Source organism: Streptomyces sp. JH34 (assembly GCF_029428875.1).
GTDB lineage: Bacteria > Actinomycetota > Actinomycetes > Streptomycetales > Streptomycetaceae > Streptomyces.
This window is the reverse complement of the sequence record NZ_JAJSOO010000001.1, coordinates 393654-507362: the sequence shown is the minus strand read 5'-3', so window position 1 is coordinate 507362 and position 113709 is coordinate 393654. Positions and strand designations below refer to the sequence as shown.

Below are 113709 nucleotides of genomic sequence, written 5' to 3'. Positions count from 1 at the left end.
CCGGGATCAGGGAGGCGGCCTTCGCCGCGAACGTGTGCAGCACGTGTACGCCCGGCTCGGCTGCGAAGGCGGCCCGTAGCGCGTCCACGGAGTCACGTATGCCGTCGGCGTCCAGGAAGCCCGCGAGGGGGCGCTGCTCGCCCAGCAGCCCCTCCGCGACCGCGAGACGGAGCGCCTCGGCGAACCTGGCGGAACGTGCTGTGCCGAGCGGGCCCCGGGCTGCCGCGGAGTCCGACGGTGGCGTACGGCGGGTGTCGTTGATGGGAGCCTCGCAGGTCGGCCTGACGGGGAGCCGCGGGGGTCGGCGCTGTCAGGCGATGAAAGACACGGCGGCCTCGGGGGTCAGCATCCGGAAGGTGAACGCCTGGTGGAAGCAGAGCCGGATGTTCGTCGCGTCGTGGTCCAGATATCCGATGGACAGCTCCTGCCCCAGGCACAGCTCGAAGTCGCCGCCACGGGTGGACAGCAGGACCTCGCCCTTCACGGCGGGTGCCCACAGGATCGGTTCTTCGAGCTGCCGGGCCAGATGGGTTGCCACCGGATAACCGTGGTCGGAGGTCCCGGTCGCCTCGGTGGACGCGTCGGCGCCCAGCAGGAGCCGGTACGGCCCGTCGACGCCCGCCGGCCGCGGCCGGGTGAGGGCCTGGCTCACCGCGGTGGGATGGTCCCGCGCGTCCGCGGGGAGCGGCAGCGGGGGGTGTGGGGAACCGTCCCGCAGCCCCGTGACGCCGGCCGCCGCGTACCCGTCGATGACCGCCATGTCCTCGGCGAAGGCGCAGGTACGGGCCGCGTCCTTGACCGGCTGCCAGTCGCCGTCCTCCCACGACGGGCTGGACCACGAGAGGTTCCGGTACGGCGTCGGACATGCGCGCACTCCGTGGGCGATGGACGGGGCTCCCTGCCACTTATGCACACGAAGCCCCCGGCCGCACGCCGGCCCGGTCCGGCCGGGCGACGCGCGGCCCCGTCAGCGGGGCGGCGCCACCAGGCGCCCCTGGTGGACGAGCGAGGCGGCGTGCTTGAGGGTGCGCAGCCGGACGCTCAGCGTGTAGCCGGTGACCCCGGGCACGGTCGCGAGGCGGCGGCTGAGCCAGTCGTAGAAGTCGGCGGTGTCCGTGCACATGACGATCGCCATCAGGTTCTGTGCGCCGGTCGTGGCGGCGGCGAAGACGACCCGGGGGAGGGAGGCGACGGCCGATCCCGTCTCGTGCAGCTGTGCGGGGGAGGTGGTCAGCCAGAGGGTGGCGCCGTACGGGTAGCCGAGCTTCTCCAGGGCGAGGTCGACGTCGTAGAACAGGGTCCCCGAGCGCTCCAGCGCCTCCAGACGCCGCGCCACCCTTCCGGCGGTCCACCCGGTGCGGTCGGCGAGTGCGGCCTGACTTGCCCGGCCGTCCTCCGCGAGAGCGGCGAGCAGGGCGGCGTCCTCCTCGTGGGGTTCGACCGGCCGGCCCCGCGGTGTCGTGCGCGGCTGGTGTTCGCGAAGGGTCTCCACGGCCCCCTCGGGAAGTGAGGGGCCGAGCCGCCCCCAGTCGGCGCCCGGCGGGGAGTAGGCATGCAGGATCATCCGGGTGTCGATCTCCAGAACCCCCGGGGTCCGGGCGAGTTGCCGCAGCACCTCCGGCATCCGCCCCTCGTGGTGCGTCGCCAGCGAGCACACGATCTCCGAGCCGCCGAAGGAGATGTGCGCGAAGGAGACCTCGGGAAGCCGCGTCAGGGCCTCGGCGCACGCGTCCAACCGGTCGGGACGCAGCGAGATCCGGACCACGCTGTCCACCAGGCCCTGCACCGCCGGCTTGACGAGCCCCACCACCCGTACCGTTCCCGCGCGGCGCATCGTCCTGTAGCGCCGCGCGACGGTCTGTTCCGAAGCGCCCACCACCTCCCCGACCAGCCTGAACGGTGCTCGGGGTGCGATGTGTAGGGCGTGGAGGATATAGCTGTCAAGCATGTCGAGCATGGAGCAAGCGTAGTCGCCGACGACTGAGGGTGGCAGTTTCCTCCGGTTCCATGGATTCGAATTGATAGGAACGTCCGATCTGGTGAAGACTCGGCTGAGTCTCGGCGGTCGTGTCCCGGGCCCCTGGTCGACGGCGATCCGTGCGGCCGGACACGCCTCCCGAGGCCCCTCCCGTCTTTTTCCCGCGCCGGACCTCGGCGCCCCGAAGGAGTTTCGTTGTCCCAGTCACCACCCTCGCCCGTGTCCCACCGCGGGGCGACCATCGGCATGGCCTGCCTCGGGGTCTTCGTCGCCTACCTGCCGGTGACCAGCGTCTCGGTGAGCCTTACCGCCATCCAGTCGGCGCTGTCCACCACCACCTCGCAGCTGGCCTGGGTGTCGGACGCCTTCGTCCTGCCGATGGCGGCCTTCATCCTCACCGCCGGGGTCTTCGGCGACGTACACGGCCGGCGCAAGGTCTTCCTCGTCGGGCTGCTCCTCTCCGCCGCCGGCGCGGCCACGTCGCTCACCGCGCACTCGATCGGCCAGCTGTGGACCGGCCAGGCGCTGTCCGGGCTCGGCGCCGCCGCCCTGCTGCCCACGACGCTGGCCCTCATCAGCCACGCCGTACCCGACCACCGTGAACGCGGGAAGTTCATCGGCATCTGGGCGATGTGCCTGCTGGGCGCCCTCGCCATCGGCGGCGTCCTCGCCGGGACGATACTCAGCCATGTCGGCTGGCGCTGGATCTTCCTCGTGCCGCTCCCCGTCGTGCTCGTCGCGGTCGTCATCTCGCTGCGGATCCTGCCCGAGTCCCGTGCGCCGCGCGCCGGCCGGCTCGACTGGCCCGGCCAGATCACGGCCGCGCTCGCCATCACCGCGCTCGTCTACGGCGTCATCGAGGGGGGCGCCGGCTCCTTCGGCGACACACAGGTCATCACCGCGCTCGCCGTCGCCGTCGTCAGCGGTGTCCTCTTCGTCGTCGCCGAGCGGCGCTCCGCCCACCCGATGCTCGACCTCGCGCTCTTCCGCAGCCCGGGCTTCACCGCCACGACCCTCGTCGCCATGATCATGTTCCTGGGCATGATCGGCTTCTTCTTCGTGCTGAGCCTCTACTTCGGCATGGTCCAGCGGCTCGACACCCTCGGCACCGCCTGGCGGCTGCTCGTGATCACCGGAGCGGCGCTGGTCGTCAGCGGTGTGGCCGGGCGCCTCATGCACCGGCTCTCACCGCGCCTCATGATCACCACGGGTCTGCTCATGGTGACGGCGGCCCTGCTCACGCTGCTCGGTGCCGACGCCGACACCTCTTTCGGCTCGCTCTCCTGGCGGCTGCTCCTGCTGGGGCTGGGCATGGGGCTGGTGACGACCCCGATGACGGCCACCGCCGTGGCCTCCGTACCGCACCCGCTCGCCGGAATGGCGGCCGCGGGCAACAACGCCTTCCGTCAGGTCGGCGGAGCGCTCGGTCCTGCCGTGCTCGGAGCCCTGCTCACCGGCCGAGCCGTCTCCTCCCTCCCCGGCCACCTCTCCGACGCGGGAGTGGACCCCGCGCTGGCCGGCCAGGTCACGGCCGCGACACGCGATGCGGGCCTGGGAGCGGTGGGCTCGATGTCCCTCGGCCCGGCGGCCGGCCAGGTCTGGGGTGCCGTGGGTGACGCCTTCCTCGAGGGGATGCGCGTGTGCCTGATCGTTTCGGCGGGCCTCACGTTCCTGGCGGCGGTCCTCGCCTTCGTCCTCCTCCACCCCCGCCTGGGACGCGGGCGCTCGGTGAACGTCGGCGGCGAACCGGACGCGCGGACGACCGACGGCACGGAGCGGATCGAGATCGGCGCGGGAGCGCCTGCCTGACGGGTCCTTCCCGGACGGCCGCGCCACCGGACAGTCACACGGCCCGGGGTGGGGGCGCCGAGGCCGGCCCCTCGGCGCCCCCACCCCGTCGGTCAGCTCCCGGTCTCGGTCCTGTCGCCGCCCCAGAGGGTGTGGAAGGTGCCCTCCCGGTCGGTGCGGTGGTAGGTGTGGGCGCCGAAGTAGTCGCGCTGGCCCTGGGTGAGGGCGGCGGGAAGGCGTTCGGCGCGCAGGGAGTCGTAGTAGGCGAGGGTGGCGGCGAAGGCGGGGGTGGGGACGCCCTGGGCGACGGCGGTGGAGATCACGGTGCGCCAGTCGTCCTGTGCGGCGGCGATCTCCTCCGCGAAGCCCTTGTCGGAGAGGAGGCTCGCCATCCGGGGCTGGGCTTCGTAGGCGCCGGTGATGCGGTCGAGGAAGGCGGCGCGGATGATGCATCCGCCGCGCCAGATCGCGGCGACCTTGCCGAGGTCGATGCCCCACTCGTGCTGCTCGCTGCCGGCCGCGATCTCGTGGAAGCCCTGGGTGTAGGCGACGATCTTCGAGGCGTACAGGGCCTGCTCGACCTGGTCGGCGAAGGCCGCTGCCTCGTTCTCACCGAGTGTGCGGGCGGTCGGTCCGGCCAGGTGGCGTGAGGCGTCGCGGAGGGCGCCGTGGCCGGAGACGGAGCGTGCGAAGACGGCCTCGGCGATGCCGGAGACGGGAACGCCCAGGTCGAGGGCGATCTGTACGGTCCAGCGGCCCGTGCCCTTCTGCTCCGCCTGGTCGAGCACGACGTCGACGAAGGGCTTGCCGGTCGCCGCGTCGACGTGCGAGAGCACCTCTGCGGTGATCTCGATGAGATAGGAGTCCAGCCGCCCGGTGTTCCAGGTGCGGAAGATGTCCGCGATCTGAGCGGGGGAGTACCCGGCGACGTCGCGGAGCAGCTGGTAGGCCTCCCCGATGAGCTGCATGTCCGCGTACTCGATACCGTTGTGGACCATCTTGACGAAGTGCCCCGCGCCGTCCGGCCCGATGTGCGTGCAGCAGGGCGTCCCGTCGTCGGCCTTGGCCGCGATGCTCTCCAGGAGGGGACCGAGCGAGGTGTAGGACTCCGCCGATCCGCCCGGCATCATGCTCGGTCCGTTCAGCGCCCCCTCCTCGCCCCCCGAGATGCCGGTCCCGACGAAGTGGATGCCCCGCTCCCGCATGGCCTTCTCACGGCGCCGGGTGTCCTGGAAGTGCGCGTTTCCCCCGTCGATGAGGACGTCGCCGTCCTCCAGCAGTGCGGCGAACTCCTCGATGACGGCATCGGTCGGCTCACCGGCCTTCACCATGACGACGATGCGACGGGGCTTCTGGAGCGAGGCCACGAACTCCTCGGCCGTCTCGGCGGGGACGAAGTCCCCCTCCGTGCCGTGCTCGTCGATCAGAGCCCGGGTACGGGCCGCCGTGCGGTTGTGGACGGCGACCGTGTGGCCGTGGCGGGCGAAGTTACGGGCGAGATTGCTGCCCATGACGGCGAGGCCGGTGACGCCGATGCGGGCGGTGGGTTCGGACGAGGGGGTGGTGGGCATGTGGGGGCCGCTCCTGTGCGATCGACGAGCTCTTGCGCCGGGCGGGCCCGTGCCGTGGACGGACGGGCGGCGCCCGGGCCGGGTATCCGTACGCAGCCCGGTCATGTTCGCATGCCCGCACCGGGTGACGCCGATGCGCGAGGGAAGCGGGCCTTGGCGTGTCCCGCCCGGTCCAGCACGTCGCTCGGCAGGCGGACGTCCGCGACGACACGGGTGGGTGCACCGGCCGGGCCGCACGGTGGCCCCGCTTGACCTTGACACGGTGACAAGGTCTTCGGTGTGACGGAAGGAGGTGGCCGGATGACCACACCGAAGCAGCACACGGCCATGAGCCGGGCACGTCAGGGATTGTTCGACAGCCGTTCGTCGGTGCGCCTGCGGACGGCGCTGGCGGTAGGCACGAACCCTGACCCGCGTCTTGTCGACATGCTCGTCGAACGATGCGCGGTCGAGCCCGATTTCCACGTGCGCGACATGCTCACCTGGGCACTCACCCGTCACCCGGCGTCGGTGACGGTCCCGAAACTCGTCGACGAGGTCCGGTCGGAGCGTGCGCAGGCACGGAGTCAGGCGTTGCACACGCTGTCCAAGATCGGGGACCGGAGGGCGTGGCCCGCGATCACCCGGGAGATCCTGTCCGATGCCGACGACGAGGTGGCGCGGAGCGCCTGGCGCGCGGCGGTTCTCCTCGTGCCCGAAGGGCAGGAGGGAGAGCTGGCCGCGGTGCTGGCCACACAACTCGGCCGCGGGGAGAGGGAGACGCAGATGAGCCTCAGCAGGGCGCTCATCGCCCTCGGTGAGATGATCGTGCCGCTCCTGCGCGTCGCGGTGGAGGATCCCGGCCCGCGCGTGCGTGCGCACGCGATCGCCACGGAGAAGCTGTTCCACGACCCGGACTCCGGGTTCGAGTTCGCGATCGAGGAGGCGAAGCGCACCGTGGCCATCGGTGGCGCCGGCCGGGAGGAGTGAGGGGCAGTGCTGATCGGCGATGTGGCTCGGCGGTCAGGGGTCAGCGCCCGCATGCTCAGGCACTACGACTCGCTCGGTCTCGTGCGCCCGACCGGCCGGTCCGGCGCCGGATATCGCGTGTACTCGGACGACGACATCCGGCGCATCTTCCATGTCGAGAGCCTGCGGTCGCTGGGCCTGTCGCTGCGTGACGTCGGGCGCGCGCTCGACGACCCGGGCTTCACGCCCTCGGAGCTCGTCGACGATCTCATCCTCCGGACTCGGGAACGCGTCGCGGCGGAGACGGAGCTTCTCACGCGGCTCCGCAGGATCGGTGCGGCGGAACCCGAGGGATGGGAGGACGTCCTCCAGACCGTCACGCTCCTGCACGCGTTGGGATCGCACAGCGCCGGCGTGCGCCAGCGCGCGGCCCTGTCCTCGGTCGACGAGGTACCGGTACCGCTGGAAGCTCTGGCGGAGGCGGCACTGACCGAGGCCGACCCGAACGTCGCCGGAGCCCTTCGGTGGGCTCTGGCGCAGGCGGGTGACGAGGGAGGGGCGCTGCTGGCGGAGGGCCTCGCCTCATCCGAGCCCGAGGTGCGGAAGCGTGCCGTCCTGGGCATCGCCGAGATGCCGGGCGGTGGGGCGACCGCGCTGCTGCGGGACGCCCTCGCGAATCCGGACGTCGTGGTCCGCAGGTACGCCGCACTGGCGCTCGGGGCACGAGGGGTGGCCGAGGCGGTTCCGACGCTCGTCGACATGGTGGTCGAGGAGACGAACGACGTCGACGCGGCCGACGCACTCAGCGCACTGGCCGACCGCCCCGCGGCGGCGGAACACATCGCTTCCCTGCTCGTCGGCCGTCTGGCCCGCGGAGCCGTCGGAGTGGGCGCTCGTCGAAGGCTGACGGAGGCGCTCGCCGACATCCCGGGTACCACGGCGTCACGGGCCCTCGCGGAGCTCTCGCAGGACGAAGACCGTGCCGTGGCGCTGACCGCGGCCTGCGTTCTCAGGACGCGTGAAGAGCGCTGACGCCCCTTCCGGGGGTCGCTGGGCACGCGGGACCTGGGGCACCGGGTGGCGGGCCCCGACGCGTGACATCGGGGCCCGTGCTCACCGCGCCTGATCGGCCGTGGCCGCCGGCTCACCCGTCGCCGTGTCGACGAGGAACCCGCCGGACTGGTGGTGCCAGAGCTTGGCGTAGGCGCCGTCGGTGTGCAGCAGCTCGTGATGCGTCCCCTGCTCGACGATGCGGCCGTGGTCGAGGACGATCAGGTGGTCCATGGCCGCGACCGTGCTCAGGCGGTGCGCGACGACCAGCGCGGTCCGGCCCTCCATCAACTGCCACAGAGCCTGCTGCACGAGGGTCTCGCTCTCGGAGTCCAGCGCGCTGGTCGCCTCGTCCAGCAGCAGGATCGGCGCGTCGCGCAGGATCGCCCGGGCCAGCGCCACCCGCTGACGCTGTCCGCCGGAGAGCTTCACGCCGCGTTCCCCGACCATGGTGTCGAAGCCCGACGGCAGGTGGTCGGCGAACTCGGTGACATGGGCCGCGTCGGCGGCGGCGCGGATCTCGGCGTCGGTGGCGCCGGGCCGGGCGAACTGGATGTTCTCACGCAGCGTGCGGTGGAACATGGCCGGTTCCTGCGGGACGTAGGCGATCAGGCTCCGCAGATCGGACTGCCGCATCCGGCTGATGTCCTGACCACCGATCAGGATGCGGCCCGACTGGACGTCGGACATCCGCAGCAGCAGCCGGGTGAGCGTGGTCTTGCCGCCGCCGGACCTCCCGACGAGGCCGATCCGCGCCCCGCTCGGCACGTCCAGCCGGAGGCCCTCGAAGATCGGGTCACCTCCGTCGTGGGCGAACGTGACGTCGTCGAACCGGACGTCGGCCGCCTTCGGGCCCAGCGGCTCAGGCGTCTCGGGGTCGAGCACGGTGGGTGGGGCGAGGAGCAACTCGGTGAACTGCGCGGCCTCGGTCATCGAACTCTCGAGGCGGCGGTAGATCTGGTTGAACTCGAACATGATGCGGGTCGAACCGGTGTAGTACGTGAAGGCCACCACGATCGCCTCCACGCTGCCGCCGCCGGCGCCGATCCCCACGGCGAGGAGCAGGCCGAGTCCGTTGGTGAGCACGGACAGCGGTGCCACGAGGGTGTCGATGCGGAGGTTGCCGTAGTCCCACGAGCGCAGCGTCAGACGCCTCGACTCCGCCACCCGTGAACGGTGTTCGGCGGCCTCGCGCTCCTCGGCCGCGAAGGCCCGCACCGTGTCCATGTTCATCAGCGCGTCGGACACGTGGCCCGACACCCGCGCGATGGCTTCCTCGCGCCGGTTGACGAGCTTCTGGCGGCGCCGGATGAGCGGTGCCGCGCACACGGCGGTCAGCGTGATCATCGTCAGCAGACCGGCCACCAGCAAGGGGTCGTAGCTCCACAGGATGACCGTGCCGAACAGCAGCGGGGCAAGGCTTCCGACGATGTTGAACGTGAGCGTGTCGACGAACTCCTCGAAGCGCGAGGCGAAGCTCAGCACCCTCTTGGTGAGTGACCCCGCGAAGTTGTCCTGGAAGAAGGCGGCGTCCTTGGCGAACAGGGCGTCCATGCCGGTGACGTACAGGTGCTCGATGCCGCGGGCGTCCACCCGGTTGAGGCAGTGCAGACCCGCCCGCCACAGGGTCTCGGCGAGGAGCAGCACCGCGGCGAACACCCCGACGTAGGGAAGCGCCTCACGTACGCCGATGGCACCGTCCTCTGCGATACGGCCGACGAGCTTGGCGACGACGAGCGGTGCGACGTAGGTGATCCCGATGTTGCCGAGTGCCGGGAGCGAGAGGGCGAAGACGGAAAGTCCGCGTTGGCGGGACAGTTCCCCCAGATAGTGACGGAGTGCGAGCCGTACCGGGCCGTTGCCCGGCCCGGTGCCTTGAGACTGCTGCGATCCCATGCCGACCTCATGTCGTTTCGCGGGCAGTTGCTCCGGACTTCGCCATGGGCGGGCGGGCGGCCCCGGGAGGAGCGGCACCGCACCGGCGGAGCACGCTCGGCGCGCGACCGCGGTGAGAGATCCGGAAGTGACGAGTCTCCCGTGGCCGGGGGGCCGGAGTCCAAGCGTTTTCGGGGAGCACGGCAGCACGACGGCGCGTTCCGGCCGGTCCGTCCCCACGTCCCGCGTCACGAGGGCGCCCGCGTGTCAGGGGGCGGGCCCGCCGGGCCGGGTACGTGCTCCCGGGACCGGCCGGGCCGGGGCGTGCGGCTCGTGCGCACGCGTGCGCGGGCGCCACGCCGGAGGATGCCCTCGAAGGGGGAAAGAGGCCGGCGCACTCAGGTGGGCGGCCCGGGCCGCGTGAGCCGGGCCTGCGCGCTCAGCGGGCCGGTTCCTCCCCGAACAGGTCCCTCTCCTCGGGGATCAGGTGCATCGCGGCTTCCTCGGCGGACGCCGCCGCACCGTCGATGCCGACGTCCTGGGCGGTGAGGGTGGAGGGCACGTGCCCGTCGCCCTCCTGGGTGAGTCTGCCCGCGCGGTCCGTCCCCACCTCCGTGTCGTACAGCTCCCCGTCACCGTCCGCCAGATCGCCCGGACCGTCGCGGACGGGTTCGTCGCCCTCGGGGACCTCCCTGGTCAGGCGGTGGTCGAGGGATTCGCCGGTGTGCTGCTCCGAGGCCGTCGTGCCCTCGTCGTCGACCGCCCAGGGCCGGTCCGGCGGCGAGTAGCCCTCGTCCAGGACGTCGGCGAGCCCGGACGTGTCGAGGGTGTCCTCCAGATCCAGCAGGTCGGCGGGGTCGGAGGCCTCCGGTTCCTGCGGCTGGTAGACGTCGTCCCCCCGGTCGCTGTCGGTCATGGCGTACCCCTTCCTCCGGGTCCCCCTGTATGCAATTCCACTCCGGTCCGGCGAGTGACGCAACGGAAGCCGTTTCCCAACAGAAGTGACGCTGTTTTAGATGACAATGAAAACGATTGTCGATAGCGTGTGTGCGGCCGGGCCGGGAGCCTCCGAAGGGGGTGATCCCTGCCTGTCCGTATGTCCGACGTCCGTGCGAGAAGGGGGAGTTCATGGCTCATCTGCTGGTGGTCGAGAGCTGGGTCGGATCGATGAGCAGGCTGCTGCCGCGGGCCCTGGGGGAGGGGGGACACCACTTCACCTTCCTCACCCGCGACCTGCGGCACTACCTCCGGTCGGCGCCGGAGGGCACGGACCATCCGCTGCTCACCGCCCGTAACGTCGTCACGGCGCCCACCAACGACCTCGGTGCACTGCTTCCGCAGGTCGAGCGGCTGCACGAGGCCCTTCGCTTCGACGGGGTGGTCACCTCCTGTGACTACTACCTGCCGACCGCGGCGCGGATCGCCGCCCTCCTGGGCCTGCCCGGCCCCTCGGCCGGAGCGATGGAGGACGCCTGCCGCAAGGACCTCACTCGTCGCGTGCTGAGCGCGGCCGGCGTGCCCGGACCCCGCTTCGCGGTGTGCGCGGACGCTGCGGAGGCGGCCGTGGCCGCACGCGACATCGGCTATCCCCTGGTGGTCAAGCCGGTGGACCTCTGCGCGGGCATGTTCGTGCGCCGGGTCGACGACGAGGACCAGCTGGCCGAGGCGTGCGCGGCGCAGGCCGCCTTTCCGTACAACGCCAGGGGACAGCGGCGAACGCCCCACGTCCTGCTGGAGGAGTTCCTCCACGGCCCCGAGGTGAGCGTCGAGACCGTGACCTTCCGGGGCGTCGCGCACGTCGTCGGAGTCACGGACAAGAGCGTCGGCGGGGCCCCGGCCTTCGTCGAGACCGGCCACATGTTCCCGGCCGCCCTGTCCCCGGACGACCTCGCCGCAGCCACCGGAACCGCGCTGAGCGCCGGTGCGGCGCTCGGCCTCGACTACGTCGTGGCGCACACCGAGATCAAACTGACCGGGGAAGGCCCCAGGGTCGTGGAGGTGAACCCCCGCCCCGCGGGCAATCGCATCACCGAACTGGTGCGCCACGTCACCGGCATCGACCTGGCCGCCGCCTGCATCGACGTGGCGCTCGGCCGGGAACCCGACCTCCGCCCCCGCGACACCGGGATGCGGAGCGCGGCCATCGGATTCCTCGTGCCCGACATCGCCGGAACCCTCACGTCGGTGGAGGGCGCCGACCGTGTCCGGGAGGCCGACGGTGTGCTGGAGGTCCAGATCGCGGAGCCGGGCCGCACGGTCGAGGCGGCGGACAGCAACAACGCCTACCTCGGACACGTCATGGCCGGTGACGCCACTGGGCCCGGCGCCCGGGACCGCGTCGAGGCGCTGCTCGCGGGACTGCGCCCCCTGCTGGTGCGCTCATGACGACCACCTCGCGCACGCCGGCCCCGTGCTTCGACGCACTCCTCGACCGGGCCGTGAGAGGTGAGCTCGGCCCGGCCCCCTCGACGCGCCGTATCTCGGTGGCCTTCACGACGTCCCAGGCGGCACGGCACGACGGGCGACGCGGCGGATACCGCAACGAGGTCCTGAGCCTGCGCCTGGGCCGCGCGGTCGGCTCGTGCGCGGTCGAACCCGGCGCCCTTCCCGCCGGTGTCGCCGAGGCCTGTGCCGGTACCGACGTGGCCGCGCTGCTCGCCCATCCGCTGCTGCCGGTCAGGGTCGCGGCGCTGGACGCCTACCTGACGGACGTCACACCCCACACCCCGGCGCACGGGGCGCAACCGGTGACCGTCCCCGCCGGGAACTCGCTGGAACGGTCGCGGGCACGCGCCACTGCTGTCGTCGACCTGCTGGACGTGGCGGCCGACGCCACCGTCCTGGTGGTCGGCGTCGTGAACTCCCTGCTGTACGAGCTGCGTTCGCGTGGGCTCAGAGCGATTCCCTGTGATCTGAAGGGCGGTACCACCGACTGGGGGGAACCCGTTCGCACGGACGCCCTCAAGGAGATCGGCCACTGCGACGCGGTGCTGGCCTCCGGCATGACGCTCGGCAACGGCACCTTCGACCCGCTGCGCAGGGGCGCCCTGGAGCACCGCAGACCACTGGTCATGTTCGCCCAGACGGGCAGCGCCGTCCTGCCCCGCTTCCTGGGCGCCGGAGTCACCGCGGTGTGTGCCGAGCCCTACCCCTTCTTCTGGCTCGACGGCGGGCCCGGCACCGTCCACCGCTACCGGGCGGACGACGGCGGACCCGGGACGATCCACCGCTACCGCACGGACGACGGAGGCACCTCGTGACCACGGCATCGCTGCCCGCCCTCGCACAGAACCGCGGGCTCCTCGCCCTCGTCGGCCGAACTCCGCTGGCCAGGATCACCACCCGACTGCCGCTGTCCCACCCCGGCTTCTGGGCCAAGCTCGAAGGGCACGCCGTCGGCGGCATGAAGGCGCGGGCCGCGGTGTCGATGCTCCTCGGCGCCGAGGAACGCGGCGAACTCCTCCCCGGCGCACCCGTCGTGGAATCGACCTCCGGCACGCTCGGCATAGGCCTCGCCTTCGCCGGACAGGCGCTCGGGCACCCGGTCGTCCTCGTCGGCGACAGCGAACTGGAACCGGCCATGCGGCAGTTGCTGCGTTCGTACGGAGCACGTCTCGAACTCGTGGACCGCCCCAAGGCGAACGGCGGCTGGCAGGGCGCCCGCCTGGACCGGCTGCACGACCTGCTCGACCGGCTGCCCGGGGCGTACTGGCCCGACCAGTACAACAACCCCGACAACAAAGCGGGCTACGCCTCACTCGCGGCCGAACTGGCCGGCCGTCTCGACCACCTCGACATCCTCGTGTGCAGCGTCGGCACCGGCGGGCACAGTGCCGGGATCGCCGGACCGCTGCGCCGGCACTGGCCGGGGCTGCGGGTCATCGCAGTCGACTCCACCGGGTCCACCATCTTCGGGCAGGCGGCGGCGCCCCGGCTGATGCGCGGTCTCGGCAGCAGCATCCATCCGCGCAACGTCGCGTACGACGCGTTCGACGAGGTCCACTGGATCGGCCCCGCGGAGGCCGCCGACGCCTGCCGGCGGCTCGCCCGGGGGAACTTCGTCAGTGGCGGCTGGAGCACCGGAGCCGTCGCACGCGTGGCCGCCTGGGCCGCCCGCACGCACCCCGGTGCCGCCGTCGCCACCGTCTTCCCGGACGGACCTCACCGCTACCTCGGCACCGTCTACGACGACGACTTCATGACCGCCCATCACCTGGACCCCGGCCTCGCGGCCGTCCACCCCGTCGACGTCCGGCACCCGCGCGCCCCGCAGTCCGGAGGCTGGACCAGATGCACCACCGTCACCGATCCGCTGGCGGAACGCCCGGAGAGGCAGCCGTGAAACTCACCCAGCACACCGTGCGGCTCGTCCTCGCCGAGCCGTTGCGCATCTCGCGCTCCACGATGACGGCCCGCGACGCCGTCTGCCTCACCGTCGAACACGACGGCGTCAGCGGCCACGGGGAAGCCGTCACCAGCCACTTCTACGGCCTCGACACCCCCACCCTCCAACGCCTCGCCGCCCGGACCGGTGAGCGGCTCGCCCGCTTCGCCGACCCCGGGACCGCCCTGCACGCCCTGCGCGCCGGTGAACTCGACGCGCCCGGCACCCCGGCCGCCATGACCGCCGCCACCGAGTCGGCGCTCCTCGACCTGGCCGCAAAGCGCACCGACACCCCCGTACACCGCTTACTCGGCGCCCCCGTGGCGCCGAGGACCGCCACCGCCCGGACGATTTCCCTGACCTCCCCGGGAAGAGCGGCCGCCCAGGCCCGCAGCCTGGCCGGGGCCGGATTCTCCGTCATCAAGATCAAGGCGGGCGACCGGGACCACGAGACCGATTTCGACCGGGTTCGGGCCGTCCGCGCCGCCGCCCCCGCCGCCCATCTCCTCCTCGACCCCAACGGGGCGTGGTCGGAGTCCCGGGCGCGCACGCTCCTGCCCCGGTTCGCGGAGCTGGGCGTCGAAGCGGTGGAGCAGCCGCTGGCCCCCGGCGACCCGGAGGCCCTCGCGCGGCTCGCCGCCCGCTCACCCGTGCCCGTCATCGCCGACGAGGACGCCGTCACCTACGAGGACGCCCGCCGGCTCGCCGGACGCGTCCACGGCATCAACGTCAAACTCGCCAAATGCGGAGGCGTTTACGCGGCCCTTCGCATCGCCGCCCTGATCGAGGGCAGTGGCACGGACCTGATGCTGGGCTGCCTGACCGCAAGCACCCTGGGCATCGCCCCCGCCGTCCACATCAGTGACCGTGCCCGCTGGACCGACCTCGACGGGCACCTCCTGCTCGCCCACGATCCATGGACGGGTATCGGAGGCTCCGACGGGTTCGTCGCGGCCGGCGAACGGCCGGGTCTCGGAGTACGGCCCCGCACCGAAGCCGGGCTCCGGAGCGCGGCCTCATGAACACGTGGGACGAGATCCGAGGATTCCCGCTCGCCATCCGCCTGCTGCTGGTCAACCAGCTCGGTGTCAACACCGGCTTCTACCTGCTCGTCCCGTACCTCGCCACCCACCTCGGCGACGACCTCGGGATGTCGGCGGCCGTGGTCGGCGTCGTCCTCGGCGTACGCAACCTGAGCCAGCAGGGGCTGTTCCTCATAGGCGGTTCCGCCGCGGACCGGCTCGGCGCCCGCGGTGTCATCATCGCCGGCTGCGCGATACGCACCGTCGGCTTCGCCCTCTTCGCGCTCGGCGACGGTCTGCCCGTGCTGCTCGCCGCCTCCGTGCTCAGCGGCGTCGCGGGTGCCCTGTTCAATCCCGCCGTCCGCACCTACCTCGCCCAGGAGGCAGGCGAACGAAGGGCCGAGGCGTTCGCCCTGTTCAACGTCTTCGCGACCACCGGCGCGCTCATCGGCCCCCTCCTCGGCAGCGCCCTGCTGCTCGTCGACTTCCGGGCCTCCGCGCTCACCGCCGCCGGGATCTTCGCCCTGCTCACCGTCGCCCAGGCCCTGGTGCTCCCCGCCCGGCAGGTGCCACCGGCCACCGGCGGCGTCACCGCCGACTGGCGTGAGGCCGTCGGCAACCGCGCCTTCCTCGCCTTCGCGCTCGCCATGGTCGGCATGTTCACCCTGGAGAACCAGCTCTACCTCCTGCTGCCCGCCGGCGCCCGGCAGGCCACCGGCTGGGACGGAGCCGCCGGGCTCGTCCTGCTGACCGGGACCGTCGCGGGCATCGCGTTCCAGCTGCGGATCACCCGCGCGCTGTCGAGGCGCGGAACGCGAGGGCGCTGGATCGCCGCCGGACTGGTGCTGATGGGGCTGGCCTTCGTCCCGCCGATGCTCGTCGCGGGGGCCGGCACACCCCCGGAAGGCCCCCTCGACGCCACCCTGCGCGCCCTGCCCGTGCTGAGCGGGGCACTCCTGCTCCACCTGGGAGTGATGGTGGCTCAGCCGTTCGTCATGGAGCTGATCCCGGTCTTCGGGCGGCAGGAGCTGACGGGCACGTACTTCGGGATCTTCTACGCGGTCTCCGGCATCGCCGCGGCCGTCGGTAACGCAGCGGTCGGCCGGGCCATGGACGTCGCCGCACCGGGCAGCCCGGCCGCAATGCTTCCGTGGGCCTGCTGCCTGGCGGCCGGTCTGCTCTCGGCGGCCGCGGTGGCCTGGCTGCACCGCAACGGCACCCTTCCCCGGACACGGCCCGCCCCCATGGCGGTGGCGGCATGAGACACCGGACCGGGAATCTCCTCACCGACCGTCCGGAGCTGTACGAGGCCAGGTTCCCCGACCCCGAACGCCTCGCCGGGCGGTGGGCGCAGGACGTCCTCCGCCGCCACGGCGCCGGTCCCACCGTCCTCGACGCGGGCTGCGGGACCGGCCGGGACGCCGCCTTCCTGCACCGCGCGGGGCGCCGGGTCACCGCCGCCGACCTGTCCGCCCCCATGCTCGCCCACGCCCGCGCGCACCATCCGGGACCGGCGTACGTGACGGCCGATCTCAGCCGGTTCGATTTCGGCCGGCGGGTCTTCGACTCCGTGGTGTGCCTGGACAGTTCACTGCTGTACTGCCACACCGACGAGCAGCTCGACGGTTTCCTGAGGTCCTGCCGCCGCACCCTGGTGCCCGGCGGCCTGCTGGTCGCGGAGATGCGCAACGGCGCGTACTTCCTCGGCCGCGACGGACACGGGACCGCGCCGGCCGTGTCCCGCTTCACCTGGCACGGCACGACGTACCGCTCGACCACCGCACTGCGCGTCGACCGGGCCGCCCAGCTCCTGCGGCGCACCCGGCGCTGGACCGCCGACGACGGCAGCCCGCCCGTCGTGGAGCACTCCGCGTGGCGGCTGCTCCTGCCCCAGGAACTGCGCCACTTCCTCACCGTCCACGGCTTCGACGTCCTCGCCCTGCACGACGGACCGGGGCCCCGCACCGAACCGGCCTGGCAGCCGGGCGCCGAACCCGGGGACACCGCCGACGGCGACCGGCTCCACCTCGTCGCCAGGAAGTCCCCCGGGAACCCGGCCAGGACGTCCACCGGCGATCCGACACACCCAGCAACAGGAGAGCAACCATGACCGCACCAGCCGACAGACACGAACGTTTCCCAGGCCTGCACAGGCGTGGCTTCCTCGCCGCGGCCGGGGGAGCGGCGGGCATCGGCGCACTCACGCTCGCCGGATGCTCCGGGCCCGAGGCCACCGGGTCCGCGGCGGACAAGGGGGACGGCACCCCCCGGCGCGGTGGCCGGGTACGCGCCGCCTTCGCCGGAGGCGGCGCGAGCGAGACACTCGACCCGCACCTGGGGAACCTCTTCGCCGACGCGGCCCGGAGCAAGGCGCTCTTCGACAAGCTCGCCGACTACGGCGCCGACCTCGCAGCGGTGCCACGCCTGGCCGAGGCATGGGAGCCGAACGCCGCCCTCGACCGCTGGAACGTCACGCTGCGGCAGGCGGAGTTCCACGACGGGAAGCCGGTGACCGCCGCCGACGTGCTCTACAGCTACCGTCGCATCGCCGACCCGGAGAAGGCATACCGGGCCCGCGCCTCCCTGGAACCCGTCGACCTGAAGGCGAGCCGCGCGACCGGGGAGCGGACCGTCGAGTTCGTGCTCAAGCGGCCGACCGCCGAATTCCCCAACGTGATGGCCGCCTTCGGCACCCACATCGTGCAGGACGGCGCGACCGGATTCGACCGGCAGCCGATCGGCACCGGCCCCTTCCGGTTCGTCTCCTTCGCCCCCGGACGCTCCACCGTCCTGCGGCGCCACGACGCCCACTGGGACGGTGCCCCGCACCTGGACGAGCTCGAGTTCGTCGTCGCCAACGAGGAGTCCGCCCGGATCAACGCCCTGCTCGGCGGCCAGGTCGAGTACGCCCACGAGCTCAACCCCGCCACCGGGCGCGCCCACGAGAAGTCGGGCGGCATCACGATCGTCCGGCTCCGCAACAGCGCCATGCAGGCCTTCGCCATGAAGACCGACCGCCCGCCCTTCGACGACCCCCGGGTCCGCGAGGCGTTCTTCCTCATCGCCGACCGCGAGGAACTGGTGAACGGCGCCCTCTCCGGCGCGGGGGAGCCCGGCAACGACCTCTTCGGCAAGGGATACGAGTACTACGCGGACGAACTCCCCCAGCGCGAACAGGACATCGACCGCGCCCGCCACCTCCTCAGGCAGGCCGGCGCCCAGAAGCTCAGGGTCACCCTCGACACCTCGGCCGTCGCCGCCGGTTTCACCGAGGCCGCCGGGATCTTCCGCGACCAGGCGGCACGCGCCGGGGTCACCGTCGACGTACGGATGGGCAGCAAGGACTCCTACTGGAAGGACATCCTCGACTCCGGCACCCTGTGCTGCTACCGGTCCGGAGCCATGCCCATCGAGTCCCACATCTCCCAGCGGCTGCTCACCGACTCCACCACCAACGCCACCAAATGGCAGGACAAGAACTTCGACGCCCTCTACCGGCAGGCCCAGTCGACCCGCGACCGGACGGCACGGGGTGCCCTCTACGCCCGGATGCAGCGGCGGCTGCACGCCGAAGGAGGCTTCCTCGTCTGGGGATTCGGCGACTGGATCCTCGGCACCGCCCGCTCCCTGCGGGGTGTCGCCCGCGAGGCACCCGCCAACACCCTGGACTGGGCACGCTTCGACAAGGTCTGGCTGGCGTGAACGGACTGCGCTCCTGGATCGCCCGGAGACTGCTCCTCGGTGCCGTGCAGACCGCGGCCGTCGTGCTGCTGGTCTTCACGCTCACCGAGGCGCTGCCGGGTGACGCCGCGGTGGCCTTCGCCGGTGACCAGCCCGACCCGCAGCGCATCACGGCCGTCCGCGAGGCGATGGGACTGGACCGGCCGGCCCACGAGAGGCTGGCCGACTGGGTCATGGGGCTGCTGCACGGCGACTTCGGCACGTCGCTCACCTCGGGGCGGCCGGTGGCCGGATTCCTCGTCGACGGCTTCGGCCCCACCCTGCTCCTCGCCGCGCTCACCGTCCTGATCCTGGTCCCGGTGGCGGTAGGCCTCGGCGTACTCGCCGCCCGGCACGAGGGGCGCCTCACCGACCGGCTGATCAGCTCCGCCACTCTCGGCGTCTACGCCGTGCCCGAATTCGCCCTCGGAGTACTCCTGGTGAGCGTCTTCGCGCTGCGGCTCGGCTGGCTCCCGCCCACCGCCGTCGGCTACGGAACCGATCTGCTCGCCCATCCCGCGGCGCTCGTCCTGCCCGTCCTGGTCCTGCTCGCCCGGCCCGTCTGCTCGCTGGCACGCCTGGTCAGAGCGGGCATGATCGAGGCGCTCGCCGCCCCCTGGACCGCCCATGCCGCACGGTACGGAATCCCGGGAGCCCGTGTCCGCTACGGACACGCCCTGCCCAACGCCCTCGCCCCCGCCACCCAGCAGCTCGCCCGCACCATCGACTGGCTGCTGTGCGGCGTCATCGTCGTGGAGGCCCTCTACGTGATCCCCGGACTCGGCACCGTCCTCATGAACGCCGTCGCCGACCGCGACATCCCCGTCGTCCAGGGACTCGCGGTCGTCTTCGGCATCGCCACCGTCGTGCTCAACCTCGGCGCCGACCTCGTCACCCACCGGCTCGCACCACGCTCGGGGGCGGCGGCGTGAGGCGGCTCCGGAGATACGGCCCCGGGGCCGCCGTCGTCGCCGTACCGCTCGGCATCGCCCTGGCCGGTCCGTTCCTCGTGGGGGAGCCCACGGCACGCGCCGCCTCCTTCACCCTCGGCGCCGGCCACCGGCTCGGCACGGACTTCGTCGGGCGGGACGTCGTCCAGCAGGTGCTGCTCGGCGGCCGGCCCGTGGTGGTCGTCGCCCTGGCCGCCACCGCGCTCGCCTACCTCGTCGCCCTGCCGGTCGGGCTGGCCGGAGCGCTCACCCATCGCAGGTGGCTGGAGGAAGTGCTGATGCGACCCCTGGACGTGCTGATCGCCGTCCCCTCCCTGCTGATGATCCTGCTGGTCGCCGCCGCCTTCCCGCCCGGGGCGGCAGGTCTGGCCCTGCTGGTCGCCTTCGTCTCCGTCCCGGACGCCGCCCGGATCGTGCGCGCGGCGGCCGCGGAGGCGGCCTCCCGCCCCGCCGTGGAGGCGCTGCGCATGCAGGGTGAGAGCTGGTGGCGCACAGCCGTCGGGTACGTGGGGCGGTCCATCCTGCGCACGCTGGCCGCCGACGCCGGTATCCGTCTGACCGGGGTGCTCTACCTGGTGGCCACCGCGGCCTTCCTGGGCATCGGGGTCGCCCCCGACGCCGCCGACTGGGCCGTGATGGTGGACCGCAACCGCACCGGACTGCTCATCCAGCCCTGGGCGGTCGTCGTGCCGGCCCTGCTCGTCGTCGCGCTGACGATGGGCGGCAACCTGCTCGTCGACGCCGCCATGGTGAGCCGTACCCCGGCACGGAAGGGCCGTCGCCCATGAAGGAGGACCCCGTGATCGCCGCCGTCACCGGACTGACGGTCGAGGTCGACGGCCGGGCACTCGTCGACCGGGTCTCGCTGCGCATCCGCCCCGGTACGGTGACGGCCCTGGTCGGCTCGTCCGGCAGCGGCAAGACCACGACCGGTCTCGCCCTGCTCGGTGAATTCCCCGCAGGCGCCCGCGTGACGGGCGAGGTGGCCGTGCACGGCACCCGCATCGGCTACATCCCCCAGCACCCCGCCGCCGTCCTCAACCCCGCCCGCCGCACCGGTGCCCTGCTGCGCGACATGGCACGGCAGCAGGTGCGTGACCTGCCCCGGTCACGGCGCCGAGCGGCGGCCCGGCAGCGCGTCACGCAGGCACTCGCCGACGCCCAACTCGACGACGTCGAGCAGGTGCTGGGCCGGTACCCGCACCAACTCTCCGGAGGCCAGCAGCAGCGCGTCGTCCTGGCGCAGGCGCTGCTCCTGGGCGCCCGGATCATCGTCGCCGACGAACCCACCACAGGGCAGGACGCCCTGACGACACGTCGGGTCGTCGACCAGCTCGCGACGGTGGCGGCGCGGGGCATCGCCGTGCTGCTGCTCAGCCACGACCTCGACGTCGTACGGGAGCTGGCCGACGAGGTACTGGTGATGCGCGGCGGCCGCGTGGTGGAACAGGGCCCGGCCCACCGGGTCCTGGACGCGCCCACCCACCCGTGGACGAAGGAGCTCCTCGCCGGACCCAGGACCCTGCCGTACGCGGACTCCGGGCGCACCGGTGCCGAGCTGCTGACCGTCAGCGGGCTCACCGCACATCACCGGACAGGCGGCGCCCGCGTCCCGGTGCTGAGCGTCGACCGGCTCACCCTCCGCAGCGGCGAATGCCTGGCCGTCGTCGGACGGTCCGGCAGCGGCAAGACCACCCTCGCCCGCTGTCTCGCCGGACTCCACCGTGACCACACCGGGCAGATCCTGCTCGACGGCACGGCGCTGCCGCGCAGCCTGAGGGACCGCAGCCGTGCACAACTCGCCGCCGTGCAGTACGTCTTCCAGGACGCGCGGGCGGCCTTCGACGAACACCGGCCGGTCCTGGACCAGGTGGCGCGCACGGCGGTGCGCCTGCGCGGCGCCGATCCCCGGGAGGCGGCCGGGGAGGCCCGGCGGGTGTTGACGGACCTCGGGCTGGGGGAGGAACTGGTCCGCAGGCTGCCCGGCCTGCTCTCCGGCGGCGAACTGCAGCGCGCGGCCCTCGCCCGAGCACTCCTCGCGCGGCCCCGGGTGCTCGTCTGCGACGAGATCACCTCCGGGCTGGACCCGGTCACCAGGCGATCCCTGGTGGATCTGCTCGCCGTGCTGATGCGTCGTCAGGACGCGCCCGCCGTCGTACTGGTCACGCACGACCTCGACACCGCCGCACCGGCCACGCGTGTGGCCGTCCTCGACGGCGGCGAGGTGGTCGAGGAGGGCCCCGGGGACCAGATCCTGAATGCTCCCCACCAACCGTTCACGATCGCGCTGCTGGATGCTTCCGGGAGACGGGGAGCCGCCGTACGCCCGTGACGTCGTGGCCGAGGCGCCCGGCCGTCACGACGACGGCCCGGACGAGACGCCGGGGCGGGAGGAGACCGGAGTCAGCCCACCCTGCGGTAGTCGAGAGCGAAGTCGTGCTCCCACTCCCCGCCGTCGAAGCGGACCTCCCAGCCACCGGTGATGGCTGTGGCGTCCTCGCTGAACGTGCCGGTGAACCGCTGGCGGAAGTCAAGGGGTGTGAAGTCGGGCGACTCCCGGGTGAGCGTCCACACACGGCCGTCGAAGGTCATCGCGTACAGACGGGCCACGCCTCTTGAGTCGAAGTAGTGCTGCGTGTACGAGCCGGTCGCCGGGTCGGCCCGTACGATCATCAGGCCGTCGGGTGCCGCAGGGGCCGGAATCTCGGTGCGCTGCACCAGGACCTGACCGTCCAGGGCCCACTCGAAGCGGCTGCGCGCCGTCGGGCCGTCGCCGCCGGGGCGCGGAGGCGACGGCCGGCCCTCGGGAAAGCGCGCGTCCAGGACCCACTCACCGATGAAGACGTCGAGCCGACCCAGCATTTCCGCCCGGTCCCCGGTCATGACGATCACTCCGTTCCGATACCGCACGTCGATTCCCTCATGGACGGATCCGGCCCCGCCGTGGCGATCGCCCTCACTCCGGCCACGGCGACTCGAGGATCGCGCGTACGAAGTCCGCGCGCTCGAAACCGGGAACGTAGTGCTGGAGGACGTCGGCCTTGACGTTGCCGAAGGTCGTCTCCGGCTTCGGGCGGATCCCCTCGGTGAACGCCGCGAGGATCCGCTGCTTGAAGTCCGGCCGTGGATGGAGCGCTACGACCGCCGCGCGGTCCGCGTCGGAGAGGTCCTCGTAACCGATGCCGAGGACGTCGTACTCCACACCGGCCGTCACCAGCGCCACCTCGGGTTCCATGAAGGCCGGGATTCCCGGCGTGGTGTGCAGGGCGACGGCGGTCCACACCCGCCGCACACTGTCCTCCGGTACCCCACGGGCCTGCAGGAAGCTCCGCGCCTCGTCCGCGCTGTCCACCTCGAAGCGCCGTCCGCTGGAGCGGAAGCGCTCACCGAGCCCGAGATCGTGGAACATGGCGCCGATGTAGAGCAGTTCCGGATCGAAGGAGAGGTCCCGAAGGCGCCCCCGCAGGGCGCCGAAGAGGAAGACGCGGCGGGAATGGTGGTACACGAGCTCGTCAGTCGTGTCGCGCACCAGCTCGGTCGCCTCGACCGCGAGCTTCGTGTCCGGTACGCGCACGCCTGCCGCTCCGGACGGATCGGCTGCCATGCTGTCACCCAGCTTCCTGTACGAAGGATCGTGGCGGGCACCTCCAGAATCGGCGTACGGAGGTCCGTCGTGATGGCCGACAGGCCGCGGGTCCCCCGACTGACCCACACCGGATTCACATCGGAGATGCGTCAGTCGGTGCCGTTCAGGTGTTGGCGGGGGCCTCCCGTCGGGTGCGAGGCTGGCTCCGCGCCCCGGGACAGGGGCGGAACGGGGGACAGGGATGAGCGTGTTCACGACGAAGGCCGGAGCGGTCGCCGGGCGCCGGTCCGCCCGCGATCCGGGAATCGCCGTGCTGCGCGGAATCCCGTACGCCGCCCCACCCTTCGGTGCCGACAGGTTCCGCGCCCCGCGGCCCGCCGCGCCGTGGGACGGCATACGCGACTGCTCGGTGTTCGGGGCCGTCGCCCCCCAGTCGGCGGAGCTTCCCGGCTCACCGGTCTGGTACCCGGGCGACGAGGACGTCCTGAACCTCAACATCTGGACCCCGGCCGGCGAGGGCGAGGCGCTCCCCGTGCTCGTCTGGATCCACGGTGGCGCCTTCGTCTTCGGTTCCTCGGCGCAGCCGGATTTCGACGGGACGTTCCTCGCCGGTCACGGACTGGTGGTGGTCACCCTCAACCACCGGCTGGGCTTCGAGGGCTTCGGCCACGTCCCGGCCGCCGACGGGGAGACCGCCTGTCCGGACAACCGGGGGCTGCTCGACCAGATCGCCGCTCTGCGGTGGGTGCGGGACAACATCGCCTCGTTCGGTGGCGACCCCGGCCGGGTGACGGTCGCCGGGCAGTCCTCCGGAGCGACCTCGGTCGCCTGTCTGATGGCGATGGACGAGGCACGCGGACTGTTCCGCCGGGCCATCGCGCACAGTGCGGTGAACGCCTGCGCGACCCCCGAGTCCGCCGCCCGCACCACGGCGGAGGTGGCAGCGGCGGCCGGAGTCCCCGCCACCTGCGCCGGGCTGGTGTCAGCCTCTCCGAAGACCCTTGTCGAGGCCTCCGACCGTGTGGCCGAGAGCTACCGGCTGGATCCCGGGTCCGGGCACCGCCACTACGATCCTGCGATCTACGGCCCGGTGGCGGGCGTGGCCGGACTGCCCGCCGACCCGCTGACGGCGTGTGCCGCGGGAACGTCCCGCGAGGTGGACCTGATGGTCTGCCACACCACGGAGGAGTACTGGCTGCTGGACGCCGTGGGCGGTTGCGCGAAGATCACCACGGAGCGGCAGCTCACCGCGTTCGCCTCCGACCACCGGCTCCCGCGCTCCCTGCTCGACGACTACCGCGCGCTGATGCCAGAGGCCTCCGCGAACGAGATCTACCTGGCCGTGTACGGAGACCTGATGTTCGGTGAGTACAGCAGCAGGTTCGCGGAGTCCCACGCGCGCGCGGGAGGGCGCGCCCATCTCGCACGGTTCGTCCGCCGGCGCGACGGCGGAGGGCAGCCGGTCAGGGCCTGGCACTGCGCCGACATCCCGTTCGCCTTCGGCACGGTGGTGGACGAGAACACCCACTTCCTCATGGGGGGACCTCCGGGCGCCGCCGACCACGAACTCTCGGGCCGCATGGCACACGCGTGGGCCTCCTTCGCCGCGACCGGCGACCCCGGCTGGCAGCGGATCGGCTCGGTGGCCGGTGACGTCGTACGGATCTGGGACACCTCGCCGGAGAGCGGTCGTACGAGATGGGACGCCTTCCGCGCGCCGTGGCGCGCCGCCGGGCTTCCGCTGCTCGCCCCCTGACACCGGGGATCGTCGACGCGTGGGCGGTCCCCGCATCCGATCGGCAGCGGGTGTCATGGGCGAGTGACGAGCGGTCCGCGACGCATCCGCGGGCTGTCATTGGCATGGACCTGCCCGACGAACTGGACTACAGTCCGTAGCGGCACTCTGAGAGCGCTCTCAGACGGCTTTCGGATGCTTCCTGTTCCACCCCCACGATGCTGGAACAACAGAAGGGGCACTCCCTTGAGACATACGACGATGGTGCGGACGGGTCTCTCCGCACTGCTCATCATCGGCACCTGGGCGACCGCCGGCCTGACCCAGGCCACGGCAGCCGACTCCGCTTCCTCCGCGGAGCCTCAGGCCTCGGCCGGAATCATCACGGCCATGCAGCGCGACCTGGGACTGACGAAGAGTCAGGCCGAGGCCCGGCTCACCGCGGAGAAGAAGGCGACGGCCCTGGAGGGAACGGCGCGGAGCGCGGCCGGGGCATCGTTCGGCGGTTCCTGGTTCGACGCGGACAGCGGCAGGCTGACGGTCGCCGTCACGGACGCCGCCGAGGCGGGTGCCGTCCGGGCGGCCGGCGCGGACGTCCGGGTGGTCGACCACACGGCGCGGGAGCTCGACGCCGTGAAGAACAGGCTGGACGCGCTCTCCGCACCGAGCGGCGTCAGCAGCTGGCACGTCGATCCCCGGGCGAACAGCGTCGTCGTGAACGTCGTCGCCTCCGAGCAGGGTGACAACGATGTCCGGGCGTTCGTGGCGAAGGCGCGCGAGGTCGGACCCGTCACGGTGAGGCGGACCGCCCAGGCGCCGCAGACGTTCGCCGCGGGAACGGTCGGCGGCGACCCGTACTACACAGGCAACGTCCGCTGTTCCATAGGCTTCTCCGTACACGGAGGCTTCGTGACGGCCGGCCACTGCGGCCAGGCGGGCGGAGCGGTCAGGGGATGGGACGGCTCGGCCATCGGCAACTTCCAGGGCTCGTCCTTCCCCGACAACGACTACGCATGGGTGAACGTCGGCAGCGGCTGGTGGACCGTCCCCGTGGTCCTCGGCTGGGGCACCGTCTCCGACCAGTTGGTCCGCGGCTCCAACGAGGCCCCCATCGGCGCCTCGATCTGCCGCTCCGGCTCCACCACCCACTGGCACTGCGGAAACGTCCTCGCCAAGAACGAGACCGTGAACTACAGCCAGGGCGCCGTCCATCAGATGACCAAGACGAGCGTCTGCGCCGAAGGCGGCGACTCCGGCGGGTCGTTCATCAGCGGCGACCAGGCGCAGGGCGTCACCTCGGGCGGCTGGGGCAACTGCAGCAGCGGCGGTGAGACCTGGCACCAGCCGATCAACGAGATCCTCAACCGCTACGGGCTGACCCTCCACACGGCCTGACGGCCGACCCCCGCCGGGTCCCGGTGACCCGGCGGGGAAGGCGACCGGTCTGCTGCGGCAGCGGGGTGACCCCCTGCCGCAGCAGACCCCGGCGGGCCTGGACGGCGGAAGGCCGGCCTCTCGCCGTCGATCCCGCGCGCGGCGCCCGACCGACGTGACCGTGTGCTCCCGGAGGGTCTGAGCGCCCCGCGGGCACGCTTCGAAGCGGCCCCCCATCACGCGCGTGACGAACTCGTCCCTTTCCGCTGTCGAGGAGAGTCCGGACCGACTCGTCCCACAGGGCGCGGTGCGCCAGGCCGGCGGCCGGCCACCTGTCCGGAGCCGGACCCTTCCGGGCGCCCGCTGTCGTCGCCACACATCACCGCGCATCGGGCCGCGGCACGGCCCGCAGCGGTGAACGCGACGCTCAGGACCGGACTCCGCTCGCCTCTTTCCGCGCCCGCTCAGGCCGCTCGTCATCTTTCCGATGTGACACTCGGTAACCCTTGCTGGGCACCGAAGGACAGGGCGAATACGCGCGGGGCGGGTAGCCGCGGCTGTCGGCGATCGCCGGGTGCGGTCCGTTCGCGAGCAGCCGGCCTCGCCTCCGGAGTCCCAACTCCGCCGACATCGCGCACCGTTCACCAACTCTTGACATGTTCTCGGCGGCGGCGCAACACTGACAGCGCTTGGGAGAGCGCTCTCCCATAGTTCTCCGCACGACGCACCATCCAGCTCCACTCTCCCCCCATCGCGCACCCGATGTGCGCGGACGCAGAGCGGCACGGAGGTCCGCATGGCCGAAAGAATCAGCAGATCCACCCTGGTGTCCGCCCTGGTCGCCATCGCCGCGCTGGCCCTGGTGGTCACGGGGCTCACGGCGATCACCAGGGCCGGTGCCCCCGCGGTCGGGGCGTCGCCCGGGGCCGGCGCACCCGCCCCGGTCTCGCACGTCATGCAGGGGACGCGGCACACACAAGGGCACGCCGTGGCGCCGGCAGACCCGGTCCCCTCGGGGGACGACCCCGACGGTGACGGCTACATCCCGGCGATCCCTCCGGTCACCGACGTGGAGCCGTCAGTCGAGATCCCGCCCCACCGGTACTTCCACGAGTTCCAGGCGAACTGTTCGGTCGACCACACCGGGTCGGTCGACCCGATCGTCTACCCCGGTCAGACCGGCAAGTCCCACAACCACACGTTCATGGGGAACGACTCCACGGACGAGAACAGCACGACCGCGTCGCTCGGAGAGGGCGGCACCGCCTGCAAGGCGCCCGGCGACCTGTCCGCGTACTGGATGCCGACCCTGTACGACGGGGATCAGGAGGTGCGCCCGGCCGGTCCGCAGACCATCTACTACAAAGCCGGTGTCACCGACTACCGGACCGTGCGGCCGTTCCCGAAGGGGCTGCGCTTCGTCGTCGGCAGCCCGACGCAGACCGCCGCGGAGTTCCGCGACCATCCGGGCATGGTCGAGGGGTACGAGTGCGGTGAGAGTTACCACAACTACGAGTTCCCGGCGACGTGTCCGACCAGCCGGGACACACAGCTCAACCTCCGTATGCAGGCGCCGAGTTGCTGGGACGGCAAACATCTGGACACCCCGGACCACAAGGCCCACATGGCTTATCCGGTCGTGACGGGCGCCAACCAGGACGTCTGCCCGGCCAGCCATCCCGTCGCCCTGCCGATGATCGAGTTCAAGATGGCCTGGCCGGTGAACGGGGACATGTCGCAGGTGAGACTGGCCAGCGGCACGGGCCACTCCTTCCACTACGACTTCTTCAACGCCTGGGACGACGCCACGCTGGACGCGATGGTCGGCCACTGCATCGTGGGCGGCCTCCAGTGCGACGCCCGGGGTTACGACCAGAACAACCCGGGTGAGGGCGCCGCTCTGGACGAGAACTACGAACTTCCCTGACCCCAGCAGGCTCTCCCTCATGGGTGAACCGCGCCCATGAGGGAGAGCGCTCTCCCTGTCACTCCCCCCACGAGGAGCTGTCACCCGCATGAAACTGCCACGTCCCACCGCCCCGGTCCGCGGCCGCGGACGCACGACCGCACGTCTCGCCGTAGCCGCGCTCGTCGCCGCAGGAGCGACCACCCTGCCTGTGCCCGCCGCGCAGGCGGCCGGGAGTGTGGTGAAGGTCGAGGGATCGCAAGGCGCCTGGAAGCTGACCGTCGACGGAGCGCCGTACACCGTGAAGGGCCTGACCTGGGGCCCCGCCGTCGCCGACGCCGGGCAGTACATGCCGGACGTCAAGTCGATGGGCGTCAACACCATTCGGACCTGGGGCACCGACGCCACGACGAAACCACTGCTGGACAGCGCGGCCGGCCAGGGCATCAAGGTCATCGCCGGTTTCTGGCTCCAGCCCGGCGGCGGACCAGGAAGCGGCGGATGCGTCGACTACCTGACGGACACCGCCTACAAGAACGACATGCTCGCCGAGTTCCCCAAGTGGGTGGAGACCTACAAGGACCACCCCGGGGTCCTCATGTGGAACGTGGGCAACGAGTCCGTGCTCGGCCTGCAGAACTGCTACAGCGGTGACGCCCTGGAACAGCAGCGCGACGCGTACACGACCTTCGTCAACGACATCACCGAGAAGATCCACGCCGTGGACCCCAACCATCCGGTGACCTCGACAGACGCCTGGACCGGGGCCTGGCCGTACTTCAGGAGGAACGCGCCGGATCTCGATCTGTACGCGGTGAACTCCTACGGCGCCGTCTGCGACATCCGCAGGACGTGGGAGGACGGGGGTTTCGACAAGCCGTACATCGTGACCGAGGGCGGTCCGGCAGGCGAGTGGGAGGTGCCCGACGACGCCAACGGCGTACCGGACGAGCCGACCGACGTCGCGAAGGCCGACGGCTACAAGAGGGCCTGGCAGTGCGTCACGGGCCACGCGGGAGTCGCACTCGGCGCGACGCTGTTCCACTACGGCACGGAGTACGACTTCGGCGGTGTCTGGTTCAACCTGCTCCCGGCGGGCCAGAAGCGGCTCTCGTACTACGCCGTGAAGGAGGCGTACGGGGCCGGCACCCCGGGCGACAACACCCCGCCCGTGATCACCGGCATGACGGTGGACAACGCCTCGGCCGTCCAGGCGGGCAGGCCCTTCACCGTGAAGGCCTCGGTCTCCGACCCCGACGGCGATCCGCTGACACACCAGGTGCTGCTCGGCGGCAAGTACGTAAACGACAGCGGGCAGCTCGACGGGACGCGGTTCACGGACAAGGGCGACGGCACCTTCGAGGTCACCGCTCCCGACCGCCTCGGCGTGTGGAAGGTCTACCTCAAGAGCTCGGACGGCAAGGGCAACGTCGGCATCGAGACCAAGTCCTTCCGGGTCGTCCCGCCCGAAGCCGGCGATACGAACGTGGCGGCGGGCAAGCCGGCCACCGCGTCCACCTTCCAGCCGGACGGCACCGGCTGCCCCTGCCCGGCGGGCAACGCCGTCGACGGGTCGTTCGGCACCCGCTGGGCCAGCGACTGGTCCGACCAGCAGTGGATCCAGGTGGACCTCGGGGCGAGGACCGCGTTCGACCACGTGCAGCTCGCCTGGGAGACCGCGTACGCCAAGGGATACACCGTGCAGACCTCGGACAACGGCCAGGACTGGAGCACCGTCCACACGGTCACCGACGGAAACGGCGGCATCGACGACATCGACGTGACGGGCGAAGCACGCTACGTACGGGTGAACACCTCCGTGCGCGGCACCCCCTGGGGCTACTCGCTCCACGAATTCGGTGTCTACCGGCGCTGACCGCCACGCAACCCGCCGCGCCGTCCCACTCCCCGCCGTCGGTGCGACAGGACCGTCCGCGGTGGGTTCACGTAAACCCGTGAGCCCACCGCGGACTCTCCATGTGCCGCACGGCGTCCCTCACCGTGCGTCGGCCGGAGCCTCTCACCGGGCCGAAGGCGCCGCCCCGCCGTCGTGGAGTCCGGCGGTCACCCGGAACACGGCGTCCCGCGGCGCGCGGACCGCCAGCGTCGTGCCGGCGGCGGCCCCGTGGACGGACCCGCCCACCTCGACGCGCCGCACTGCGCGGCTTCCCGCGGCGAGCACATACCACGTTCCGGCCGGCGATTTCCAGTGTGTGCCGGCGACGACGTGCTGGCCGAACCGGCTGCACAGGGCGCTGTTCCGGCGGTCGGACACCACCTCGGCCCGTGCGGAGGGCGAAGCGGCGGGCGGGACGAACTGCACGAGGACCCGGCCCGGACCACGCCAGGTGTCCGCCCGGGTGCACACCCAGTCAGCCGTGGAACGGGTTCCGGGCAACGGCTGCACCGCGAAGTGCCAGTTGTTGACCGCGCGCACCCCGGACCCGCGCAGGTCCCGGAGCGAACAGGCCGTGCGGGCCCAGCCGACGAGGGCGTCGGCACCCGTCGCCTCGCGTGGCCGGCGGGCCGGAGCGCCGGAGCCGGGCGCCGGTGTGTGGGTGAGGTGCACCGGTGCGAGGTCGCCGAGATCCGTGAGGAGGAAGGCGTGCTTCTCCACGATCCTCTCGGAGGACCGCAGCTGCATCGCGGGCCAGGACCCGCATCCGCCGCCCTGGTCGGGTCGGGGGACAGCGGCTGTGATCCCGTCACCGTCCACGTCCAGCGGCCGCGCGGGGGTGTCGGGTGCGAGGAGGTCCCTGGTCGTCGGCTCCGTGATCCAGGGCGCCAGGAGATATCTCGCCGAAGTGGCGGTGCGGCTGACGCTGAGCGCCGCCGCCGTGGTGACGTCGGCGTCGTCGGCGCGGGCGAAGTCCAGGGCCGGGACACCCTTCCCGGACAGCGGTTCGGTGTACCGGACGACGCGTACCCCGCCGTCGTGGAACAGCACCACGGTCCGGCCGTCCAGGTCGCCCGCGAACAGCAGTTGGGGTGGCTGGACAGGGGCCACGACCGCGGTGCCGGGGGTGCGTGTGACGGCGACGTCCGGCCGGGGGGCGGCCCAGCTGTCCAGGGCTCGTTCCAGGAGCTCACGGTCGCCGATTCGGCCACCCCGGGGCGGCCAGGCGCTGAAGTCCACGCGTGAGGTGTCCGCCCACTGCTCCGGAGGCGTCCGCAGCAGTGCCGTGGGGTCGAGGGCACCGCCCGGAACCGTCGCCCGCCTGGCGACAGCCCGCGACGGGGCGTCGTCGGAGGCCGGGCCCGCCGTGAGGGCGATGCCGCCGGCGACGATCAGCAGGGCGAGGGCCGTCGCTCCCGCCCGTACCCGGTGCCGACGGCGCAGCAGGTCGCCGGGGCGCGTCTGGACCGTGCAGGGATCGAACTCGCCCGACCCCAGCATGCGCCGGACCCGCTCGTGGTCGCTCCCGGCCAGTTGAGCCGCCGCCTTCACGGCGTCGCCCGGATCTCTCACGCCGGCGTCGGTGAGCAGCGTCTGCGCGGCGTCGCCGGACAGCGCCTCGAGCAGGCGCAGACCCAACGCCGCCCGGACAGCCGCCGGGACGTCCGCCAGGGCGCGGTCCAGGGCGAATTCGTCCATCCCGCCGGCGCGGGGGAAGAGCCGGAGCCCTCGTACGACCGGCATCGAGGGGCGCAGTGCCGCCGGTGCGGGCACCGTCCCCGGCCACCAGCGGGGCTTCCGTCCGTACGCCAGCGCGGAGCGCACGACTCTGAGACGGACCGTGGCGTAGGCGGGTGTGCGGGTGCCGTCGACCACGCCGTCCGCGGACCGCGGAGCGGGGATGCCCTCCGCACCCGGGCCCGGTGCGGGGCGGGCCCTGCCGTGCAGGGCGCGTTGTACCGCCGTGTGTGCCGCGAGCACCCTGCGGTGCCGGCCGAGGCTCGGCGGCAGCGTGACGTAGGCCAGGCGCACGAGACGCGGATAGTGCTCGACGAGTACAGCCTCCACCTCCTTCACACCGAAATGCGCGCCGGGGCCGAGGGGGCGAAGCGGCGAGGGATGGAGAGGCATGGGGTGGGGGCCTTCCGAGCCGTGGGCAGAGAACCGTCACCCGGCAAACGAGCCAATCGTGTGACGGTCACATCGGCCTCGTCACCCGTTCCCCCGGCCGCTCCCTCGTCGTTCCGTCAGGAGCGGGGCGGCCGCTACCGGGGAGGCTCCTCCGGGCCCTCGTCACCCGAGCTCAGCTCCTCGGCACGCAGTGCAAGATCCTGCAGCACATCCGCGGAACTCACGTCCTCCTGTCCGGAGTCGTGGATCTGCGCGAGCGCGATGAAGGCCAGTGTGAAAGCTCCGACCAGCTGTTCGACGGCGCCCCCGACCTCATGTCCCACCAAGGCGGCCATCTCCTCGACGGTGGCGTCGGAGGGGATGGCGATGTGCGGCATCGTCTCGTTGAGCAGGGTCGTCACCATGTTCCCGCCCACGTCCGGATCGACGCCTCCGGTGTCCCCTTCGGCGTGGCGCTGCATCTCGCCGGCCTCCGTGAGGATGCCGATCACTCGCTTGAGGACTTCGCTCTGCTCCATGCGGTTGAGCATAAGCGCCGGGCCTTCCCCGATTGATCGCTCCTGGGCGGTGTGCCGAACGCCGGCAGCCCCCGGACGGCGGCGGACGGGGCCGCGGGCCCGGGGGCTGTCACCAGTCACCCACGGCCGCTGTGCGGCCCGATGTCACTACACACGGCGCGGCCACTTCTTGGCGGGACAGGCGGCGGACCGATCCCGGTTATAGCGCCACCTCGCTACAGGGCCCAAACTCGCGCCGTTGACCAGGCAAAACCTCAAAGCCCCTTTGGACTATTGAGGTCAGGTGGGCAGGTTGGGGGCTACCGCCGCTGCGAAGTCAGCAGCTACTTCGCACAGGTCTCGGTTGCTGCCGATGCCTGTACTGGCAGACAGGTTCACGCCACCATGCGATGTCGGCCACCCGATCATGCATGTCATGGCAGTCTTGTAGAGCTTCGCCGAGGAGACACCGTCGATCTTGATTGCTGAAGCGCCGGGCCATTGCGGTGCCCCAGCCCTGAAGCTCAGCCTGAGGGACTTCCGTTTAAGCGCAGAGTCCCATCGGCAGGAGTTCTCCTCGGAAGCGCTGACGTGCAGCCCCCACTCCTGGACCAGCTCGTCGCTTACTGCCACGCACGGGTCCGATGGAAAGCCGCCAGAACCGGCTGTCTCTCTGGGCCTGGATGGAGGGCTGTCGAACGCGCTTGGCGCGGTCAGGAGCGGTGGGTCGGAGTGCGGGGCGCTAGGTTCCGTGTCCGGCGCCCAGACCCAGATCCCGACGCCCGCCGCCGCGCATATCGTAACCGCGAGCGCAGTCACCACCGCCACCCGCGCGGTCTTGGTGCCCGGCGGCGGCCCCTCCGGGAGGTTTGGCTCCGTCCAGTTCTGTCTGTCCTCGTCCCACTGCTCCACGGCGCCTACACCTGCCCGGCGATGAGCCGCGCGAGTTGCTCGGCGGCCTGCCCGGCCGTGGCAAGTCCGGTGGCCGCAGTCGCGCCGATCGCAATACGGTCGCGCAGCCACTCCAAACGCCCTGCCGTGATCTCCCCTGTTGCTGTGATCTCCCCCTGGGCAGCGGCGAGTTGGGCATCCAGGTCACCCAGCACGCTCAGGTGATCGCGCAGGGCGGTCACTGCCGCCAGCAGTTCGGACGCATCGGCCGTGCTCTGCGTGACGTTGACAGCTTTGGCATGCGATCCCTGAGCGACAGCGCTGCCATGCATGGTGCCGATGCTGATACCGCCCGGCTGCGGATCGCGATTCCCATTGTCCACAGACACAACGTACCGCCTCCCTAGTTCTTGCCCACCGTCTTCGACTGAACCTGCTTCGCTGACGACTTCTTGCCCACGGACACTGCGCTGTTGCTTATCTCCCCAACGAAAACTCCGCCGTCGCTCACATTGATGACGTAGCGCTCGAAGTCGCCCGTCTCGTAACCCTTCGCATGCAGCGCCCGGCCCACCCTGCTTGCAATCCGATCCTGGAGGGTCCTCACGTACCGACTGATGTCCATCTCCTGGAACAGGGAGAGTTCGTCCACGCTCCCCAGCTCCCGCACTGACGCGGCGGGTCCGTCCGGCAGCGCGTACCTCGGCACAGTCAGCCAGACACGGATAGCGGAGACAGCCGTGAGGAACAAGCTGAGCCCGGCAGCAACGCCCGCACCAGAGCCAGTGAGCAGCAGACGAACAAGGTCGCGTACCCCGCTATCCCCCGCACGTTGTGCGATCACGTCGACCGAACGGAATTGCAGGCGCAACGGGTTGAGTACGTGTGGAATGACCTCCAGAACGAGCATTCCGCCCTGAGTGTGAACACGGACCAGGACAGAGACCCCGACTTGTTCGTCCCACGCTCCAATGCGCACTCGCAGGAAGTGCCGACGCCCCTCACCACCCTCGCCGACCGCGGCTTCCATATGCCTGTCGGCCTGTTCAAGCTCCCGCAAAAATCGTTCACGGGTCAGCCCGACCGGCAGATATACGACCTCGTCGACCTCAAGGTAGCGGAGACGATCACGGCTGGTTGCCGCTGACTCGCGCAGCTCCTCCAGCCCCGGCTTGATGAGGTCGATGACCTCACGTCCGGTGAGCGGCTGGGTATCGGCGTCAGCGCCCTTCAACTCCATGACCACGGACCACGGTTTATACGGTTTACCTGCACCGACGAACGGCCGGAATGGGTCATAGATCGTCAGCCGGGCATGCTGCTCGCGGTCGATAGCCGCGCCAATCCGTTCGAACTGCTCACTGACCGGCAGCTTCTTGCGAGGAGCTGCCCGAAAGGCAGCACGGGTCACCTCGCTGCGGACGACCTCCCGGACGCGCCGTTGGCACTCTCCTACAGGCAGCATCAGCAGCAACGGGAGCGTTATGGCCGCCCAGGTGTCCGCGCCGGAGAACACTGAGATGCCGGCCGCACCCCAGTAGATGAGCATCAAGGCGAACGGCAGAACGGGCAGAACGGATTTGAGGCGGCCACGCGTGGCCTGCTTCAGTACCGCGCGATCCAGCGTAAAGGCGGTACTCGTGGCGTCTCGTGTGGCGTAGGACGCCAAGCTGACCAGTCCATATGCCACGAACCAGGGGATCGGGAACACTGTCTGCTCCGATCCCGTCCCGGCCAGTCCGAGGCCGATGAACAGCGCCCAGATCAGCAGCAGGGCCAGCCCGGTCCAGGCCTCCCGACGGCGGGCGCGCAGTGCGTGTGCAAGGACCGGAACGGCGTCGATACCCAACGAAGGAGCGACCGGGCGTTCCTCATGCTCGACCAGCTCCTCGATGACACGGCGTCGGAACATTTTGTCGAAGTAGACACCCCCGCACAGCAAACGGGTCGCCTCGCTGTGCGTGTACCGTGAGCCGACTTTCGCGGCAGCCTGCTCAGGAACGGTCACTGCGGGACGACCTCACCCAGTTCAAACGTAATTGGCCGCCTCGAAATGCCTCTACTGTCATGGCCACAAAGAGTAGGGAGCGCTATACCGGCCTGACAAGTGCTCGCGGATCCGCGCCTGGGCGGTCACGTCCCCGCGAGCGACACTTCGGCGATCGGGTTGCCACATGCTGCGTACGCCGTCGTGTCAATGCTCCACCAGGTGCAGCCCCGGCAAGATCACATTGACGACAAGCCCCGGCGCCGTCCGTCGCTCCTGACCGTGCGGCTCCGGGCTCCCCGTCGAGCACCGGCCGCCCCTCCCTGACGGTCACTTGACGGCTCCCGCGGTGAGCCCGGCGACGAGGTAGCGCTGAAGGAGAAGGAATCCCGCCACGACGGGCACGCTGACGACGAGCGAGGCGGCCATGACCTAATTCCAGTACACGTCGTTCTGGGTGGTGTAACCCTGCAGGCCCACAGCGAGGGTGCGGGTGGCGTCGTCGGTCATGACGGAGGCGAACAGCACTTCGCCCCAGGCCGTCGTGAAGGCGTACACGGACACGGCGACGATCCCCGGTACGGCGGCCGGCACGACCACCCGGATCAGAGCGCGCATCGGGCCGGCAGCCGTCCACCATGGCGGCCTCGTCCAGGTCCCTCGGGATGGAGTCGAGGTAGCCGAGCAGCATCCAGACAGAGAAGGGCAGCGAGAACGTCAGGTAGGTGAGGATCAGCCCCCCGGGAACCGTAGAGACGCCCACGCCGTCGATGGCGGCGGCTTCGTACAGCTCGCGCGGGATGTTCTGCAGCACCGCCATCAGCATGAGGAAGGCGAACGGCCAGCCCTTCCAGACGGAGACGATGATCAGCGCGTAGATGCTGTTGTCGCCGATCAGCCAGAAGGACGGCTGGTCGGTGATGCCGAGTTGGTCGTGCAGCAGGTGGTTCACCAGTCCGTTGTCCCGCTGGAACATGAAGGCCCAGGGCTGACGGAAGCTCATCACGATGCCGACGATCATTGGGGCCAGAATCCGACTGCGCGGCCTTGACGGGCGGGACCGAGCCGTAGGTCCTGCAGAGGATCTTCTGTTCCTCGTCGCTCGTCATGAACTTCACGAACTTCTTCGCGCCGTCGATGTTCCTGGTGTTCCTGAACACCGCCATGTTGATCCCGGCCACCATGGAGTTGGTCTGCCTCCCCGCCCCCGGCACGCCGTCGGGCACCGGGACGGGGGCGACACCCCAGTCTTCCGGCTTCGTGCCCTGGGCGGCGAAGGTGGTAGCCGCGGCCTGCCACAGGACCATCGCCGTCCGGCCCTTGGCGAAGTCCGTCAGGGACTGGTTCTGTGCGTACTCGGCGTTGCCCGGAGCGAGGGTCTTGTCCTTGGCCCTGCTTGCGCCTTGCTCTTAATTTAAGACGTGATTTAAGAGGTGAAGAAAGTCGCCGTCAAGGGTCGGCGCCGGGGTATGTTGCCGGGACGAAGGGAGCAACATGGCTGAGCGCAGCAGACGGACCGTGCGTGACCTGCGAAGGGGCAATCGGGCGCGGGTATTGCAACGGTTGTATTTCGACGGCCCGCTGAGCCGTCAGGAGCTGGGCCCGGCGACCGGGCTGAGTTCGGGATCCATCAGCAACGTGGTCGCCGAGCTGGCCTCGGAGGGGCTCCTGGAGGAGGCGGGCATCGTCGACTCCGACGGCGGACGCCCCCGTACTCTGCTGCGGATCGCCCCCGGCGGCGGGCTGTTCGTGGGCATCGACATCGGGGAGACCCGGGTGCGGGTCGAGCTGTTCGACCTCTCCCTGGTGGAACTCGCGCGTACCGACCGGCTGCTGGCCCAGCACGGATACGACGTCGACCGCATCGTCGGCCACGTCCGATCGGGCGTCCTGGACGTCCTGCGCGACGCGGGCGCCGATCCCCGCATGCTGCTCGGCATCGGGATCGGGGTGCCCGGCATCATCGAACGCGACGCGCCGGAGGCCGCGGGCGGTCCGGGAGCGGTCGTGCACGGTCAGACCATCGGATGGAGTGCCGTTCCCTTCGAACGGCTGCTGCGGGAGGCCGTGCAGGTACCGCCTGAGGTGCCCTTCTTCATCGACAACGGTGCGAAGACGCTGGGGCAGGCGGAGATGTGGTTCGGCGGGGGCCGTGGCGCGGCAGCGGCGGCGGTCGCCCTCATCGGCTCAGGAGTGGGGGCGAGCGTGAACCGGGGGGACATCCTCGAGGAGGACCCCTCGAACGCGGCCCTGGAGTGGGGACACACCACGGTCCAGCTGCGGGGCCGCCGCTGCCGCTGCGGCTCCATAGGGTGCCTGGAGGCGTACGCCGGTGCGGAGGCGATGCGGGAACGCTGGCACGAGGCGGGCGGTCCACTGCCACCGGACGCCGACGACGAGACCGCCCTGGCGGCGCTGCTCACAGCCGCCTACCCGGGGCCCGGTGGCGGCGCCCCGGACCCGGTGGCCGTCTCGATCCTGGACGAGACGGCGGAGTGCCTGGGGGCGGCCCTGGCCGACCTGGTCAACCTCTTCCTTCCCGAACGCATCCTGCTGGGCGGCTGGGCCGGTCTGCTCGTCGGCCCGCACCTGCTCCCGCAGATCCGCCGCTACGCCAAGGAGTACGCCCTCGACCACGCGGCCGCCCGGACCACGATCGACCTGGGCCATCTGGGCCCCGACGCGGTCACGGTGGGAGCGGCGACCCTGCCCCTGTCGGACTTCCTGGCACGCGGCGGAACCCGTCCGGCGCGCACGGCGCCTCCGGACGCCACCACGGCCCCGGACCGACCGTCGCCGCCTGCGGGGCGGAGCCGTACCCCGGCGGGCTGAGTCACGTCGGACCGGCCGGGCGGCCGCACCGCCCGCTGTGGTGCCCCGGGTCCCGGGCCACCACAGCGGTGGGCCGGCGCCGCACGCCCGGCACTCCGTCGGCGGCGCCGCCAAGGAGGCCGACGCGCCCCGGCGGCACCGAGGGCCGCGGGCCTCTGCCTACGCCGAGTCCCTGACCACCAGCACCGGTTCGAAGATCACCGAGGTCACCGGCCGGTCCGGCGTGGCCAGCCGGTCCAGCAGGAGCCCGGCCATCTCCGCCGCCATGTCCTCCACCGGCTGCCGCACCGTGGTGAGCGGCGGCCGGCAGGCCGAGGCGGCACTGCTGTCGTCGAAGCCGATCACGGCCACGTCCTCCGGCACCCGTCTGCCGTGCTCCCGCAGCACATGACAGGCCCCGGTCGCCATCAGGTCGTTCGCCGCGAACACCCCGTCCAGGCCGGGGTGCTCCGCGAGCAGCCGCTCCATCGCCGCCTCGCCGCTCTCCTGGGTGAACCGCCCCTCCGCGACGGCCGGGACGCACGACCCCTGCTGTGTCAGGGCGTCCTGGAAACCCGCCAGCCTCTCCTGCCCCGCGGGCACGTCCAGCGGCCCGCTGATGGTGACGATCCGGCGGCAGCCGCGCGCCAGCAGGTGTTCCGCGGCCAGCCGGGCGCCGTCCCGGTGCGCCAGGTCGACGTAGCTGATCCCGACCGGCCGGGCCGGGCGCGCGTACAGCACGGCGGTCAGACCGGCGTCCGTGATCAGGCCCGGCAGCGGGTCCTGCGCGTGCGTCGACACGATCAGCGCCCCGTCGGCGCTGCCCTGCCGCAGATACGCCACCACCTCGTCCCGGGCCCGGGAGGTCTCGGCGAACATCAGCACCGGGTGCATCCCGCGCGGCCGCAGGTAGTTGACGACACCCGTCACGACCCGGCCGAAGAAAGGGTCCGCGAAGACCCGCGCGGTGAAGGACCCCTCCGCGGCGGCCCCTTCGCCGTCCGGCTCGACGCCCGCGCCCGACACGACCAGGGCGATGGCGTCCGCGCGCCGGGTGACCAGGGAGCGGGCGGCGCGGTTGGGCGCGTAGCCGGTGACGGAGACCGCCTGCCGCACGGCCTCCTGGATCGCGGGGTCGACGTTGCGCACTCCGTTGATGACACGTGAGACCGTGGCGCGCGAGACACCGGCCGTCCGCGCCACGTCCTCCAGGGTGGGGGCCGCGCCGGCCGGTCGCAGAGCATCCGTCATGAGCGCATTTATAGCATCGGACCGGGGAGCGACAGAGCCGAGCGATAGAGCGCTCTCCTGCTCCTCCATCGTCGCTTCCCGTCCCCGTCCGCAGGGGTCGTGCGCCGGGGCGCACGGACGACGGGAGCGGACTGTTACTTGTCATCACCCGCTGTGTGCACATAAGTTGACGGCTTGTGACGTGTCCTACTGCCAGTGGGGGAGCCTGATCATGGCCGCGACCGGACGGCACCGCAGATACCAGCCCAGCCGGATCAACCGTGCCTCGCTCACGGTGACGGCGGGAGGTGCGGGCATCGCGCTCCCGCTTCTCACCGCCGCCTCGGCGGGGGCTGCCACGACCGATGTGTGGGAGAAGGTCGCCGCCTGCGAATCGACCGGGAACTGGCACATCAACACGGGCAACGGCTACTACGGAGGACTGCAGTTCACCCGGTCCACCTGGGCCGCCTACGGTGGCACGGCCTACGCCGCCCGGGCGGACCTGGCGACCAGGGACCAGCAGATAGCCGTGGCCGAGAAGGTGCTCGACGGGCAGGGCCCGGGGGCCTGGCCCACGTGCTCCGTACGGGCCGGCCTGAAGCAGGGCGGCGACGCGCCCGACATGGCCCCGCAGTCGAGGCGGCAGGTCGCGGTCGACGGCGGGCAGGACGAGGCGCCGACGTCCGGCCCCTCGGAGAAGACCGCCCATGACACCGTGACGGCGAAGGCGTCGCCCACCGCCGTGCCCGGCGCGCGCGAGTCGTACACCGTCGCCCGTGGCGACTCGCTCTCCGGAATCGCGTCCACCGAGCGGGTCCAGGGGGGCTGGCAGCGGCTGTACGCGGCCAACCGCACCGTGGTGGGGAGCGACCCCGACCTCATCATCCCGGGGCAGCGCCTGAGCCTCGACGGCGCCGGAACCGCCACGAAGCAGAAGGCCGCCCCCAGGACCGCCGCTCCGAGGACCGCCGCTCCGAGGACCGCCGCTCCCGAAGCCGCGAAGACGTCTCCCAAGGCCACCGAGAAGGCCCGTCCCGCCACGCCCCGGGCCACTCCGAAGGCGACGGAGAAGTCCGGGCCCGCCGCCGAGAAGAAGGCGTCCAAGCCGCGGTCCGGTCTCACCGCTCCCGTGTCGGCCGGCACCGGGACCCCGTACCACCAGGCCGGTTCATGGTCCAGCGGCTACCACACGGGCGTCGACTTCCCGGTGCCCACCGGCACCTCTGTGAAGGCCGTGGCGTCCGGCAAGGTGGTCTCGGCCGGCTGGGCGGGCGCGTACGGCTACGAGATCGTCATACGCCACAGCGACGGCAGGTACAGCCAGTACGCGCACCTCTCCTCGCTGCACGTGCGCGAGGGACAGCAGGTCGGCGGCGGCCGGCGGATCGCACGCTCGGGGTCCACCGGCAACAGCACCGGCCCGCACCTGCACTTCGAGATCCGTACCGGCCCCGGCTACGGATCCGACATCGACCCCCTGGCCTACCTCAGGGCAGGCGGAGTCAGCGTCTGAACGTTCCCCGCCCGGCCCTCTAAGTCACTCCGGCGGGCCGGGCCGGCGGCAGGCTGCCTCCCGCCGAACTCCACCCGCCCGCCACCGTGGTCCAACGGCAGGGTCAGCGGGAGGGAGAGCGCCGTGGGCCCCGGGAACGGGTCCGGCAGCACCGCCGCCCCCTGGGGATCCACGGGTCTCGCCGGCTCCGGGACCACCACCGCAGGCCGCGCGCGGGTGCTCCCGCCAGGCGTGTCGACGTGTTCCTCCGGCGTACGCTCCCCGGGCCCCGTCGGTTCCGGCGCAAGCCGCTCGGCCCCCACGCGCTCCGTGGTCAGCAGCACCAGACCCGCCGCCGCCAGCGCACCGCAGCCGAGGGCGAGCAGGGTGCCCGTCAACCCGAAGCGGAACTGCTCCCCGAACATGGTGATGCCCACCGCCGCCGCGACGACCGGATTGACCACGGTGACCGTGGCGAGCGGAGCCGTCAGCCCGGCGCCCCGGTACGCGGCCTGCGAGAGCAGCAGCCCCGCGGCGGCCAGCCCCGCGATCACCAGGAGGGTCGGCAGCCCGGAGGTCACCGAGCCGGAGGTCCACTCCACCGCCACGGTCTTCGTGAAGACGGACGCCATGCCGAAGGCGATACCGGCGCCGGTCGCCAGCACCACGCCGCGCAGCATCGGCCGGTGAAGCCCCTTGGCGAGAACCAGCAGGACCACCACGGCGCCCGTGGTCCCCGTCGCGAGCGCGAACTGTTCCGGCCCGGCCAGCGTGTGGGATCCGGCGCTCCCCGTGAGGGCCAGCAGTCCTGCCAGTCCCACCGTGGCCATCACGGCGCCGCGCCACGCCGTGCGCCCGGCCCTGCGGTGGACGAAGAGCGCCGCCATGGGGAGGGCGAAGACGATCGTCAGTGCCCCGAGGGGCTGTACGAGGCTGAGAGGCCCGTACGCCAGCGCCACCACGTGCAGCACCGCTCCCACGCCGTTGAGCGCCACCGCCACCCACCAGACCCTGTTGCGCAGCGGTGCGTACGGGCTGCTGTCACCGGCCGCGGCCACGCGCTCCTGGACGATCGCGCCTGCCGCGTAGGCGACGGCGGAGACCAGTGACAGCAGCACGGAAAACGCGAGGGAACTCATGTACACCACGATGTCCTGTCGGAGCCGCCGAGTCGTCGTCCCTGAGGCGGCGATCCGGCGTACTGCTCCAGTAGTACGTCCATCACCCCCGGGTCCTCCTCTCGACGGTAGTCCTCCTGGCCCGAGGGCTCAGAAGTTCGCCGGGGAGGTGACGCCGTGCCACCGGTCGACCGCGCCAGGTGTCCTGAAAGGTGTGGAATCGGTGTGTGCCACCGGATCGGACGAAGAAGGTCCGGTTCAGGTGCTGAGAATGAATTCGGCGCGGATGCGCTTGCCGACAGGCACCCGCTCCGCCGTGAGCCGGTCGCAGAGAGCGACGACGATCTCCATGCCGTGCCCGCCCAGCCGCGCCGGGTCGGGGGAGTAGAGCACCGGGAGTGCCGTGCTGCTGTCGTACACCGTGACGCTTATGCGCCGAGCGTCGCCCTCGAGCTCCAGCAGGTAGGGACCGTGGCTGTAGCGGTCCGCGTTGGTGACCAGTTCGCTGACCGCCAGCATCAGGTCGCTGCGGGTGTGCTCGCCCAGAACCGCGAGCCACTCGGCCACGAGCCGGGCGAGGAAGCGGTCGGCGAGCGCGCGGGCCTGCGCGATGCACCCGGGCTCGCCGTCGAACACCTCGGCGGTGAGCAGAACCTCCGTGGACGGGGACCCCTGGAAGGGGTCGTCCGACCGTGAAGTGGCCTGTTCGTTCATGTGCTCCAGCCAGGGCGCCGCAGGGGAGGTCATGGACCTCTTCTCGCCGTTCGTCTACCCGTGTCGAGAGATCCCACTCCGGGGGATCCCTTCAGATCTTACGCACGCCGGGGGAGCCGGACCACGCTCACGAAGAAGTCGTCGATCTGGCGCACCGCGCCGATGAACTGCTCCAGGTCGACCGGCTTGGTGACGTAGGCGTTGGCGTGCAGTTTGTAGCTGCGCAGGATGTCCTCCTCGGCGGAGGACGTGGTGAGGACCACCACAGGGATCAACGCCAGTTCCGGGTCGGTCTTGATCCGCTCGAGCACCTGCCGTCCGTCGTACCTCGGGAGGTTCAGGTCGAGAAGCACCAGGTCCGGGCGCGGGGCGTCGGCGTACTCGCCCTGGCGGTAGAGGAAGTCCAGCGCCTCCTGCCCGTCCCGCACCACGTGGAGGGTGTTGCGGATCTTGTTGTCCTCGAAGGCCTCACGGGTCATCAGCTCGTCGCCGGGGTCGTCCTCGACGAGCAGGACCTCGATGGGCTTGACGGCGTCGTTCACGGGGTGTCTCCCGACCGGGGGGTGAGCGGGGCGGGGGCGAGCAGCTCCGCCGTGGTGTGTGTGGGGGCTTCGGGGAGGACGGGCAGGGTGAAGTGGATCAGTGTGCCCTCCCTGGTCTCCGGGTCCAGCCAGATCCGGCCACCGTGGAACTCGATGATCTTGCGGCAGAGGGAAAGCCCGATTCCGGTTCCCTCGTACTCGTCGCGCGCGTGCAGGCGCTGGAAGATGATGAACACCTTGTCGGCGAACTCCGGAGCGATCCCGATGCCGTTGTCGGCGACCGTCAGATGCCAGTCGTCGCCCTCCCGGACACACCCGACGGTGATCCGGCACGGCACGTCGGGCCTGCGGAACTTGACCGCGTTCCCGACGAGGTTCTGCCACACCATGGTGAGCGACGTGGAGTCGCCCAGCAGCTCCGGGAGCGGATCCTCGCGTACGACGACGGCTCCGGCCTCCTCGACGGCGAGGGTGAGGTTGGTGAGGGACCGGTCCAGAGCCGCGCCGAGGTCGACGGGCTTCCAGCTCTGCTGGACCCGGCCGACCCGGGAGAAGGTCAGCAGGTCGTTGATGAGCACCTGCATCCGCTTGGCGCCGTCGACCGCGAAGTCGATGTACTGCCTGCCGCGGTCGTCCAGTGCCGAGCTGTACCGCTTCTCCAGCAGCTGGCAGAAGGAGGCGACCTTCCGGAGCGGTTCCTGGAGGTCGTGCGACGCCACGTAGGCGAACTGCTCCAGCTCGGAATTGGACCGGCGCAGCTCCGTGGTCTGCTCGGCCAGCAGGGTCTCCCGCTCCTGGGTCTCGGCAAGCTCCTCGACCAGGCGCCGGCGCATGGCCTCGGCCGCCTCGGACACCGCCCGGACGTCCGACGGGCCCCGGACGTCGATCTTCTCGGTGAAGGCGCCCGCCCTCACCCTGTCCGACGCGGCGGTCAGGGCGCGGAGGGGCCGGACCACCATGCGGTGCAGCAGAAGGCTCAGCGACACCACGGCCAGCACGAAGCCCACGACGAGGGCGCCGAGCACCCAGTCGCGCGTGGAGCGCGTGTCGCCCAGCTCCGCCCGCGCGTCGTCACGCGCGTCGTCCAGGTGGCTCTGCTGGGTGTTGTACAGCGCGCGCAGGGAGTCGAAGTCCGCCTTGCTCCGCATGATGGGGGCGGAGGAGGCGGCGGTGGGCCCGCTCGCCCGCACCGCGGCGATCAGCGGCTCGGCGCGCAGGGTCCGCCACTGCTGGGCGGCCCGCTCGATCCGGTCCACGTCCTCGGCGTAGGGCTGCTCGTGCCCGGTCAGTGAGCGCACCCGGGCCAGCCGCTCCCGCTCGGCCCGCACGCCCTCCTGGTAGGGCTCCAGGAAGGTGGTGTCACCGGTCAGCGCGAAACCCCGTACGCCGGTCTCCTGGTCGAGGAGCGAGTTCTGCAGCTGGAACGAGGCGGAGCGGGCGGGCTGGATGCGGTCCACGAGGTCGGTGGTCCGGTCGGAGGTCCGCGAGAGGACGAGCCCGCCCACGACGAGGCAGCCGCAGACCACCAGGACGAAGCCGGCCAGGATCAGATGGACCCAGTTCTGCACCGACAGCCCGGCTATCGGGCCGGGCCGCCCGGACGCCTCTTCCTCGGTGCTCATGCGTGGTCAGCCTTCCAGCCCAGGTGGAGTACGGCGACGTCATCGGCCAGACCGCCGTACGGCGAAGCGCTCTCGGTGGCCTCGGCGACCAGCGCGTCGACGAACGCGCGGGGTTCCAGCGCGCCGTACTTGCCGGCCATGGCGAGCAGGCCGTCCTCGCCCAGCCGGGAACTGGGCCCCGTGCGGCCTTCGAACAGACCGTCGGTGAAGAGGACGAGCTCGCTGCCGGGGGAGAGCTCCAGCTCCGTGATCGTCCAGCGGCCGGCGCCCGGCAGCAGGCCGAGGGCCATGCCGGCGTCGGGTTCGACCCACTCCACGTCCGTGCCGTGCCTCAGCAGGAGTCCGGGGTGCCCGGCCCGTGCGATGAACACCCGGTCCCTGCCCGGCGGGAAGACGAGGGTGGTCACGGTGGCGAACACATGGGGATCGGACCGCTCGGCGACGAGTATCTGCTCCAGCAGACTGACCTTCTCGCGCTGCGTGACACCGGTGAGCACGGCCGTGCGCCACGCCACCCGGAGACATACCCCCAGGGCGGCTTCCGCGGCACCGTGCCCCGACACATCACCGATCACCGCGTGCACGACACCGTCGGCGGTCTGCACCACGTCGTAGAAGTCGCCGCTCAGCAGCCCGTGGGCGCGTCCGGGCTCGTAGCGCGCGGCCACCCGGAAGCTGTCGTCGAGCAGCACCGGGATCGGCAGCAGGGCACGCTCCAGACGGGCGTTCTCCTGGGCGATCAGCCGGCTGGTCCGCATCGCCGCCGCCGACCGCTCGGCGTGCTTGCGCTCGAGGGCGTAGCGGACCGCGCGGCCCAGCACCTCGGGGTCGATCCGGCCCTTGACGAGGTAGTCCTGGGCGCCCTGAGCCACCGCGGACAGGCCGGTGTGCGACTCGTCGAGACCCGTCAGGACGATGACGGCCGCGTCAGGGGCCGACTCGACGAGCTGGCGGACGGCGTCGAGGCCGTGGACGTCGGGCAGGTGCAGATCCAGCAGGACGCAGACCGGGGTACGGCAGCCGAGCAGGAACCGCCGGGCCTCCGCCATCGTCTTGCACCACGTGAGCGGGGCCTCGAGCTCGCTGTCGGAGAGCATCTCCTCGACCAGCAGCGCGTCCCCCGAGTCGTCCTCGACCAGGAGCAGAGTCGCGTCGACGTCCCAGACGGAGGCGTCAGCGACCGATGCGCCCTGCTGCTCGGGAATCACGGCGGGCCGCACACGCGCGGAGGCGCCCAACGGCGACTCGGTCACTCTCCACTCCCTCGTCCGGACGGCACAAACGATCCCACGGCCGCATCGGCAGGCAAGCATATGTGACGGAGGCCCGGCACTCGGCCGGGCCTCCGTCGTCCAGTTCGTACGCCGTGGGATCAGGCTTCGACGCTCATGCCCGCGCGCAGGCGCTGCACGATCCTGCTGAGCAGACGCGACACGTGCATCTGGGAGACGCCCAGCTCAGCACCGATCTGCGCCTGGGTCATCTCCTGGCCGAAGCGCATCCGGACGATCTTGCGCTCCCGGTCGTCCAGCTGCCGCAGCAGCGGAGCCAGCGTGTGCAGATTCTCGACGTTCTCCATCCCCGGGTCGTCCTCGCCCAGGAAGTCGGCGTAGGCCCGCTGGTCACTGCCCGACTCGCTGTCGGCGTTCGGGGTGTCCAGGGAGCCCGCGGAGTAGCCGTTGGCGGCGACGAGGCCCTCGATGATCTCCTCCTCGGGGAGATCGAGGTGCGCGGCGAGCTCCGCGACCGTCGGGTCGCGGTCGAGCTTCGCCGACAGCTGCTCCTTGGCCTTGGCCAGTTCGACCCGCAGCTCCTGCAGTCGCCGCGGCACGTGCACGGACCAGGTCGTGTCGCGGAAGAACCGCTTGATCTCGCCGACGATGTAGGGCACCGCGAAGGTGGCGAACTCGACCTCACGCGACAGGTCGAACCGGTCGATGGCCTTGATCAGGCCGATCGTGCCCACCTGGATGATGTCCTCGGTGTCGTCACCGCCCCGGTTGCGGAACCGCGAAGCGGCGAAGCGCACCAGGGAGAGATTCATCTCGATCAGGGTGTTGCGGGCGTACTGGTATTCGTGGGTCCCCTCTTCGAGGACCTGGAGCTTGTCGAAGAAGAGCTTCGACATGGCCCGGGCGTCCTGCGGGGCCACCTTGCCCGCGTCCTCGATCCACGGAAGCTCAGCAGTGCCGGGAGCCGCGCCCGCCTCGTCGCGCCGAGTCCCCGCCGCGCCGATCGCCTCGGTGGTTCGCACTGACATGGCCGTCATGGTGTCGCCCTCCCTGTGTTCCACTGCAGTGACCGGCGCATGCCCCGACTTCCGGAAGTAATGCCTGCGGAAGCGGAAGAATTTTTTGAAGACGGGTGAACGGGGCCGACGGAGCCGCCGAATGTGACGTTCCGTGAACGTCCGGGTGCGTCGGGTTCCCTTTCGCGGCCCGGGGCGGGGCTCCCCTGTCTGCCCCGGAGGCAGCCGGGCGGAGGTCCTCCGAGGGCAGCGTGACCCCCTCCCTCGGTCGGCGGGAGCGGAGGATGGCACCGAAAGGAGCAACGCCCGACTCATGGCAGACTTGACCGGGGCATTCGGCCCGTGCGCGCCTGCCCTCGCCGGCTCCCGGCCGGATCACTCCCCACCCACCCCGACAGCGGCATGAGTGACGAGTGACAGAGGAACGGCGATGACGGTGACAGAGGACAGCCAGGAGTTCGCTCCCGGTGTCGAGGCGTTCGGCCCGGGCATCGACCCCGAGCGGCTGGCCGTCTGCCTGAGCGTGCTCGACGAGCTGGACACCATCGACGTCGACCACCCGGACGCCATCACCGTGCGCCGGGCCACCGCCGGCGTCTACCGCACGGTGAAGCAGCGCCGCCGTCAGGAGCGCCGGGCGGCCAAGACCGCCCATGACAAGGCCGTCACCGAAGCCACGGCGACCGGATCCGCCGAGCGCATCGACGACGAGACGCAGGGGGTCCTCCCGTCGTCCTCGGCCACCGCCGAGATCGCGGGCATACTCCAGCGCCCCCGCTCCTGCTACATCTGCAAGACCCGGTACGTCGAGGTGGACGCCTTCTACCACCAGCTCTGCCAGCAGTGCGCCAAGGAGAACCGGGACCGGCGCGACGCCCGCACCGATCTCACGGGGCGGCGCGCCCTGCTCACCGGTGGCCGCGCGAAGATCGGCATGTACATCGCGCTGCGGCTGCTGCGCGACGGCGCTCACACCACCATCACCACCCGCTTCCCCAACGACGCCATCCGCCGCTTCAAGGCGATGCCGGACAGCGACGAGTGGATCCACCGCCTGAAGATCGTCGGCATCGACCTCCGCGACCCCGCCCAGGTCGTCGCCCTCGCCGACTCGGTCGCCGCCGAGGGCCCCCTGGACATCCTCATCAACAACGCCGCGCAGACGGTGCGCCGCTCCCCGCAGGCCTACAGCGAGCTGGTCACCGCCGAGTCCGCCCCGCTGCCCTCGGGCGAGCTGCCGGCGGCCGAGGTGATCGGCACGTTCGGCAGCGGCACCGTCGACCGCGTCGCCGCCCTGCCCGCCGCCCGCAAGGAGGGCGAGGGCCTGAGCGCGCAGGACGTCACGGACCTCGCCCTGGTGACCGGGTCGGCCTCGCCGGCCCGCATCGCCGCGGGCACCGCGATCGACGCCGGCGGCCTGGTCCCCGACCTGCACGACACGAACAGCTGGATCCAGACAGTGGAGGAGGTCGAGCCGATCGAGCTCCTCGAGGTCCAGCTCTGCAACTCCACGGCGCCCTTCATCCTCATCAGCCGGCTGCGCCCGGCGATGGCGGCGGCCGCCGGCCGCGCCTACGTGGTGAACGTCTCCGCGATGGAGGGGGTGTTCGGCCGCGGCTACAAGGGTGCGGGTCACCCTCACACCAACATGGCCAAGGCCGCGCTGAACATGCTGACGCGGACCAGTGCCCAGGAGATGTTCGAGAAGGACCGCATCCTCATGACCGCCGTCGACACCGGCTGGATCACGGACGAGCGGCCTCACCCGGACAAGATGCGTCTCGCGGAGGAGGGTTTCCACGCCCCTCTCGACCTCGTCGACGGAGCGGCCCGGGTCTACGACCCGATCGTGCGCGGCGAACAGGGCGAGGAACTGTACGGCTGTTTCCTGAAGGATTACGCCCCCGCCGGCTGGTGATCCCGCCAGGCGGCACGTCGCCGGCCCCACCCGCACCTCCCGTCACCTGCGACGACAGAGGACACAACGGCGGTCCCGCACACGCGGGACCGCCGTCGCCCTGTTGGCTGAAAGTGACCCAGGCCACACGTTCTGTCGAGCGGGACGGCGCTCATTTGGTTACTCTGATGTGAACGGACGCCACCAAGGGATCCACGAAGCTTCCTCGGCCGTCCTGGGACAGGTCTGTAAGCATTCCGCCGTCCCACCCCGTACCGGCGCCACCGCGACCGAACTGTTTCTGCCCCTGCCCCGCAGAGGGCGGTCGACACGGTTCTCACAGCCGCAGCGTCGCCACCGCCCGGGGTTACGCGACGCAAAGGAGTCCGCGGTGACACCTGAAATGACCAAGACCGAGACGCGCCCGGCCGAAAAGGCCGGAGAGCGGGCTCGCCGGCCCGAGAAGCTCCTGAACATCGAGGTCTGGGCCAGGTCGGCACCGATCAGGCTGGCCGGCTACGAGGACGACCTGGCCGAGCCCCACATCCTGCCCGGAATCGACTGACCGTCCCACCGCTTCGGGCCGCGCCCCGGCCCTGCCCCCGTCCCCGGACGGGGGCGGGCGCATGTCCGGGCCGAGGAGCCCTCACCGCGGGTCGTCCCCCCTGCGCGGTGCCGGCCGCAGTGGAACGGGCCGGGCCACCGGTCTCATGAAGTCGCGTACATAGGTCCGGTCCCACCAGCATCCGGTCTCCCTCAGCTCCCGCCGGTCCGTGAAGCGGTAGTGGAAGACCCGCGCCCGGATGTGGGCGGGCGGACCTCCGGGGAACGGATCGTGCCGCAGGAGCCGCAGGGTGTCCCGGTCGCCCCGCAGCAGTCGTTCGACGAACGGTCCGAACCATGCCCGGGCGTACGCCGGGGAGAGCGCCGCGAACCACATCATCCAGTCCAGCCTCAGGTGGTACGGAGCGAACTGGCGCGGCAGCCTGCGCGGATCACCGGGCTTGCCCCGGAAGCCGTACTCGAGCCAGCGGGTCCCCTCGTGGATCACCGCTTCGTCGGTGCCCTCGACCACGACCTCCAGCCGCATCCTGCTGATGCTGCCGAACGCGCCGTAGGTGTTGACCAGGTGCAGCGGGTCGAAGGAGCGGTTCATCACCTGGCGCCGGGAGACCAGATTGCGTGCCGGGCGGTAGCTGAGGCCGAGCACGAGGACGGTGACGGCGATGACCACGACCACGTACCAGAGGGGTGCGCCCGGCTGCGCGGGAGGCGGGCCCGCGAGTGGTGACCAGTCGACCGCGGCCAGAGCGAGGACGATGGTCAGCCAGTTCAGCCAGGCGAAGTTCCCTGACAGCACCAGCCACAGCTGGGTGACCACCATCAGCCCGGCCGCGACGCTCGCCACGGGCTGCGGGGTGAACAGCAGGAACGGCACCACGAGCTGGGTGACGTGGTTGGCGGCCACCTCCATCCGGTGCACCGGCCTCGGGAGTTGGTGGAAGAACCAGCTCAGCGGCCCCGGCATCGGCTGTGTCTCGTGGTGGAACTGCAGGCAGGTCAGCTTCCGCCAGCACTCGTCACCCCGGATCTTGATGAGGCCGGCGCCGAACTCCACCCGGAAGAGCAGCCAGCGCAGCAGCCACAGCACCAAAACCGGGGCGGAGGTGTCGGCGTTGCCCAGGAAGACGGCGAGGAAGCCCGTCTCCAGCAGCAGCGACTCCCAGCCGAAGCCGTACCAGACCTGGCCGACCTGGACGATCGACAGGTACAGCACCCACGGCACCGCCCAAAGCGCCATCGCCGCGCCCAGCGGGAGCCGTGCGTCCAGGCCTGCCAGGAGGGCGAGCGACACCGCCGCGCCCGTCCAGGCGACCAGCGCGAAGAAGCGGTCCGAGTAGTGCAGCCGGAACAGGCCGGGCGCCGACCGCCACGAGGTCCGCCGCAGGAGGCCGGGCACGGGGAGCATGCCGCGGGAGCCGATCAGCGCCCGGAACTGGAGCGCCGCGGCGACGAACGCGACCAGATACACGACGGCCAGCGAGCGCTGGAAGATCAGCCTGCTCAGCCAGTAGCCGTCTGCGGTGAACCACTCCACCGTCCCCAGTATCCGGCCTGCCCCGCCCGTCAGGCGGCCGACACGGCCCGGCCCAGAACCTTTCCGAGCCGGCGTGCGTACCAGTGCTGGGCGAGGGGCACGAAGGGGCCCGCCAGTCGTGCGTACCAGCAGGCGGGCCGTGAGAACGCCGTCACGGTGAACCGGACGGTCCCGTCGTCCGCCAGCTCCACGACGAAGCTCTCCTCGCCGCGTTCGGGGTGCCGCGCCCGGGTGCCGTAGGCGAACCCGATGCGGTTGTCCTCGTACGCCGTCCAGACGACCTCGCAGTGGGCGGTGACGCGGAGCCGCCCGATGCCCGCCGACACCTCGACCGCGACTCCGGGTTCCGCCCGCGGGGCGGAGGCGTTCACGCCCGCGCCTGCCGCGCGGTGCATGCGCCACTCGGTGACGGCGGCGCCCGCGGCCTCGAACTGCGCCCTGCCCCGCCCGATCGCGGCACGGTGGTGGAGGTGGTTGTAGCCGTCCGGGAGGGGCCCGAGCCGGGTGGCTCCGACCTCGGGATACGTCAGGGTGCTCATGTGGTCCTGCCTTCCGGGTGGGTGAGGTCATGGAGCCGGCGGCGGGCGAGCAGCGCGCAGAGCGCGAAGCCCAGCGCGTTGCCGAGCCCGTGCGTGGCCGCCATCCAGGTCAGGGTGGGGTGCGGCAGTCCGGTGGCCTCGCCGAGAGCCCAGCTCAGCGCGAGCACCATGGTCACCGCGAGCACGCCCGCCGAGACGGCGAGCAGAAGCCGTGTGACACGATCCTCTCCGGTGACGCGGACGGTGCGCCAGGTCAGAAGGGCGACGGTCCACATCCCGGCGGTGAGCACCACCGCACCGGCCAGCTCGGTCAGGTCCCCGGTGAAATAGCCGACGAGGACGAGCAGGGTGCCGAGCGGCACGCTCAGGGCGGCGAACCGTCCCGCCGCGTCGTCCTGCGCACGGCAGACCAGGCCGGCGACGAGGGCGGCGGCGAAACCGGCGAAGTGGAAATGGGGCACGGTCAGTGCCAGGATCCCGAGCCCGAACCCGAACAGCTCGTGTCCGGATCGCTCGGCGACGAGCGCGAGAGCGGCGACCGACGGAGTGACCAGTGCGGTGAGCACTGCGGCCTCCGCCGGACGCGCGCCGCGTGTGCGGGCGAGACGTCGCGGCGCGTGTGAGGCGAGAAACAGGGCCCCCGTCGCGTAGCAGAGGGCGAGCGCGGTGGCGGCGTCTCCGCGGGGCAGCCACAGCGAGACGGCGCCGGGCACGGCGAAGAGCGGCCACAGGCGTCGTACGCGGTCGAGCGCGGGATCGCCGACGAGTCCGAGGCCCAGCGGAACGATCACCAGCATGCCCAGCATCACGATCAGCCCGACCAGTACGGACATCGCGCCCACCCCGTCCTCACCTGTGACCCCGTAGAATTGAACATGTTCAATTCTTCTCGCGGCCAGCATAGAGGGCGCCTTGAACGCATTCAAGGCGTCGGTTCGGTCGAGGAATCGGACAAATAATGGCAGAGTGACGTCCATGGATGACCGGGTAGTGGGTTCCCTGTCACTCCCGGACGACTGGCCCGCCCACCCGGACCTCAGTCTCGCCCTGAACCGAATGGGCAGCTTCGACTGGGATCTGGACAGCGGACTCATGCACATGGACGAGCCCGCCCTCGAGGTGTTCGACCTGCGCCCCGAGGAGTACGACGGTCACCCGGAAACGCTCGCCCGGCGCGTCCCCGCCGACGAGGCGGTCCGGCTCGACGGCATGGTGTCGCAGGCGCTCAAGAGCGGCCGCAGCAACTACGGCGCGTACTTCCGCAGGACACGGCGGGACGGTTCCCTGTGCTGGACCCACACCCAGGGGTTCATCCGCCGCGACGGAACCGGGCGGCCCCGCCGGATCATCGGGATCGTCCGTGACGCCACCCAGGAACTGGCCGAATCCACCGCCCGCCGCACCGTCGACGAGGAGCGCCGGCGCCGTACCAGCCTCGTCGAAGGCACCACGGCGGCCCTGGCCCACGCCCGGACCGTCGAGGACGTCACCGAGGTGCTGAAGAGCTCCCGGGGCCTGGCGAACCTCGGTGCCACCAGCCTCGTCATGGGACTGCTGGAGTCCGGGCGCATCCACCTGGTGGCGGACGGCCCCGAAGGGGCGTTCGTGCAGGGCACCCGCTACACCCGGACGGATGAGCCGTATCCGATGAGTGAGGTGATCCGTACGCTGACGCCGCGGTTCATCGAGACGCCCGAGGACTTCGCGACCTCGTACCCCATCCTGTGGCCGCACATCAGCCACCTGGGGATCACCGCCGCCGCCTACATGCCGCTCATCGCCCAGGCCCGCCCGATCGGCGCACTCGGGCTCCTCTACGGCAACAAGGCCGGCTTCACGAGTGACGAGCGGAACCTCCTGGTGGCCCTCGGCAGTTCGATCGCCCAGAGCCTCCAGCGGGCCATGCTCTACGAGCAGGAGCACGACCTCGCCGAGGGACTGCAGCAGGCGATGCTGCCCCGCCGGATTCCCGATGTGCCCGGCGCGCAGGTGGCCGTCCGCTACCGCTCCGCACGTCTCGGGAGGGACATCGGCGGCGACTGGTACGACATCATCCCTCTGCCCGGCGGACGGGTCGGTGCCGTCATCGGCGACGTGCAGGGGCACGACACGCACGCGGCTGCCGTCATGGGGCAGCTCCGTATCGTGCTGCGCGCCTACGCGGCCGAAGGACACAGCCCGGCCACGGTGATGGCGCGGGCGTCCGTGTTCCTCCACGAACTCGACACCGACCGTTTTGCGACCTGTACCTACGCCGAGGCCGACATGACCACCGGGGTGGTGCAGCTGGTCAGGGCCGGTCACATCGACCCGGCCCTGCGCGGCGCCGACGGGAGCTGTCGCAGGCTGCCGTCCGACGGAGGGATGCCGCTGGGCCTCTCCGCCGAGTTCGGGCAGCTCGAATACCCGGTCAACACCGTCGATCTGGACCCGGGCCAGACCCTGGTCCTCTACACCGACGGGATGGTGGAGCTGCCCGGAACCGACCTCGACGAGGGCATGAGGCTGCTGACGACGACCGTGCGCGACGGACCGCAGGACCTCCAGAAGCTGGCCGACCGGCTCTGCGAGGTCGTCGACGAGCGCGGCGGCGAGGACGACATGGCGGTGCTGCTGCTGAGACGCGACGCCGCCCACGCCCCGCACCCGGGCGGCCGGCTCCAGCAGCACGTCGCGCAGAACGATCCGGAGGCGCTGACGTCCGCGCGCCACATGATCCGGGCGGCGGTCCGTGCCTGGGGGGCCAAGGACCGGGCCGACGAGGTGGAGCTCGCGGCCGACGAGCTGATCACCAACGCGCTGATGCACACCGACGGCGGCGCCATCGTCACCATCCGGGTGCTCACCGGTCCCGAACGACGCCTCCGGGTCGACGTGGAGGACCGCTCCAGCGCGCTGCCGCGCCGCAGGGACGCGGGGGAGTCCGGTGTCTCGGGGCGCGGGCTCATGCTCGTCGACCTACTTGCCGACATCTGGGGAGTGGAGTCCCGGGGGAACGGTAAATGCGTGTGGTGCGAGTTCGTCGTCCCGGAACGCCGGTAGCGCCGTAGCCGAGACCGCGCGAGACTGTAACAGTACGTAACATGTCAGTACTTGAACGTAACCGACTCTGCGGGATTGACTCCGATCCCGCCGTTCCGCTGTCGACGACGCGAGGCCCCGTTGAGTACCGAGCTCCTGGCACCTCTTGATCTGGCTTTCTGGCACCTCGAATCCGATGCCCATCCCATGCACCTCGGCGCCCTCGCGGTCTTCGACCCGGTGCCCGGCGTCGCCGCGCCCGAACTGCTCGACCTGCTCGGGACCAGGGCGGCCGCCATCCCGCGGCTGCGGATGCGGGTGCGTGACGTCCTGCTGCCCGTCGGCGGCGCGGCCTGGTTCACCGACAAGGACTTCGACGTGCGGCGACACGTCATGCGGGTCGTGCTCCCCGGAGGCGACTTCCTGACGGAGGCCAACCGGCTCGCCGGCGAGCTCATGGAGCAGCCGCTCGGACGCGGTCTGCCGCCCTGGCAGATGTACCTCCTCGACAGCCCGGGCAACGGCCCGTTCGCCGTGCTCGTGAAGCTGCACCACGCGCTCGCCGACGGGATGCGCGCCGTCGCGATCGGCGCCGGCATCTTCGACCAGATCGCCTCCGCGGGGGCGGGCGGCGGCACGGCGCGCCGGCGGTCCCCGGTGTCGCCCCGCTCCTGGCTGCCCGGCCCCTACGAGGTGGCGGGCATGGCGATGGACCGGCTCGGCGAAGTCGGCCGGGCGCTGGGGGTCGGAGCCTCCGTCGTACGCGCGAGCCGCCTCGACCTGCGTGCCACCACGGCACTGGCCGCACGCTCCAGCGGCACGCGCCGGCTCGCCACCGCCGAGCTCGACGCCGAGACGGTGCAGCGCGTCCGGCGCACCGAGGGCGGCACGGCCAACGACGTGCTGCTCGGCGTCGTCGCAGGCGCGCTGCGCCGCTGGATGCTCGCACGGGGCGAACCGCTCCCGGGCGCCGATCCGAGAGCCCTGGTCCCCGTCTCCCGGCGCAGGCCCGGCGGGTCGGCCACCGGAAACAAACTCTCCGCCTACCTTCTCGGTCTGCCCGTCGGCGAGCCCGACGCCCGCGAGCGACTGCGCCTCGTGCGGAACGGCATGGACCGCAACAAGGCCGCGGGGCCCCTGCGCGGGGCGGGCGCGGTCGCCGTCCTGGCCGACCAGCTGCCCGCCCTGGCGCACCGGTTCGGAGCGCCGCTGGCGGGGAACGCGGCCCGGATGCTCTTCGACATCCTGGTCACCAGCGTGCCCCTGCCCCGCTCGGCGCTCTCGCTCGGCGGCTGCCCGCTGCGCGCCGTCTTCCCCATGGCCCCGCTGGCCCGCGGCCAGGCGCTGGCCATCGCTCTGTCCACCTACGGCGGACGGGTACAGGTCGGACTGGTCGCCGACGGGAAGGCGTTGCCTGATCTCGGCCAGCTGGCGTCCGCGCTCCAGGAAGAGCTGGACGACCTGCACACTCTCGTGCCCACGGTGCCGGCACCGGCCTGAGAGCCGATTCACTCGGCCCTGTTGACGCAGCCGATTGATCCGATGAATAGTCCCTGTGCGGGCCATCAGATCATCGGCGGGGCGGGAGAAGCATGCGGCGCATCAGACTCGGGAGCAGTGCGGTCGAGATCACCGAACTCTCCTTCGGAGCGGCGGCCATCGGGAACCTCTTCACGGAGGTCGACGCGGGACAGGCCGCGGCCGCGGTCGACGCGGCGTGGGAGGAGGGAGTCCGCTACTTCGACACCGCACCGCACTACGGTCTCGGGCTGTCCGAACGCCGCCTCGGCGAGGCGCTGCGCGACCGGCCCCGGGACGCGTACGCGGTGTCCACGAAGGCGGGCCGGCTGCTCGACCCGCTTCCCCCCGCCGAGACGGCGGCCCACGAGGGACTGTCCGAAGGCTTCGCCGTGCCGCACACCCACCGGCGCCGCTGGGACTTCAGCGCCGACGGCATCCGCCGCAGCATCGAGGACAGCCTGGGGCGCCTCGGCCTCGAACGGGTCGACCTCGTCTATCTGCACGACCCCGACGACCACGGTGAAGCGGCTTTCCGCGAGGGCTACCCGGCCCTGGAGAAGCTCCGCGCCGAAGGGGTGGTCGGGGCCATCGGCGCCGGCATGAACCAGACCGCGATGCTCACCCGCTTCCTGCGCGATACGGACGTCGACGTCGTCCTCTGCGCCGGCCGTTTCACCCTCCTCGACCACAGCGCCCTCGACGCGCTCCTGCCGGAGGCCGCCGCCCGCCACCGCAGCGTGGTCGTCGGAGGTGTGTTCAACTCCGGACTGCTCGCCGACCCCCGCCCCGGCGTCCCCTACGACTACGCGGCGGCCCCCGCGGCCCTCCTGGACCGGGCTCTGCGCATCAGGGACGTCGCCGAAGGCCATGGTGTCCCGCTGCGCGCCGCCGCCCTGCACTATCCGCTGCGGCACCCGGCCGTGGCCGGGGTCCTCGTCGGGACCCGTTCCCCGGACGAGGTGCGGGACGCGGCGGCCCAGCTGCGCAGACCCGTCCCGGACGCGCTCTGGGACGACCTGCGCGCGGAAGGACTGCTCTGACATGACGCCTCCACCGGTCGTCGACGCCCACCACCACGTGTGGGACCTCGCGGTGCGCGACCAGGACTGGATCACCGGCGAGGAACTCGCCCCCATCCGCCGCACCTTCACCCTCGCGGACCTGGAACCCGAGGCGCGGGCCGCCGGCGTGGTGTCCAGCGTGCTCGTCCAGACGGTTGCCGTCGCCGAGGAGACGCCCGAGTTCCTCGCCCTCGCCGACGGCAGCACACTCGTCGCGGGCGTCGTCGGCTGGACCGACCTCACCGCCCCCGACGTCTCCGACACCCTCGCCGCGCTCCGCGCCCTGCCCGGCGGCGACCGGCTCGTCGGGATCCGGCACCAGGTCCAGGGCGAACCCGACCCGGAGTGGCTGCTGCGCCCTGACGTCCTGCGCGGGCTGAGGGCCGTCGCCGCCGCCGGTCTGGTCTACGACCTGGTCGTCCGGCCCCACCAACTGCCCGCCGCGGTCCGCGCCGCCGCCCTGCTGCCGGAACTCAGCTTCGTGCTCGACCACGCCGGCAAGCCGCCGGTGGCGCGGCGTGCGACGCACCCCTGGGCCGACGGCCTGCGGGCCCTCGCCGCGCTGCCCAACACCGCGTGCAAACTCTCCGGCCTCGTCACCGAGGCGGACCCGCGGTCCTGGACCGTCGAGGACCTGCGGCCCTACGCGGACACCGTCATCGAGGCGTTCGGACCCAGCCGGCTGATGTACGGCTCCGACTGGCCCGTGTGCCTGCTCGCCGCCGGATACACCGACGTCCTGGACACGGCACGCGAGCTGACCGGCGGGCTCGGCGAGACCGACCGGCGGTCCGTCCTGGCCGGTACCGCGCAGCGCGTCTACGGGCTCCGGGAACCCGCCGTCCGACACCCCCAAGAGGCTTCCGCCAGGCAGCCGCGGTTCCGTTGCGGCACGCTGGAGGCATGCCCGAACTGCCGGAAGTCGAAGCCCTGCGGGACTTCCTAGACGACCACCTCGTCGGCAAGGAGATCGCCCGGGTGCTCCCGCTCGCGATCAGCGTCCTGAAGACGTACGACCCGCCGCTCACCGACCTGGAGGGCACCGCCGTCTCCTCCGTGACACGGCACGGGAAGTTCCTCGACATCACGGCCGGGGAGCTCCATCTGCTCGTCCACCTCGCGAGAGCCGGCTGGCTCCAGTGGAAGGACAGCTTCCCCGCGACCGCGCCGAGACCCGGCAAAGGCCCGCTCGCCCTGCGTACGGTCCTCACGGGTGGCGACGGCTTCGACCTGACGGAGATGGGCACCACCAAGCGTCTCGCCGTCCATCTGGTGCACGACCCCGCGGACGTCCCCGGAGTGGCGCGCCTCGGCCCCGATCCGCTCGCCGCTTCCTTCGGCCGTGACGCGTTCGCCGCGGTGCTCGGCGGAGCACGCCGGCAGGTCAAGGGGGCGCTGCGCGACCAGTCGCTGATCGCCGGCATCGGTAACGCCTACAGCGACGAGATCCTGCACGTCGCGAGGATGTCACCGTTCAAGCTCACCACCGCACTCGGCGACGACGACATCACCCACCTGTACAACGCCATGCGCACCACGCTCGAGGACGCGGTCGAGCGCTCCCGCGGCGTCGCGGCGGGCCGGCTCAAGGCCGAGAAGAAGACCAGCATGCGCGTCCACGGCCGCGCCGGACAGCCCTGCCCCGTCTGCGGTGACACCGTGCTGGAGGTGTCGTTCAGCGACTCCTCGCTCCAGTACTGCCCCACCTGTCAGACCGGTGGCAAGCCCCTCGCCGACCGTCGGCTGTCCCGCCTGCTCAAGTAGCGGCCGGGCCACCACCGCCGGCGGACGGCCGCGGGTCCCGCCCGTCGCGTGAACTCGGCCGGACAATCGACCACGGCGCCGAACTCGCGCACCTGGACCACGCACGCGGCGCACTCCGCGCGGTGCGGTTCGATGGCGCGCATGTCCTCGGATACGTGACGAACCCGGGAACCACGCACGCCGTCCCGCCGCCGGAGGACCTAAACTCCGGCCTCATGCTGCGCGTACTCGCCGTCGACGACGAAGAACCCGCCTTGGAGGAACTCCTCTACCTCCTGCGCGCCGATCCCCGTATCCGGAGCGCCGAGGGCGCCACGGGAGCCACCGAGGCGCTGCGCCGCATCGGGGGCGCCGTCGACGCCGGGCCCGACGACCCCTCCGCGATCGACGTGGTGTTCCTGGACATCCACATGGCGGGGCTGACCGGCCTCGACGTCGCCCAGCTCCTGGCCGGGTTCGCCGCACCGCCGCTCATCGTCTTCGTCACCGCCCACGAAGGCTTCGCCGTCCACGCGTTCGACCTCAAGGCCGTCGACTACGTACTCAAGCCCGTGCGGCGCGAGCGCCTCGCCGAGGCCGTCCGCAGGGTCGCCGAGCAGGTCGGTGAGCGCTCCGCGTCCGTCCACGACGCGGCTGCCGACCAGATCGCGGTGGAACTGGGGGGAGTCATCCGCTTCGTGCCCGTCGACGACATCGCGTACGCCGAGGCGCAGGGGGACTACGCCCGGCTGCACACCTCGTCCGGCAGCCATCTCGTCCGGATACCGCTGACCACCCTGGAGGAGCGCTGGCGCTCCCGGGGATTCGTACGCATCCACCGACGCCACCTCGTGGCGCTGAACCGGATCGACGAACTCCGGCTCGACGCCGGCAGCATGAGCGTCCGCATCGGGGACGCGGAACTCGCGGTCAGCCGTCGCCACAGCCGCTCCCTGCGTGACCTCCTGATGCGTCAGACCGGCCGCTGACCTGCCCCTACCGGACGGCGGCCCTTCACAGCCGGGCCCCGGGCCGCCTACACTCCGGGCCCATGTCCGCAGAGAGCACGCCCCGGCGCGAAGTGGTCACGGGCGAGCCCCGGCGGGTGCGTCCGCTGCCCCGCTACCGCGCCCAGTCGGAGATCGACGAGCAGACCGCCCTCGGCGGCGCCTACGTCCGTTCCCTGATGCGCGGCCAGCTCCGCGCCGGACTCACCGTCTTCGCCGTACTCGCCACCGTGACCGGCACCCTGCCCCTGGTCTTCGAGGCGCTGCACAGCGACGCCCTCGTCTGGGGGGTGCTCGGCTTCGCCACCTATCCGCCGCTCACCCTGGCCGCCTGGTGGTACGTGCGCAGGGCCGAACGCAACGAACGCGACTTCGCCAGACTCGTGGAAGGCCTCCCCGCACCGTGAGCGCACCCGGCCACCCGGCATCGGTCGTGGCGGTCGCCCTCGTCGTCCTGGCCACCGTCCTCGTCGGCGGATTCGGGCTGCGGATCTCCCGCACCACCTCCGACTTCTACGTCGCCTCGCGCACCGTACGACCGAGGCTCAACGCCGCGGCGATCAGCGGGGAGTACCTGTCCGCCGCCTCCTTCCTCGGCATCGCCGGCCTGGTACTCGTACACGGCCCCGACATGCTCTGGTACCCGGTCGGCTACACCGCCGGATACCTCGTGCTACTCGTGTTCGTCGCCGCTCCGCTGCGCCGTTCCGGGGCGTACACCCTTCCCGACTTCGCCGAAGGACGGCTGGAGTCCCGGCAGGTGCGCCGGCTGGTGAGCGTCTTCGTCGTCGGCGCCGGCTGGGTCTACCTCGTGCCGCAGCTCCAGGGCGCCGGCCTCACCCTGAAGATCCTCACCGGCGCGCCCGGCTGGCTCGGCGACGTGCTCGTCGCATCCGTCGTGGTGGTCGCCGTCGCCGCGGGGGGCATGCGCTCGATCACCTTCGTGCAGGTCTTCCAGTACTGGCTGAAGCTCACCGCGCTCCTGGTGCCCGCGATCTTCCTGGTGCTCGCGTGGCAGGGCGACGGGCGGCCCAGGGTCTCCTTCGACGAACAGATGTCCGTCTTCCGGGCCGACCATCCGCTCTACGCGACGTACGGACTGATCATCGCGACCTTCCTCGGCACCATGGGCCTTCCCCATGTGGTGGTCCGCTTCTACACCAGCCCCAACGGTCGCGACGCACGCCGCACCACGGTCGCCGTCCTCGCCCTGGTCGGGCTGTTCTACCTGCTGCCCCCGGTGTACGGGGCCCTGGGGCGCCTCTACGCTCCCGACTTCCTGCACGGCGGGGACGCCGACGCCGCGGTCCTGCTGCTGCCGGCCCGGGTGATCGGCGGCCTCGGCGGTGATCTGCTCGGCGCACTCCTCGCGGGGGGCGCGTTCGCCGCGTTCCTGTCCACCGCGTCGGGGCTCACCATGGCCGTCGCCGGCGTGATCACCCAGGACGTCCTGCCCTCGCGCGGCGTACGGCACTTCCGGCTGGCCACCCTGCTGGCCATTGCCGTGCCGCTGGCAGGCTCACTGGTCGTCAGCCGGGTGCCGGTCGCCGACGCCGTGGGGATGGCCTTCGCGGTGTCCGCCTCGTCGTTCTGCCCGCTGCTCGTCCTCGGCATCTGGTGGCGGCGGCTCACCCCGCCGGGCGCGATCGCCGGGCTGCTGCTCGGCGGCGGCTCCGCGCTGCTGTCCGTGGCCATCACCGTCAGCGGCGCGGTGCGTCCGCCGGGATGGCCGCACGCCCTGCTGGCCTGGCCCGCCGTCTGGTCCGTGCCGGTCGGATTCCTCGCGATGATCCTGGTCTCCCTGGCCACTCCCGGACGGATACCGCCCGGCACCAACGCGGCCATGACCCGCTTCCACCTGCCGGAGGCACTGACCGCGGGGCGCGTGCGGTGACCGGGGCCGGGATCGCCGTCATCGCGCTGCTGACCCTGCTGCTGTTCGGCACGGGCTTCCTCCTCGGCCGCACCGCCCGCCCCGTGCGCACCAGCGACGTGGGTACTCCCGTCGAGCACGCCACCTTCGAGACCCTGCACACGGCATCCCTCGCGGCGCCACCGCTGCGCGCCGGACTCACCGAGGAGAGCGCCCGCAGGTCGGCGCGCCGGCTGCGCTCACTGCTGGGAACCGACGCCCTGTGCCTCACCGACCGCGACCGGGTACTGGTGTGGGACGGCGAGGGTGACCACCACGGAAAGGACGTGATGGAGCAGGTCGAGGGGCTGCTCGCCAGCGGGAGGGACACCGCCTTCCACAGTGACTGCGGTGACCTCGACTGCCCGTTGCGCTGGGCCGTCGCCGTCCCGCTGACGGTGGACCACCGGGTGCTCGGCACGCTCGTCGCCTACGCACCCCGGGAATCGGCGGTGCTGGCCAGGGCGGCGGGGGAGGTGGCCCGCTGGGTCTGCGTACAGCTGGAGCTCGCCGAACTCGACCGTTCCCGCACGCGGCTCATCGAAGCCGAGATCAAGGCGTTGCGGGCACAGATCTCCCCGCACTTCGTCTTCAACTCGCTCGCAGCCATCGCCTCGTTCGTCCGGACCGATCCGGAACGGGCACGTGAACTGCTGCTGGAGTTCGCCGACTTCACCCGCTACTCCTTCCGCCGGCACGGGGAGTTCACCACCCTGGCCGACGAACTGCACTCCATCGACCAGTATTTGGCGCTGGTCCGGGCCCGCTTCGGCGAACGTCTCTCGGTGACCCTCCAGGTCGCCCCCGAGGTGCTCCCCGTCTCGCTCCCGTTCCTGTGCCTCCAGCCCCTGGTCGAGAACGCCGTCAAGCACGGGCTCGAGGGCGCGGTCACGCTTCCCCGGCCGCGCGACTCGGCCCGGGCGGGCGACACCCCGATCCGCATCACGATCAGCGCACTGGACGCGGGTGCCGAGGCCGAGGTCGTCATCGAGGACGACGGCACGGGGATGGAGCCGGAGCGTCTGAGGCGCATCCTGCGAGGGGAGGGCGGCACCTCCACCGGCATAGGCCTGCTCAACGTCGACGAGCGGCTTCGCCAGGTGTACGGGGACGACTACGGGCTCGTCATCGAGACGGGCGTCGGAGCGGGCATGAAGATCACCCTGCGACTTCCCAAGTACCGTGCGGGCGTCCACGGTTCATGAAGCGCTGACGGCTCAGTAGAGGTGCACGGCCAGGTGCCCCAGCGGCAGTCCCAGCTGCCAGGCCGGGGTCCACACCTGGATCTCGCCCTCCTCGTCGTCGGCGCCCGACGGATCCCACGGCGGCGGGCCGATCGCGTCGAGGTCCGCGGCCAGGAGCTCGGTCTCCTCCAGCCACCGCCAGGCGGCCCGCGCCAGCGCGAGGTCGGGATCCGGGGGCCCGGCCGGAGCGGTCGGCCGCTCCAGCGCCTCCAGGCGGGCACAGACCCAGTGCCGCCAGGAGGCGCCGTACGCCGTGAGCAGCCGGAGCTCGTCCACCCGGGCGACGGGGAGCTCCTCGGCGGCCGCCCCGTCGGAGAGGAAGATCGTGAGGGCGAGCGCGTCGCGTCCCGCCCGGTACTCCAGGGTCGTCGGCTCCATCAGATCGCCGGTCACCAGAACCTCGTCGGCGATGTACTCGGAGTACATCCAGGCCATCGGGACCGGCAGCCCGCCCCCACCGGTTCCCTCGTGATCTTCGGGACGCATCCCGTCTCGCCTCTTTCGTCGACTCTGTACCGGGCTGTACGCAGCATTGAACCGGGGGCACGCGCCCCGCGTGGGCAGAAGGGCAGGATCCGTCGGGAGATTCGAGGTGCGATGACCGCCGACCGCGGCGACGACCCGCATGTGCGGCAGATGCTGGGAGCCTATGTGCTGGACGCCCTCGGGACGGAGGAGAGCGGCCATGTCGCCAGGCACCTCCAGCGGTGCGGAGTGTGCGCCGCGGCCTACGTCGAGGTCGCGGACGCGGTGTCCCTGCTCGCGCTGCTCGACGTGGACGACCTGCTCGAGTAGCCGGGCAGATTACGGCTCAGCAGCCGCAGCGCGTAGTACGAGCGGGACTTGACGGTCCCCGAGGGTATGCCGAGTACCCGCGCGGTCTCGCCCACGCTGAGCCCCCGGAAGTAGATCTGCACGAGCACCGCGCGGTGCTCGGGGCTGAGCGTCCGCACGGCTTGGCGGACATCGAGCGCGTGGACCGCCGAGGCCGCGGTGTCGTCCTGGGCGGGGGCGCTCTCCAGGACCGCGTCGCTGACCTCCGGCGGCCGGGCCTGGCGGGACCTGCGGGCGTCTATGGCGAGCCGCCGGGCGACGGTGAAGAGCCACGGGCGCATCGAGTCGTAGGGCGCGTCGAACGCCTCCGGGTGCTGCCAGGCGCGTACCAGGGTCTCCTGCAGCAGGTCCTCCGCCCGCTGCCGGTCGCCGAAGGTCAGTCCCAGCAGGAAGTGGAACAGCGCGGGCCCGTGTTCCCGCTGCAGCTCCGCGAGAGCCCGCTCATCGGTCGTCGCGGTGGTCATCGTGAACGTCCTTTCCCGAAGAGGCCCCTGACGCCTCGCTCCCGCCTGGCGAATACGAACGCATCGGGGCGCGGGAGAACAGGCGGTGCACCGAGGTGTGCGATGAGCGGTCGCACGGAGCGGCGAGTGGTGCGGTGAACGGTCGGCGGGCAGCGATACGGCCGATTAAGGTATTTCGGCCTGTTTGTCCTTGACTTGCCGGTATGAATATATGTGTATTCGGATGGTAAAAATCATCCGAATCCGGGAGTCGTGCAGATGACGAAGCGCATCCGACAGGGCGCGGCGATCGCCGTCGCCGGTCTCCTCGCCACAGCGACGGCCTGTACCGGCCAACAGCCCTCGACCCCGGGGTTCGCCGGGCGGCACCTCTCCGCCGAGCGTGGTGGGAACGGAGCCGAGGCCGGGGGGCGCGGACAGCACGGACACCTTCACGCTGCTGGCCTCGGGAGACGTCCTGCCGCACTCCTCGATCATCGACCGGGCCGCCGCCGACGCGGGCGGCGAGGGCTACGACTTCCGCCCGATGCTCAAGGGCGCGGCCCCCGCGGTCTCGGGAGCGGATCTGGCCATCTGCCACATGGAGACGGTGTACGGCCGCGACGGCGGCCCCTACACGGGATATCCGGACTTCAAGTCACCGCCCGAGGTGGCGACCGCGCTGCGCGCCACCGGCTACGACTCCTGCTCCACCGCCTCCAACCACACCCTGGACGACGGCGTCCAGGGAATCCGCCGCACACTCGACGCACTGGACCGTGCCGGCATCGCCCACGCGGGATCCGCGCGCTCGGCGGAGGAGTCCGCCCGGCCCACGCTGCTCAGGGCGGGCAGGGGCAAGGACGCGGCGAAGGTCGCCCACCTCGCGTACACCCAGAGCACCAACGACAAGGCGGTACCCGACGGGCAGCCCTGGGCGGTCGACCTGATCGACAAGGACCGGATCCTCGCGGACGCCCGGACGGCCCGCGAGGCGGGCGCCGACGTGGTCGTCGTGTCCCTGCACTGGGGCACCGAATGGCAGGAGGAACCCGATGACGACCAGCTGGACCTCGGGCACGAACTCACGGCCTCCAGCAGCGGGAAGCGTCCCGACATCGACCTGATCATCGGCACCCACGCCCATGTCCCGCAGGCGTACGAGAAGGTCAACGGCACCTGGATCGTCTACGGCATGGGCGACCAGGTCGCGGGCGCCATGGTCGGTCACGACGGGGTCCGGGACCCGCGCGCCAACGAGAGCTCGATGGGCCGTTTCACCTTCGAGCGGCCGTCGGGGCCCGGGCAGCGATGGGCGGTCAGGAAGGCGGAGTTCCTGCCCCAGTTGTTCGACCCCGAGGCGGCGCGCGTCGTCGGCCTGGACCGTGAGGCCGGCCGTCTGCGTGAGGTCCGCGAACGGATCCAGGGCGTCGTCCTCAGCCGCGGTGCGGCCCAGGACGGCCTGGTCGCCGGGAAGTGATCCGCGCGGTCCGCCGCGGACGGCCCCATGGACGGTTCGCCGCAGGGATCACGGTACGACGGTGACCGGCCAGCGGCCCGCCTTCACGAGCCTGACCGCCACCGAGCCGATGAAGCGGTGTCCGGCGGACTCCGACGCGCCCACGACCACCGCGTCGGCCTTGAGCTCGTCGGCCGCCGTCACGAGCCCGTTGTACGGATCACCGCGGAACGTGTGGAACTCCCAGCGGACGTTCCATATGTCCTTGAGGCGTTCCGTCGCGGTCCTGATCTCGTTCACCAGCCCCTCGGCCACCTCCCCGGTGGCGTCGGCGACCGGGGCTCCCAGGGCGGCGCCGGCCGACAGCACCGGCTGGACGTAGACGAGGGCGAGCATCGAGTTCTGCCGACGGGCCAGGCCGGCCGCGTACGCCGCCGCCCGCATCGAGGACTCGGATCCGTCGATGCCGGCGACGATCACCTTGGGACCGTCCGTACCGCGCTCGAACCGGTGTTGTCGCTGGTCTGTCACGGCCCTGAGGGTAGCCGCTCCCACACTCCGCACCTTCGGCGCCTCCGCGGGACCCGGAGTCTCCCCGCCGGATCCTGGGGGAGCGCTCCACCCATCGGGTGCAAAAAATCTGATATCCGGTGTCAACGGCTGGGTAGGGACTGACTCCGTGCGAGCAGTTGGTCATGAAGCATGATCAGATTCTCGCGGAACGACGCACCTTGTTGCGCCTGGCCCTCGCGCTGGGCGCCGCCACCGCCGTGCACATGATCGCGGCGGACCCTGCCGGGACACCCGCCCGTCCCGGCGGCGAGCCGCCCGCGCCGGCGGCCGGACCTCCGGCGAGGGCGCAGGCGGGCCCGGGCTCCTACCGCCTGCGGCCCATGACCTCGGACACTCCACCTCGCTTCCGGCCCGCCCCGCCGCCCGTCCGCACCAGGCCGTTCGAGGAGCTGCCCGAGCTGGGGAGCGACGCCATGGTGCTCAGCTTCGACGACGGCCCGGACCCGCGGTACACCCCGGACATCCTGGCCACGCTCCGCAGGTACGACGTCCGGGCGATGTTCTTCGTCTGCGGCGAGATGGCGGCCGACAACCGCGACCTGCTGCGCGAGATGGCCGACGACGGGCACGTGGTCGGCAACCACTCCTGGTCACACCCGCTGATCCCGAAGCTGCCCCGGAACGCCGTCCGCGACGAACTGGGCAGCACCAGCGAGGTCATCGAGAAGGCGCTGGGCGTCCCGCCACTCTGGTACCGGGCCCCGTACGGCGCCTGGAACCGCGACTCCTTCGAGATCGGCGCCGCGATGGGCATGGAACCGATGGCCTGGACCGTCGACACGCTGGACTGGACCACGCCGGGCACCGACGCCATCGTCCGCCGGGTCGAGAGCGGCGCCGCGCCAGGCGTCGTGGTGCTGTCGCACGACGCGGGCGGAAACCGGTCCCAGAGCGTCGCCGCCCTGCGCCGGTATCTGCCCGCGCTCCTGGAGAGGGGCTACCGTCCGACCGTCCCGCGTCGCACCTGACACGGGGCGCCGGGTGTCCGGCCCTCAGCGCGTCTCCACCAGCCGGGCGAATACCACCACGTTCCCGTCGTATCCGGCGGCCTTCGTGTAACCGCCGCCGCAGGTGATGACCCGCAACTCGGCGTACCCGGTGTCGCCGTAGACCCTGGCCCCGGGGAAGTCGTTCTTGGAGAAGACCTCGACGCCGTAGATCTCGAACACCGCCTCGCGGCCGTCGTAGCGGGAGACCTCGATCCGCTGTCCCTTGCTGAGGGAGCCCAACCCGTAGAAGACCGCCGGGCCGGCGAGGTTGTCGACGTGGCCGACCATCACGGACGTGCCGCGCTGGCCCGGGGCGATGCCGTTCTGGTACCAGCCGGCCAGGTTCGGGTCCTGGGCGGGCGGCGCCTCGATCCAGCCGGCCGGGTCCAGGTTCACGTCGACGACGGGCGCGTCGACGTCGATCGACGGAACGCGGATGCGCTCGACGGGGGCGTACGCGAGAGGCTGGACGGGCTCACCCTCGAGCGGGGCGGACACCGCGGCCTCCCTGGGGCCGGCCACGGAGGCAGCGGCTGCCGGCTGCGGCGGCCCGGGGGACGTCTCCGCACCGTTGCGCATCAGCGCGAGCCCGGTGAGCATCACCAGGGCGATCGCGCCCCACGGTGTGCGTCTGCTCCGCTCGCCGCCCCACTGGTCCCGGCCCATGGTTCTCCCTTCGTCGCGACACGGCCACGCTAGGCGGGGGCCCGTACGTCGGCGATCAGGGAGGGGCGAACGGGTGGCGGCCGACCGGACCCGCACGGCGGCATCTTCTCTTCGGAGTAATGCTCGGATAAAAGTTCTGACGGATCGTGACCTGCGACTCCGTCAGATTCCGGGACCGGCTCACGGCGTGTCGGATCACCGTGGTGGAGCAGCCCCGAAGTGCGGCTTCCGCGGTATCTGGTGAGGGTTCGTCATGGGATGCGTCTCTCGTCGACTCTTCCCGGAGAACAAGTCTCCGGGGCGCTTCCCGCTGGAGGTTCAAAGATGCGTGCTTCACGCGCTCTCGCGGTGTCCGCGACCGCCTTCGCGGCGGTCGGGCTCGCTGCCCCGCTGGCTGCCGCCGGAGGCGGTCCGGGCGGCAACCCGAGCAATTTCCCGACCAATGTCACCGTCAACCCGTCCTCGGTCTTCCAGGGCGCCACGATGCAGGTCAGTGCCGAGGGCTGCGGCCGTTCCGGCGGCAGGGTGTGGTCGAACGCGTTCCCGACGGTGCACCTCTCACCGGGCCGGGTCGGCTACGCCACTGCGCGTATCCGGGACAACGCGACGCCCGGGCAGTACAGCCTGTCCGTGAGGTGCAACGACAGCGACAACAACTTCGGCGGCGGCAACGGAGGTGACGGCGGCCGGGACGGCGGCAACGGCGGCCAGGGCGGCAACGGCGGCGGCAACGGCGGCCAGGGCGGTAACGGTGGCGGCCAGGGTGGCAACGGTGGCGGCCAGGGCGGTAACGGCGGCGGCCAGGGTGGCAACGGCGGTCAGGGCGGTAACGGCGGCGGTCAGGGCGGTAACGGCGGAAACGGTGACCCGGTCGCCACGGCCCGCTTCACCGTGCTTCCCTCGCGCGGCGCACAAGGAGGCCTCGGCGGTTCGATGGGCCCCAGCTCCGTCGAGATGCAGGTGGGTGGCGGTCTTGTCGCGGCAGCCGCCGTCGGCGGTGCCGTGTTCGTGGTGCGTCGCCGGATGAGCAATGCGGCGATCTGACGCTTCGAACCTCCTGCCCGGCCCGATACGCCCGTCGCCCCGAGTCCTGGATCAGGACCCGGGGCGACTGTCGTGTCTGTACGCGGCGCCGAACCGTCAGTGCTGACGGCCCGTACGGCGCTTGCGCAGGACGTAAAAGGCCCCGGCCGAGGCGACTGCCACCAGTGCGGAGCCGGCGGCGATCTCCGCGGGGTCCATCGTGTCGACACTGCCGCCGAGTCCGCCCAGCACGCCGCTCGGGGAGGCGGTGGAGCTGGTCGTGGGAGCCGTGGTGGGAGCGGTCGTGGGAGAGCTGGTGGCACCGCTCGTGATGGTCAGATTGGCAGACCGTGTGGTGGTGCCACAGCGGAAGGTCACCTCGTAGACAGCACCCCGTCTGGCGTCCTGGTCGACCCTGGCCGTGGCCGACCTCCCGCTCGGGATGGTCGTCGTGTCGAACACACCCGAGAACGCGGTCGCGTCACTGGGGCAGCCCATGGCGCCGAGTGTGACCTGACCCCCCGGAGCGACCGTCGAGGGAGTGATGGTCGGCGTGAACGAGGTGGGCGTGCCGCCGTTGAGCACATCGGCCGACGCGGCCGGTGCCGTCAGAAAACAGGCGGCGGCGCCCAGCAGGGCGACGGGTGCGACACGTATCGCGCGCATGGTTGTTCCTCCGGGTCCCGAGGAGCAGCCGCGGAACGGATTTCCGCGAGGCACGAGAGCTGCACCTCGATGACCGAAACGGTAGAAGTGCCTGAAATCACCCGCTATCGGTGTAAGGCGAATGGGGCAGCCATGTCCCCCGGCCGGCGCACCGGCCGGGGGTGGAGACGAGTTGGCCGGTGCGCTCCTACCCGCCGGTGGCACGCGGGAACAAGTCGACGAAGGGAGCCGTCGTCGCCGAGATGCCACGGCCGAACGGGGCGTCGAAATCCCAGATCAGGAAGAGCAGGAACGCGATCAGGACGCTGAACAGGCCGGCCAGCAGCAGTTCACGGAAGGTTCTGCGGATCTGGAGCGTGAAGATCAGCCCGACCGTGACGACGGCCCCGGTGATCAGACCGAACCAGACGACTCCCGGCATGGTCGCACCGGCGTTCTGCCCCCGGGATCCGCGGGCGTCGTCGACGGCCGCCACCTGGTCCACCAGCGGCTGGTACGCCTGGCCTTCGTGGTCCGTCTGCGGTTCGTACTCCGTCACGTCCGCCCGCACCCGGTCGAGCAGTCTGGTGCCCTTCTCCGTGAGACTTCCGTGATCCGTCATCCACCTCCATTCGTCGCCGACCACATGAGCCACGTAGGCGTCGACGTCCGCGCGGATGCGGTCGCGTACCTCTACCGGATAGACGGCCGATCGTGCGTTCACTTCGTGCAGTGCCTGGGCCTCCAGGCGTACGGACTCCTGGGCGGCACTGCGGCCCTCCCAGACACCCGCGATGGCCAGGCCGAGCACGATCGCGTACACCACGCCGATCATCATCGTCATGTACTCGATGACGTCCGGTGTCTCGGACGGATCGTCGTCATCGGCGATGCGGCGGTTGCTGAGAACAGCGGTGGTGAGGACGACGGCGCATGCCGACGCCATCGCAATGGTCAGAACGAGCCACTCCGACATGGGTTCCCTTCTTCGGTTCAGCGGGACGAGCGGGGCCGTAGCACTGCCACGGCGAAGACGGCGGGTGCGGTGATCAGAAGGGTGAGCGAGACCAGTGACGGCCCGCTCCGGGGCTGCTTGCGGGGCGGTTTCCGGTAGGTGGGGAGCGCGACGGGTGCCGGGGCCGGTGGTGTCGGCCGCACGGTGGGCCGTGGCGGGGCGGGTTCCGGTTCCGGTTCTGGAGCGGCAGCGGCAGCGGGAGCCGGAGGGGGTGGAGGCGGCGGCAGAGGGGGCGGCGGAGGCGGTAGGTGCGGAGGCGGTGGGGGCGGGGGAGGTGGTGGCGGCGGTGCGGGTTCCGGTTCCGGCTCGGGTTCGGCGATGACCGCCCCGCACCGCCCCTCGCCCGCGATGGCGACGGACGAGCCGCCGTCCCCCTGTCCGATGGAGGCGACCGCGCAGTCGTCACCCGCCGCCGGCAGCGGGACGGCGAGCAGCAGGAGCAGGGTGGCGGCCGTCAGCCGCCATATGCGTGATCCGTACACGCCGGGGAGCATGTTCCCCGCGGCCGCCGGGCACGCCGAGCGAGCAGCTGATTCGCCTGATGGAGGGGACATCGGGCACTTCACGTTTGCGCCCGTCGAAACGCGTCCGGGCTTCCGCTGAACACCGGGGCCCCGCCCGGCCGTACCCAGGGCCACGAACGACGCGGACTCGCGTCCCGAACGGCAGAAGGCCCACGGGAGTCGACATGAATACCTGGCTGAACGTCTCGCTCGCGGTGACGACGGCGGCCCTCACCAAGGTGCTGACCGACGGTGAGGGCTTCACGCTCTACCGCTTCGACGAGGACACCGCCGAACCGCCCGCCTCGAATTGCGAGGGCGACTGTGCGAAGGCCCGGCCGGCGGTGCCCGCGCGGAACGCCGAGGCCGCCGCGGGGACCGACGCGTCACTGATCGGCGAGGTCACGAGGGGTGACGGAACCAAACAGCTCACGGTCGCCGGACGGCCGATGTACCGCTACGCCGAGGACACCGGTCCCGGTGACGCCAAGGGGCTGTCGGCGGGACGTGGTTCGCCGCCGCCCCTGACGGAAGGAAAGCCCCGGTGAACGCGGACGGTCCCTCCGCCGCGGAGCAGGCCAGCCGCGCGGGGCTTTCGGTCCGCGAGGTTCCGGAACTCGGCGACATGGTCGTCGACAAGCGCGCTATGACGGTTTACCGGTCCAAGAAGGACTCGGCCTGGCCGATGAAGTCCGCGTGCACGGGGGACTGCCTCAAGAAGTGGCCGGTTGTCCCGCCGGTGTCGAAGAATGACGTCGCCGGTGTCACCACGAAGGGATTCGTCACCTTCGACCGTCCGGACGGCGTCCAGCAGCAGTCGCTCGACTGCTGGCCCCTCTGCACCTTCTCCGGTGACGCGGAGCCGGGAGACACCAACGGCCAGGGGGACGGGGGCACATGCTAAGCGGTCTCGCCCCACGCGAAGCTCGTCGGGGCCTCCACGTAGTACCCGGGAGAACCACGGCGGTACCGGTCCGTCGCCGAATGCGCACACGCAGCGACGGGCCGGTCACATACCTCCGGTGTGTGACCAATAACGGATCTCTAATTTCCGTTTCCACTCGCCCTCTTGGCGGTCGATCAGTAGCCTCTGGTCAACACTGACCATGAACATGGCCGGATCGCCGTGGCGACTTGTTGGAGACATCGATGGAGCGTCCCGCCTGGGCACCGCAGGGCATAGACATCTCGGTGCCGAGCGTGTCTCGCATGTACGACTTCTACCTGGGCGGTTCGCACAATTTCGAGGTGGACAGGGAAGCGGCCCGTAAGGCCATGGAGTTCATGCCGGGGCTGCCCAAGGTCATGCAGGCGAATCGTGCCTTCATGCGGCGGGCCGTGCACTATGCCACCACTCTGGGTGTCAATCAGTTCCTGGACATCGGTTCCGGCATCCCCACCTTCGGCAATGTCCACGAAGTCGCCCAGGCGGCCGATCCCGAGTCCCGGATCGCCTACGTCGACCACGACCCGGTCGCGGTCGCACACAGTCAGGCGGTCCTCGAGGGAAACGAGCGGACCGTCATCGCCGCCGCGGACCTCCGCAAGCCCCAGGACATCCTGGCCAACCCGGAGATCACCGCACTCCTCGACCTGGACAAGCCGGTGGCACTGCTGCTGGTGGCGGTGCTCCACTTCATCGAGGACACCGACGATCCGTACGAGGCGGTCGCGGAGCTGCGCGACGCACTCGCTCCCGGCAGCCTGCTGGTCCTGACCCACGCCTCCTACGAGGGCATCCCCCGTTATGTTTTTCGCGGTCCTGCAACGGGGCCGCTGGCCTCTGGGCCCGGCATGACTGTGTCCCCCTGTCGAAGGCATGACCTGGGGGGTGGTGTCACCGGGTCCGGGGGTGTTCGTCGGAGACGCTGATCAGAGGTCCGGCCACCGTCCGGTCCGGCGCAATGCCGGACAGTTCGCGGGCGGCAGGTCTGCATAACGTGGATGCGCGAGCACGACACCCGAGCCGAGGCCGGCACCGTCAAACCCCCTGGAAGGGCGCGATGTTCGAGATCGAAGACGTGGGCGTGTTCCTCGGCCTGGACGTCGGCAAGTCCGCTCACCACGGGCACGGGCTCACCCCGGCCGGGAAGAAGGTCTTCGACAAGCCGCTGCCGAACAGCGAGCCGAAGCTGCGGGCCGTGTTCGACAAGCTGACCGCGAAGTTCGGCACCGTCCTGGTCATCGTGGACCAGCCCGCCTCCATCGGCGCTCTGCCCCTGGCCGTCGCCCGGGACACCGGCTGTCGCGTCGCCTACCTGCCCGGCCTGGCTATGCGCCGGATCGCCGACCTCTACCCCGGCGAGGCCAAGACCGACGCCAAGGACGCGGCCGTCATTGCCGACGCCGCACGGACCATGCCGCACACCCTGCGCTCGCTCGAACTGACCGACGAGATCACCGCCGAGCTGACCGTGCTGACCGGCTTCGACCAGGACCTGGCCGCCGAGGCCACCCGCACCAGCAACCGGATACGCGGCCTTCTCACCCAGTTCCACCCCAGCCTGGAGCGCGTCCTGGGGCCCCGCCTGGACCACCAAGCCGTCACCTGGCTCCTTGAACGCCACGGCTCCCCGGCCGCCCTGCGCAAAGCCGGCCGACGCCGCCTCGTCGAGCTGATCCGGCCCAAGGCCCCGCGCATGGCCGCACGGCTGATCGACGACATCTTCGACGCCCTGGACGAGCAGACCGTGACCGTTCCCGGCACCGGCACCCTCGACATCGTGGTCCCGTCCCTGGCCCGCTCGCTCGCCGCCGTCCACGAACAGCGCCGGGCCCTGGAAGCCCAGATCAACAGCCTGCTGGAGGCCCACCCTCTTTCCCAAGTCCTGACCTCGATGCCCGGCGTCGGCGTCAGGACCGCCGCAGTCCTGCTGGTCACCGTCGGCGACGGCACCAACTTCCCCACCGCCGCCCACCTGGCTTCCTACGCCGGCCTCGCACCGACGACCAAGTCCTCGGGCACCTCGATCCATGGCGAACACGCGCCCCGCGGCGGGAACCGGCAGCTGAAGCGGGCCATGTTCCTCTCCGCCTTCGCCTGCATAAACGCCGATCCGGCCTCCCGGACCTACTACGACAAGCAGCGAGCCCGCGGCAAAACCCACACCCAAGCCCTTCTCCGCCTCGCCCGCCAGCGCATCAGCGTCCTGTTCGCCATGCTCCGCGACGGCACCTTCTACGAATCGCGGGCGCCCAAGAACGTCGAGCTCGCCGCATAACCCCAGCAACACCGAACCACCCCAAACCCGACAGGGTGCCTTGACGAACGACATAGAGGCACTCCCCCAGGAGGAGGCGGGCGGCACGGTCGGTGTCTACCGGACCATCCGCAATCCGCTGATCATGCGTTCACGCACGGAGATCAGCCGGTTCTTCGAGGGGTACGAGATGGTCGACCCCGGGCTCGTCGCCATGCCCGAGTGGCGTCCCGAGTCCCCCGAGGCGCTCGCACAGGAAGACCCGTTCACCTATTCGGGCTTCGCCGGTGTGGGGCGCAAGGCGTGAGCATCCCCTCCCAGTCGTCCGGCGCGCCGGACGCGGAACCCGACGGTCCCGAGGGCCGGCTCCGGAGATTCGCCACCATCTGGAGCCGGGCGATCTTCCCGTCCACGGCTACGTCCCTGACCCGCCCGGAGTTCGAGGAGCATCTGCTTCCGCTCGCCCGGGAGCTCAGCGACATCCTGCACACGAGGGTCTTCGACGCCGCACCGGCGCAGCGCGTGGGAGCCGGGCTCGTCGCCGCGCACTGCACGGACCCCGACGCGCTGAGCTCCACACTCGGCGTCGTCGACTCCTACCTGGTCCTCTACTGCGGCGGCAACGGGCCGGTGGAGCTGTCCACGGAGGACAGCCGGGCCCGGTGCGCACGGATCCAGCACGCGCTCGCCGGCGGCTTCACCCAGGCCCTGCGTGAGCGGACGCTCGCCGAGCAGGAGGCGATCGCCCGCTCGGCGCTCACCGCCCGCTCGCACGCCGAGCAGGCGCTGCACGCGACCGAGGCACGCTTCCGCGCCGTGTTCAAGGACGCCGCCGTCGGGATCGGCATCGCCGACCTCGAGGGGAACATCCTGGAGATCAACGACACCCTCACCAGGATGTTCGGCGGGCTGGAGCACCACGTCCGCAGCCACAAGGTGAACGAGTGGGTGCACCCCGAGGACTCGCCCTACGTGTGGAAGTACTACGACGAACTGGTGCGCGGCGAGCGCGAGCACTACAGCGTCGAGAAGCCGTACTACCGCAACGACGGCACCGTGCTGTGGACCAACCTCACCGTGTCGCTGCTGCGGGATCCGGAGGGGCGCCCGGAGTACCAGCTGGCCCTCCTCGAGGACACCACCGAGCGCCGGCTGCTCAATCTGCGGCTGCGCTACGAGGCCACCCACGACGCGCTCACCGGACTGCCCAACCGGACGCTGTTCTTCGAACGCCTGGAGAAGGCCCTCGCCCCCCGGGAGGGCATGCGCTTCGGGCTCTGCTACCTCGACCTGGACGGCTTCAAGGCGATCAACGACAGCCTGGGCCACGCGGCGGGGGACCGGCTCCTGGTCGAGGTCGCCGACCGGCTGCAGAGCTGTGCCACCGCACCCGGTGAGATGGTCGCGCGGCTCGGCGGCGACGAGTTCGTGGCCCTCACGACCGGCCCCGGCACCGAGGACGACGTCCACGAGCTGGCCGGACGCATCCTCCTGGCCCTCGCCACGCCCATCCGGCTGGACGGCCGGGAGCTGACAGTACGCGGATCGATCGGCGTCGTCGAAGGCCCGTCGGGTGAACGCACCCCGGCCGAGGTGCTGCGCAGCGCCGACATCACGATGTACCGGGCCAAGGCGGCGGGAGGGAACCGCTTCGCGCTGGCCGACGCCGAGGCCGACGCCCGTGCCATCACGCGCCACGGACTTACCACGGCGCTGCCCGCGGCGCTGGACCGCGGCGAGTTCTTCATCGAGTACCAGCCGCTGGTGCACCTCGGGGACGGCAGCGTGCACGGTGCCGAGGCGCTGGTGCGCTGGTGCCATCCGCAGCACGGGGTCCTCGGCCCGGACCGGTTCATCCCGCTGGCCGAGCACACCGGACTGATCGTGCCGCTCGGCCGGTGGGTCCTCGAGGAGTCCGTCCGGCAGGCGAACTTCTGGCAGGAACGGCACACCGACGGCGGCCCCCTGCGGATCAACGTCAATCTGTCGCCGACACAGCTGCACCACCCGAACCTGGTCGCCGAGACCGTCGACGTACTGGAACGCTCAGGTCTGGAGCCCGGTGCCCTCTGCCTGGAGGTGACCGAGTCCGCACTGATCGGCGCGGACGACGATCTGCTGAAGCCGCTGCGCCAACTGGCCGAGATGGGCGTCGACATCGCGCTGGACGACTTCGGGACCGGGTACTCGAACCTGGCGAACCTGCGCCGGCTCCCGGTGAGCGTGCTCAAGCTGGACCGTTCCTTCACCCAGGGCATGCAGCATCACCCGGCCGACCCGGTCGACCTGAAGATCGTCGAGGGCATCGTCTCCCTCGCCCACAGCCTCGACCTCGCCGTCACGGTCGAGGGCGTCGAGACGGGTGCCCAGGCCGAGCAGCTGCGCCGGATCGGCTGCGACACCGCTCAGGGGTGGTACTACGCGCGTCCAGGTGCGCCGGACCGCATCCACTCGCTGCTGCTGGCGGACGCCGTCTGAGGGCCCGTCCTCAGCCGCCGGCCGGGTCCTACCCGCCGGCGGCCGGGGGCATGACCGGCGGCCCCGATCCCAGCAGCATCCGCTGCAGTTCGCGCGCCGCGCGCGGCGGTTCGACGTCGCTGCGGTGCGCCAGCGCGATCGTGCGCCGCAGACCCGGCGGGGCCAGCGGTGTGGTCCGCAGGTCCTGGCCGGCCCGCACGGCGACCATGCGGGGCACGACGGCGATGCCGAGACCTGCCCGTACGAAGCCGAGGACGGCGTCCATCTCGCCGCCCTCCACCGTGAACGACGGCTCGAAGCCCTCCGCCCGGCACGCGGCGACGGTCAGCTCGCGCAGGTCGTAGCCGTGCCGGAACATCACCAGCGGTTCGTGTCCGAGATCGGCGACGCGCACGGTGCCCCCCCGCCCCGGGGCGGGCCGGGAGGCCTGCGACACCACCACCAGGTCCTCGTGCAGCAGTTCCACCGTGGTCAGCGCGGGGGAGGCGGCGGGCAGCGGCAGCACGAGCAGTGCGAGGTCCAGCGCGCCCCGGGCGAGCTGCCGCACGAGGTCGTGGGACCCTCCCTCCTCGATCAGGAGCTGGATCCCGGGGTGGGCTCCGTGGAAGGCGCGCAGTACGTCGGGCAGCAGGCCGGTGCAGACGCTCGGGGTGGCGCCGAGCCTGACCCGCCCCCGGCGCAGCTGGACGAGCTCCTGCACCTCGTGCCGTGCGGTGTCCGCGTCGGCCAGGATCCTGCGGGCGAGCGGCAGCAGCGCCTCACCCGCGTCCGTCAGCGCGATGTTGCCGCGCGCTCGGCTGAAGAGCTCGGCGCCCAGCTCGTTCTCCAGCGCCTTGATCTGCTGGGAGAGGGAGGGCTGCGACACGTGCACCTCCTCGGCGGCCCGCGTGAAGTGCCTGGCCTCGGCGACGGCCACGAAGTAGGCGAGCTGCTGGAAGTGCATGGGGACGACGATAGCGGGCCTGCATAGGCAGCACCTATGGATATGAGTCATTTCATGTCTTGGACTGATGATGCCTCCCGCCTCTAGCGTCCTGTCCATGGCATTGGCAACGCGGACGGACCGACGGCCGTCCATGACGCGTACGCTCTGGGACTCGTCCGTCGGCAAGAAGACGATCATGGCTGTGAGTGGCCTGGTCATGCTCGGATACCTGGTGGTCCACATGCTGGGCAACCTGAAGATCTTCTTCGGATCCGACGAGTTCAACCACTACGCGCACTGGCTCCGGACCCTCGGCGAGCCCTTCCTGCACTACGAGTGGGCTCTGTGGATCGTCCGCGTGGTCCTCGTCGCCGCGGTCGTCCTGCACGCCGTCTCCGCGTACCAGCTGAGCCGCCGCGACCTGAGGGCGCGCCCCACGGCGTACGTCCACCGGAAGGCGCGCTCCAGCTACGCCACGCGCACCATGCGCTACGGCGGCGTCATCCTCGCGCTCTTCATCGTCTGGCACATCCTGGACCTCACGACGGGCACGGTGCACAGCGGAGGATTCCAGCCCGGGCACCCGTACCAGAACGTGCTCGACACCTTCTCCACCTGGTACGGCAACGTCGTCTACATCCTCGCCGTGCTCGCCCTGGGCCTGCACGTCCAGCACGGGTTCTGGAGCGCGGCGCAGACCCTTGGAGTGGGCAGCGCCGCCCGGGACCGCGTGCTGAAGACGCTGGCCAATGTCCTCGCAGTGGTGCTGACGGCCGGCTTCGTCTCCGTGCCCGTCGCCGTGATGACCGGAGTGGTGAGCTGACATGTCCGACCTGAGTGACTACACGAACTACCGCACCGGCGAGCCCCTGGTCGACGCCAAGGCGCCCACAGGGCCCGTCGCCGAACGCTGGGACACCCGCCGCTTCGAGGCGAAGCTCGTCAACCCGGCCAATCGCCGCAAGCACACGGTGATCGTCGTCGGCACCGGCCTGGCCGGCGGCTCCGCCGGTGCCACGCTCGCCGAACAGGGCTACCACGTCGTCCAGTTCTGCTTCCAGGACTCACCGCGGCGCGCCCACTCCGTCGCCGCGCAGGGCGGCATCAACGCCGCCAAGAACTACCGCAACGACGGTGACTCGGTGCACCGCCTCTTCTACGACACCGTCAAGGGCGGCGACTTCCGCGCCCGTGAGTCGAACGTCCACCGGCTCGCCGAGATCTCCGTGGAGATCATCGACCAGTGCGTGGCCCAGGGCGTCCCCTTCGCCCGCGAGTACGGCGGCCTCCTCGACAACCGCTCCTTCGGCGGCGTCCAGGTGTCCCGCACCTTCTACGCCCGTGGCCAGACCGGGCAGCAGCTCCTGCTCGGCGCCTACCAGGCGCTGTCCCGCCAGATCGCCGCGGGCAACGTCGAGCTGCACGCGCGGACCGAGATGCTCGACCTGATCGTCGTCGACGGCAAGGCCCGCGGCATCGTGGCCCGCGACCTCGTCACCGGGAGGATCGACACCTACTTCGCCGACGCCGTCGTCCTGGCCAGCGGCGGCTACGGCAACGTCTTCTACCTGTCGACGAACGCCATGAACTCCAACGCCACCGCGATCTGGCGCGCCCACCGCCGCGGTGCCTATTTCGCGAATCCCTGCTTCACCCAGATCCACCCCACGTGCATCCCGCGCACGGGCGACCACCAGTCGAAGCTGACCCTGATGAGTGAGTCGCTGCGCAACGACGGACGCATCTGGGTCCCGAAGGCCAAGGGCGACGACCGGCCCGCGAACCAGATCCCCGAGGACGAGCGGGACTACTACCTGGAGCGCGTCTACCCGGCCTTCGGCAACCTCGTGCCCCGCGACATCGCCTCCCGCGCGGCGAAGAACGTCTGCGACGAGGGGCGGGGCGTCGGCCCCGGCGGCCAGGGCGTCTACCTCGACTTCGCCGAGGCCATCGAGCGCATGGGCAGGAAGGCGGTGGAGGAGAAGTACGGCAACCTCTTCGACATGTACGCCCGCATCACCGCGGAGAACCCGTACGAGACGCCCATGCGGATCTACCCCGCCGTCCACTACACGATGGGCGGCCTGTGGGTCGACTACGACCTCCAGACCACCGTCCCCGGCCTCTTCGCCATCGGTGAGGCGAACTTCTCCGACCACGGGGCCAACCGCCTCGGCGCCTCCGCGCTGATGCAGGGCCTCGCCGACGGCTACTTCGTCCTGCCGTCGACCATCAACGACTACCTGGCCCGCAACCCCCACACGGAGGAGATCGACGCCGGCCACCCGGCGGTCACCGAGGCCGTCGCCGAGACCGAGGACAGGCTGAACCTCCTGCTCGCGGTCGACGGGGACCGCACCCCGGACTCCTTCCACCGCGAGATCGGCGAACTCATGTGGGAGTTCTGCGGGATGGCCCGCACCGAGGAAGGGCTCCGCAAGGCCCTCGGCCGGATCCCGCAGATCCGCGAGGAGTTCTGGCGCCGCGTCAAGGTGCCCGGTACCGGCGAACAGTTCAACCAGTCGCTGGAGAAGGCCAACCGCGTCGTCGACTACCTGGAGCTCGCCGAGCTCATGTGCCTCGACGCACTGCACCGCGCCGAATCATGCGGCGGCCACTTCCGCGAGGAGTCGCAGACCCCGGACGGCGAAGCCGCCCGCCGGGACGAGGACTTCTCCTACGCCGCGGCCTGGGAGTTCAGCGCCACCGGCGACGCCCCCGTCCTGCACAAGGAAGACCTCGTCTTCGAGTACGTCCACCCCACCCAGCGGAGCTACGCATGAAGCTCACCCTGCGCGTCTGGCGCCAGCAGAACGCCGAGGCGCCCGGCGCCATGGCCACCTACGAAGTCGACGGCATCTCCGAGGACATGTCGTTCCTGGAGATGCTCGACACCCTCAACGAGGAGCTCATCCTCGGCGGGGAGGAACCCGTCGCCTTCGACCACGACTGCCGGGAAGGCATCTGCGGTGCGTGCAGCCTCGTCATCAACGGCGACGCCCACGGCCCGGAGCGGACCACCACCTGCCAGCTCCACATGCGGTCCTTCGACGACGGCGACACGATCGACGTCGAACCGTGGCGCGCCTCGGCCTTCCCGGTCGTCAAGGACCTCGTCGTCGACCGCTCCTCCTTCGACCGGATCATCCAGGCCGGCGGATACATCTCCGCCCCCACCGGCACGGCCCCCGACGCGCACGCCACCCCGGTGCCCAAGCCCGACGCGGACTCGGCCTTCGAGCACGCCGAGTGCATCGGCTGCGGCGCCTGTGTCGCGGCCTGCCCGAACGGCTCGGCGATGCTGTTCACCTCCGCCAAGGTCAACCACCTGGGCGTACTCCCGCAGGGCGCGCCCGAGCGGGAGACCCGGGTGCTCGACATGGTCGCCACCATGGACGACGAGGGCTTCGGCGGCTGCACCCTCACCGGCGAGTGCGCCACGGCCTGCCCCAAGGGCATCCCGCTGCCGTCGATCACCGCGATGAACAAGGAGTGGCTGCGCGCCAACCGCAAGGTGCGGCGCTGACCCCTCCCGCCGCGGGGAGTCAGCCCGTCCGCAGAGCCTTCGCCAGGTACGCGGCCGTACGGCTCCCCGCCGCGCGGGCGACCTCCCGCGGTGTGCCGGTGGCGACGATCCGCCCGCCCCGGTCCCCACCGCCGGGACCCAGGTCGATCACCCGGTCCGCGCCGGCCACCACCGCCATGTCGTGCTCCACGACCACCACCGAGTTCCCCGCGTCCACCAGGCCGTGCAACTGCCGCATCAGCACCTCCACATCGGCCGGATGCAGGCCGGTCGTCGGCTCGTCCAGGAGGTAGAGGGTGTGCCCCCGCCGGGCCCGCTGGAGCTCCGTGGCCAGCTTGATCCGCTGCGCCTCACCGCCCGACAGCTCCGTCGCAGGCTGGCCCAGGCGCAGGTATCCGAGCCCGACGTCGAGCAGGGCACGCAGACTGCGCTCGGCCGCCGGAGTCCCCGCCAGGAATGCGGCCGCCGCCTCCACCGTCAGGTCCAGCACCTCGGCGATCGTGAGACCGCGCAAGGTGACCTCCAGGGTCGCCGGGTTGTAGCGCGCACCGTGGCAGTCCGGGCAGGGGGCATACGTACTGGGCAGGAAGAGTAGCTCCACCGACACGAACCCCTCGCCCTGGCAGGTCTCGCACCGCCCGCCCGCCACGTTGAACGAGAACCGCCCCGCCCGGTACTTCCGGGCCCGTGCCGTCTCCGTCTCCGCGAAGAGTTTTCGCACGACGTCGAACAGCCCCGTGTAGGTGGCCAGGTTGGAGCGGGGCGTACGGCCGATGGGCCGCTGGTCGACCTGCACGAGCCGGTCCACCGCCTCCAGGCCCTCCGCCGACACGCAGCCCCGCGTCTCCGGTGCGACAGGGCCCTCGGCGGACTCCGCGGGCCGCCGGTCCGCCAGCACGCCGGCCAGGACCTGTCCGACGAGGGTGGACTTGCCCGATCCCGACACCCCGGTGACCGCCGTCAGCACACCGAGCGGGAATGCGGCGTCGAGACCGCGCACGTTGTGCAGATCCACTCCGTTCAGCGTGATCCACCCCGACGGTTCGCGCGGTTCGCGCACGGGCGCCGGACCCTCGTCGAAGAGGAACCGCCGGGTCGCTGAACCCGTCACCCCGGCGAGGTCCGCCGGAGGGCCGCTGTGCAGGACCCGGCCCCCGTGCTCGCCGGCCAGCGGGCCCACGTCCACCAGCCAGTCGGCCTGCCGCACCACATCCATCTGGTGCTCCACCACGAACACCGAGTTCCCCGCCTCCTTGAGCCCGCCGAGGACACCGAGCAGCGACTCCGTGTCGGCCGGGTGGAGCCCCGCCGACGGCTCGTCCAGCACGTAGACGACACCGAACAGCCCCGACCGCAGCTGTGTGGCCAGCCGCAGCCGCTGCAACTCGCCCGAGGACAGGGTGGGGGCCGTCCGGTCGAGGCTGAGATAGCCGAGCCCCAGCTCCGTCACCGGCTCGATCCTGGCCAGCAGATCGGCCGTGAGCACCCGCGCCGTGTCGCTGCCGCCGCCCGCCTCCAGCAGCACCTGGGTGAGGGCCGTGAGGGGGAGTGCCACGAGGTCGGCGATCGTACGGCCGGCGAAGGTGACCGCCAGCGCCTCGCGCCGCAGCCTGCCACCCCCGCACACCGGACAGGGTTCACTCGTCAGGAACCGCTCCGCCTTCGCCCGCAGCGTCCGGCTCCTGGAATCCGCGAAGGTGTGCATCACATAGCGCCGTGCGCTCATGTACGTGCCCTGGTAGGGGCGTTGGATCCGGCCCGCGTCACGCACCGGACGAACCGTCACCACCGGCTGCTCGTCGGTGAACAGGATCCACTCGCGGTCGGCGGGCTCCAGTTCCCGCCACGGCCGCTCGATGTCGTACCCGAGGGCGTCCAGCACATCGCGCAGGTTCTTGCCCTGCCAGGCACCCGGCCAGGCCGCGATCGCCCCGTCCCGGATCGACGAGGACGGGTCCGGTACGAGCAGTTCCTCCGTGGTGCGGTGGACGAGCCCCAGTCCGTGACACCCGGGACACGCACCGGCCGCCGTGTTCGGCGAGAAGGCGTCCGAGTCGAGCCGCTCGGCACCGTGCGGGTAGTCACCGGCACGGGAGAGGAGCATGCGCAGGGAGTTGGACAGTGTGGTGACCGTGCCCACCGAGGAGCGCGCCCCGGGCGCCGACCGGCGCTGCTCCAACGAGACGGCGGGCGGCAGGCCGGTGATCTCACCGACGTCGGGGGCCCCGACCTGATGGATCAGCCGGCGCGCGTACGGGGCGACGGACTCGAAATAGCGTCGCTGGGCCTCCGCGTAGATCGTCCCGAAGGCCAGGGAGGACTTCCCCGAACCCGAGACACCGGTGAAGACCGCGAGGGTGTCGCGCGGGATGTCGACGTCCACGTCGCGGAGGTTGTGTTCGCGTGCGCCGCGCACCCGGACGTACGGATCATGGGGGCTGGACATCGGCGGTAGGGCTCCGTGAGGGATCGGCGGGGTGGACGTGCTTCTGCCGGTGATCCTCCCTCACCGGGTGAGGACCACCGGCAGGGCGGCGCCGGGCCTACACCATCGGGTCCATGTCGCGGTCGGTCATGGAGCTCTCCTGCTCGCTCTGCTCCCGCAGACGGCGGGCCTTGTCCTGGAGCCGCTGCCGCTGCTCCGGATCGGTTGCGCGTTCCGCGGCCTCGTTCAGTTCCTGCGCCTTGGCACGCAGCTGCCGTACACGGCCGCCGGACTCACCTGCAACGCTCATGATCACTCCTGGATCTGTGGGGGAGCGGACACCGTCAGCGAAACAGCGCGGGGGTCCGCCTGCATCTCGGACGGTCGCCCCCCCCGCGACCTGCCCGGCGGTGCTCCCTGCCCCGTTCGGGCCTCCCGCCCGGCGTGCGTGGGCGCCAGGGCGGCGCCGGTCCCGGCCGGCAACGCGTGTCAGGCGTTCTCGTCCAGGCGGAAGCCGACCTTGAGCCCCACCTGGTAGTGGGCGATCCGGCCGTCCTCGATGTGGCCGCGCACCTGTGTCATCTCGAACCAGTCGAGGTTGTGCAATGTTTCGGAGGCTCGTGCGACGCCGTTGCGGATCGCCGCGTCCAGGCCCTCCTCGGAGGTTCCCACGATCTCGGTGACCCGGTAGGTGTGATTGGACATCTCATGTCTCCTTTCGTGGTTCCACGGTGCCTCAATCCGGGGCAGGGCGCGAGGTGTCGGCTTTTCGTCCGTGAGCCGGGTGCGGTGTTCCGTGACGCGGACGGGGCTCGGAAGTCACCTCGGCGATGGCCGAAGGCGCCACCGAAGGCCGCGCCACCCCCGATTCCCCCTACTGGCCCGCCGTCGAGGCGGACAACCCGATCAAGGCCTACATGACAGCGGTGCCGGAGGGCGGCGACCCCGCGGGAGAGGCGCAGAAGGCGTCCGACCGCATCAGCGCGAAGCTGACCACCGGCTGGCGGAGGACGGGACGGACCCGCACCGGGCGAGCCGGGGGACGGGGGCGCGCACACCGGGCGAGCCGGGGATTCAGCCGTCGCACATCCGCTCGCTCCGCAGCGGTCATGTCGAATCAAGCCGGTCACGGAAGAAGTAAGGGGCCGGGCCGTCGCACTCCCGCGGCGACCCGGCACCCGCCGCCGATCCGTCACCGGAGACCGACATGACCGTGCTGCCCCTCGCCACCTCCGCCTCCGCACCCGCCGGCATACCGGCGCCCCGCCCGGCCGCCACCCCCTCGGGGTACCGGGTCGCCCTGGCCACCTGCCAGGACGACGTACGAGCAGCCCAACGCCTGCGTCACCTGGTCTTCGCCGGTGAGCTCGGCGCCCGGCTCGACAGCGCCGAACCCGGCCTGGACAGCGATGCCTTCGACGCCCACTGCGATCACCTGCTGGTGCGCGAGGTGGCCACCGGTGAGGTCGTGGCGACCTACCGGCTGCTGCCGCCCGAGGGGGCCAGGCGCGCGGGAGGCCTCTACGCGGAGAGCGAGTTCGACCTGACCCGGCTCGCCCCGATCCGGGAGGACCTCGTCGAGGTCGGGAGGTCCTGCGTCCACCCGGCCCACCGCGACGGAGCCGTCATAGCCCTGATCTGGGCCGGACTCGCCCGCTACATGGAGCGCACCGGCCACACCTGGCTGGCCGGCTGCTGCTCCGTGCCCCTCGCCGACGGAGGGGCGCTCGCGGCCAGGACCTGGGACACCGTACGCACCCGCGACCTGGCACCCGAGGAGTACTGGGTCACGCCCCACCGGCTCTGGGACACCACCGGGCACCCCGGCGGCGGCGCGGGCGGACGCGCCGGGCTGCCGCCGCTGCTGCGCGGCTACCTGCGCCTGGGCGCCTGGGTCTGCGGTGCCCCCGCGCACGACCCGGACTTCGACGTCGCGGACCTCTACGTCCTGCTCTCGATGCGCCGCACCGACCCGCGCTACCTGCGGCACTTCCTCTCGCTGGCCCCGCTGCGATGAGCGCCTGGCTGCCCGTCGCCCCCTGCACCCCACGCGACTGCGCGCACCACGAGGGAGCCGGACGCGCTCCGCTGCCCGCGCTGGCCCTCCTGGTCGCCGGCTGCTCCCTCAGCCTCCTCGGGGTGATGTCCGTGCCCGTGGTGCTGCTCCTGCCACCTGCTCACCGGGACGCGCTGACCCGCCGGTGGGCGTACGCCGTGGTACGAGCCTTCGGCGTACGCGTAAGGATCACCGGGTGTCCGGCCGGCCGTGCACGCCCGCCGGCGGGGGAGCTCGTGGTCGCCAACCACGTCTCATGGCTGGACATCCCCCTCGTGGCCGCCGTGCTGCCCGCCCGGATGGTCGCCAAGAGCGAGATACGGCACTGGCCGCTGCTCGGGCCGTTCGCCGCACTCGGCGGCACGCTGTTCATCGAGAGGGACCGGCTGCGGGCCCTGCCGGGCGCGGTGCGGACCCTCGCCGGGGCGCTGTCCTCCGGATCGCGGGTCGCGGTGTTCCCGCAGGGCAGTACCTGGTGCGGCCGCGGCGGGGGCGGCAGATTCAGACCTGCCGCCTTCCAGGCGGCGATCGACGCCGGTTCCGCCGTCCGCCCGGTCCGTATCAGCTACCGGACGGCGGGGACGGACACGGCGGGGGCCGCCGCCTTCGTCGGGGACGACCCGCTCGCCGCCTCGCTGTGGCGCGTGGTGACCGCCGCCGGGCTCGTCGCCGAGATCCGGATCCTGCCGCCGGTGCCCGCCGGCCATGAGTCCGACCGGCGGGCACTGGCGCGGGCCGCTCAGTCAGCCGTCGCCAACGACAGCGCGAACCTGCCCGCCGCGTCCGTCCACCACTGATCCAGCCGCAGGCCCGCCGCCGCCAGTTCCTCCCGCACCTTCCGCTCACGGAACTTCGCGGAGATCTCCGTGCGGAGTTCCTCACCCTCCTCGAACTGCACCACGAGATCCAGCTCGCGGATCTTGACCGTCAGGGCCCGGCGGGCCCGCAGCCGCATCTCCATCCACTCCTCGGCCGGGTTCCAGACGGCCACATGCGCGAAGTCCTCGAGCGGGAAGTCCGCCCCCAGCTCACGGTTCACCACCGACAGGACGTTCTTGTTGAACGCGGCCGTCACCCCGGCCACGTCGTCGTACGCCGCGACGAGCGTCGCCTCGTCCTTGACCAGGTCCGTGCCGAGCAGGAGCCCGTCCCCGGGTGCGAGCCGCGCCCGCACGGACCGGAGGAACTCGGCACGCTCCGCGGGAAGGAGATTTCCCAGTGTCCCGCCGAGGAACACCACGAGCCGGGGGCCGGGGCTCTCGGGCAGTTCCAGGACATGAGTGAAATCGGCGACGAGCGCGTGCACGGAGAGCCCGGGACGCTCGGCCAGCAGGGCCTCGGCAGCGCCCGCGAGGGCACTCTCACTGACATCGACCGGCACGTACGTGTGCAGCGCCGGCAGGGCGTCCAGCAGATGCCGCGTCTTGTCCGAGGAACCCGACCCCAGCTCGATCAGGGTCCGGGCCCCGGACGCCGCGGCGATCTCACCGGCACGGGCGATCAGGATCTCCCGTTCGGCACGCGTCGGGTAGTACTCGTCCAGACGGGTGATCTCCTCGAAGAGGTCGCTGCCGCGCGCGTCGTAGAACCACTTGGGCGGCAGCGTCTTGGGCTGCTGTGTCAGACCGCTCAGCACATCGGCGCGCAGCGCCGCGTCCGTCGCGTCCGCAGGCAGGGTGCGGGTCAGCTGGAAGGGACTCACGCGGTCGGCTCCTTGAGCGGGGTCAGCAGGACATCGGTGCGCGTCGCGGCCAGCAGAGTGCGGTCCGGGACCTCGCGCCAGTACGGATCGTCGTCGTACGGCTCGGAGGCCACCACCGTGCGGTGGCCGGGTTCGTGGAGATACCAGAGGGAGTCGCCCCACGTGGTCGCCACGATGGTGGAACCATCCGTGAGCAGCAGATTGAGGCGTGAGCCGGGGGCGGCGGCGCCGACATCCAGGACGGTGTCGGCGACCGCCTGCCCTATCTCGTCACCTTGCGCCGTGCGATGCAGGATCAGCGCCCAGAGCAGGGCCGAATCGCTCCGCGCCGCCAGGGCGAGCAGCCGCTCCGGCGGCAGCGCCCGTACCAGCGGTGCCAGGGAGCCCGGCCAGCCCCGGACCGCGCCGTTGTGACTGAACAGCAGACGCCCCTCGGCGAAGGGTGCCGCGGCGGCCTCCCCGTCCGCCCCCGCGAACGTCGCGTCCCGGACGGCGGCCAGCAGCGCCGTGCTGCGCACCACGCGGGACAGATCGGCGAAGGTCTCGTCGCCCCAGACGGGCCCGCTCCTGCGGTAGCGGCCGGGGAGCGGGTCACCCTCCGCGTACCAGCCGACCCCGAAGCCGTCGGCGTTGACCGTGCCGTGCCGCTGGCGCCGGGGCTCCCAGGACTGGCGCACAAGCCCGTGCGAGGGGGAGACCAGCAGCTCGCCCAGGGGCACGGAAGGGCCGAGGTATGCGATATGGCGGCACATCAGGCATCCCTCGCCGTACGGAAACCGGAGAAGATCTGGCGTCGGACCGGGAGGTCCCAGTTCCGGAACGTGCCACGGCAGGCGACGGCGTCCACGGCGAACGAGCCGCCGCGCAGCACCTTGTGCCCGGGGCCGAAGAACACCTCCGAGTACTCGCGGTAGGGGAACGCCACGAAACCGGGATAGGGCAGGAAGTCGCTCGACGTCCATTCCCACACGTCGCCGATGAGCTGGCCCGCGCCCGCCGGGGACCGGCCCGCGGCGTACGCACCCGCTGCGGCGGGCCGCAGATGGCGCTGGCCCAGATTGGCCCGCTCGGGCGTCGGGTCCTCATCACCCCACGGGTAGCGCAGCGAGCGCCCCGATCCGGGGTCGTGGCGGGCCGCCTTCTCCCACTCCGGCTCGGTCGGCAGGCGCCGGCCCGCCCAGCGGGCGTAGGCGTCCGCCTCGTACCAGCTGACGTGGAGCACCGGCTCGTCCGCCCGTACCGGCTCGGTCACCCCGAAGCGCTGCCGCAGCCACTGCCCGGCGTCGCGGTGCCAGAACAGGGGTGCGGTCAGATCGTGCTCGCGGATCATCGCCCAGCCCTCCGGCGCCCACCAGCGTTCCTCGGTGTAGCCGCCGTCCTCGATGAAGGCCTGGTAGGCGCCGCACGTGACCGGGGCCGTGTCGATGTGGAAGGCCGCGACCTCACGGCGGTGCGCGGGCCGTTCGTTGTCCAGCGCCCAGGGCTCCGTGGAGGTCCCCATGGTGAAGGGCCCCCCGGGAACCAGCACTTCCGCGGGGAGCCCGCCGCCGGCGAGGGGCTCCGGAGGCTCCGGGGCGCCGAGCACCGCCGGTCCGGAACGGAGCTGATGTGTGATCAGCATCGTCTCGTCGTGCTGCTGCTCGTGCTGGGCGACCATGCCGAAGGCGAAGCCCGCACGCTCCAGCGGGCGGCCCCCGCCGTGCAGCGGAGCGCCGCCGAGGACGTCCAGCGCCCGGCCGCGCACGTCGGCGGCGTACGTCCGCGCCTCCGCGGGTGCCAGCAGCGGCAGCGAGGGCCGGCTGGCCCTGGAGTGCTCGAACGCGTCGTACAGCCCGTCGATCTCGGGGCGCATCGCCTCGCGGCCGCCCACGGCCCGCAGCAGCCAGAGCTCCTCCTGGTTGCCGATGTGCGCGAGGTCCCACACCAGGGGCGACATCAGGGGGGAGTGCTGCGCGGTGAGTTCGTGGTCGTCGACGCTGTCGGTGAGCAGGGCGGTGCGCTCGCGGGCGGTGAGGAGCGCGGCCAGGGCGCGCTCGCGCAGGGTCTCCGCGTCGGTTTCCTGACCGGTGTGCGGAGCGGGTGTGTCAGTCATCGGACCAAGCCCTTTCCGTGAGGCTCCTGTGCCGGGTCGGGGAGATCGTCGGCCGGACATCGGCCACGGGCGACGTAGCGCTCGTCGAAGGCGGCGACCGTCGCGAGGACGTGGTCGCTCGCCCCGAGCCTGGGCAGGGCTTCCAGCGCGGCTGTGAAGCAGACCGCTGCCGCCGCCGCCAGCTCCGGGTCACGCAGTCCGTCGCGGGCCGCGGCGGTCCAGAGCGGGTTGCGCGGGGCGGGAGGAGAGCCCGCGGTCTCGGCCAGCGGTTTCACCGTGCGGTACACGGTTTCCGCCGCCTCCGGATCGTCGAACAGCGCGGTGGTGACGGCCAGGGGCACGAGCCAGCCGTCGGTGCCGGACTGGGCGTCGATCATGCGCATCTCAAGGTGCCCGCGCGGGCGGATCGGGGGGAACAGGGTCGTGAGGTGGTAGTCGAGGTCGGCCCGCACCGGTGGCCGCGGCCCTCCGCCACGGATCCAGTCCCGGAAGGTCAGTGCCTCGGGCACGTCCCACGGGCCGTCGGCGTTCCTGACACACATCACGGGAGTGGCGAGCACATGGGCCGCCCATGCGTCGCGGGGCGCGAGACGGCCCTGCGGCGCGAGCGTCCTGGCCGGATCGAGATCCGCCCACAGCGCCTGGCGGGTCGACTGCCAGCCGGTGCGCCGCCCCTGCCGGAACGGCGAATTGGCGAACGCGGCCACCAGCACCGCGCCCAGCAGGTGGCCGAGCTGCCATCGCCGTCCGTAACCCAACGGGCCCGGTTCCTCCTCACCGGCGTCCAGGCACACCTGGACGGAGGCGGAGCTGCACATCATGGCCCGGCCGGCGGGACCCGAACGGTCGAGGGCGGCCTCCATGGCGTCGTAACGCGGCTCGCGCAGCAGACGGCGGGGCGTATTCCACGGGTCCACCCCGATGCCGGCCAGGGTCAGCCCGGACCGGGCCAGGGTGTCGCGCACGGAGGCCAGGTCCGCGGCGGTGGCGTCGACGCACGCCATCAGGGAGTCCTTGGGCCGGGAACTCAGCTCCAGCTGGCCACCTGGTTCGAAGGTCAGCGCCGCGTCGAGCGGGGTCGCGCGCACCGCTTCGGCCGCGGCGCGCCGACGGTCGGGCGAGACGGCGACCTCGGGCTGTTCACGGTCGTGGATGAGCCATTCCAGCTCCACACCGACCGTCCGGGGCGGTCCCGTCTTGAAGCATATGCCGCGGAGCAGATCCTCCGCCTCCTCCTCGCCGAGCGGTGTCGCGTCGACGGGCGGGCCGTGCTGACCGAGAGTGTCCGGGGGCATGCTGGGCCTCCTCCAGAGAGTGTTTCCTTCCCACCCAAACCCTTACCGGGAGTTCGCACAAGGGTGCCCCCCGGCGACGGAAATCCGCTTGCGTCCATGCCGCCGCGACGGTCAGCATGCCCCGTATGCACCACACCACGGGGGAGCGACGGTGAGCGCACGGCTGCGCGGGATCGCGCGGGAGACCGAGTCCATCGTCCGGGCCGGGCGCTACCGCACGCCCGAGGGTCGTGAGGTGTCGATCGAGCGCGCACTGGCCACGGCGCTCTCCGGCACCCGGCTGTACGGTCCCGAGCCCGTGCCCGTGGCCGCCCTGGACACCGACCGCAGTCCGGTCGTCGAGGTGACCGCCGAGACGAGTCTGCAGGCGGCGCGACGGATGACGGGTGATGCGGCGGGCAAGGTCGCCGTGCTGAACTACGCCTCCGCCCGCAATCCGGGCGGCGGCTACCTGAACGGCGCGCAGGCCCAGGAGGAGTCCTTGTGCCGCGGCTCCGCGCTGTACGCCACGCTGCTGCGCGCCCCGGACTTCTACGCGCACCACCGCGCCGAACGCAGCGCCCTCTACACCGACCGGGTCATCCACTCACCCGGCGTTCCCGTCTTCCGCGACGACCGGGGAAGGCTGCTGGAATCCCCGTACCTCGCCGGGTTCCTCACCTCACCCGCGCCCAACGCCGGAGTCGTCCGCCGCCGCGACCCCGGACTGGTCCCCCGCATCCGCCCCGCACTGGCGAGCCGTGCCGAACGGGTGCTCGAAGTCGCCGCCGTACGCGGCTACCGGCGCCTCGTGCTGGGCGCGTGGGGCTGCGGCGTCTTCATGAACGATCCCGCCGAGGTGGCCGGTGCCTTCCGCGCCCTGCTCACGGGTGGCGGGCGGTTCGCGGGGCACTTCGAACAGATCGTCCTCGGCGTCCCGGACCGTGATCCCGACTCCGCCGTCCGGGCGGCGTTCGTCCGGGAGTTCGGCGGTCAGCTCCAGCCGTAGCGCTCCCGCAGCCGCTCCACGACCAGGTCGTACCTGCCCCGGTCCAGCGCACAGGCCTCGCGCCGCATCCCGTCCTCGTGCACCCGCAGCACCCGGTCCAGATCCACCCAGGACGGCCGCCCCGAGCTGTCCCACGGGCCCGCGCCCAGGGACACCCACTCGTGGTCGCCGTAGTGCTGCTTGCTGGACAGCTGTACGGCGAGCAGGGTGCCCTTGGCCTCCCGGGCCACCACGAGAACCGGCCGGTCCTTGCCCCGGCCGTCGTTCTCCTCGAACGGCACCCAGGTCCACACGATCTCACCCGGGTCCGGATCGCCGTCCCGGTCGGGGGCGTACGAGGTGCGGACGGGCCCCACCTCGCGTGGCTCGGCCTCCGCGGTGGCCGCCGGACCGCTGCGGCCGGGGAAGTCGGTCGTGCTGTCGCTGCTGTGGTTGTGCTCGAACGTCATCGCAACACCGTAGAACCTGTACGGCCCGGTCCGCGGGGCGGGTCGGCGGAACGGACCGCAGGTCGGCCCCATGACCACCTCATTCACCGTCACACGCCGGCACGTCCGCCGGACTGCTCGCAGCGCCCCCGACGCCCGTGGTTCCTGGCGCGGCGTCAGCTCCCGGCCGCTACCACCCTCCTCGCGAACCGCGCCCGCCGGGCTCCGCCCCCACCGGTGGCTGATTCCCCCGCCCCGGGACGGTGCCCCGGCCCACCGGACGGGTGCACGGGTCTGGGAGACTGCCCGACGCCATGAGCCAGTTACCCGATCAGCCCGCCGGCACCTCCGTACCGACCAGCGCCGACGTGGCGCGGCTCGCGGGGGTCTCCCGGGCCACCGTGTCCTACGTGCTGAACAACAACACGACCGTCCGGATCACCGACCCCACGCGCCGCCGTGTCAGGGAAGCCGCCGCGGACCTCGGTTACGTCCCCCACGCGGCGGCACGGAGCCTTCGGGCCGGGCACTCCAGAATGGTGCTGCTGCCCGCCGCGCAGACCCCGGCGGGCCCCGCGTACCAGCGCTTCCTCACCCAGCTCGAATCGGGTCTGCGCCGCCTCGACTACACCGTCGTGCGGTACGGCAGCGTCGGTCCGGACGCGGACCACGCGGCCAGGGCCTGGGCGGAGCTCCGCCCGGTCGCCGTCGTGTCCCCCGGCGGCCTGACGCTCACCCCGTACGGCATTGGCGTCCTCACCCGCTCCGGAGCCAAGGCCGTCATCACCCTCGGCCCCCGGCCGGTGGACGGTGCGCACGCCCTCGTCGTGGACCAGCGGGAGGTCGGCGGAGGCGCGGTCCGGCACCTGCTCTCGCGGGGGCGGCGCAGGATCGGAGTGGTCATGCCGCAGGAACCCGGCCACGCCCTGCTCGCCGGGCCACGCCTCGCCGGAGCGGTGCAAGCCGCGCGGGAATCGAACACGTACGCGAGCATCAAGCCGCTGTCCCTGCGGTACGAGGAGGAATCGGCCGCGGACCTCGCCGCCCGGTGGCCGACGCTCGGCCTGGACGCCGTGTTCGCCTACAACGACGAGTACGCGATGCTGCTGATGCGCGCGCTCCAGGACGCCGGCGTCGGCATACCCGGCGAGACAGCCGTGATCGGAGCCGACGACCTGATGCTCGGCAGGCTCCTGCGGCCCCGGCTCAGCAGCGTAGCGATGGAACTGACCTCCGAGCAGCCGCCGGCCGAGATGATCGACCGGCTCATACAGAACCCCGGAGGCTCGCCGGAGCGGCACCATCTGCTGCGGCCCGCCGTGGTGGCACGCGAATCCAGCTGACCGGGGCCACTCCGGTGCCACGACGTGCGGGGCCGCGCCCGGATGTCTAGCGTCGTCGGCATGAGCCATCCGCAGAGCTACGAGATCCTGCTGTTCCCGGAACCGGAGGAGCCCGACGCAGGGGCCCCCGAGCCAGGTACCGCCATCCGCTCCGCAGTCGTGGCGGCCACCGGGCAGACCGGGGCATCGGGTTACCCGCGATACGCGGGCGGAGGCATGGAGGCGGACGTCGACCCGTCCACGCACACCGTGGAGGCCCTGCTCGTGGACGGCGCCGAGATCGACTACGGGCTCACGGTCCGGATCGCGGAACGCATCCGCGGGACCGGGGGAGCCGAGGAGTACGACGCCGGCGGCGAGGCGCCGCAGCAACCACCCGAGGGGGGCTCCACCGCTGCCGGACAGCCGGGGAGCGGATGAGCGCGGCACCTTCGGCGTGTGGCGGCGTGTGGCGCATGACGAAGGCCCGGCCGCCACGGCCGGGCCCTCACCACGTCTGCCGCGCGTGGGCAGGGACTACTGCGGCTCCTGCTGCGCCTGCTGCGCCTGCTTCTGCTCCTCGACGGACTTGCGCACCTCGTCCATGTCCAGGTTGCGCGCCTGGCCGATGACGTCCTCCAGCGCCGCCTCGGGAAGCGCCCCGGGCTGGGAGAAGACCGCCACGTTGTCACGGACGATCATCAGGGTGGGAATCGACCGGATCTCGAAGGCCGCCGCCAGTTCCTGCTGCGCCTCGGTGTCGACCTTGGCGAAGACCAGGTCGGGGTGACGCTCGGACGCCGAGTCGTAGACCGGGGCGAACTGCCGGCACGGACCGCACCAGGAAGCCCAGAAGTCGATCAGCAGGAATTCGTTGTCGCTCACGACCTGATCGAAGTTTTCCTTGGTGAGCTCTACGGTGCTCATACTCTGTTACCTCTTCCTGGGACCGTTCGGACCTGTCCGGCACAACGGTGACGTCACTTGCGGTATTCCGCCTGCCCGTGTGGCTGCCGCGCACACCCACGAGGACACTGTTCCCATGACAGATCTTGAGGGTGTGCGGAACAGCGAGTACGACGTCGTCGTCATCGGGGCCGGCCCGGTGGGGGAGAACGTCGCGGACCGTGCCAGGGCCGCCGGGCTCAGTACCGCGGTGATCGAGTCCGAACTCATCGGCGGTGAGTGTTCGTACTGGGCGTGCATGCCCAGCAAGGCGCTGCTGCGCCCGGTCGTCGCACGGGCCGACGCGCGCCGTGTCCCCGGACTGAGCGGCGCGGTGCGGGGGCCGCTGGACGCGGATGCCGTACTCGCCCACCGCGACTACCAGACCTCCCACTGGAGGGACGACGGCCAGGTCGGCTGGCTGGAGAGCATCGGCGCGGACATCTACCGCGGCAAGGGCCGGCTGACCGGCGTCCGGCAGGTGTCCGTCACGGACGCCGACGGGAGGGAGCAGCAACTCACCGCGCGGCACGCCGTCGCCGTCTGCACCGGCAGCCGAGCCGTCGTCCCCGCCCTGCCCGGCATCGAGGACGTCCGGCCCTGGACCAGCCGTGAGGCGACCAGCGCCAAGGAGGTGCCGCGCCGGCTCGTCGTAGTCGGCGGGGGAGTGGTCGGCGTGGAGATGGCCACCGTGTGGCAGGGGCTCGGCGCCGAGGTGACGATGCTGGTCCGGGGCGGACAACTGCTCCCCAAGATGGAGGCCTTCGCCGGTGAGCTGGTCGCCGAGGCGCTGGCCGAGGCCGGCGCACGGATCCTGACCGGGGTCTCGACGACCGCCGTGAGCAGGGCGGGCCACGACGGGCCGGTCACCGTCGAACTGGACAACGGGGAAAGGCTGGAGACCGACGAGATCCTCTTCGCCACCGGCCGGGCCCCGCGCACGGACGATCTCGGCCTCGACACGGTGGGGCTCGAGCCGGGGTCCTGGCTCACCGTCGACGACAGCTGTCGTGTCGAGGGCAGTGACTGGCTGTACGCCGTCGGCGACGTCAACCACCGCGCTCTGCTCACCCACCAGGGCAAGTACCAGGCACGCATCGCGGGAGCCGCGATCGCGGCCCGCGCCCAGGAGACTCCCTTGCTGGAGACGGGCCCCTGGGGTGCGCACGCGGCCACCGCCGACCACGCGGCCGTCCCCCAGGTCGTGTTCACGGACCCGGAGGCGGCGTCGGTCGGTCTCACACTGGCCGAGGCAGAAGCGGCGGGCCACCGGGTCCGCGCCGTCGACCACGACCTGGCCTCGGTCGCCGGTTCGGGCCTGTACGCCAAGGGCTACAAGGGGCAGGCCAGGATGGTCGTCGACCTCGACCGCGAGATCCTGCTCGGCGTCACCTTCGTCGGACCGGGTATCGGAGAACTGCTGCACTCGGCGACGATCGCGGTGGCCGGAGAGGTCCCCATCGAGCGGCTCTGGCACGCGGTGCCCGCCTACCCGACGATCAGTGAGATCTGGCTGCGGCTGCTGGAGTCGTTCAGGGGGTAGGAGCCGCCAGCCGCCGTCAAGGGCAGACGGCGACGGGCTGCCCACGACGGTTGCTGACGTTGTCGAACCGGCGCCTGGACGTCGGTGACGGATGGGGCCAAGCCGCACTCGATGCCGGGGCGTAGCACCATGTTTTCCGCGGTACCGCGTCCGTGCTCCCCGCCGCGGTCCGGCCGGGCCGGTCGGGCCCGGCCGGACCGGCGGATCAGATGTCGACGACCCGGTAGGCGATGGTGTAGACGCCACCGGAGCCTTCGAGCACGCGGTACTGCGTCTCCGCGCCGACCTCGTTGCCCGTGACGGTCACCGAGCCGAGCCGGTCGTCGCTGCTGGTGCTGTCGTAGTCCCACAGGGAGAGCGTGCGGGACTCGGTCCTGCCGAGGACCAGCAGCGTGTTGCCGTTGCTCCCGTCCAGGGCGCGGCGGTAGCCGGTGCCCATGGTGTGGTAGGACGCGTTGGCAGGCCAGAGCTTCACGGCCTTGCCGCCGTTCGCCGCGATGTTGAGGTAGGCCTCGTCGTGGTCGCCCTCGCTCTCGTCGCCGCAGTACAGGTCGACGAGCTGGATCTGCACGTAGTCGACCGGATCGGCCTGCGCGGCGCCGGCGGCGCCCACCAGCGAGGTGAGGCCCAGCGCGCCCGCCAGGGCGAAGGTGGTCAGTGGTCGGACGGTCATCTTGTCCCCCGTGGTCTCAGGTTTTCGCCGGTCCCCCGACCGGCTCGAAGAACAGACTGCCGGACCGCTGCCCGCCGTTCTACGCGCGTTCCACTGAGCGGAACCGGCGCGCGGCGAAGGGCCGGTCACGTCAGGGAGCGTCATATCTGGCGATACGTCAGTAGTGCAGGACCGGAGGCAGGCGGGGCGGGGCGCCGGCCCGGACGAGGGCCGCGGTGACTGCCGCGGCCGCCCGCGCCGCCTCCTGGGCCGCCCGCTGCAGCCCCTGCGCGGACGCCGTCATGACGGCGATCGCGGCGACGGTCCGGTCGTCGCGTCCCCGCACCGGCAGCGCCGCGCAGCACACCCCGTCCACCACCTCCGCGCACTCAAGCACCGCCCCCGGCAGCCGGCCCCCGGAGCCGGCCCGGCCCCGATCGCTCAGCACCTGGCCGGCCGCCGTGTCCAGCAGGAAGCTCATCCCGTTCCGCACCGGTACCAGCGCCTCCACCTCGCCCGGCACGGATGCCACGGTGAGCGCCTTGCCGTCGTGCAGGACGGTCAGCAGGGCGCTCGCCCCGGTGGCCGCCCGCAGCCGGTGCAGCGGGTGACGGGCCGCCACCCGTAAGCCCGGGTGCGGCTCCCACGCCTGTCCGAGGCGGTAGAGCTGCGAGCCGACGCGGTAGCGGCTACCCCGCCGTTCCACCGCGCCCACCAGCAGCAACTGCTCCAGCAGCCGGTGCGCGCTCCCCTTGGGCAGGGCGCAGGCCGAGGCGATCTCGGTGAGCCCTGCCTCCCCGCCGCACCTGCGCAACGCCTCCAGGAGCGCGAACGCGCCCTCGATCACGCCTCTCCCGCGGTCCGGTTCCCGCTCCTGCTCCCTGCCCGCGTGTCGCGGCATCTCTCCCCCAGCCGTCACCGGGCCGTACCCCTTCGCACGGCCGCCGGGAGAGAATGCCCGACCTTCACAGCAGGGGCACAGCCCGCCGCGCGCGAACGTGACCCACGGCACACCGGCCGCCGCGACCCGTGGGGAGGGAGGAGCGCAGGAGGCGCGGGGTCCCGGTGGGGCAGGTCGGCGGTGCGTGTCCCCTCGCGGTCCGTGTGGAGGCGGCCGCGGTGTGGGCGTCCAGGTCTGCGGGCGCCGGTTCTTCCAGGTCCCGGGCGCGGCGAGAGGGGCGGCCCGGGGCGCGGCGGGCAGGCCGGCGCCGCCCCGTGACAGGTTCCAGTGTCTCGTATGCTGGACGATATCCAACCGGTCTGTGAGATGCGTGAGATCGTTGCGGCGCCCGCACGGGTCGCGCGGCCTTGCCACGAGGGGGACCTGCACCGCCGCGCGGGCCCGTCGGCGCCCCCTACGTCGACGGCCGCACTACGCCCTCGTGGGAAAGCCCCAGAGATGCACGCTCCCACCACCGGGCCCGCCCAGGCCCCGTCGCAGTCCCAGGCCGCACCCGTCAACTCGCGGTCCCGCGTCCTGATCGCCAGCCTCATCGGCACGACGATCGAGTTCTACGACTTCTATGTCTACGCGACCGCCGCGGTCCTGGTCTTCCCGAAACTCTTCTTCCCGAGCAGTGACGCGACCACGGCCCTGCTCTCCTCCTTCGCGGTGTTCGGCGCGGCGATGGTCGCCCGCCCGATCGGCGCGATCGTCTTCGGTCACCTCGGCGACCGCCTCGGCCGCAAGGGCACCCTGGTGGCCTCGCTGCTCACGATGGGCATCGCCACCTTCCTGATCGGCGTTCTGCCGACGTACGCGCAAGCCGGCTGGGTCGCCACGGCGCTGCTGGTGCTGATGCGACTCGCCCAAGGTTTCGCGCTCGGCGGTGAGTGGAGCGGCGCGGCCCTGGTCGCCACCGAGAACGCACCCGCCGGGAAGCGCGCGCTGTGGGGCACGTTCCCGCAGTTGGGTGCCCCGCTGGGGTTCATCATCGGCAACGGCCTCTTCCTGATCATCGGCGCGCTGCTGCCCTCCGCGGCGGGCGCCGACCCCTCGCAGCCGTCCGACGCGTTCCAGAGCTGGGGCTGGCGGATCCCGTTCCTGTTCTCGGCCGTCATGGTCGCGATCGGTCTGTGGGTACGCATGCGCCTGGTCGAGTCGCAGGTCTTCGCGAAGACGCAGGAGACCGGCAAGGTCCGCAAGCTGCCGCTGGCCACCGTCTTCCGTCACCACTGGAAGCAGCTGGTCCTGGGCAGTTTCGCGATGCTGGCGACGTACGTCCTCTTCTATCTGATGACGACGTTCTCCCTGAGCTACGGCCGTACCGCCGAGGACGCGGACGTGCCGGGCCTCGGCTACAGCTACACCACGTTCGTCCTGATGATGATCTTCGGTGTGCTGTTCTTCGCCGCGTTCACCCTGATCTCCGGCCCGCTCGCGGACAAGTACGGCCGCCGCAGGACCCTCGCCTGGGTCACCGTCGGCATCATCGTCTTCGGCCTGGTCTGGGTGCCGCTGATCAACCTGGGCACGCTCGGCGTCGTCCTGTGGCTGGTCCTCGGCTTCACTCTGATGGGCACGACCTTCGGCCCGATGGGCGCGATGCTCCCGGAGCTCTTCCCGACCAGCGTCCGCTACACAGGCTCCGGCATCGCCTACAACGTCAGTTCCATCCTCGGCGCGGCCGTCGCCCCGTTCGTCGCGGTCGCCCTCTGGGAGGCCGGCGACGGCTCGCCGTGGCTGGTCGGCGTCTACCTCTCCGTGATGGCCGTCCTCACCCTGACCGCTCTCCTCGTCGGCAAGGAGACGAAGGACCTCGCCCTTGACGAGGGCGAGGTCCCGGCGCCTCCCGCCCGGACCGAGCCCCCGTCCGTCTGACGCGGACCTACTGCCGCGGCAGGCATCGTCTTCCACGAAGGAGCGGCTGTGCGGCGAGAGCGCGTACAGGGCCTCGGACGGGGAGACGTCGCCTGCCACGGCACCAGGTCTTGCCCCCCGGGTCGTCCGAATGGCCTGAGCCGGCCTCGTGGACCCGCACGGCCGACATGCCTTCGGGACCAGCTCCCCGCGGCCCGTGTTCGCCGGGGCTCTTCCGCCGCGCCGTAATCCCTTTCTCGCCGGGACTCCGCGAGACTGTCTCTCACGGAAGCTCCTCTGCCGAGCCCGCACCGACTGCACTCGTTGATCGCGGGAAGAGTGCGGAGGAAGCCCCGGCGGTTTCGCCGAGACCCCGCGGAGCCGGCCGTCCCGATTCGCCAGAAGGAGTCTCATGGTTCGCGCCGCCCTGTTCGATGTGGATGGAACGCTCGTGGACACCAACTACCTCCACGTCACGGCCTGGTGGGAGGCCTTTCGGCAGGCTGGGCACACGGTGCCCATGACCGCGGTGCACCAGGCCATCGGCCTGGGCTCCTCCGACCTGATCAAGCACCTTCTCGGAGCTGAGCGAGACAGCGGACGGGACGAGTGGATCAGCAGCACGCACTCAGCGCTCTACGCGACGTACTTCGAGCGGCTGGTCGCGGCGGACGGAGCGGCTGACCTGCTGCGGGCGCTGGCGGCTCGGGGGTGGAGGGTGGTGCTCGCCACCTCCGCTTCCGGTCCGGAGCTCAAGGCTCTGCGGCGCGTGCTGGACGCCGACGACGTCATCACCGATACAGCGAGTGCGGACGACGTGGACGAAGGGAAGCCGAGCCCCGAGCCGGTCCGGCATGCCATGGAACTTGCCGGTGGGACGAGTGGGGAGACGGTGTACGTGGGGGACTCGGTCTGGGACATGAAGGCCGCCACCGGCGCGTCCGTGACCGCTGTGGCTCTCCTGTCGGGCGGTATCGCCCGACGGGATCTGGTGGAGGCCGGGGCCACCGAGGTGTACCGGAACCCGGCCGATCTCCTCGCACATCTCGACAGCAGTGTCTTCTCCCGGGCCGGCCGGGTCGACTGACCCGCGCGGAACGTCCCGCAGGGCCGAGGCCCCACCTGCCGCTGCGGGCACCTGCGCCTGTGGCCCCTGCGCTCGTTCACCCCGTGCCCAGGCTGTCGCGCGCACGTCGGCGTTTCGACGGACCGTCCGGAGCCGGGGCGCACGGGACGTCCGGGACGATGCGTGTGTGCCGGACCAGAGGAAGTATCAGGACCGGTCAGGTGCCACCGTCGTCAGCGGGCTGCTGGGCCCAGGCGGAGGCGATCGTCTGCGGGGTGCTGGAGGGGGGCAGGCCCGTCAGCGCTTGCAGTTCGGTGGGCTGGTAGGGGGTGGGGCCGTGCCACTCCAGAAGCATCACGGTGGCGTCGTCGTCGAGGTGGCCGAGGTGGTGCGCAAGGTGGTGCCCGATCAGCCGCCGAAGTGTTTCCGGTACGGGGAGGCCGTCGGAGTGGTGGCGGATGAGGAAGTCGGTCAAGCCGTTCAGGCCGAATTCCTGCCCCTTTCGGTCGCGCGCCTCCGTGATGCCGTCGGTGTAGAGCAGTAGCCGGTCCCCGGGTTCCAGCTGATCGCGGCGAAGCGCGCCGGGCAGGCCCAGCCCGGTCCCCATGGGGGGAGCCGGTGGGCAGGAGAGGTGCACGACGGTCCGGTTGCCGCGGATGACTACCGGCAGGTGGTGACCGTAGTTGGTCCAGGTCAGCACACCGGTTGCCAGATGAAGGTCGGCCAGAATGCTGGTGGCGTACCGGCTGCCCGCGAACTGCTCCGTCAGGGTCTCGGCGACGCCTTCGGCGGTCTCCAGGAGGCCGGCGCCCTGACGGCGGTGGTTGCGGGCAGCCGCCAGCGCCAGGTTCGCGGTCAGTCCGGCGGCGGTGTCGTGTCCCATGGCGTCGAAGACGGAGAGGTGTACGGTCTCCCCGGTCAGGGCGTAGTCGAAGGCGTCTCCGCTGATCTGGTATGCGGGCTCCATGACCGCACTGATCAGCACACGGTCCGCGGCGAAGGTCCGCGGTGGCATCAGCTGCCACTCCATCTCGGCAGCGACCCTCATCTTCCGGCGGCGGACCAACCGGGAGTACGAGTCGCTCGTCCCACGCTTGCTCTCCAGGAGAAGGGCGACCAGCCCGGCGAGCCTGTTCAGATCCTGATCCGCCTCGACCTGCGAGCCGGGCACGCCGACCCGGAGCACGCCCAGACGCTCGGCACCGTCCAGCAGCGGGACCCACCACTGCCCGTCCGCAGAAGCCGAGGCGGGAAAGACCTTGCCCAGTTGGAAAGCACGCCCCGCGACGGTACCGTCGACCGACAACGCCGCCGGGACGTCGACGCCACCAGGGCCGACGTCGACATTGCCGGCCAGCAGGTACAACCGCTCCTGCTGCAGATCGGTCAGATAGATCAACGCCTGAGGCCAGCCCGCCTCGGCAGCATGCGACGCCACGGTGCCAGGCAGCTGCTCCAGGGTCATCAGATGACTCGCGGCGATCAGATCCCCCAAGATGCGTGCACGCGCCGCTTCCACGCTGTTCATCGATGAACACCTCTCGCGACGGCGACTGTGAGGACCGCACTGCGAACGGCACCTCTCCCGGGCGTCACCAGGCTAGGAGGTAATGCGACATCTTGCCCCGAAGTGCCGAGACACGTGCCTGCTGATCGGCCGACCCGGTGACACGACAGGTGCACACGACGCAGAGAGGGCCCGCACGTGCCGCGCGGTCCCGGGGGAGTGGGACGCAGCCGGCCGCAGGGAGCAGACGCCGCGATCGCTGTTCTCTTCGTCGAGCCGCACGGTGAGGGCTTACGAAGCCCTGGGCGGCCTTCACGGCCGCACCCGGAGCCGAAGGGATCGATGTCCAATTCCCCACCCTCGTCGGGGCGGGCCTTCAGTCCCGCGGCCCCTTCTCGCCAGGCCGCTCCCGCCGCGCGTTGTTCGTGGCCTCTCCTGCTTTTCCGGCTTGGCCGGGTGCGCTGTGCGACTCCGCCGCAGCCCTGTCACTCGGCGCTGTTCCCGCGGATGCGCGGCCGGCCGGCGTGGCTCGCGCCGCCTCGCCCGACGAGCTGGGCGCGCCTCCGTCGACAGCGCGTTCCCTCCGCGGGGCTTCCGGCGTCAGCCGGACGGTTTGCCCGTCCTCGTGCCCGGGACGCCTGCCGTCGGAGGCGGCGGGCTGAGAGGGTGGCCCAGCCGTGGGTGCGGCGTCCGGCTTCCTCTGCCCTGCGCTGCCGGACGGTTCCTCCTCACCTGCGGGGGCCGCGCCGGTAGCCTCGCTCGCGCTTCGGCCACCGTGTTGCGGCGCGGAGCTGCCGGTGACCGAGAGGGTGGTCGCCGTGACAGCGGCGAGGGCGATGGCCGCACCCGCCATGAGACCGCGTCCCCGCGCGGGCGTGGTTGGGGGAGCGGTCCGTTTCGCACGGGGCATCGGATTCGTGTGCGTGTCCTTGGGCGTCCGCGACGCGCTCTTGCTGCTGACCGGACGGGTCGCGGACGCCGACGAGCCGGGTGAGGTGTGGACCTCGTCGACCAGCGACATCAGGGCATGAGCGCAGTGACGGGCCGTCGGACGGTTCTGTTGGTCCAGGTCTGTCATCTCGCGCAGCAGGACGCGCAGTCGTTCCGGTAGCCAGTCGGGCACTGCGGGAGGTCGGTGCAGGCGTGCGATCGCGACTTCAATGGGGCCACCGTCGTACTCGAGCCTGCCGGTGAGGCATTCGAGGAGCACCAGACCGAGGGCGTAGATGTCGGCCGGCCTACCGACGGGTTCGCCGAGGACCTGCTCGGGAGAGAGATACGCCGCGGTGCCGATGAGTGTGCCGGTCGCGGTGTGGGCAGTGGCGCCCAGCAGCCGGGAGATGCCGAAGTCGGCGAGATGGGGCCGGTTCCTGGCATCCAGGAGAATGTTGGACGGCTTGACGTCTCGATGGACGATCCCGGTCTCGTGTGCGTGAGCCAACGCATGAGCGAGGTCCGCGCCGATTGCGGCAGTCGCTTCGGGCGACAGCGGCCCGTCGGCGATGAGGCTCTTCAGCGTCTCACCTTGGATCAGCTGCATGACCAGGAAGGCGCGCCCGTCGTGCCGCCCCGCGTCGTAGGCGGTGACCAGCCCGGGATGGTGCAGCCGGGCCAGGATCACCGCTTCGCTGTGCGAGGCCTCCTCCATGCCGACCCCGGCGTCGGGGCGGAAGATCTTGACTGCTACCGGTCGACGCAACCGCAGATCGAAACCTCGGTGTACATCCGCAGCTCCGCCTGATCCGAGGGGCGCGTCCAGGCGGTATCGTCCGGCCAGCACCTCGGCGGAGCACCGGGAAGACGTGGCCTGAGCGAACTCTCGGAGCCTCATTCCCTCTCCCACCGCATCGAAGGGCCATTGCCCTCGGCGAGCCGCGACCGACGCGCCTGAGAACGCGGGTACCCGCCAGGAGGTGGAGTAGCCCACCTTCTTGCCGGCAGGCGCGCTCCGGACGGAGGACGCACGTACTCGAGAAGGGGGCGCCCGGCACGCGGAGTGCGGGTGAAACCGTGCGTGGTCCGGCCGGAACGGGCCCGTCGATACGCGTCCGGGACCCGGCCCCGAGCAGCTTCCACACATCACGCCCCACCCGCCTCGACCGATGTCGCGCAGTCGGCGGTGGCGGTGTCCGAGAACCTCCGCCGTCTCTCCGCCGTGGCGATCGACCAGGCGTCGGTTCCGACGTCGTCGCCACGGGGGCTCGGCCACACCGTGGCGAGCACACCGATTGCGAGGGTCGCCGCCACCGCGGCGGCGACCCCTGACCGTCAACCACGCCTTTCGGGAGGAGGGGGAGAGGCGGCCGTCATCGACCGGCCCCTTCGTCGGCCGCAGGTTCCGTCAGCTGTGGGTCCAGCGCTGGTTGCCGCCGTTGGAGCAGGAGTAGAGCTGGATCAGGGTGCCGTTGGCGGTGCCGCCTCCGACGGCGTCGAGGCAGAGGCCGGACTGGACGCCGACGATGGATCCGTCGGAGTTGAGGCGCCATTTCTGGTTGTCGCCGCCCCAGCAGCTGTAGGTCTGCACCTTGGATCCGTTGCCGGTGCCGGCGGCGTCCAGGCACTTGTCTCCGTAGACCCTGAGTTCGCCGGAGTCGGTGTACGTCCACTGCTGGTTGGTGGCGGTGTGGCAGTCCCAGAGCTGGATTTGGGTGCCGTCGGTGGTGGCGGGCGCGTCGAGGCAGCGGCCCGAACCGACGCCCTTGATCTGTCCGGAATCCGTAGGAGGCGTGGTGGAGCCACCGTTGAGCGCGTTGAGGACCGCGGTGTAGGCGGCCTTCTTGCTGCCGTCGCCGTTGAACAGCAGCGGCGTGTCCTGCGAGCGCCAGGAGTCGGTGTCGCGCACGCCCCAGACGGTGATGCCGAGGCAGCGCGGGACGGCCAGACAGTCGTTGGTCACATTGGCGAAGGTCGTGGCCGGGGCGCCCTGGATGTCGAGTTCGGTGACGGCCACGTCGACGCCGAGGGCGGCGAAGTTCTGCAGCGTGGTGCGGAAGTTGCTGTTGTAGGGGCTGCCGCTGTTGAAGTGGGACTGGAAGCCGACGCAGTCGATCGGCACGCCCCGCTGCTTGAAGTCCCGGACCATGGAGTACATGGCCTGGGTCTTGGCCCAGGTCCAGTTCTCGACGTTGTAGTCGTTGTAGCAGAGCTTGGCCGCGGGGTCGGCGGCGCGCGCGGCGCGGAAGGCGACCTCGATCCAGTCGTTGCCGGTGCGCTGCAGGTTGGAGTCGCGCCGGGCTCCCGAACTGCCGTCGGCGAAGGCCTCGTTCACGACGTCCCACTGGGCGATCTTGCCCTTGTAGTGGCCCATCACGCCGTTGATGTGGTCGATCATCGCCTGGCGAAGCGTGCTGCCACTGAGGCTCTGCATCCAGCCGGGCTGCTGGGAGTGCCAGGCCAGGGTGTGGCCGCGGACCTGCTTGCCGTTCTGCACGGCCCAGTTGTGGACGCGATCAGCGGCGGTGAAGTTGAACTGGCCCCGCTGCGGTTCGGTGGCGTCGATCTTCATCTCGTTCTCGGCCGTCACCGAGTCGAACTCACGGCCCGCGATCGTCGTGTACGTCGAGTCGCCCAGTTTGCCGGAGGCGATGGCGGTGCCGAAGTAGCGCCCGCTCTGCGCCGCTGCGGCTCCGAGCGTGTTCTCGGCGGCGTGCGCGGTCGGCGGTGCGACCAGTGCGGCCGCCGTCACGAGGACGCCGACGACCAGCGTCAACAGCGGGCCGCGGGTCTTTCGGCGGGTAACGGGTCTGGTCAGGGCATACGAGCCCATGGCTGTGCCTCCTAGGTGGGAATCAGGGAAGGGCTGAAGCGCGCAGGACGACGTCGTCGGGTCCCGTGCCGCGGACGGAGGGAAAGCCGGAGTCCGTCCGGCACGAGCTCCCCGGCACCGCTGTCATGGGACGGGACGATCCTCGGGGATGGCACGGGGTACTCCATCGCGGCTCAGCCGGGGGACCGCCACGCGGCGTTACTCGCCTCTCCCACTGCGTGGAGAGCCGAAATGCGCCGGCGCGCCGGTCTCACCGGAACGAATCGGGGTGGCGCAGGTGCTTTGTCGGTGCGCGGATCATGCGGTGTGGTCGTGTGTGGACCTGCCGTGCGGCACGTACTTCTCCACGCGGACGTGGTTCGACATATCGAGCCGTGATCGGCTCCTCAGACAGGAATGATTGAGGCTTGACGATGCATCGTCAAGCCTCCTGGCGCGAAAAAATTCTGCTCCGGTATCGAAACTTTCGAACGCGCAGCAGGCTGATTTGCGGACCTGTGGTGCCGTCGGCGATGGATGTCCCGTCGGCGCCAAAGGTGCTTCGGCGCACCCCTCCGGCGGCTTGACGTGCGATGTTGTGTGGAAAGCGAGGCGCGAGCGTTATGGCGGCGGCGGCGATACGTGCGAGACGTGTTGACGCCGCGCTCTGCTTCCCTATCATTCAGGGTGCTCGACACTTCGACACTCTTTCGGTATTTCGAACGCATCGAGTTTCCTCGTCGCATAGCAGGACGACACGGCCCGGGCGCGTCGCCCGATGCCGAGTTGCATGTCATGTACGCGCCATTGTGTAGCCCTCGTCCTCTTGGACCGTGCCGCCCGGGCGCTCGGCCGACCGGGGCCTCACAAGCGGTCTGCCGTGGTGCTCGCCGGCCGCTGCACACCACACCGCACCGACAGTCCGGACGCCTTCTCACGAGGCGGCCGGAACCGCCCGCTCAAGGTTGAGGGAGCCCCATGTACAGAGGAAGTTTCAGCCGCAGGCATCCGTCTGCGCTGCTCGCCGCAGCGGTTGCGGTCCTGGCCGCGTTGGCGGCGCTGCTAGTCGCCGTCCCGGCTCAGGCCGCCTCGACCGGTGCCTTGCGCGGTATTGGCTCGAACCGGTGTCTCGACGTCCTGGGTGCCGAGCAGACCGACGGCACGTACCTGCAGATTCACGACTGCTGGGGCGGGACCAATCAGCAGTGGACGCTGACGGACGGCAACCAGCTGACCGTGTACGGCAGTAAGTGCCTGGATGTTCCGGGCCATGTCACCACGCCCGGCACCCGGGTGCAGATCTGGGCCTGTTCCGGCGGCGCGAACCAGCAGTGGCGGGTGAACGCCGACGGTACGGTCGTCGGGGTGGAGTCCGGGCTGTGCCTGGAAGTCGCGGGCGCCGGTACGGCCAACGGCGCGGCGGTGCAGATCGGGACGTGCAACGGTGCCGGCAACCAGAAATGGGCCGGCCCGACCGGGACGCCGCCGACCGACGGCCCGTGCTCTCTTCCGTCGGCGTACCGGTGGACGTCGACCGGCGTGCTGGCGCAGCCTGCGAACGGGTGGGCCGCGGTGAAGGACTTCACCACCGTGACGCACAACGGCAAGCACCTGGTCTACGCGTCGAAGGTGTCGGGATCGTCGTACGGCTCGATGATGTTCAGTCCCTTCACGAACTGGTCGGACATGGCGTCGGCCGGCCAGACCGGGATGAGCCAGGCCGCGGTGGCGCCCACGCTGTTCTACTTCGCGCCCAGGAACATCTGGGTGCTGGCGTACCAGTGGGGCGCGTCGGCCTTCGTGTACCGCACCTCGAGCGACCCCGCCAACCCCAACGGCTGGTCCTCACCGCAGCCGCTGTTCACGGGCAGCATCTCCGGCTCCGACACCGGACCGATCGACCAGACCCTGATCGCCGACGGCCAGAACATGTACCTGTTCTTCGCCGGTGACAACGGCAAGATCTACCGGGCGAGCATGCCGATCGGGAACTTCCCCGGGAACTTCGGCTCGTCGTACACGACGATCATGAGCGACACCAAGGCCAACCTGTTCGAGGGCGTACAGGTCTACAAGGTCCAGGGCCAGAACCAGTACCTCATGATCGTCGAGGCCATGGGTACGAACGGACGCTACTTCCGCTCCTTCACGGCCTCCAGCCTGAGCGGGTCGTGGACCCCGCAGGCCGCGAGCGAGAGCAACCCCTTCGCAGGCAAGGCCAACAGCGGTGCCACGTGGACCAACGACATCAGCCACGGTGACCTGGTCCGCGACAACCCCGACCAGACCATGACCATCGACCCCTGCAACCTGCAGTTCCTCTACCAGGGCAAGTCCCCCACCGCGGGCGGCCCCTACGACCAGCTGCCGTGGAGGCCGGGTGTCCTCACCCTGCGGCGCTGACCTCCCGGTTCGCGGTGACCGTGAGGTGAGGCGGTCCGCAGGCGTGCGGTCGAGCGGTTCGGCACGCGGGCCGTCCACCTGCTGACCGGCGCTCACCGACTCGAGGAACCCCAGCCGTGCGGCGGCCGGGGTTCCTCTCTTCCGCACTGTCGAGGCGACGGGACGAGGAGGCCCGGGCAGGGCGTCGTCGTGCGGTCAGTTGCCGCCAGGCGCGTCGTGCAGGTACTCCAGACGCTGCTGTGCCACCGTCAGGTGCCTGCGGTCGAGCGAGGGGAGCGCCCGCAGCAGGCTGATCAGTTCGGGGCCGCACTCCCTCGCACCGGTCACGTCCTTCAGCTGGGTCCAGCAGTAGTGGGCGCTACGGGCGGCGGAGAGGACTTCCGGGGCGTCCGGCGACTGGTGCACGAGCCTGGTCCGTCCGGCACCGACCCAGAGTTGCGTCGCGAGCAGGAAATTGCCGGACATCTTGGCGAGGTCGGCTCGGATCTCCACCCACTCCGTGGCCTTCGGCGAGTCGAAACCGTCGGTCTGCAGGATGTACTGCTCCCACCTCTGTGCCATCTGAGCCGCTTCGGTGTGCCGGCCCGACTGTGCGAGGGCGTGGATGTGGGGGCGGGGGTCCTGTGCCGCGAAGCCCGGGTGGGCGGACCCGGGCTGGGGCGACGGCGCCGGAGCGGTTCGCGCGGTGACGACGGTGCCCGTCTGCTGAGCCGGGCCGGCCGCCCGGCCGCCACCCGCGTGAGCGGGCGCGGGAACGGCCGACCGGGGGGCCGGCATGTCCGCGAGGCCCTGCCGCTCGTCCGTGACCGGGGGACCGAAGGCGTACCCGGGCGCCGTGATCTCCCGGATGCCCGGGAGGATCAGGGCCCCCGGCGGCAGTGCGGCGGAGGCCACGGTGAGCGCGTGCAGCCGGGAGTTCGACGGCCGCTCCGGGGCGTGACGCAGCTGCTCGATCCAGTGCCGGGTGTAGGTGCTCACCCCTTCGTCCCCGGCGAAGCCGGGCGGCGTGACGACGCCGTACACCTCTGCCGCCGTCGAGGCGGGCAGCGTCCCGTACTCCCGCAGAAGAGGCCATGTCCCCTTGTCCGCGGCCAGGTCGAAGACCACGGTGGTGAGCCCCTGGGGGCGGGTACGCAGCTCCATGCCCAGCCATTCCCAGGGGAGCGCGGTGTAGCGGGCGGTGGATGTCGTGGTCCTGGACAGGGCCAGGTAGAGCTGTTGTCCCCGACGGTCGGTGGTGAGCCGGCCGGAGAGGTAGACGAGCAGCGGGCCGGGGGTCGCGGCGGCTGTGCGCAGCCGGACCTGCAGGGCGTTCTGGTCGTGGATTCCGTCGAGGTAGGTGGTGTCGCTCGGCACGTTGCTGTCCAGCAGGGCGGAGACGGGAACCATGGACAGCGCCGCGAGGTTCCTGGACGGGAGCACCTGGACCGTGCGGCGCCGCGTGGCGCTGTCTCCCGCGATCAGAAGTACGTGCCCTCGTTGCTGCTTCGCCCCGTTGTTCTGCATGGACAGCACCGTACCCATAAGGCGGCAGGCCGCTGCGGGCGCTCTGCCGGGCCGCCCGCTGAGCGGCAGTCATATGTCCGCATCCAGGCGGGTTCTGCCCGCCTCCGTACCAGCGCCGCGGTGCCTGGTGCCATCACCCGTGACTCGTTGGCATGGTCATGGGGCGGCGAGATATCCGGCGCGGCGGAACTCACGGTCTGTGGGTCACCCAGAGCGCTTCCGCCGGCCAGCGGTGTGCCCAGTCGGGTGGGTCGGTCTCGTTGTAGCCGTTAGGTGTTCCGGGTCCGGGCCGCGGCTCGATGAGGTCGTCGATGACGAGTCCCGCGCGGCGCAGGACCGTGACCCAGTCGCCGTAGGTCAGCTGATAGCTGGTCGCGCCGTCGTCCTCGGCGATGGTGTTCAGCCCGAAGTAGTCCTGCTGCAGCGTCGTGGTCACTCGGCCGGCGGCTTCGTCGTAGCACGCTTCGAACCATGGGCTGGCGACGTTGAACACCAGGCGCCCGCCTCGTGCCAAGACGCGTGCGGCCTGCGGGACGGCCAGGTGCGGGGGCGCCCAGCTGAGCCCGCCGAAGTCGCAGAACACCAGGTCGAAGCTGTCGGCGGCGAAGGGAAGTTGTTCGGCGGCGCCTTGCACCAGCGGGTAGCGAACCGCTCCCATCGCGCGTGCGGCCGCCGCGAGTTGGGCTTCGGACAGGTCGAGCCCGACCACGGTGGCGCCCTCGGCGGCGAGCGCCCTGGACCACTGGCCGGCGCCGCAGCCGAGTTCGAGGACGCGCTTGCCGGTGACGTCGCCCAGGGCGTGCAGATGCGCGTCGGGGATGGAGTACATGCCCCACAGCCGGGGTGTGGCGCCGATTCGCGGGTCGTGCTCGTGCTGGTAGGCGCTGCTGATCCGGTTCCAGAGCCGCCGGTTGGCGGGGATGCTGTCCACGTGCCGACTCCAGCACTGCCTGCCGGAGGTGGTCAACCCGATCGAGGTACTGGCCCGTTCTCAGCTCGGTCCGGCCCTGACCCGGTCCGCGATCCGACGGACGGGCACACCGTGGGACGGCCTCCGGGTGGCGAGGTGGCCCGGCGGCCGGGTCGGCCGCCTGCCTGTCGGGGTGACCCGGCCGCCGCCCGCGGCCGGCCGAGCCGTTGTCCGCCGACCGGGGGAGAGGCCACCGTCGACGCCGGGGTCGGTCGGCCGGATGCCGGTCACGTGTCACGTCGCCAGCTGCCGGGGCGAGCGGCCAGGGCTCCGGCACCCGTGAGGCCGGAGCCCTGGAGGCGGCATCAGGCCGCTTCTGCCGCCGGGAACGGTCTCCGTCCCTGGCGGCGGAGTTACCGTCCTCGCCCTCGAAGACCTCCCACACCTGCTGGACGAAAGCCGTGATCACGCCGCCCACGGCGCCGAGGACGGGTCCGGTAGGCGTGTGGGCGATGGCGCACGCCTCATCGGCGCCCCCTGGCGCGGCGCACGAGCAGCACGACGGCGAGCAGCGCACCGCCCGCGAGGAGCGGCTTGCGGTTGGCCCGGGCGGCCGACGCCGTCCGGCCGGCCTTTTCGCGCAGCGGGTCCGGAGCCTTCTCCGCCGCGTACTGCCCTGCCTTGCTCGCGGTCTCCCGTACCTGCGCGGCGGCCCGGGCCGTCTTCTCCAGGACGGGATCGGGCGTCCTGTCCTTCATGAGCTCCGCGGCCTGCTCCGCCTTGCCCCGTATCTGATCCGCGACCTGGGCCGCCTTCTCCGAGGCCTGGTTCCTGGCGGCGGCCGACTTCTCCTTCACCTGCGCCTTGACGTCGGCCTCGGTGGCCAGACCCTCGACCGTCCGCCCGAGTCGATCGCGGGTGCGCTCGGCCTGCTCGCGCAGTTCCTCGGGGCTGGAGGCGTCCGGAACCGGAGTACCTATGTCCGCTCGGGGTTCTTCCTTCATCGGTATGCCCTTTCCTCGGTCTCGGCCGGATCGGCCTTGACGCTGTCGCCGGCGGCTCGGGTGCGCGGGTCGCGCCGGCCTCGGGGCCCGCCCTGCCTCCCGGCCGGGCCGTCCTCGTCACAGGCACCGCTGTGACGAGGACGGCCCGCTCCCGCACCGGCGGCGCCGGCGTGGGAGCGGTGAGCACGTCGCGATCGGAGCCTGGGACGCCAGGACACCGATGCGACTCGCGGGCGCCGGCGTGGGCGCCGCCCGTCCGAAGCGCTCGCGCCTCCGCGCTGAACCGTGTTTGCCGTTGTACCGGCTCGACTACCCCGGAACCATCCCCGCACCCACCCCACCCGAGGGGCCTTCGGGCGGACACGAGGCGGCCGAGGCGGCCGAGGTGTCAGAGCTCCGTCGGGAGCTCGTTGCCGGTCCTTCGGCTGCCGCTCAGCGGCGAGGCCCATGTGCGGTCGTGCCCCGGTCTGCCCGTCAGGTGCGCGAGCAGGCGTGCCGCCGTGCCCCCGGCCGTGTCCTGCGGCGCACCGGCCGAGACCAAGGCCGTGCGGAGCCTTGCCGGTGCTGCCCGCGGTACGTCCGGATCGGAGAGGAGGGGAAGCAGCAGGAGCAGACGGGCTGCGGGGTCCTTGACACCCTCGGGGGAGAGGGACGGGCCGTCGGCGATGCGGAGCAGTTCGTGCCACGTCAGCCCGGTCCCCGAGAGGTCTTCTTCCCAGCTCCCGAGGGACCGTGGGGTGCTCCGGCCCGGCTGGACGAGGAGGTAGTCGATGCCGTGGTCGCCGACGCGGTTGCGGTAGACCGCCACGACCCCTGGGCCGTCCGCGAAGGGCAGGCGGAAGACCGGCCACTGCCCTGAGCCGAAGAGGGTCTCCGACAACGCATCCACATCCGCGCCGTCATCACCGAACCACTCCGGAACGGGACGCGGGGCGCCCGGCTCGCCGCCGCACATCGCCATGAGGTGGTTCGACCAGAAGCCCGGGCGGGACAGCAGCCGTTCGCCCGCGACCAGCGGGGCGTGGTCGTATCCCTCGATCAGCACGTCGTCATCCTGTCACCCCGCGCCGACACGCGGACGCCCCGCCTGAGCGGTCCCTCACCGGGCCGTGGCGGGCGGCCGTCCGCGACAGTCCCCGGCTCCGTCCGCACGCGGTGCCCCGGCGCCAGATCAGGCGCTTCGGCCCGCCCGCTCCATCAGGTCGAAGAACGTGTCGCCCCGTACCACTTCGAAGGGATCGCCGAGCAGGTCGCAGAGCTCGGCGATGTCACCGGGTGTCCAGCTCCAGGCGTTGACTGCGCCGGCGACGAAGAGGGGAGCGGTGCCGTCCCAGCCCTCGATGTGCCGCACCAGGCCGTCCCTGTACTCCGCGGCCTTCCCCTGCGGGAAGAAGTTGCCGATCACCGGCAGCCCGGCCGGTCTCGCCCGCAGGTCTCCGGTCTCCCAGGACTGGATGACGCCGCGCAGCGGGGTGTTCTCCCGGTACGAGCGGGCGACGCGCTCGTCGAACGGGATCCACCCGTCGCCCGTAGGGGTGCGGGGGTTGTAGGCGTAGACGAGGTCCATGCCGGTGCGGCGCAGGAAGCGTCCGGTGAGTGCGGTGTAGGCGTCCAGGGCGCTCTCGGGCCAGGAACCGGGGTAGGTGTAGCCGGCACCGGAAGGCCCCGCGATGAGCAGGTCGTTGTCGGTCGCGGTCGTCCTGTAGTACGCCAGCAGAGCGGGCCCGATGTCGGCGAGCAGCGGGCTGATGGTCCAGTTGACGGGAACGAGGCCCCTCTTCGGGTCGTCCCAGATGTCCCGCATGCGGCGCTGGCAGTACTGGATGTTGTCGCCCTCGCCGACGGTCAGGGTGAGGTAGACCCGGTTGCGGAGTGCGGCTTTCGGTCTCGGCGGGACCTTGTCGGAGATCTTCGCCGGTACACCGGCGT

97 protein-coding genes and 8 pseudogenes (2 of these 105 running past the window's edge) are annotated in these 113709 nt (G+C 71.4%); 52 read left to right on the top strand and 53 right to left on the bottom strand.

Annotation, left to right across the window (positions count from 1 at the left end; genetic code table 11):
- The 3 genes and pseudogenes from LWJ43_RS02475 to LWJ43_RS02465 all read right to left on the bottom strand — a co-directional run.
- Positions 1–262, bottom strand: the 5' end (the start) of a protein-coding gene (locus LWJ43_RS02475; RefSeq protein WP_462100935.1) for a type III PLP-dependent enzyme domain-containing protein. The gene continues 1127 nt to the left of window position 1, outside the view; 262 of the gene's 1389 nt are visible here — the first part of the coding sequence; the start codon lies at positions 260–262; the stop codon falls past the left edge of the window.
- 48 nt (positions 263–310) lie between these two features.
- Positions 311–817 (bottom strand): annotated as a pseudogene (locus LWJ43_RS02470) (family 1 encapsulin nanocompartment shell protein); the annotation flags it as partial.
- Positions 818–967: 150 nt separating this feature from the next.
- Positions 968–1957: an Lrp/AsnC family transcriptional regulator gene (locus LWJ43_RS02465; RefSeq protein ID WP_277330603.1), complete on the bottom strand. Its 990-nt coding sequence runs from the start codon at positions 1955–1957 to the stop codon at positions 968–970.
- 267 nt (positions 1958–2224) lie between these two features.
- Between LWJ43_RS02465 and LWJ43_RS02460 the strand changes: the two genes are divergently transcribed.
- Entirely contained in the window at positions 2225–3787 is a 1563-nt protein-coding gene (locus LWJ43_RS02460) for an MFS transporter (RefSeq protein ID WP_277335785.1), read from the top strand.
- Positions 3788–3879: 92 nt separating this feature from the next.
- Here the strand turns inward: LWJ43_RS02460 and gndA are convergent, their stop codons facing one another.
- Positions 3880–5337, bottom strand: a complete 1458-nt coding sequence (gene gndA, locus LWJ43_RS02455; RefSeq protein ID WP_277330602.1) for an NADP-dependent phosphogluconate dehydrogenase — start codon at positions 5335–5337, stop codon at positions 3880–3882.
- 300 nt (positions 5338–5637) lie between these two features.
- Here gndA and LWJ43_RS02450 point away from each other — a divergent pair, with 300 nt between their 5' ends.
- Entirely contained in the window at positions 5638–6306 is a 669-nt protein-coding gene (locus tag LWJ43_RS02450) for a HEAT repeat domain-containing protein (protein WP_277330601.1), read from the top strand.
- A 6-nt stretch (positions 6307–6312) separates the two neighbouring features.
- Complete coding sequence (locus tag LWJ43_RS02445) at positions 6313–7317, top strand: HEAT repeat domain-containing protein (protein ID WP_277330600.1); 1005 nt, start codon at positions 6313–6315, stop codon at positions 7315–7317.
- An 81-nt stretch (positions 7318–7398) separates the two neighbouring features.
- Here the strand turns inward: LWJ43_RS02445 and LWJ43_RS02440 are convergent, their stop codons facing one another.
- Both LWJ43_RS02440 and LWJ43_RS02435 read right to left on the bottom strand, forming a co-directional pair.
- Positions 7399–9231, bottom strand: coding sequence for an ABC transporter ATP-binding protein (locus tag LWJ43_RS02440; RefSeq protein WP_277330599.1), 1833 nt, complete (start codon positions 9229–9231; stop codon positions 7399–7401).
- Positions 9232–9649: 418 nt separating this feature from the next.
- Complete coding sequence (locus tag LWJ43_RS02435) at positions 9650–10126, bottom strand: DUF5709 domain-containing protein (RefSeq protein ID WP_277330598.1); 477 nt, start codon at positions 10124–10126, stop codon at positions 9650–9652.
- Positions 10127–10338: 212 nt separating this feature from the next.
- On the opposite strand from LWJ43_RS02435, the gene LWJ43_RS02430 reads away from it, so the two are divergent.
- The 10 genes from LWJ43_RS02430 to LWJ43_RS02385 are packed head-to-tail and all read left to right on the top strand — an operon-like array spanning position 10339 to position 21618.
- Positions 10339–11595 (top strand): ATP-grasp domain-containing protein, encoded by a 1257-nt coding sequence (locus tag LWJ43_RS02430; protein WP_277330597.1) that lies wholly within the window; start codon positions 10339–10341, stop codon positions 11593–11595.
- The gene (locus tag LWJ43_RS02425; protein ID WP_277330596.1) at positions 11592–12470 is read left to right on the top strand and encodes a Rossmann-like domain-containing protein; all 879 of its coding nucleotides are present in this window, start codon (positions 11592–11594) and stop codon (positions 12468–12470) included. The genes LWJ43_RS02430 and LWJ43_RS02425 overlap by 4 nt, the downstream gene beginning before the upstream one ends.
- On the top strand, positions 12467–13552 hold the full coding sequence (locus tag LWJ43_RS02420) for a PLP-dependent cysteine synthase family protein (protein WP_277330595.1): 1086 nt from the start codon (positions 12467–12469) through the stop codon (positions 13550–13552). Before LWJ43_RS02425 ends, LWJ43_RS02420 begins: the two co-directional genes overlap by 4 nt.
- On the top strand, positions 13549–14616 hold the full coding sequence (locus tag LWJ43_RS02415; protein WP_277330594.1) for an enolase C-terminal domain-like protein: 1068 nt from the start codon (positions 13549–13551) through the stop codon (positions 14614–14616). The genes LWJ43_RS02420 and LWJ43_RS02415 overlap by 4 nt, the downstream gene beginning before the upstream one ends.
- Positions 14613–15878 carry an MFS transporter gene (locus tag LWJ43_RS02410; RefSeq protein WP_277330593.1) on the top strand — a complete coding sequence of 422 codons (1266 nt, stop codon included), beginning with the start codon at positions 14613–14615 and terminating at the stop codon, positions 15876–15878. The genes LWJ43_RS02415 and LWJ43_RS02410 overlap by 4 nt, the downstream gene beginning before the upstream one ends.
- The gene (locus LWJ43_RS02405; protein ID WP_277330592.1) at positions 15875–16726 is read left to right on the top strand and encodes a class I SAM-dependent DNA methyltransferase; all 852 of its coding nucleotides are present in this window, start codon (positions 15875–15877) and stop codon (positions 16724–16726) included. Before LWJ43_RS02410 ends, LWJ43_RS02405 begins: the two co-directional genes overlap by 4 nt.
- A complete protein-coding gene (locus LWJ43_RS02400; protein WP_277330591.1) occupies positions 16723–18318 on the top strand; it encodes an ABC transporter substrate-binding protein in 1596 nt (531 codons plus the stop codon). The genes LWJ43_RS02405 and LWJ43_RS02400 overlap by 4 nt, the downstream gene beginning before the upstream one ends.
- A complete protein-coding gene (locus LWJ43_RS02395) occupies positions 18315–19268 on the top strand; it encodes an ABC transporter permease (protein ID WP_277330590.1) in 954 nt (317 codons plus the stop codon). The genes LWJ43_RS02400 and LWJ43_RS02395 overlap by 4 nt, the downstream gene beginning before the upstream one ends.
- A complete protein-coding gene (locus LWJ43_RS02390) occupies positions 19265–20074 on the top strand; it encodes an ABC transporter permease subunit (RefSeq protein WP_277330589.1) in 810 nt (269 codons plus the stop codon). Before LWJ43_RS02395 ends, LWJ43_RS02390 begins: the two co-directional genes overlap by 4 nt.
- Positions 20071–21618, top strand: a complete 1548-nt coding sequence (locus LWJ43_RS02385; protein WP_277330588.1) for an ABC transporter ATP-binding protein — start codon at positions 20071–20073, stop codon at positions 21616–21618. Before LWJ43_RS02390 ends, LWJ43_RS02385 begins: the two co-directional genes overlap by 4 nt.
- A 71-nt stretch (positions 21619–21689) precedes the next feature.
- Here the strand turns inward: LWJ43_RS02385 and LWJ43_RS02380 are convergent, their stop codons facing one another.
- Entirely contained in the window at positions 21690–22196 is a 507-nt protein-coding gene (locus LWJ43_RS02380; RefSeq protein ID WP_277330587.1) for a hypothetical protein, read from the bottom strand.
- 46 nt (positions 22197–22242) lie between these two features.
- Entirely contained in the window at positions 22243–22890 is a 648-nt protein-coding gene (locus LWJ43_RS02375; RefSeq protein ID WP_277330586.1) for an HD domain-containing protein, read from the bottom strand.
- 223 nt (positions 22891–23113) lie between these two features.
- Here LWJ43_RS02375 and LWJ43_RS02370 point away from each other — a divergent pair, with 223 nt between their 5' ends.
- The 4 genes from LWJ43_RS02370 to LWJ43_RS02355 all read left to right on the top strand — a co-directional run bounded on the left by LWJ43_RS02370 (position 23114) and on the right by LWJ43_RS02355 (position 29763).
- Positions 23114–24628, top strand: a complete 1515-nt coding sequence (locus tag LWJ43_RS02370; protein ID WP_277330585.1) for a carboxylesterase/lipase family protein — start codon at positions 23114–23116, stop codon at positions 24626–24628.
- 240 nt (positions 24629–24868) lie between these two features.
- Positions 24869–26002, top strand: a complete 1134-nt coding sequence (locus LWJ43_RS02365) for a S1 family peptidase (protein ID WP_277335784.1) — start codon at positions 24869–24871, stop codon at positions 26000–26002.
- 775 nt (positions 26003–26777) lie between these two features.
- Positions 26778–27908 (top strand): DUF1996 domain-containing protein, encoded by a 1131-nt coding sequence (locus LWJ43_RS02360; RefSeq protein WP_277330584.1) that lies wholly within the window; start codon positions 26778–26780, stop codon positions 27906–27908.
- 88 nt (positions 27909–27996) lie between these two features.
- Positions 27997–29763: a galactose-binding domain-containing protein gene (locus tag LWJ43_RS02355; protein WP_277330583.1), complete on the top strand. Its 1767-nt coding sequence runs from the start codon at positions 27997–27999 to the stop codon at positions 29761–29763.
- Between the two features lie 144 nt (positions 29764–29907).
- Here LWJ43_RS02355 and LWJ43_RS02350 read toward each other — a convergent pair whose 3' ends face one another.
- The 7 genes and pseudogenes from LWJ43_RS02350 to LWJ43_RS02320 all read right to left on the bottom strand — a co-directional run.
- A complete protein-coding gene (locus LWJ43_RS02350; protein ID WP_277330582.1) occupies positions 29908–31914 on the bottom strand; it encodes a hypothetical protein in 2007 nt (668 codons plus the stop codon).
- 134 nt (positions 31915–32048) lie between these two features.
- Positions 32049–32444, bottom strand: a complete 396-nt coding sequence (locus LWJ43_RS02345; protein WP_277330581.1) for a hypothetical protein — start codon at positions 32442–32444, stop codon at positions 32049–32051.
- A gap of 884 nt (positions 32445–33328) precedes the next feature.
- A complete protein-coding gene (locus tag LWJ43_RS02340) occupies positions 33329–33685 on the bottom strand; it encodes a hypothetical protein (RefSeq protein WP_277330580.1) in 357 nt (118 codons plus the stop codon).
- A gap of 20 nt (positions 33686–33705) precedes the next feature.
- The gene (locus tag LWJ43_RS02335; RefSeq protein ID WP_277330579.1) at positions 33706–35310 is read right to left on the bottom strand and encodes a hypothetical protein; all 1605 of its coding nucleotides are present in this window, start codon (positions 35308–35310) and stop codon (positions 33706–33708) included.
- A 411-nt stretch (positions 35311–35721) separates the two neighbouring features.
- On the bottom strand, positions 35722–35907 hold the full coding sequence (locus LWJ43_RS33015) for a hypothetical protein (protein WP_462100965.1): 186 nt from the start codon (positions 35905–35907) through the stop codon (positions 35722–35724).
- Between the two features lie 136 nt (positions 35908–36043).
- A pseudogene (locus tag LWJ43_RS33010) lies at positions 36044–36274 on the bottom strand (carbohydrate ABC transporter permease); the annotation flags it as partial.
- 1 nt (position 36275) lies between these two features.
- A pseudogene (locus LWJ43_RS02320) lies at positions 36276–36680 on the bottom strand (extracellular solute-binding protein); the annotation flags it as partial.
- Positions 36681–36783: 103 nt separating this feature from the next.
- On the opposite strand from LWJ43_RS02320, the gene LWJ43_RS02315 reads away from it, so the two are divergent.
- On the top strand, positions 36784–38121 hold the full coding sequence (locus LWJ43_RS02315) for an ROK family transcriptional regulator (protein ID WP_277330578.1): 1338 nt from the start codon (positions 36784–36786) through the stop codon (positions 38119–38121).
- 159 nt (positions 38122–38280) lie between these two features.
- Here LWJ43_RS02315 and LWJ43_RS02310 read toward each other — a convergent pair whose 3' ends face one another.
- Positions 38281–39351 (bottom strand): LacI family DNA-binding transcriptional regulator, encoded by a 1071-nt coding sequence (locus tag LWJ43_RS02310; protein ID WP_277330577.1) that lies wholly within the window; start codon positions 39349–39351, stop codon positions 38281–38283.
- A 211-nt stretch (positions 39352–39562) separates the two neighbouring features.
- Between LWJ43_RS02310 and LWJ43_RS02305 the strand changes: the two genes are divergently transcribed.
- Entirely contained in the window at positions 39563–40846 is a 1284-nt protein-coding gene (locus LWJ43_RS02305) for a transglycosylase family protein (protein ID WP_277330576.1), read from the top strand.
- On the opposite strand, the gene LWJ43_RS02300 is transcribed toward LWJ43_RS02305, so the two are convergent.
- The 6 genes from LWJ43_RS02300 to LWJ43_RS02275 all read right to left on the bottom strand — a co-directional run bounded on the left by LWJ43_RS02300 (position 40816) and on the right by LWJ43_RS02275 (position 47090).
- Positions 40816–41964, bottom strand: coding sequence for a DMT family transporter (locus LWJ43_RS02300; RefSeq protein WP_277330575.1), 1149 nt, complete (start codon positions 41962–41964; stop codon positions 40816–40818). The two genes, LWJ43_RS02305 and LWJ43_RS02300, sit on opposite strands and share 31 nt — an antisense overlap.
- A 237-nt stretch (positions 41965–42201) precedes the next feature.
- Entirely contained in the window at positions 42202–42657 is a 456-nt protein-coding gene (locus LWJ43_RS02295) for an ATP-binding protein (protein ID WP_277335783.1), read from the bottom strand.
- A 98-nt stretch (positions 42658–42755) separates the two neighbouring features.
- Positions 42756–43199, bottom strand: a complete 444-nt coding sequence (locus LWJ43_RS02290) for a response regulator (RefSeq protein WP_147960939.1) — start codon at positions 43197–43199, stop codon at positions 42756–42758.
- Positions 43196–44821, bottom strand: coding sequence for a sensor histidine kinase (locus tag LWJ43_RS02285; RefSeq protein WP_277330574.1), 1626 nt, complete (start codon positions 44819–44821; stop codon positions 43196–43198). The genes LWJ43_RS02290 and LWJ43_RS02285 overlap by 4 nt, the downstream gene beginning before the upstream one ends.
- Positions 44818–46074, bottom strand: coding sequence for a PP2C family protein-serine/threonine phosphatase (locus tag LWJ43_RS02280; RefSeq protein WP_277330573.1), 1257 nt, complete (start codon positions 46072–46074; stop codon positions 44818–44820). The genes LWJ43_RS02285 and LWJ43_RS02280 overlap by 4 nt, the downstream gene beginning before the upstream one ends.
- A 119-nt stretch (positions 46075–46193) precedes the next feature.
- Positions 46194–47090, bottom strand: a complete 897-nt coding sequence (locus tag LWJ43_RS02275; protein WP_277330572.1) for an RNA polymerase sigma factor SigF — start codon at positions 47088–47090, stop codon at positions 46194–46196.
- Positions 47091–47499: 409 nt separating this feature from the next.
- Here LWJ43_RS02275 and LWJ43_RS02270 point away from each other — a divergent pair, with 409 nt between their 5' ends.
- Both LWJ43_RS02270 and LWJ43_RS02265 read left to right on the top strand, forming a co-directional pair.
- Positions 47500–48987, top strand: a complete 1488-nt coding sequence (locus LWJ43_RS02270; protein WP_277330571.1) for an SDR family NAD(P)-dependent oxidoreductase — start codon at positions 47500–47502, stop codon at positions 48985–48987.
- Positions 48988–49357: 370 nt separating this feature from the next.
- On the top strand, positions 49358–49531 hold the full coding sequence (locus tag LWJ43_RS02265; RefSeq protein WP_277336061.1) for a hypothetical protein: 174 nt from the start codon (positions 49358–49360) through the stop codon (positions 49529–49531).
- Between the two features lie 81 nt (positions 49532–49612).
- On the opposite strand, the gene LWJ43_RS02260 is transcribed toward LWJ43_RS02265, so the two are convergent.
- From LWJ43_RS02260 to LWJ43_RS02250, 3 genes are read right to left on the bottom strand one after another with little or no spacing between them, the layout of a single operon-like run.
- Positions 49613–51064, bottom strand: a complete 1452-nt coding sequence (locus LWJ43_RS02260; RefSeq protein ID WP_277330570.1) for a lipase maturation factor family protein — start codon at positions 51062–51064, stop codon at positions 49613–49615.
- A gap of 29 nt (positions 51065–51093) precedes the next feature.
- Entirely contained in the window at positions 51094–51603 is a 510-nt protein-coding gene (locus tag LWJ43_RS02255; RefSeq protein WP_277330569.1) for a DUF1990 family protein, read from the bottom strand.
- On the bottom strand, positions 51600–52436 hold the full coding sequence (locus LWJ43_RS02250; protein ID WP_277330568.1) for a YndJ family protein: 837 nt from the start codon (positions 52434–52436) through the stop codon (positions 51600–51602). The genes LWJ43_RS02255 and LWJ43_RS02250 overlap by 4 nt, the downstream gene beginning before the upstream one ends.
- Before the next feature lie 142 nt (positions 52437–52578).
- Between LWJ43_RS02250 and LWJ43_RS02245 the strand changes: the two genes are divergently transcribed.
- The 9 genes from LWJ43_RS02245 (at position 52579) to LWJ43_RS02205 (ending at position 63073) form a co-directional block, all read left to right on the top strand.
- Positions 52579–54645 carry a SpoIIE family protein phosphatase gene (locus tag LWJ43_RS02245; RefSeq protein WP_277330567.1) on the top strand — a complete coding sequence of 689 codons (2067 nt, stop codon included), beginning with the start codon at positions 52579–52581 and terminating at the stop codon, positions 54643–54645.
- Positions 54646–54765: 120 nt separating this feature from the next.
- Positions 54766–56124: a wax ester/triacylglycerol synthase family O-acyltransferase gene (locus tag LWJ43_RS02240; protein WP_277330566.1), complete on the top strand. Its 1359-nt coding sequence runs from the start codon at positions 54766–54768 to the stop codon at positions 56122–56124.
- A gap of 92 nt (positions 56125–56216) precedes the next feature.
- On the top strand, positions 56217–57185 hold the full coding sequence (locus tag LWJ43_RS02235; protein WP_277330565.1) for an aldo/keto reductase: 969 nt from the start codon (positions 56217–56219) through the stop codon (positions 57183–57185).
- A gap of 1 nt (position 57186) precedes the next feature.
- Complete coding sequence (locus tag LWJ43_RS02230) at positions 57187–58152, top strand: amidohydrolase family protein (RefSeq protein WP_277330564.1); 966 nt, start codon at positions 57187–57189, stop codon at positions 58150–58152.
- Positions 58110–58970, top strand: a complete 861-nt coding sequence (locus tag LWJ43_RS02225) for an Fpg/Nei family DNA glycosylase (RefSeq protein ID WP_277330563.1) — start codon at positions 58110–58112, stop codon at positions 58968–58970. The genes LWJ43_RS02230 and LWJ43_RS02225 overlap by 43 nt, the downstream gene beginning before the upstream one ends.
- 215 nt (positions 58971–59185) lie before the next feature.
- On the top strand, positions 59186–59938 hold the full coding sequence (locus LWJ43_RS02220; protein WP_277330562.1) for a LytR/AlgR family response regulator transcription factor: 753 nt from the start codon (positions 59186–59188) through the stop codon (positions 59936–59938).
- A gap of 62 nt (positions 59939–60000) precedes the next feature.
- On the top strand, positions 60001–60363 hold the full coding sequence (locus LWJ43_RS02215; protein ID WP_277330561.1) for a hypothetical protein: 363 nt from the start codon (positions 60001–60003) through the stop codon (positions 60361–60363).
- Positions 60360–61850 carry a sodium/solute symporter gene (locus LWJ43_RS02210; RefSeq protein ID WP_277330560.1) on the top strand — a complete coding sequence of 497 codons (1491 nt, stop codon included), beginning with the start codon at positions 60360–60362 and terminating at the stop codon, positions 61848–61850. Before LWJ43_RS02215 ends, LWJ43_RS02210 begins: the two co-directional genes overlap by 4 nt.
- Positions 61847–63073, top strand: a complete 1227-nt coding sequence (locus LWJ43_RS02205; RefSeq protein ID WP_277330559.1) for a sensor histidine kinase — start codon at positions 61847–61849, stop codon at positions 63071–63073. Before LWJ43_RS02210 ends, LWJ43_RS02205 begins: the two co-directional genes overlap by 4 nt.
- A gap of 12 nt (positions 63074–63085) precedes the next feature.
- Here the strand turns inward: LWJ43_RS02205 and LWJ43_RS02200 are convergent, their stop codons facing one another.
- Positions 63086–63598 carry a hypothetical protein gene (locus LWJ43_RS02200; RefSeq protein ID WP_277330558.1) on the bottom strand — a complete coding sequence of 171 codons (513 nt, stop codon included), beginning with the start codon at positions 63596–63598 and terminating at the stop codon, positions 63086–63088.
- Between the two features lie 111 nt (positions 63599–63709).
- Between LWJ43_RS02200 and LWJ43_RS02195 the strand changes: the two genes are divergently transcribed.
- Positions 63710–63907, top strand: a complete 198-nt coding sequence (locus LWJ43_RS02195) for a zf-HC2 domain-containing protein (RefSeq protein ID WP_277330557.1) — start codon at positions 63710–63712, stop codon at positions 63905–63907.
- Here the strand turns inward: LWJ43_RS02195 and LWJ43_RS02190 are convergent.
- Positions 63841–64410: a sigma-70 family RNA polymerase sigma factor gene (locus LWJ43_RS02190; protein ID WP_277330556.1), complete on the bottom strand. Its 570-nt coding sequence runs from the start codon at positions 64408–64410 to the stop codon at positions 63841–63843. The genes LWJ43_RS02195 and LWJ43_RS02190 overlap by 67 nt on opposite strands.
- 258 nt (positions 64411–64668) lie before the next feature.
- Here LWJ43_RS02190 and LWJ43_RS02185 point away from each other — a divergent pair.
- Positions 64669–65869 (top strand): annotated as a pseudogene (locus LWJ43_RS02185) (CapA family protein).
- A gap of 48 nt (positions 65870–65917) precedes the next feature.
- On the opposite strand, the gene LWJ43_RS02180 reads toward LWJ43_RS02185, so the two are convergent.
- Positions 65918–66379: a universal stress protein gene (locus LWJ43_RS02180; RefSeq protein ID WP_277330554.1), complete on the bottom strand. Its 462-nt coding sequence runs from the start codon at positions 66377–66379 to the stop codon at positions 65918–65920.
- Positions 66380–66543: 164 nt separating this feature from the next.
- Between LWJ43_RS02180 and LWJ43_RS02175 the strand changes: the two genes are divergently transcribed.
- Positions 66544–67389 (top strand): polysaccharide deacetylase family protein, encoded by an 846-nt coding sequence (locus LWJ43_RS02175; protein ID WP_277330553.1) that lies wholly within the window; start codon positions 66544–66546, stop codon positions 67387–67389.
- A 24-nt stretch (positions 67390–67413) separates the two neighbouring features.
- Here LWJ43_RS02175 and LWJ43_RS02170 read toward each other — a convergent pair whose 3' ends face one another.
- Positions 67414–68076, bottom strand: coding sequence for a class F sortase (locus LWJ43_RS02170; protein ID WP_277330552.1), 663 nt, complete (start codon positions 68074–68076; stop codon positions 67414–67416).
- A 324-nt stretch (positions 68077–68400) separates the two neighbouring features.
- Here LWJ43_RS02170 and LWJ43_RS02165 point away from each other — a divergent pair, with 324 nt between their 5' ends.
- A complete protein-coding gene (locus tag LWJ43_RS02165; RefSeq protein WP_277330551.1) occupies positions 68401–69120 on the top strand; it encodes a hypothetical protein in 720 nt (239 codons plus the stop codon).
- Positions 69121–69216: 96 nt separating this feature from the next.
- On the opposite strand, the gene LWJ43_RS02160 is transcribed toward LWJ43_RS02165, so the two are convergent.
- From LWJ43_RS02160 to LWJ43_RS02150, 3 genes are all read right to left on the bottom strand, one after another.
- On the bottom strand, positions 69217–69765 hold the full coding sequence (locus LWJ43_RS02160) for a hypothetical protein (RefSeq protein ID WP_277330550.1): 549 nt from the start codon (positions 69763–69765) through the stop codon (positions 69217–69219).
- A 187-nt stretch (positions 69766–69952) separates the two neighbouring features.
- Positions 69953–70720 (bottom strand): bestrophin-like domain, encoded by a 768-nt coding sequence (locus tag LWJ43_RS02155; RefSeq protein WP_277330549.1) that lies wholly within the window; start codon positions 70718–70720, stop codon positions 69953–69955.
- Between the two features lie 17 nt (positions 70721–70737).
- On the bottom strand, positions 70738–71241 hold the full coding sequence (locus LWJ43_RS02150) for a hypothetical protein (protein WP_277336060.1): 504 nt from the start codon (positions 71239–71241) through the stop codon (positions 70738–70740).
- Between the two features lie 251 nt (positions 71242–71492).
- Here LWJ43_RS02150 and LWJ43_RS02145 point away from each other — a divergent pair.
- From LWJ43_RS02145 to LWJ43_RS02125, 5 genes and pseudogenes are all read left to right on the top strand, one after another.
- Positions 71493–72166 (top strand): annotated as a pseudogene (locus tag LWJ43_RS02145) (SCO0930 family lipoprotein); the annotation flags it as partial.
- Between the two features lie 245 nt (positions 72167–72411).
- A pseudogene (locus LWJ43_RS02140) lies at positions 72412–73005 on the top strand (SAM-dependent methyltransferase); the annotation flags it as partial.
- Positions 73006–73265: 260 nt separating this feature from the next.
- Complete coding sequence (locus LWJ43_RS02135; RefSeq protein WP_277330547.1) at positions 73266–74483, top strand: IS110 family RNA-guided transposase; 1218 nt, start codon at positions 73266–73268, stop codon at positions 74481–74483.
- A 61-nt stretch (positions 74484–74544) separates the two neighbouring features.
- A pseudogene (locus tag LWJ43_RS02130) lies at positions 74545–74769 on the top strand (SAM-dependent methyltransferase); the annotation flags it as partial.
- Entirely contained in the window at positions 74766–76940 is a 2175-nt protein-coding gene (locus LWJ43_RS02125; RefSeq protein ID WP_277330546.1) for a putative bifunctional diguanylate cyclase/phosphodiesterase, read from the top strand. The pseudogene LWJ43_RS02130 and the gene LWJ43_RS02125, both read left to right, overlap by 4 nt.
- A 28-nt stretch (positions 76941–76968) precedes the next feature.
- Here the strand turns inward: LWJ43_RS02125 and LWJ43_RS02120 are convergent, their stop codons facing one another.
- On the bottom strand, positions 76969–77883 hold the full coding sequence (locus LWJ43_RS02120) for a LysR family transcriptional regulator (RefSeq protein ID WP_277330545.1): 915 nt from the start codon (positions 77881–77883) through the stop codon (positions 76969–76971).
- A gap of 97 nt (positions 77884–77980) precedes the next feature.
- On the opposite strand from LWJ43_RS02120, the gene LWJ43_RS02115 reads away from it, so the two are divergent.
- The 3 genes from LWJ43_RS02115 to LWJ43_RS02105 are packed head-to-tail and all read left to right on the top strand — an operon-like array spanning position 77981 to position 81391.
- Positions 77981–78688, top strand: coding sequence for a succinate dehydrogenase (locus LWJ43_RS02115; protein ID WP_277330544.1), 708 nt, complete (start codon positions 77981–77983; stop codon positions 78686–78688).
- Between the two features lie 10 nt (positions 78689–78698).
- Positions 78699–80648: a fumarate reductase/succinate dehydrogenase flavoprotein subunit gene (locus LWJ43_RS02110; RefSeq protein ID WP_385447311.1), complete on the top strand. Its 1950-nt coding sequence runs from the start codon at positions 78699–78701 to the stop codon at positions 80646–80648.
- A complete protein-coding gene (locus LWJ43_RS02105; protein ID WP_277330542.1) occupies positions 80645–81391 on the top strand; it encodes a succinate dehydrogenase/fumarate reductase iron-sulfur subunit in 747 nt (248 codons plus the stop codon). Before LWJ43_RS02110 ends, LWJ43_RS02105 begins: the two co-directional genes overlap by 4 nt.
- Before the next feature lie 19 nt (positions 81392–81410).
- Here the strand turns inward: LWJ43_RS02105 and LWJ43_RS02100 are convergent, their stop codons facing one another.
- The 3 genes from LWJ43_RS02100 to LWJ43_RS02090 all read right to left on the bottom strand — a co-directional run bounded on the left by LWJ43_RS02100 (position 81411) and on the right by LWJ43_RS02090 (position 84521).
- Complete coding sequence (locus tag LWJ43_RS02100) at positions 81411–83837, bottom strand: excinuclease ABC subunit UvrA (RefSeq protein WP_277330541.1); 2427 nt, start codon at positions 83835–83837, stop codon at positions 81411–81413.
- A gap of 97 nt (positions 83838–83934) precedes the next feature.
- A complete protein-coding gene (locus tag LWJ43_RS02095; protein WP_277330540.1) occupies positions 83935–84126 on the bottom strand; it encodes a DUF6381 family protein in 192 nt (63 codons plus the stop codon).
- 179 nt (positions 84127–84305) lie between these two features.
- Positions 84306–84521 carry a dodecin gene (locus LWJ43_RS02090; RefSeq protein WP_277330539.1) on the bottom strand — a complete coding sequence of 72 codons (216 nt, stop codon included), beginning with the start codon at positions 84519–84521 and terminating at the stop codon, positions 84306–84308.
- Positions 84522–84625: 104 nt separating this feature from the next.
- On the opposite strand from LWJ43_RS02090, the pseudogene LWJ43_RS02085 reads away from it, so the two are divergent.
- From LWJ43_RS02085 to LWJ43_RS02075, 3 genes and pseudogenes are all read left to right on the top strand, one after another.
- Positions 84626–84808 (top strand): annotated as a pseudogene (locus tag LWJ43_RS02085) (extracellular solute-binding protein); the annotation flags it as partial.
- A gap of 215 nt (positions 84809–85023) precedes the next feature.
- On the top strand, positions 85024–85833 hold the full coding sequence (locus tag LWJ43_RS02080; protein WP_277330538.1) for a GNAT family N-acetyltransferase: 810 nt from the start codon (positions 85024–85026) through the stop codon (positions 85831–85833).
- Positions 85830–86669 carry a lysophospholipid acyltransferase family protein gene (locus tag LWJ43_RS02075; protein WP_277330537.1) on the top strand — a complete coding sequence of 280 codons (840 nt, stop codon included), beginning with the start codon at positions 85830–85832 and terminating at the stop codon, positions 86667–86669. The genes LWJ43_RS02080 and LWJ43_RS02075 overlap by 4 nt, the downstream gene beginning before the upstream one ends.
- Here LWJ43_RS02075 and egtD read toward each other — a convergent pair.
- Genes egtD through egtA form a run of 4 tightly spaced genes read right to left on the bottom strand, consistent with a single transcriptional unit; the run spans position 86612 to position 90961 of the window.
- Positions 86612–87574, bottom strand: a complete 963-nt coding sequence (gene egtD / locus LWJ43_RS02070; RefSeq protein WP_277330536.1) for an L-histidine N(alpha)-methyltransferase — start codon at positions 87572–87574, stop codon at positions 86612–86614. The genes LWJ43_RS02075 and egtD overlap by 58 nt on opposite strands.
- On the bottom strand, positions 87571–88326 hold the full coding sequence (gene egtC, locus LWJ43_RS02065; RefSeq protein WP_277330535.1) for an ergothioneine biosynthesis protein EgtC: 756 nt from the start codon (positions 88324–88326) through the stop codon (positions 87571–87573). Before egtC ends, egtD begins: the two co-directional genes overlap by 4 nt.
- Positions 88326–89666, bottom strand: coding sequence for an ergothioneine biosynthesis protein EgtB (gene egtB, locus LWJ43_RS02060; RefSeq protein WP_277330534.1), 1341 nt, complete (start codon positions 89664–89666; stop codon positions 88326–88328). The genes egtC and egtB overlap by 1 nt, the downstream gene beginning before the upstream one ends.
- Positions 89663–90961 carry an ergothioneine biosynthesis glutamate--cysteine ligase EgtA gene (gene egtA / locus LWJ43_RS02055; protein ID WP_277330533.1) on the bottom strand — a complete coding sequence of 433 codons (1299 nt, stop codon included), beginning with the start codon at positions 90959–90961 and terminating at the stop codon, positions 89663–89665. Before egtA ends, egtB begins: the two co-directional genes overlap by 4 nt.
- A 151-nt stretch (positions 90962–91112) precedes the next feature.
- Here egtA and LWJ43_RS02050 point away from each other — a divergent pair, with 151 nt between their 5' ends.
- Complete coding sequence (locus LWJ43_RS02050; RefSeq protein ID WP_277330532.1) at positions 91113–91949, top strand: TIGR02452 family protein; 837 nt, start codon at positions 91113–91115, stop codon at positions 91947–91949.
- On the opposite strand, the gene LWJ43_RS02045 is transcribed toward LWJ43_RS02050, so the two are convergent.
- The gene (locus tag LWJ43_RS02045) at positions 91934–92398 is read right to left on the bottom strand and encodes a type II toxin-antitoxin system PemK/MazF family toxin (RefSeq protein WP_277330531.1); all 465 of its coding nucleotides are present in this window, start codon (positions 92396–92398) and stop codon (positions 91934–91936) included. The two genes, LWJ43_RS02050 and LWJ43_RS02045, sit on opposite strands and share 16 nt — an antisense overlap.
- A 293-nt stretch (positions 92399–92691) precedes the next feature.
- On the opposite strand from LWJ43_RS02045, the gene LWJ43_RS02040 reads away from it, so the two are divergent.
- Positions 92692–93720, top strand: a complete 1029-nt coding sequence (locus LWJ43_RS02040) for a LacI family DNA-binding transcriptional regulator (protein ID WP_277330530.1) — start codon at positions 92692–92694, stop codon at positions 93718–93720.
- A gap of 60 nt (positions 93721–93780) precedes the next feature.
- Positions 93781–94140: a hypothetical protein gene (locus LWJ43_RS02035; RefSeq protein ID WP_277330529.1), complete on the top strand. Its 360-nt coding sequence runs from the start codon at positions 93781–93783 to the stop codon at positions 94138–94140.
- Between the two features lie 96 nt (positions 94141–94236).
- Here LWJ43_RS02035 and trxA read toward each other — a convergent pair whose 3' ends face one another.
- On the bottom strand, positions 94237–94626 hold the full coding sequence (gene trxA / locus LWJ43_RS02030; RefSeq protein ID WP_277330528.1) for a thioredoxin: 390 nt from the start codon (positions 94624–94626) through the stop codon (positions 94237–94239).
- Between the two features lie 115 nt (positions 94627–94741).
- Here trxA and LWJ43_RS02025 point away from each other — a divergent pair, with 115 nt between their 5' ends.
- Positions 94742–96187 carry a dihydrolipoyl dehydrogenase family protein gene (locus LWJ43_RS02025; RefSeq protein ID WP_277330527.1) on the top strand — a complete coding sequence of 482 codons (1446 nt, stop codon included), beginning with the start codon at positions 94742–94744 and terminating at the stop codon, positions 96185–96187.
- A gap of 205 nt (positions 96188–96392) precedes the next feature.
- On the opposite strand, the gene LWJ43_RS02020 is transcribed toward LWJ43_RS02025, so the two are convergent.
- Both LWJ43_RS02020 and LWJ43_RS02015 read right to left on the bottom strand, forming a co-directional pair.
- Positions 96393–96860 carry a hypothetical protein gene (locus LWJ43_RS02020; protein WP_277330526.1) on the bottom strand — a complete coding sequence of 156 codons (468 nt, stop codon included), beginning with the start codon at positions 96858–96860 and terminating at the stop codon, positions 96393–96395.
- A 157-nt stretch (positions 96861–97017) separates the two neighbouring features.
- Positions 97018–97740, bottom strand: coding sequence for a helix-turn-helix domain-containing protein (locus LWJ43_RS02015; RefSeq protein WP_277330525.1), 723 nt, complete (start codon positions 97738–97740; stop codon positions 97018–97020).
- A 498-nt stretch (positions 97741–98238) separates the two neighbouring features.
- On the opposite strand from LWJ43_RS02015, the gene LWJ43_RS02010 reads away from it, so the two are divergent.
- Positions 98239–99660, top strand: a complete 1422-nt coding sequence (locus LWJ43_RS02010; protein WP_277330524.1) for an MFS transporter — start codon at positions 98239–98241, stop codon at positions 99658–99660.
- Between the two features lie 391 nt (positions 99661–100051).
- The gene (locus LWJ43_RS02005; protein ID WP_277330523.1) at positions 100052–100726 is read left to right on the top strand and encodes an HAD family hydrolase; all 675 of its coding nucleotides are present in this window, start codon (positions 100052–100054) and stop codon (positions 100724–100726) included.
- Positions 100727–100922: 196 nt separating this feature from the next.
- On the opposite strand, the gene LWJ43_RS02000 is transcribed toward LWJ43_RS02005, so the two are convergent.
- The 4 genes from LWJ43_RS02000 to LWJ43_RS01985 all read right to left on the bottom strand — a co-directional run bounded on the left by LWJ43_RS02000 (position 100923) and on the right by LWJ43_RS01985 (position 105978).
- On the bottom strand, positions 100923–102233 hold the full coding sequence (locus tag LWJ43_RS02000; RefSeq protein WP_277330522.1) for a PP2C family protein-serine/threonine phosphatase: 1311 nt from the start codon (positions 102231–102233) through the stop codon (positions 100923–100925).
- A 355-nt stretch (positions 102234–102588) separates the two neighbouring features.
- The gene (locus LWJ43_RS01995) at positions 102589–104043 is read right to left on the bottom strand and encodes a serine/threonine protein kinase (protein ID WP_277330521.1); all 1455 of its coding nucleotides are present in this window, start codon (positions 104041–104043) and stop codon (positions 102589–102591) included.
- A 248-nt stretch (positions 104044–104291) separates the two neighbouring features.
- Positions 104292–104459 carry a hypothetical protein gene (locus LWJ43_RS01990; protein ID WP_277330520.1) on the bottom strand — a complete coding sequence of 56 codons (168 nt, stop codon included), beginning with the start codon at positions 104457–104459 and terminating at the stop codon, positions 104292–104294.
- 94 nt (positions 104460–104553) lie between these two features.
- The gene (locus LWJ43_RS01985) at positions 104554–105978 is read right to left on the bottom strand and encodes an endo-1,4-beta-xylanase (RefSeq protein ID WP_277330519.1); all 1425 of its coding nucleotides are present in this window, start codon (positions 105976–105978) and stop codon (positions 104554–104556) included.
- A 957-nt stretch (positions 105979–106935) separates the two neighbouring features.
- On the opposite strand from LWJ43_RS01985, the gene LWJ43_RS01980 reads away from it, so the two are divergent.
- Positions 106936–108360 (top strand): non-reducing end alpha-L-arabinofuranosidase family hydrolase, encoded by a 1425-nt coding sequence (locus LWJ43_RS01980; RefSeq protein ID WP_277330518.1) that lies wholly within the window; start codon positions 106936–106938, stop codon positions 108358–108360.
- Between the two features lie 195 nt (positions 108361–108555).
- Here LWJ43_RS01980 and LWJ43_RS01975 read toward each other — a convergent pair whose 3' ends face one another.
- The 5 genes from LWJ43_RS01975 to LWJ43_RS01955 form a co-directional block, all read right to left on the bottom strand.
- Positions 108556–109866, bottom strand: coding sequence for a hypothetical protein (locus LWJ43_RS01975; RefSeq protein WP_277330517.1), 1311 nt, complete (start codon positions 109864–109866; stop codon positions 108556–108558).
- A gap of 190 nt (positions 109867–110056) precedes the next feature.
- The gene (locus LWJ43_RS01970; protein WP_277330516.1) at positions 110057–110797 is read right to left on the bottom strand and encodes a class I SAM-dependent methyltransferase; all 741 of its coding nucleotides are present in this window, start codon (positions 110795–110797) and stop codon (positions 110057–110059) included.
- A 503-nt stretch (positions 110798–111300) separates the two neighbouring features.
- Positions 111301–111780, bottom strand: a complete 480-nt coding sequence (locus tag LWJ43_RS01965) for a DUF3618 domain-containing protein (protein ID WP_277330515.1) — start codon at positions 111778–111780, stop codon at positions 111301–111303.
- A 388-nt stretch (positions 111781–112168) separates the two neighbouring features.
- The gene (locus LWJ43_RS01960; protein WP_277330514.1) at positions 112169–112825 is read right to left on the bottom strand and encodes a hypothetical protein; all 657 of its coding nucleotides are present in this window, start codon (positions 112823–112825) and stop codon (positions 112169–112171) included.
- Between the two features lie 126 nt (positions 112826–112951).
- Positions 112952–113709, bottom strand: partial view of a GxGYxYP domain-containing protein gene (locus LWJ43_RS01955; RefSeq protein WP_277330513.1) — the end only. The gene runs 1261 nt beyond the window's last position; 758 of the gene's 2019 nt are visible here — the last part of the coding sequence; its start codon lies beyond the right edge, outside the window; it ends in the stop codon at positions 112952–112954.

Excerpts from the sequence above, each read along its gene's own strand:
- LWJ43_RS02465 (WP_277330603.1), bottom strand. The coding sequence starts at position 1,957 with ATGCTCGACATGCTTGACAGCTATATCCTCCACGCCCTACACATCGCA.
- LWJ43_RS02460 (WP_277335785.1), top strand. The coding sequence starts at position 2,225 with ATGGCCTGCCTCGGGGTCTTCGTCGCCTACCTGCCGGTGACCAGCGTC.
- gndA (WP_277330602.1), bottom strand. The coding sequence starts at position 5,337 with ATGCCCACCACCCCCTCGTCCGAACCCACCGCCCGCATCGGCGTCACC.
- LWJ43_RS02450 (WP_277330601.1), top strand. The coding sequence starts at position 5,638 with ATGACCACACCGAAGCAGCACACGGCCATGAGCCGGGCACGTCAGGGA.
- LWJ43_RS02440 (WP_277330599.1), bottom strand. The coding sequence starts at position 9,231 with ATGGGATCGCAGCAGTCTCAAGGCACCGGGCCGGGCAACGGCCCGGTA.
- LWJ43_RS02435 (WP_277330598.1), bottom strand. The coding sequence starts at position 10,126 with ATGACCGACAGCGACCGGGGGGACGACGTCTACCAGCCGCAGGAACCG.
- LWJ43_RS02430 (WP_277330597.1), top strand. The coding sequence starts at position 10,339 with ATGGCTCATCTGCTGGTGGTCGAGAGCTGGGTCGGATCGATGAGCAGG.
- LWJ43_RS02425 (WP_277330596.1), top strand. The coding sequence starts at position 11,592 with ATGACGACCACCTCGCGCACGCCGGCCCCGTGCTTCGACGCACTCCTC.
- LWJ43_RS02410 (WP_277330593.1), top strand. The coding sequence starts at position 14,613 with ATGAACACGTGGGACGAGATCCGAGGATTCCCGCTCGCCATCCGCCTG.
- LWJ43_RS02405 (WP_277330592.1), top strand. The coding sequence starts at position 15,875 with ATGAGACACCGGACCGGGAATCTCCTCACCGACCGTCCGGAGCTGTAC.
- LWJ43_RS02400 (WP_277330591.1), top strand. The coding sequence starts at position 16,723 with ATGACCGCACCAGCCGACAGACACGAACGTTTCCCAGGCCTGCACAGG.
- LWJ43_RS02385 (WP_277330588.1), top strand. The coding sequence starts at position 20,071 with ATGAAGGAGGACCCCGTGATCGCCGCCGTCACCGGACTGACGGTCGAG.
- LWJ43_RS02375 (WP_277330586.1), bottom strand. The coding sequence starts at position 22,890 with ATGGCAGCCGATCCGTCCGGAGCGGCAGGCGTGCGCGTACCGGACACG.
- LWJ43_RS02370 (WP_277330585.1), top strand. The coding sequence starts at position 23,114 with ATGAGCGTGTTCACGACGAAGGCCGGAGCGGTCGCCGGGCGCCGGTCC.
- LWJ43_RS02365 (WP_277335784.1), top strand. The coding sequence starts at position 24,869 with ATGGTGCGGACGGGTCTCTCCGCACTGCTCATCATCGGCACCTGGGCG.
- LWJ43_RS02360 (WP_277330584.1), top strand. The coding sequence starts at position 26,778 with ATGGCCGAAAGAATCAGCAGATCCACCCTGGTGTCCGCCCTGGTCGCC.
- LWJ43_RS02355 (WP_277330583.1), top strand. The coding sequence starts at position 27,997 with ATGAAACTGCCACGTCCCACCGCCCCGGTCCGCGGCCGCGGACGCACG.
- LWJ43_RS02350 (WP_277330582.1), bottom strand. The coding sequence starts at position 31,914 with ATGCCTCTCCATCCCTCGCCGCTTCGCCCCCTCGGCCCCGGCGCGCAT.
- LWJ43_RS02345 (WP_277330581.1), bottom strand. The coding sequence starts at position 32,444 with ATGCTCAACCGCATGGAGCAGAGCGAAGTCCTCAAGCGAGTGATCGGC.
- LWJ43_RS33015 (WP_462100965.1), bottom strand. The coding sequence starts at position 35,907 with ATGCGCGCTCTGATCCGGGTGGTCGTGCCGGCCGCCGTACCGGGGATC.
- LWJ43_RS02315 (WP_277330578.1), top strand. The coding sequence starts at position 36,784 with ATGGCTGAGCGCAGCAGACGGACCGTGCGTGACCTGCGAAGGGGCAAT.
- LWJ43_RS02310 (WP_277330577.1), bottom strand. The coding sequence starts at position 39,351 with ATGACGGATGCTCTGCGACCGGCCGGCGCGGCCCCCACCCTGGAGGAC.
- LWJ43_RS02305 (WP_277330576.1), top strand. The coding sequence starts at position 39,563 with ATGGCCGCGACCGGACGGCACCGCAGATACCAGCCCAGCCGGATCAAC.
- LWJ43_RS02300 (WP_277330575.1), bottom strand. The coding sequence starts at position 41,964 with ATGAGTTCCCTCGCGTTTTCCGTGCTGCTGTCACTGGTCTCCGCCGTC.
- LWJ43_RS02295 (WP_277335783.1), bottom strand. The coding sequence starts at position 42,657 with ATGAACGAACAGGCCACTTCACGGTCGGACGACCCCTTCCAGGGGTCC.
- LWJ43_RS02285 (WP_277330574.1), bottom strand. The coding sequence starts at position 44,821 with ATGAGCACCGAGGAAGAGGCGTCCGGGCGGCCCGGCCCGATAGCCGGG.
- LWJ43_RS02275 (WP_277330572.1), bottom strand. The coding sequence starts at position 47,090 with ATGACGGCCATGTCAGTGCGAACCACCGAGGCGATCGGCGCGGCGGGG.
- LWJ43_RS02270 (WP_277330571.1), top strand. The coding sequence starts at position 47,500 with ATGACGGTGACAGAGGACAGCCAGGAGTTCGCTCCCGGTGTCGAGGCG.
- LWJ43_RS02255 (WP_277330569.1), bottom strand. The coding sequence starts at position 51,603 with ATGAGCACCCTGACGTATCCCGAGGTCGGAGCCACCCGGCTCGGGCCC.
- LWJ43_RS02250 (WP_277330568.1), bottom strand. The coding sequence starts at position 52,436 with ATGTCCGTACTGGTCGGGCTGATCGTGATGCTGGGCATGCTGGTGATC.
- LWJ43_RS02245 (WP_277330567.1), top strand. The coding sequence starts at position 52,579 with ATGGATGACCGGGTAGTGGGTTCCCTGTCACTCCCGGACGACTGGCCC.
- LWJ43_RS02235 (WP_277330565.1), top strand. The coding sequence starts at position 56,217 with ATGCGGCGCATCAGACTCGGGAGCAGTGCGGTCGAGATCACCGAACTC.
- LWJ43_RS02230 (WP_277330564.1), top strand. The coding sequence starts at position 57,187 with ATGACGCCTCCACCGGTCGTCGACGCCCACCACCACGTGTGGGACCTC.
- LWJ43_RS02225 (WP_277330563.1), top strand. The coding sequence starts at position 58,110 with ATGCCCGAACTGCCGGAAGTCGAAGCCCTGCGGGACTTCCTAGACGAC.
- LWJ43_RS02220 (WP_277330562.1), top strand. The coding sequence starts at position 59,186 with ATGCTGCGCGTACTCGCCGTCGACGACGAAGAACCCGCCTTGGAGGAA.
- LWJ43_RS02215 (WP_277330561.1), top strand. The coding sequence starts at position 60,001 with ATGTCCGCAGAGAGCACGCCCCGGCGCGAAGTGGTCACGGGCGAGCCC.
- LWJ43_RS02200 (WP_277330558.1), bottom strand. The coding sequence starts at position 63,598 with ATGCGTCCCGAAGATCACGAGGGAACCGGTGGGGGCGGGCTGCCGGTC.
- LWJ43_RS02195 (WP_277330557.1), top strand. The coding sequence starts at position 63,710 with ATGACCGCCGACCGCGGCGACGACCCGCATGTGCGGCAGATGCTGGGA.
- LWJ43_RS02190 (WP_277330556.1), bottom strand. The coding sequence starts at position 64,410 with ATGACCACCGCGACGACCGATGAGCGGGCTCTCGCGGAGCTGCAGCGG.
- LWJ43_RS02175 (WP_277330553.1), top strand. The coding sequence starts at position 66,544 with ATGAAGCATGATCAGATTCTCGCGGAACGACGCACCTTGTTGCGCCTG.
- LWJ43_RS02170 (WP_277330552.1), bottom strand. The coding sequence starts at position 68,076 with ATGGGCCGGGACCAGTGGGGCGGCGAGCGGAGCAGACGCACACCGTGG.
- LWJ43_RS02165 (WP_277330551.1), top strand. The coding sequence starts at position 68,401 with ATGCGTGCTTCACGCGCTCTCGCGGTGTCCGCGACCGCCTTCGCGGCG.
- LWJ43_RS02160 (WP_277330550.1), bottom strand. The coding sequence starts at position 69,765 with ATGCGCGCGATACGTGTCGCACCCGTCGCCCTGCTGGGCGCCGCCGCC.
- LWJ43_RS02155 (WP_277330549.1), bottom strand. The coding sequence starts at position 70,720 with ATGTCGGAGTGGCTCGTTCTGACCATTGCGATGGCGTCGGCATGCGCC.
- LWJ43_RS02135 (WP_277330547.1), top strand. The coding sequence starts at position 73,266 with ATGTTCGAGATCGAAGACGTGGGCGTGTTCCTCGGCCTGGACGTCGGC.
- LWJ43_RS02120 (WP_277330545.1), bottom strand. The coding sequence starts at position 77,883 with ATGCACTTCCAGCAGCTCGCCTACTTCGTGGCCGTCGCCGAGGCCAGG.
- LWJ43_RS02115 (WP_277330544.1), top strand. The coding sequence starts at position 77,981 with ATGGCATTGGCAACGCGGACGGACCGACGGCCGTCCATGACGCGTACG.
- LWJ43_RS02105 (WP_277330542.1), top strand. The coding sequence starts at position 80,645 with ATGAAGCTCACCCTGCGCGTCTGGCGCCAGCAGAACGCCGAGGCGCCC.
- LWJ43_RS02100 (WP_277330541.1), bottom strand. The coding sequence starts at position 83,837 with ATGTCCAGCCCCCATGATCCGTACGTCCGGGTGCGCGGCGCACGCGAA.
- LWJ43_RS02095 (WP_277330540.1), bottom strand. The coding sequence starts at position 84,126 with ATGAGCGTTGCAGGTGAGTCCGGCGGCCGTGTACGGCAGCTGCGTGCC.
- LWJ43_RS02090 (WP_277330539.1), bottom strand. The coding sequence starts at position 84,521 with ATGTCCAATCACACCTACCGGGTCACCGAGATCGTGGGAACCTCCGAG.
- LWJ43_RS02080 (WP_277330538.1), top strand. The coding sequence starts at position 85,024 with ATGACCGTGCTGCCCCTCGCCACCTCCGCCTCCGCACCCGCCGGCATA.
- LWJ43_RS02075 (WP_277330537.1), top strand. The coding sequence starts at position 85,830 with ATGAGCGCCTGGCTGCCCGTCGCCCCCTGCACCCCACGCGACTGCGCG.
- egtC (WP_277330535.1), bottom strand. The coding sequence starts at position 88,326 with ATGTGCCGCCATATCGCATACCTCGGCCCTTCCGTGCCCCTGGGCGAG.
- egtB (WP_277330534.1), bottom strand. The coding sequence starts at position 89,666 with ATGACTGACACACCCGCTCCGCACACCGGTCAGGAAACCGACGCGGAG.
- egtA (WP_277330533.1), bottom strand. The coding sequence starts at position 90,961 with ATGCCCCCGGACACTCTCGGTCAGCACGGCCCGCCCGTCGACGCGACA.
- LWJ43_RS02045 (WP_277330531.1), bottom strand. The coding sequence starts at position 92,398 with ATGACGTTCGAGCACAACCACAGCAGCGACAGCACGACCGACTTCCCC.
- LWJ43_RS02040 (WP_277330530.1), top strand. The coding sequence starts at position 92,692 with ATGAGCCAGTTACCCGATCAGCCCGCCGGCACCTCCGTACCGACCAGC.
- LWJ43_RS02035 (WP_277330529.1), top strand. The coding sequence starts at position 93,781 with ATGAGCCATCCGCAGAGCTACGAGATCCTGCTGTTCCCGGAACCGGAG.
- trxA (WP_277330528.1), bottom strand. The coding sequence starts at position 94,626 with ATGAGCACCGTAGAGCTCACCAAGGAAAACTTCGATCAGGTCGTGAGC.
- LWJ43_RS02025 (WP_277330527.1), top strand. The coding sequence starts at position 94,742 with ATGACAGATCTTGAGGGTGTGCGGAACAGCGAGTACGACGTCGTCGTC.
- LWJ43_RS02020 (WP_277330526.1), bottom strand. The coding sequence starts at position 96,860 with ATGACCGTCCGACCACTGACCACCTTCGCCCTGGCGGGCGCGCTGGGC.
- LWJ43_RS02015 (WP_277330525.1), bottom strand. The coding sequence starts at position 97,740 with ATGCCGCGACACGCGGGCAGGGAGCAGGAGCGGGAACCGGACCGCGGG.
- LWJ43_RS02010 (WP_277330524.1), top strand. The coding sequence starts at position 98,239 with ATGCACGCTCCCACCACCGGGCCCGCCCAGGCCCCGTCGCAGTCCCAG.
- LWJ43_RS02005 (WP_277330523.1), top strand. The coding sequence starts at position 100,052 with ATGGTTCGCGCCGCCCTGTTCGATGTGGATGGAACGCTCGTGGACACC.
- LWJ43_RS02000 (WP_277330522.1), bottom strand. The coding sequence starts at position 102,233 with ATGAACAGCGTGGAAGCGGCGCGTGCACGCATCTTGGGGGATCTGATC.
- LWJ43_RS01995 (WP_277330521.1), bottom strand. The coding sequence starts at position 104,043 with ATGAGGCTCCGAGAGTTCGCTCAGGCCACGTCTTCCCGGTGCTCCGCC.
- LWJ43_RS01985 (WP_277330519.1), bottom strand. The coding sequence starts at position 105,978 with ATGGGCTCGTATGCCCTGACCAGACCCGTTACCCGCCGAAAGACCCGC.
- LWJ43_RS01980 (WP_277330518.1), top strand. The coding sequence starts at position 106,936 with ATGTACAGAGGAAGTTTCAGCCGCAGGCATCCGTCTGCGCTGCTCGCC.
- LWJ43_RS01975 (WP_277330517.1), bottom strand. The coding sequence starts at position 109,866 with ATGCAGAACAACGGGGCGAAGCAGCAACGAGGGCACGTACTTCTGATC.
- LWJ43_RS01965 (WP_277330515.1), bottom strand. The coding sequence starts at position 111,780 with ATGAAGGAAGAACCCCGAGCGGACATAGGTACTCCGGTTCCGGACGCC.